At 67.6% G+C, this 112,901-nt stretch carries 102 protein-coding genes (1 of these 102 running past the window's edge); 36 read left to right on the top strand and 66 right to left on the bottom strand.

The window, feature by feature from the left end; translation table 11 throughout:
• Positions 1-376: 376 nt before the first annotated feature.
• Positions 377-820 (top strand): hypothetical protein, encoded by a 444-nt coding sequence (locus BLW05_RS20170; protein WP_093165347.1) that lies wholly within the window; start codon positions 377-379, stop codon positions 818-820.
• Positions 821-925: 105 nt separating this feature from the next.
• On the top strand, positions 926-2,755 hold the full coding sequence (locus BLW05_RS20175) for an SLC13 family permease (protein ID WP_093165348.1): 1,830 nt from the start codon (positions 926-928) through the stop codon (positions 2,753-2,755).
• On the opposite strand, the gene BLW05_RS20180 is transcribed toward BLW05_RS20175, so the two are convergent.
• The 4 genes from BLW05_RS20180 to BLW05_RS20195 are packed head-to-tail and all read right to left on the bottom strand — an operon-like array spanning position 2,752 to position 6,075.
• Positions 2,752-3,126, bottom strand: a complete 375-nt coding sequence (locus BLW05_RS20180; RefSeq protein ID WP_093165349.1) for a RidA family protein — start codon at positions 3,124-3,126, stop codon at positions 2,752-2,754. The two genes, BLW05_RS20175 and BLW05_RS20180, sit on opposite strands and share 4 nt — an antisense overlap.
• Before the next feature lie 11 nt (positions 3,127-3,137).
• Entirely contained in the window at positions 3,138-4,007 is an 870-nt protein-coding gene (locus BLW05_RS20185) for an alpha/beta hydrolase (RefSeq protein WP_093165530.1), read from the bottom strand.
• A gap of 8 nt (positions 4,008-4,015) precedes the next feature.
• Positions 4,016-4,873 carry a tryptophan 2,3-dioxygenase gene (kynA, locus tag BLW05_RS20190; protein WP_093165350.1) on the bottom strand — a complete coding sequence of 286 codons (858 nt, stop codon included), beginning with the start codon at positions 4,871-4,873 and terminating at the stop codon, positions 4,016-4,018.
• Between the two features lie 5 nt (positions 4,874-4,878).
• On the bottom strand, positions 4,879-6,075 hold the full coding sequence (locus tag BLW05_RS20195; RefSeq protein ID WP_305517004.1) for an amino acid aminotransferase: 1,197 nt from the start codon (positions 6,073-6,075) through the stop codon (positions 4,879-4,881).
• Between the two features lie 138 nt (positions 6,076-6,213).
• Here BLW05_RS20195 and BLW05_RS20200 point away from each other — a divergent pair, with 138 nt between their 5' ends.
• Complete coding sequence (locus BLW05_RS20200) at positions 6,214-6,687, top strand: Lrp/AsnC family transcriptional regulator (protein WP_093165352.1); 474 nt, start codon at positions 6,214-6,216, stop codon at positions 6,685-6,687.
• A gap of 54 nt (positions 6,688-6,741) precedes the next feature.
• Here BLW05_RS20200 and ssb read toward each other — a convergent pair whose 3' ends face one another.
• The 3 genes from ssb to BLW05_RS20215 form a co-directional block, all read right to left on the bottom strand.
• The gene (gene ssb, locus BLW05_RS20205; RefSeq protein WP_093165353.1) at positions 6,742-7,281 is read right to left on the bottom strand and encodes a single-stranded DNA-binding protein; all 540 of its coding nucleotides are present in this window, start codon (positions 7,279-7,281) and stop codon (positions 6,742-6,744) included.
• 159 nt (positions 7,282-7,440) lie between these two features.
• Complete coding sequence (locus BLW05_RS20210; protein ID WP_143044875.1) at positions 7,441-8,271, bottom strand: response regulator transcription factor; 831 nt, start codon at positions 8,269-8,271, stop codon at positions 7,441-7,443.
• A 213-nt stretch (positions 8,272-8,484) separates the two neighbouring features.
• Positions 8,485-9,117: a response regulator transcription factor gene (locus tag BLW05_RS20215; protein WP_177142744.1), complete on the bottom strand. Its 633-nt coding sequence runs from the start codon at positions 9,115-9,117 to the stop codon at positions 8,485-8,487.
• Between the two features lie 212 nt (positions 9,118-9,329).
• Here BLW05_RS20215 and uvrA point away from each other — a divergent pair, with 212 nt between their 5' ends.
• Both uvrA and atpE read left to right on the top strand, forming a co-directional pair.
• Positions 9,330-12,380 (top strand): excinuclease ABC subunit UvrA, encoded by a 3,051-nt coding sequence (gene uvrA, locus BLW05_RS20220; RefSeq protein ID WP_093165356.1) that lies wholly within the window; start codon positions 9,330-9,332, stop codon positions 12,378-12,380.
• Between the two features lie 131 nt (positions 12,381-12,511).
• The gene (atpE, locus tag BLW05_RS20225; RefSeq protein ID WP_093165357.1) at positions 12,512-12,751 is read left to right on the top strand and encodes a F0F1 ATP synthase subunit C; all 240 of its coding nucleotides are present in this window, start codon (positions 12,512-12,514) and stop codon (positions 12,749-12,751) included.
• Positions 12,752-12,913: 162 nt separating this feature from the next.
• On the opposite strand, the gene BLW05_RS20230 is transcribed toward atpE, so the two are convergent.
• The 6 genes from BLW05_RS20230 to gtdA form a co-directional block, all read right to left on the bottom strand.
• Entirely contained in the window at positions 12,914-14,026 is a 1,113-nt protein-coding gene (locus BLW05_RS20230) for an NADH:flavin oxidoreductase/NADH oxidase (RefSeq protein WP_093165358.1), read from the bottom strand.
• A gap of 34 nt (positions 14,027-14,060) precedes the next feature.
• The gene (locus BLW05_RS20235) at positions 14,061-14,978 is read right to left on the bottom strand and encodes an acyl-CoA thioesterase (RefSeq protein WP_093165359.1); all 918 of its coding nucleotides are present in this window, start codon (positions 14,976-14,978) and stop codon (positions 14,061-14,063) included.
• Positions 14,979-15,061: 83 nt separating this feature from the next.
• Positions 15,062-16,411 carry an FAD-dependent oxidoreductase gene (locus BLW05_RS20240; RefSeq protein ID WP_093165360.1) on the bottom strand — a complete coding sequence of 450 codons (1,350 nt, stop codon included), beginning with the start codon at positions 16,409-16,411 and terminating at the stop codon, positions 15,062-15,064.
• Positions 16,408-17,385 (bottom strand): Bug family tripartite tricarboxylate transporter substrate binding protein, encoded by a 978-nt coding sequence (locus tag BLW05_RS20245; protein WP_093165361.1) that lies wholly within the window; start codon positions 17,383-17,385, stop codon positions 16,408-16,410. The genes BLW05_RS20240 and BLW05_RS20245 overlap by 4 nt, the downstream gene beginning before the upstream one ends.
• 113 nt (positions 17,386-17,498) lie before the next feature.
• Positions 17,499-18,203 (bottom strand): fumarylacetoacetate hydrolase family protein, encoded by a 705-nt coding sequence (locus tag BLW05_RS20250; RefSeq protein WP_093165362.1) that lies wholly within the window; start codon positions 18,201-18,203, stop codon positions 17,499-17,501.
• Positions 18,204-18,297: 94 nt separating this feature from the next.
• Positions 18,298-19,368: a gentisate 1,2-dioxygenase gene (gene gtdA, locus BLW05_RS20255; RefSeq protein ID WP_093165363.1), complete on the bottom strand. Its 1,071-nt coding sequence runs from the start codon at positions 19,366-19,368 to the stop codon at positions 18,298-18,300.
• 123 nt (positions 19,369-19,491) lie between these two features.
• Between gtdA and BLW05_RS20260 the strand changes: the two genes are divergently transcribed.
• Both BLW05_RS20260 and BLW05_RS20265 read left to right on the top strand, forming a co-directional pair.
• Positions 19,492-20,406 (top strand): LysR family transcriptional regulator, encoded by a 915-nt coding sequence (locus BLW05_RS20260; protein WP_093165364.1) that lies wholly within the window; start codon positions 19,492-19,494, stop codon positions 20,404-20,406.
• Positions 20,407-20,434: 28 nt separating this feature from the next.
• The gene (locus tag BLW05_RS20265; RefSeq protein WP_093165365.1) at positions 20,435-20,881 is read left to right on the top strand and encodes an acyl-CoA thioesterase; all 447 of its coding nucleotides are present in this window, start codon (positions 20,435-20,437) and stop codon (positions 20,879-20,881) included.
• Positions 20,882-20,938: 57 nt separating this feature from the next.
• On the opposite strand, the gene fahA is transcribed toward BLW05_RS20265, so the two are convergent.
• The 5 genes from fahA to BLW05_RS20290 all read right to left on the bottom strand — a co-directional run bounded on the left by fahA (position 20,939) and on the right by BLW05_RS20290 (position 26,515).
• On the bottom strand, positions 20,939-22,216 hold the full coding sequence (gene fahA, locus BLW05_RS20270) for a fumarylacetoacetase (RefSeq protein WP_093165366.1): 1,278 nt from the start codon (positions 22,214-22,216) through the stop codon (positions 20,939-20,941).
• Complete coding sequence (gene hmgA, locus BLW05_RS20275) at positions 22,213-23,517, bottom strand: homogentisate 1,2-dioxygenase (RefSeq protein WP_093165367.1); 1,305 nt, start codon at positions 23,515-23,517, stop codon at positions 22,213-22,215. Before hmgA ends, fahA begins: the two co-directional genes overlap by 4 nt.
• A gap of 173 nt (positions 23,518-23,690) precedes the next feature.
• Complete coding sequence (locus tag BLW05_RS20280) at positions 23,691-23,882, bottom strand: DUF2783 domain-containing protein (RefSeq protein ID WP_093165368.1); 192 nt, start codon at positions 23,880-23,882, stop codon at positions 23,691-23,693.
• A 4-nt stretch (positions 23,883-23,886) separates the two neighbouring features.
• Complete coding sequence (locus BLW05_RS20285) at positions 23,887-25,551, bottom strand: FAD-dependent oxidoreductase (protein ID WP_093165369.1); 1,665 nt, start codon at positions 25,549-25,551, stop codon at positions 23,887-23,889.
• A gap of 4 nt (positions 25,552-25,555) precedes the next feature.
• A complete protein-coding gene (locus BLW05_RS20290; RefSeq protein WP_093165370.1) occupies positions 25,556-26,515 on the bottom strand; it encodes an MBL fold metallo-hydrolase in 960 nt (319 codons plus the stop codon).
• A 123-nt stretch (positions 26,516-26,638) separates the two neighbouring features.
• Here BLW05_RS20290 and BLW05_RS20295 point away from each other — a divergent pair, with 123 nt between their 5' ends.
• Positions 26,639-27,466, top strand: a complete 828-nt coding sequence (locus BLW05_RS20295; protein ID WP_256330408.1) for an IclR family transcriptional regulator — start codon at positions 26,639-26,641, stop codon at positions 27,464-27,466.
• Here BLW05_RS20295 and BLW05_RS20300 read toward each other — a convergent pair.
• The 8 genes from BLW05_RS20300 to BLW05_RS20335 form a co-directional block, all read right to left on the bottom strand.
• The gene (locus BLW05_RS20300; protein ID WP_093165372.1) at positions 27,447-27,935 is read right to left on the bottom strand and encodes a GFA family protein; all 489 of its coding nucleotides are present in this window, start codon (positions 27,933-27,935) and stop codon (positions 27,447-27,449) included. The two genes, BLW05_RS20295 and BLW05_RS20300, sit on opposite strands and share 20 nt — an antisense overlap.
• Before the next feature lie 103 nt (positions 27,936-28,038).
• On the bottom strand, positions 28,039-29,535 hold the full coding sequence (locus BLW05_RS20305; RefSeq protein ID WP_093165373.1) for a DUF1501 domain-containing protein: 1,497 nt from the start codon (positions 29,533-29,535) through the stop codon (positions 28,039-28,041).
• 10 nt (positions 29,536-29,545) lie between these two features.
• Complete coding sequence (locus BLW05_RS20310) at positions 29,546-31,381, bottom strand: DUF1800 domain-containing protein (RefSeq protein ID WP_093165374.1); 1,836 nt, start codon at positions 31,379-31,381, stop codon at positions 29,546-29,548.
• Positions 31,382-31,561: 180 nt separating this feature from the next.
• Positions 31,562-32,386 carry an orotidine-5'-phosphate decarboxylase gene (pyrF, locus tag BLW05_RS20315; RefSeq protein ID WP_093165375.1) on the bottom strand — a complete coding sequence of 275 codons (825 nt, stop codon included), beginning with the start codon at positions 32,384-32,386 and terminating at the stop codon, positions 31,562-31,564.
• A 10-nt stretch (positions 32,387-32,396) separates the two neighbouring features.
• Positions 32,397-33,155 (bottom strand): uracil-DNA glycosylase family protein, encoded by a 759-nt coding sequence (locus BLW05_RS20320; RefSeq protein ID WP_256330410.1) that lies wholly within the window; start codon positions 33,153-33,155, stop codon positions 32,397-32,399.
• A complete protein-coding gene (locus BLW05_RS20325) occupies positions 33,152-33,733 on the bottom strand; it encodes a GNAT family N-acetyltransferase (protein WP_093165377.1) in 582 nt (193 codons plus the stop codon). The genes BLW05_RS20320 and BLW05_RS20325 overlap by 4 nt, the downstream gene beginning before the upstream one ends.
• Positions 33,730-34,422: a tRNA (adenosine(37)-N6)-threonylcarbamoyltransferase complex dimerization subunit type 1 TsaB gene (gene tsaB, locus BLW05_RS20330; RefSeq protein WP_093165378.1), complete on the bottom strand. Its 693-nt coding sequence runs from the start codon at positions 34,420-34,422 to the stop codon at positions 33,730-33,732. The genes BLW05_RS20325 and tsaB overlap by 4 nt, the downstream gene beginning before the upstream one ends.
• A complete protein-coding gene (locus tag BLW05_RS20335) occupies positions 34,415-35,413 on the bottom strand; it encodes a DMT family transporter (protein ID WP_093165379.1) in 999 nt (332 codons plus the stop codon). Before BLW05_RS20335 ends, tsaB begins: the two co-directional genes overlap by 8 nt.
• A gap of 134 nt (positions 35,414-35,547) precedes the next feature.
• Here BLW05_RS20335 and dacB point away from each other — a divergent pair, with 134 nt between their 5' ends.
• Both dacB and BLW05_RS20345 read left to right on the top strand, forming a co-directional pair.
• Positions 35,548-36,972 carry a D-alanyl-D-alanine carboxypeptidase/D-alanyl-D-alanine endopeptidase gene (dacB, locus tag BLW05_RS20340; protein ID WP_093165380.1) on the top strand — a complete coding sequence of 475 codons (1,425 nt, stop codon included), beginning with the start codon at positions 35,548-35,550 and terminating at the stop codon, positions 36,970-36,972.
• A gap of 104 nt (positions 36,973-37,076) precedes the next feature.
• Complete coding sequence (locus BLW05_RS20345; protein ID WP_177142745.1) at positions 37,077-38,627, top strand: alpha/beta hydrolase family protein; 1,551 nt, start codon at positions 37,077-37,079, stop codon at positions 38,625-38,627.
• Positions 38,628-38,633: 6 nt separating this feature from the next.
• Here BLW05_RS20345 and BLW05_RS20350 read toward each other — a convergent pair whose 3' ends face one another.
• Genes BLW05_RS20350 through purE form a run of 3 tightly spaced genes read right to left on the bottom strand, consistent with a single transcriptional unit; the run spans position 38,634 to position 41,346 of the window.
• Positions 38,634-39,635, bottom strand: a complete 1,002-nt coding sequence (locus BLW05_RS20350) for an L-threonylcarbamoyladenylate synthase (RefSeq protein ID WP_093165382.1) — start codon at positions 39,633-39,635, stop codon at positions 38,634-38,636.
• 5 nt (positions 39,636-39,640) lie between these two features.
• Complete coding sequence (locus tag BLW05_RS20355) at positions 39,641-40,807, bottom strand: 5-(carboxyamino)imidazole ribonucleotide synthase (protein ID WP_256330411.1); 1,167 nt, start codon at positions 40,805-40,807, stop codon at positions 39,641-39,643.
• Positions 40,804-41,346, bottom strand: a complete 543-nt coding sequence (gene purE, locus BLW05_RS20360; protein WP_093165383.1) for a 5-(carboxyamino)imidazole ribonucleotide mutase — start codon at positions 41,344-41,346, stop codon at positions 40,804-40,806. The genes BLW05_RS20355 and purE overlap by 4 nt, the downstream gene beginning before the upstream one ends.
• 36 nt (positions 41,347-41,382) lie before the next feature.
• Here purE and BLW05_RS20365 point away from each other — a divergent pair, with 36 nt between their 5' ends.
• Positions 41,383-42,303: a tetratricopeptide repeat protein gene (locus BLW05_RS20365; protein ID WP_093165384.1), complete on the top strand. Its 921-nt coding sequence runs from the start codon at positions 41,383-41,385 to the stop codon at positions 42,301-42,303.
• Between the two features lie 59 nt (positions 42,304-42,362).
• Complete coding sequence (locus tag BLW05_RS20370) at positions 42,363-42,821, top strand: META domain-containing protein (protein ID WP_093165385.1); 459 nt, start codon at positions 42,363-42,365, stop codon at positions 42,819-42,821.
• Positions 42,822-42,849: 28 nt separating this feature from the next.
• Here the strand turns inward: BLW05_RS20370 and BLW05_RS20375 are convergent, their stop codons facing one another.
• The 8 genes from BLW05_RS20375 to BLW05_RS20410 form a co-directional block, all read right to left on the bottom strand.
• Positions 42,850-43,506: a Crp/Fnr family transcriptional regulator gene (locus BLW05_RS20375; protein ID WP_093165386.1), complete on the bottom strand. Its 657-nt coding sequence runs from the start codon at positions 43,504-43,506 to the stop codon at positions 42,850-42,852.
• A gap of 55 nt (positions 43,507-43,561) precedes the next feature.
• Positions 43,562-44,236: a helix-turn-helix transcriptional regulator gene (locus BLW05_RS20380; RefSeq protein WP_177142746.1), complete on the bottom strand. Its 675-nt coding sequence runs from the start codon at positions 44,234-44,236 to the stop codon at positions 43,562-43,564.
• A 115-nt stretch (positions 44,237-44,351) separates the two neighbouring features.
• Positions 44,352-45,257 carry a phosphoribosylaminoimidazolesuccinocarboxamide synthase gene (locus BLW05_RS20385; RefSeq protein ID WP_093165388.1) on the bottom strand — a complete coding sequence of 302 codons (906 nt, stop codon included), beginning with the start codon at positions 45,255-45,257 and terminating at the stop codon, positions 44,352-44,354.
• A gap of 105 nt (positions 45,258-45,362) precedes the next feature.
• Positions 45,363-46,427, bottom strand: a complete 1,065-nt coding sequence (gene fba / locus BLW05_RS20390) for a class II fructose-bisphosphate aldolase (RefSeq protein ID WP_093165389.1) — start codon at positions 46,425-46,427, stop codon at positions 45,363-45,365.
• A 112-nt stretch (positions 46,428-46,539) separates the two neighbouring features.
• Positions 46,540-46,926 carry a DUF4345 family protein gene (locus tag BLW05_RS20395; RefSeq protein ID WP_093165390.1) on the bottom strand — a complete coding sequence of 129 codons (387 nt, stop codon included), beginning with the start codon at positions 46,924-46,926 and terminating at the stop codon, positions 46,540-46,542.
• A gap of 19 nt (positions 46,927-46,945) precedes the next feature.
• Positions 46,946-48,394: a pyruvate kinase gene (gene pyk / locus BLW05_RS20400; protein WP_093165391.1), complete on the bottom strand. Its 1,449-nt coding sequence runs from the start codon at positions 48,392-48,394 to the stop codon at positions 46,946-46,948.
• Between the two features lie 60 nt (positions 48,395-48,454).
• On the bottom strand, positions 48,455-49,645 hold the full coding sequence (locus tag BLW05_RS20405; protein WP_093165392.1) for a phosphoglycerate kinase: 1,191 nt from the start codon (positions 49,643-49,645) through the stop codon (positions 48,455-48,457).
• A 64-nt stretch (positions 49,646-49,709) separates the two neighbouring features.
• Positions 49,710-50,618: a LysR family transcriptional regulator gene (locus tag BLW05_RS20410; protein ID WP_093165393.1), complete on the bottom strand. Its 909-nt coding sequence runs from the start codon at positions 50,616-50,618 to the stop codon at positions 49,710-49,712.
• 92 nt (positions 50,619-50,710) lie between these two features.
• Here BLW05_RS20410 and BLW05_RS20415 point away from each other — a divergent pair, with 92 nt between their 5' ends.
• The 7 genes from BLW05_RS20415 to BLW05_RS20445 all read left to right on the top strand — a co-directional run bounded on the left by BLW05_RS20415 (position 50,711) and on the right by BLW05_RS20445 (position 57,645).
• A complete protein-coding gene (locus tag BLW05_RS20415; protein WP_093165394.1) occupies positions 50,711-51,274 on the top strand; it encodes a VOC family protein in 564 nt (187 codons plus the stop codon).
• Positions 51,267-52,388: an alpha/beta hydrolase family protein gene (locus BLW05_RS20420; RefSeq protein WP_093165395.1), complete on the top strand. Its 1,122-nt coding sequence runs from the start codon at positions 51,267-51,269 to the stop codon at positions 52,386-52,388. The genes BLW05_RS20415 and BLW05_RS20420 overlap by 8 nt, the downstream gene beginning before the upstream one ends.
• A 17-nt stretch (positions 52,389-52,405) precedes the next feature.
• On the top strand, positions 52,406-54,046 hold the full coding sequence (locus tag BLW05_RS20425; protein WP_093165396.1) for an FAD-dependent oxidoreductase: 1,641 nt from the start codon (positions 52,406-52,408) through the stop codon (positions 54,044-54,046).
• A 12-nt stretch (positions 54,047-54,058) separates the two neighbouring features.
• Complete coding sequence (locus tag BLW05_RS20430; RefSeq protein ID WP_093165397.1) at positions 54,059-54,250, top strand: DUF2783 domain-containing protein; 192 nt, start codon at positions 54,059-54,061, stop codon at positions 54,248-54,250.
• A gap of 26 nt (positions 54,251-54,276) precedes the next feature.
• Entirely contained in the window at positions 54,277-55,236 is a 960-nt protein-coding gene (locus BLW05_RS20435) for an MBL fold metallo-hydrolase (RefSeq protein WP_093165398.1), read from the top strand.
• Between the two features lie 38 nt (positions 55,237-55,274).
• Positions 55,275-56,246 (top strand): Bug family tripartite tricarboxylate transporter substrate binding protein, encoded by a 972-nt coding sequence (locus BLW05_RS20440; protein WP_093165399.1) that lies wholly within the window; start codon positions 55,275-55,277, stop codon positions 56,244-56,246.
• 64 nt (positions 56,247-56,310) lie between these two features.
• Positions 56,311-57,645 (top strand): alpha/beta hydrolase family protein, encoded by a 1,335-nt coding sequence (locus tag BLW05_RS20445; protein ID WP_256330412.1) that lies wholly within the window; start codon positions 56,311-56,313, stop codon positions 57,643-57,645.
• Positions 57,646-57,649: 4 nt separating this feature from the next.
• Here BLW05_RS20445 and BLW05_RS20450 read toward each other — a convergent pair whose 3' ends face one another.
• Genes BLW05_RS20450 through def form a run of 5 tightly spaced genes read right to left on the bottom strand, consistent with a single transcriptional unit; the run spans position 57,650 to position 60,714 of the window.
• Positions 57,650-57,997: an AzlD domain-containing protein gene (locus BLW05_RS20450; RefSeq protein WP_093165400.1), complete on the bottom strand. Its 348-nt coding sequence runs from the start codon at positions 57,995-57,997 to the stop codon at positions 57,650-57,652.
• The gene (locus BLW05_RS20455; protein ID WP_093165401.1) at positions 57,994-58,734 is read right to left on the bottom strand and encodes an AzlC family ABC transporter permease; all 741 of its coding nucleotides are present in this window, start codon (positions 58,732-58,734) and stop codon (positions 57,994-57,996) included. Before BLW05_RS20455 ends, BLW05_RS20450 begins: the two co-directional genes overlap by 4 nt.
• Positions 58,734-59,684: a methionyl-tRNA formyltransferase gene (gene fmt, locus BLW05_RS20460; RefSeq protein ID WP_177142747.1), complete on the bottom strand. Its 951-nt coding sequence runs from the start codon at positions 59,682-59,684 to the stop codon at positions 58,734-58,736. Before fmt ends, BLW05_RS20455 begins: the two co-directional genes overlap by 1 nt.
• A 5-nt stretch (positions 59,685-59,689) precedes the next feature.
• A complete protein-coding gene (locus BLW05_RS20465; protein ID WP_093165403.1) occupies positions 59,690-60,178 on the bottom strand; it encodes a hypothetical protein in 489 nt (162 codons plus the stop codon).
• Positions 60,179-60,180: 2 nt separating this feature from the next.
• Positions 60,181-60,714, bottom strand: coding sequence for a peptide deformylase (gene def / locus BLW05_RS20470; protein ID WP_093165404.1), 534 nt, complete (start codon positions 60,712-60,714; stop codon positions 60,181-60,183).
• Between the two features lie 160 nt (positions 60,715-60,874).
• Here def and BLW05_RS20475 point away from each other — a divergent pair, with 160 nt between their 5' ends.
• The 3 genes from BLW05_RS20475 to BLW05_RS20485 all read left to right on the top strand — a co-directional run bounded on the left by BLW05_RS20475 (position 60,875) and on the right by BLW05_RS20485 (position 63,847).
• Positions 60,875-62,086, top strand: coding sequence for a LysM peptidoglycan-binding domain-containing protein (locus BLW05_RS20475; RefSeq protein WP_093165405.1), 1,212 nt, complete (start codon positions 60,875-60,877; stop codon positions 62,084-62,086).
• Between the two features lie 18 nt (positions 62,087-62,104).
• Positions 62,105-63,247 (top strand): DNA-processing protein DprA, encoded by a 1,143-nt coding sequence (gene dprA, locus BLW05_RS20480; protein WP_093165406.1) that lies wholly within the window; start codon positions 62,105-62,107, stop codon positions 63,245-63,247.
• Between the two features lie 84 nt (positions 63,248-63,331).
• Positions 63,332-63,847, top strand: coding sequence for a Smg family protein (locus BLW05_RS20485; RefSeq protein ID WP_093165407.1), 516 nt, complete (start codon positions 63,332-63,334; stop codon positions 63,845-63,847).
• A gap of 270 nt (positions 63,848-64,117) precedes the next feature.
• Here the strand turns inward: BLW05_RS20485 and BLW05_RS20490 are convergent, their stop codons facing one another.
• The 5 genes from BLW05_RS20490 to BLW05_RS20510 form a co-directional block, all read right to left on the bottom strand.
• Positions 64,118-66,511, bottom strand: a complete 2,394-nt coding sequence (locus tag BLW05_RS20490) for a DUF1631 family protein (protein ID WP_093165408.1) — start codon at positions 66,509-66,511, stop codon at positions 64,118-64,120.
• A gap of 131 nt (positions 66,512-66,642) precedes the next feature.
• Positions 66,643-67,596 (bottom strand): protein translocase subunit SecF, encoded by a 954-nt coding sequence (gene secF, locus BLW05_RS20495; protein WP_093165409.1) that lies wholly within the window; start codon positions 67,594-67,596, stop codon positions 66,643-66,645.
• Between the two features lie 12 nt (positions 67,597-67,608).
• Positions 67,609-69,486 (bottom strand): protein translocase subunit SecD, encoded by a 1,878-nt coding sequence (gene secD / locus BLW05_RS20500; protein ID WP_093165410.1) that lies wholly within the window; start codon positions 69,484-69,486, stop codon positions 67,609-67,611.
• A gap of 269 nt (positions 69,487-69,755) precedes the next feature.
• Positions 69,756-70,085, bottom strand: coding sequence for a preprotein translocase subunit YajC (gene yajC / locus BLW05_RS20505; protein ID WP_093165411.1), 330 nt, complete (start codon positions 70,083-70,085; stop codon positions 69,756-69,758).
• Positions 70,086-70,343: 258 nt separating this feature from the next.
• Positions 70,344-73,961, bottom strand: coding sequence for an indolepyruvate ferredoxin oxidoreductase family protein (locus tag BLW05_RS20510; RefSeq protein ID WP_093165412.1), 3,618 nt, complete (start codon positions 73,959-73,961; stop codon positions 70,344-70,346).
• A gap of 173 nt (positions 73,962-74,134) precedes the next feature.
• On the opposite strand from BLW05_RS20510, the gene BLW05_RS20515 reads away from it, so the two are divergent.
• From BLW05_RS20515 to BLW05_RS20525, 3 genes are all read left to right on the top strand, one after another.
• Positions 74,135-74,623, top strand: coding sequence for an Lrp/AsnC family transcriptional regulator (locus BLW05_RS20515; RefSeq protein WP_093165413.1), 489 nt, complete (start codon positions 74,135-74,137; stop codon positions 74,621-74,623).
• A gap of 22 nt (positions 74,624-74,645) precedes the next feature.
• Entirely contained in the window at positions 74,646-76,268 is a 1,623-nt protein-coding gene (locus BLW05_RS20520) for an MFS transporter (protein WP_093165414.1), read from the top strand.
• An 81-nt stretch (positions 76,269-76,349) separates the two neighbouring features.
• Positions 76,350-77,462 carry an SGNH/GDSL hydrolase family protein gene (locus BLW05_RS20525; protein ID WP_093165415.1) on the top strand — a complete coding sequence of 371 codons (1,113 nt, stop codon included), beginning with the start codon at positions 76,350-76,352 and terminating at the stop codon, positions 77,460-77,462.
• A 4-nt stretch (positions 77,463-77,466) separates the two neighbouring features.
• Here the strand turns inward: BLW05_RS20525 and BLW05_RS20530 are convergent, their stop codons facing one another.
• The 7 genes from BLW05_RS20530 to BLW05_RS20560 all read right to left on the bottom strand — a co-directional run bounded on the left by BLW05_RS20530 (position 77,467) and on the right by BLW05_RS20560 (position 83,912).
• Positions 77,467-77,796, bottom strand: coding sequence for a cytochrome C oxidase subunit IV family protein (locus tag BLW05_RS20530; protein ID WP_093165416.1), 330 nt, complete (start codon positions 77,794-77,796; stop codon positions 77,467-77,469).
• An 8-nt stretch (positions 77,797-77,804) separates the two neighbouring features.
• Entirely contained in the window at positions 77,805-78,500 is a 696-nt protein-coding gene (locus BLW05_RS20535) for a heme-copper oxidase subunit III family protein (RefSeq protein WP_093165417.1), read from the bottom strand.
• Positions 78,501-78,510: 10 nt separating this feature from the next.
• On the bottom strand, positions 78,511-79,131 hold the full coding sequence (locus BLW05_RS20540; protein WP_093165418.1) for a cytochrome c oxidase subunit 3: 621 nt from the start codon (positions 79,129-79,131) through the stop codon (positions 78,511-78,513).
• Positions 79,128-80,903, bottom strand: coding sequence for a cytochrome c oxidase subunit I (locus tag BLW05_RS20545; RefSeq protein ID WP_093165419.1), 1,776 nt, complete (start codon positions 80,901-80,903; stop codon positions 79,128-79,130). Before BLW05_RS20545 ends, BLW05_RS20540 begins: the two co-directional genes overlap by 4 nt.
• Positions 80,900-82,060 carry a cytochrome c oxidase subunit II gene (locus BLW05_RS20550; RefSeq protein ID WP_093165420.1) on the bottom strand — a complete coding sequence of 387 codons (1,161 nt, stop codon included), beginning with the start codon at positions 82,058-82,060 and terminating at the stop codon, positions 80,900-80,902. The genes BLW05_RS20545 and BLW05_RS20550 overlap by 4 nt, the downstream gene beginning before the upstream one ends.
• Positions 82,061-82,112: 52 nt before the next feature.
• The gene (locus tag BLW05_RS20555) at positions 82,113-82,628 is read right to left on the bottom strand and encodes a DUF1269 domain-containing protein (protein WP_093165421.1); all 516 of its coding nucleotides are present in this window, start codon (positions 82,626-82,628) and stop codon (positions 82,113-82,115) included.
• A gap of 87 nt (positions 82,629-82,715) precedes the next feature.
• The gene (locus BLW05_RS20560) at positions 82,716-83,912 is read right to left on the bottom strand and encodes an NAD(P)/FAD-dependent oxidoreductase (RefSeq protein WP_256330413.1); all 1,197 of its coding nucleotides are present in this window, start codon (positions 83,910-83,912) and stop codon (positions 82,716-82,718) included.
• Positions 83,913-84,192: 280 nt separating this feature from the next.
• On the opposite strand from BLW05_RS20560, the gene BLW05_RS20565 reads away from it, so the two are divergent.
• The 7 genes from BLW05_RS20565 to BLW05_RS20595 are packed head-to-tail and all read left to right on the top strand — an operon-like array spanning position 84,193 to position 90,832.
• Positions 84,193-85,014, top strand: a complete 822-nt coding sequence (locus BLW05_RS20565; RefSeq protein WP_093165423.1) for a creatininase family protein — start codon at positions 84,193-84,195, stop codon at positions 85,012-85,014.
• Positions 85,015-85,018: 4 nt separating this feature from the next.
• A complete protein-coding gene (locus BLW05_RS20570; protein WP_093165424.1) occupies positions 85,019-85,819 on the top strand; it encodes an ABC transporter ATP-binding protein in 801 nt (266 codons plus the stop codon).
• Positions 85,797-86,678 (top strand): ABC transporter permease, encoded by an 882-nt coding sequence (locus tag BLW05_RS20575; RefSeq protein ID WP_093165425.1) that lies wholly within the window; start codon positions 85,797-85,799, stop codon positions 86,676-86,678. The genes BLW05_RS20570 and BLW05_RS20575 overlap by 23 nt, the downstream gene beginning before the upstream one ends.
• An 11-nt stretch (positions 86,679-86,689) precedes the next feature.
• Positions 86,690-88,084 (top strand): FAD-binding oxidoreductase, encoded by a 1,395-nt coding sequence (locus BLW05_RS20580; protein WP_093165426.1) that lies wholly within the window; start codon positions 86,690-86,692, stop codon positions 88,082-88,084.
• 37 nt (positions 88,085-88,121) lie between these two features.
• Complete coding sequence (locus tag BLW05_RS20585; RefSeq protein ID WP_093165427.1) at positions 88,122-89,141, top strand: ABC transporter substrate-binding protein; 1,020 nt, start codon at positions 88,122-88,124, stop codon at positions 89,139-89,141.
• Positions 89,142-89,154: 13 nt separating this feature from the next.
• Entirely contained in the window at positions 89,155-90,120 is a 966-nt protein-coding gene (locus BLW05_RS20590) for a PDR/VanB family oxidoreductase (protein WP_371126953.1), read from the top strand.
• A 37-nt stretch (positions 90,121-90,157) separates the two neighbouring features.
• Positions 90,158-90,832, top strand: coding sequence for a TetR family transcriptional regulator C-terminal domain-containing protein (locus tag BLW05_RS20595; protein WP_093165429.1), 675 nt, complete (start codon positions 90,158-90,160; stop codon positions 90,830-90,832).
• An 11-nt stretch (positions 90,833-90,843) separates the two neighbouring features.
• Here the strand turns inward: BLW05_RS20595 and BLW05_RS20600 are convergent, their stop codons facing one another.
• From BLW05_RS20600 to mdeB, 7 genes are all read right to left on the bottom strand, one after another.
• Positions 90,844-91,302 (bottom strand): RidA family protein, encoded by a 459-nt coding sequence (locus BLW05_RS20600; protein ID WP_093165430.1) that lies wholly within the window; start codon positions 91,300-91,302, stop codon positions 90,844-90,846.
• Entirely contained in the window at positions 91,299-92,489 is a 1,191-nt protein-coding gene (locus BLW05_RS20605) for an amidohydrolase family protein (RefSeq protein ID WP_093165431.1), read from the bottom strand. The genes BLW05_RS20600 and BLW05_RS20605 overlap by 4 nt, the downstream gene beginning before the upstream one ends.
• A complete protein-coding gene (gene otnI, locus BLW05_RS20610) occupies positions 92,486-93,313 on the bottom strand; it encodes a 2-oxo-tetronate isomerase (protein ID WP_093165432.1) in 828 nt (275 codons plus the stop codon). The genes BLW05_RS20605 and otnI overlap by 4 nt, the downstream gene beginning before the upstream one ends.
• Positions 93,314-93,446: 133 nt before the next feature.
• Positions 93,447-94,121, bottom strand: coding sequence for a class II aldolase/adducin family protein (locus tag BLW05_RS20615; RefSeq protein WP_093165433.1), 675 nt, complete (start codon positions 94,119-94,121; stop codon positions 93,447-93,449).
• On the bottom strand, positions 94,118-95,386 hold the full coding sequence (gene otnK, locus BLW05_RS20620) for a 3-oxo-tetronate kinase (RefSeq protein ID WP_093165434.1): 1,269 nt from the start codon (positions 95,384-95,386) through the stop codon (positions 94,118-94,120). Before otnK ends, BLW05_RS20615 begins: the two co-directional genes overlap by 4 nt.
• Positions 95,383-96,399 carry an L-threonate dehydrogenase gene (gene ltnD / locus BLW05_RS20625; protein WP_371126955.1) on the bottom strand — a complete coding sequence of 339 codons (1,017 nt, stop codon included), beginning with the start codon at positions 96,397-96,399 and terminating at the stop codon, positions 95,383-95,385. The genes otnK and ltnD overlap by 4 nt, the downstream gene beginning before the upstream one ends.
• Entirely contained in the window at positions 96,396-99,032 is a 2,637-nt protein-coding gene (gene mdeB, locus BLW05_RS20630; RefSeq protein ID WP_093165435.1) for an alpha-ketoglutarate dehydrogenase, read from the bottom strand. Before mdeB ends, ltnD begins: the two co-directional genes overlap by 4 nt.
• 106 nt (positions 99,033-99,138) lie before the next feature.
• Between mdeB and BLW05_RS20635 the strand changes: the two genes are divergently transcribed.
• Entirely contained in the window at positions 99,139-99,603 is a 465-nt protein-coding gene (locus tag BLW05_RS20635; RefSeq protein ID WP_093165436.1) for an Lrp/AsnC family transcriptional regulator, read from the top strand.
• 10 nt (positions 99,604-99,613) lie between these two features.
• Here BLW05_RS20635 and BLW05_RS20640 read toward each other — a convergent pair whose 3' ends face one another.
• The gene (locus BLW05_RS20640; RefSeq protein ID WP_093165437.1) at positions 99,614-104,443 is read right to left on the bottom strand and encodes an NAD-glutamate dehydrogenase; all 4,830 of its coding nucleotides are present in this window, start codon (positions 104,441-104,443) and stop codon (positions 99,614-99,616) included.
• Positions 104,444-104,639: 196 nt separating this feature from the next.
• Between BLW05_RS20640 and BLW05_RS20645 the strand changes: the two genes are divergently transcribed.
• Entirely contained in the window at positions 104,640-107,042 is a 2,403-nt protein-coding gene (locus BLW05_RS20645; protein WP_093165438.1) for a PhoX family protein, read from the top strand.
• Positions 107,043-107,171: 129 nt separating this feature from the next.
• On the opposite strand, the gene BLW05_RS20650 is transcribed toward BLW05_RS20645, so the two are convergent.
• Positions 107,172-108,311: a murein transglycosylase A gene (locus BLW05_RS20650; RefSeq protein ID WP_093165439.1), complete on the bottom strand. Its 1,140-nt coding sequence runs from the start codon at positions 108,309-108,311 to the stop codon at positions 107,172-107,174.
• Here BLW05_RS20650 and BLW05_RS35990 point away from each other — a divergent pair.
• Positions 108,310-108,468 carry a hypothetical protein gene (locus BLW05_RS35990; protein WP_177142748.1) on the top strand — a complete coding sequence of 53 codons (159 nt, stop codon included), beginning with the start codon at positions 108,310-108,312 and terminating at the stop codon, positions 108,466-108,468. The two genes, BLW05_RS20650 and BLW05_RS35990, sit on opposite strands and share 2 nt — an antisense overlap.
• A 204-nt stretch (positions 108,469-108,672) precedes the next feature.
• Complete coding sequence (locus BLW05_RS20655) at positions 108,673-109,335, top strand: YiaD family glycine zipper/OmpA-like lipoprotein (protein WP_093165440.1); 663 nt, start codon at positions 108,673-108,675, stop codon at positions 109,333-109,335.
• A gap of 19 nt (positions 109,336-109,354) precedes the next feature.
• On the opposite strand, the gene BLW05_RS20660 is transcribed toward BLW05_RS20655, so the two are convergent.
• From BLW05_RS20660 to BLW05_RS20670, 3 genes are all read right to left on the bottom strand, one after another.
• Positions 109,355-109,981, bottom strand: coding sequence for a response regulator transcription factor (locus tag BLW05_RS20660; protein WP_093165441.1), 627 nt, complete (start codon positions 109,979-109,981; stop codon positions 109,355-109,357).
• A 117-nt stretch (positions 109,982-110,098) separates the two neighbouring features.
• Entirely contained in the window at positions 110,099-112,162 is a 2,064-nt protein-coding gene (locus BLW05_RS20665; protein ID WP_177142743.1) for a two-component system sensor histidine kinase NtrB, read from the bottom strand.
• Positions 112,163-112,176: 14 nt separating this feature from the next.
• A protein-coding gene (locus tag BLW05_RS20670) for a carbon-nitrogen hydrolase family protein (protein WP_143044876.1) crosses the window boundary here: on the bottom strand, positions 112,177-112,901 show its 3' portion. Its footprint extends 91 nt past the window's final position; 725 of the gene's 816 nt are visible here — the last part of the coding sequence; its start codon lies off the right edge, out of view; it ends in the stop codon at positions 112,177-112,179.

Here is a 112,901-nt window from a genome sequence, read left to right on the forward strand (position 1 = left end):
GTCGCCCCCGCGAAGGTGCGCGGCAGCGAGAAGATCCCCGCGCCCACCATCCCGCCCACCACCATCGCGGTGAGCTGCATGCGGGACATCTTTTGCTCTGTGGAAGCCATCTGTCTCCTCTCAGCGGTCACTGACCCGCGGTTGTTATCGATCGTGCGCCTGGGCGGGTGACCCGCAGGCCACCGCTCGATGTCGGCGACCTAGCATTGGTGGACGTAAAAACTTTGTCAAGCCGAGCACGGATGCTTGCGTGCCTGGTTCGCCGGCCTCCAATGCCCGAAGGTGCAAGCGGCATTGCACGTCAGGCCAATTGCCTCGCGCGACGCCTGCGATCATCTTTTCGGACCGAATCACATCTCCTGGAAGGAGGCATCCAATGACGACCAAGCTCTTGTCCCGCATTGCCGCAATGGCCATGGCGCTGGTGCTCGCCGCCTGCGCCGCGACCGGTTCGCAGCCCGATGACATGACGATCCGCCAGGGCGTCATCGAGCAGATCAATCCGACGCAGATCCAGAGCAACGTCAACACCGGCGTCGGCGCGGTGCTGGGCGGCCTCACGGGCCTGGGCATCGGCAGCCTGATCGGCGGCGGCACCGGGCGCGACGTGGCCATGGTGGTCGGCGCGATCGGCGGCACGATCGGCGGCGCCGAAGTGGCGCGCCGCTACGAGCGGCCGCTCGAAGGCCAGGAGATCTTCGTGCGCACCAACAGCGGCGTTCTGGTGCAGGTGACGCAGCCCGCGACACCGGGCCTGCGCGTCGGGCAGCGTGTGTTCATCCAGGGCAAGGGCGACGCCGCGCGCGTGGTTCCGCAGTGAGCGATGCCGGGATCACCCGGTCTTTCTGATCGCTGCGAAGGACGCTAGCATCCGCCGGGACTCGATGTCCGGGGCTTGGGTCTTTCAGCCCGAGCCCCCTTCGCCATGACCGTCCAGCTCGGCCTCGTCCTCTTCCTGCTCGCCGCGGCGATCGCGATGTTCGCCTTGAACCGGCCGCGCACCGACGCGGTCGCGCTCATCATGATGGCGACCCTGCCCTTCACCGGCGTGGTGACCATGCAGGAGGTGCTCGCCGGTTTCGCCGACCCCAACGTGGTCCTCATTGCGATGCTGTTCGTCATCGGCCAGGGGCTGGTGCGCACCGGGGTCGCGCGGCGGCTCGGCGACATGCTCGTGACGCGGGCCGGGTCGAACGAGACGCGCCTCATCGTGATGCTGATGGTCATCGTGGCACTGGTCGGCTCCATCATGAGCTCGACCGCGGTGGTCGCGATCTTCATCCCCATCGTGCTGCGCATCGCGCACAACACCGGGCTCGCGCCGGGCCGCCTCATGATGCCGTTGAGCGTCGCCGCGCTGGTGAGCGGCACGCTGACCCTGGTGGCGACCACGCCGAACCTCGTGATCCACGGCGAGCTGGTGCGCGAAGGCTTCAAGGGCTTCGGCTTCTTCAGCCTCACGCCGTTCGGGCTGCCGCTGCTGGTCGTGGCGATCGTCTACATGCTGCTCACGCGAAGCTGGCTCGGCGGGTCGGCGGCGGCGTCGGCGGCGCACCCGAGCCAGCGTACCGGCCTCGGCGAGTGGATCGAGGAATACGGACTCGCGGGGCGCGAGCATCGGTTCGCGGTGTCCTCGGACTCGCTGCTCGCCGGCAAGACGCTCGAAGAGTTGGCGCTGGAGCCCCTCCCCGGCGTGAATCTGCTGGCCGTCGAGCGCCGGACTCGCTTTGCGACCCACCTGCTGCCTCCGAGCGCGCGCATCGAGGCGGGCGACGTGCTCTTTGTCGATGTGTCGGATCCGGCGATCGACCTCGACGCGCTCATCCTGCGCTTCGGCGTGAGCCGGCTGCCGCTGGCGGGCGCGTACTTCTCGGAGCACGCGCAGGACATCGGCATGGCCGAAGTGATGATCCCGCCCGGCTCCGCGCTGGTCGGCAAGACAATTCCCGAGGCACGCCTGCGCGACGCGCACGACGTGTCCGTCATCGGCCTGCGGCACGGCAGTGCCGAGGGCGTGGACGGCCTGCGTCCCGAGCGGCTCGAAGCGGGCGACACCCTGCTCGTGGTCGGGCTCTGGAAGGCGATCAGCAAGCTCCGCTCGGACATGGACCTCGTGGTCTTCAACCTGCCGACCGAATTCGACGACGTCGCGCCGGCAGCGCCGCGCGCGCCGCTCGCGCTGCTCTCGCTCGCGCTGGTCGTGGCGCTGATGGTGAGCGGCGTGTTGCCCAACGTGCACGCCGCGCTGATCGGCTGCCTGCTGATGGGCCTCTTCGGCTGCATCGATCTGCCGAGCGCCTACCGGTCGGTCCACTGGCAGAGCCTGCTGCTGATCGTCGGCATGCTTCCGTTCTCGCTGGCGCTGCAGCGCACCGGCGGCGTGGACATCGCGGCGCAAATGCTCGTGGGCGCGATCGGCGACGCGGGACCGCGCACCGTGCTGGCCGCGGTCTTCATCGTCACGGCGCTGCTGGGCATGTTCATCTCCAACACCGCGACGGCGGTGCTGATGGCGCCGGTCGCGATCGCGATCGCGATCGCGCAGCAGCTGAACGCATCGCCGCTGCCTTTCGCGATGATCGTGGCGCTGGCATCGTCCGCGGCGTTCACGACGCCGGTCTCGTCGCCGGTGAACACGCTCGTCGTGGGACCGGGCGACTACAGCTTCATGGACTTCGTGCGCGTCGGCGTGCCGCTGGTGCTGCTCACGCTGCTGCTCTCGATCACGCTGGTCCCGTGGCTGCTGCCGCTCTAGCCGATGACCGCGTAGGCGACGATCTCGATCTTCATGCCGGGCACCACGAGGCCCGCGACGCCCATGCTGGAGCGGTTCGGATACGGCGCCGCGAAGAACTCGCGGTAGACCTCGTCGATGACCGGCATGTCCTTCACGTCGGTCATGTAGATCAGGACCTGCGTCACATCATCAAGGCTGCCGCCGGCAGCCTCGACCGCGCGCTTCAGGTTGGCGAAGGTCAGTCGCGCCTGCGCCGCGATGGGGCCGGTGTCGATGCTGCCGTCGGTGCGTACCGGGCCGTGCGCGGTGAACAGCAGGCCCGATGCCTTGACGGCCCAGGAGAACGGCTGCTTGAGCGGCGGAAGGCCGGTGTCGATGATTTCCTTCATGGGGTGCGGTCTCACAAGGATTCGAGGATACGAAGCGTCGCGTCGCCCAGCAGCGTGCCACGTTCCGACAGTTCGAGGATGACGTTGAAATGGTTGCGTGCCGGAACTTCGAAGTGTTCGAGCATGGGAGCGCCTGCTGCGTCGACCGCACCGGCAAATGCGCGGCTCTGGCGCTTGAACTCGCCGGTTTCGATCTCGCCCCAGCAGACGACTGTCGGTGGGAACCCATCCAGCGGCAGGCGGATCGGGCTCAACGTCGCCGCGTCGCCCGGCGTGAGCGACAGCGCCTGGTCGATCGACGTGCCGATCAGCGGCTCGAGCTCGTACACGCCCGAGACCAGCACACCGGCGGCAGGGATGCCGTCGGGCAGGTCGCGGTCTTCCGTCCAGCCACGCACGCAGCACATGGCGGCGAGGTGCGCGCCGGCGGAGCTGCCAGCCACCGCGATGCGCGAAGGATCGAAGCCCAGCTCGGCGCCGCGCGCATGCAGCCAGCGCAGCGCGTTCCTGCATTCGAGCGCGATCGCTCCGATGTTCGCGTGCGGCGCCAGCGTGTAGTCGACAGCGGCATAGGCAAAGCCCGCGTCGAGCGCGCCGGGTGCGCCGAAGAGCGAGCTGCTCTTCGACAACTCCTGCCAGTACCCGCCGTGGATGAAGACGAGCAACGGCGGCAGCGCCCCGTCTGGCCTCTCCGGCGGGACGAAAAGGTCGAGCCGCTGCGACGGCTTGTCGCCGTAGGGCAGGTCGCGCTGCGCGGCGCGCGCCCGCAGCGCTGCCGCGCTCTGGTCCGCATAGGCGCGCAGGAACGGGGCGTAGTCGCCGCCGATGCACGAGCTCGGCGAGTACTCCCGCTCGCGGTCTTCGAGGGAAAGCACCGGCATGTCGTTGCTCAAAGCTCGGTGCGCACGCGCCAGAGTTCGGGGAACAGCACCACGTCGAGCATCTTGCGCAGATAGCTCACCCCGCCGGTGCCGCCGGTGCCACGCTTGAAGCCGATGACGCGCTCCACCGTGGTGACATGGCGGAAGCGCCAGAGCCGGAAGGCATCCTCGAGGTCGACGAGCTCTTCCGCCAGTTGATAGAGGTCCCAGTGGATGCGCGGGTCGCGGTAGACCTCGAGCCAGGCCTGCGTGACTTCGTCGCTCGCGACGTAGGGCTGGGTCCAGTCGCGCGCCAGGTGCGTGGCCGGGATCGCGAGCCCGCGCCGCGCCAGGAGCCGCAGCGACTCGTCGTACAGCGAAGGCGACTCGTAGGCAGTGCGCACGCGCTCGAGCAGGTCGGAGCGATGTTCGTGCGGCTTCAGCATCGCCGCGTTCTTGTTGCCCAGCGAGAACTCGATGCAGCGGTACTGGTAGCTCTGGAAGCCGCTCGATGCACCGAGGTACGGGCGCATCGCGGTGTACTCGGGCGGCGTCATGGTAGCGAGCACGTCCCAGGCGTGGACGAGCTGCTCCATGATGCGCGACACCCGCGCGAGCATCTTGAACGCGGTGTCGAGCTCGTCGGTCGCGATGCAGCGCAGCGCAGCGCCCAGCTCGTGCAGCATGAGCTTCATCCACAGCTCGCTGGTCTGGTGCTGCACGATGAACAGCATCTCGTCGTGCGCCGGAGAAAGCGGCTTCTGCGCGTGAAGGATCTCGTCGAGATGAAGGTAGTCGCCGTAGCTCATGGACCGGCTGAAGTCGAGCTGCGCCTTCTCTTCGTGAACGATGTGCTCGGGCACCGAGCCGGGGGCCTGCGCGGTCATGCGGATCAACCCAGCACGGCGGCCATGGATTGCGCCACGTGGTCCACGTTGCTGGTCGTCAGGCCCGACAGGCACAGGCGGCCGGAGCGCACGAGGTACACGCCGTGCTCTTCACGGAGCCGATCGACCTGCGCTTCGCTCAGGCCCGTGTAGCTGAACATGCCGCGCTGGGTAAGGAAGTAGTCGAAGCTGCGGCGGCCCTGGAACTTGTCGGTGAGCACCGCATGCAGCCGCTCACGCATGGCGCGGATGCGCTTGCGCATTTCGGCGGTTTCGTTCGACCACTCGGCGAACAGCGCCGGGTCCTGCAGCACACGTGCGACGATGCGGCCGCCATGCGTGGGCGGCGTGGAGTAGTTGCGGCGCACCGTGGCCTTGAGCTGGCCGAGCACCACATCCGCAGCGTCGCGGTTCACGCACACCACGCTCAGGCCGCCGCAGCGCTCGCCGTACAGCGAGAAGTTCTTCGAGAACGAGTTGGCGATGAAGAACTGCAGGCCGGCCTCCGCCATGGCGCGCACCGCGAAGGCATCCTCGTCGAGGCCGTCGCCGAAGCCCTGGTAGGCGATGTCGATGAACGGGATCAGCTCGCGCTCGCGCAGCACCGGGATCAGCGTCTGCCACTGCGCGGTGGTGAGGTCGACGCCGGTCGGGTTGTGGCAGCTCGCGTGCAGCAGCACGATGCTGTGGCGCGGCAGGCCCTGCAGCGTGGTCAGCATGTCGTCGAAACGCAGGCCGCCGGTCTTCGCGTCGTAGTAGGGGTAGGTCTTCACCTCGATGCCCGCGCCGTCGAAGATGGCGTGGTGGTTTTCCCAGGTCGGGTCGCTCACCCAGATGCCGCTTCCGGGGAAATAGCGGCGCAGGAAATCTCCGCCGACCTTGAGGCCGCCCGAGCCGCCGAGCGTCTGCAGGGTCGCAACGCGACCGCTCTTCACCGCTTCATGTTCGGCGCCGAACAGCAGGCGCTGCACGCCGCTGCGGAAATCGGCCAGGCCTTCCATCGGCAGGTAGGGGCGCGGGCCGAGTTCCTGCAGCAGCGCGGTCTCGGCCTTGCGCACGGACGACAGCACGGGCAGACGGCCTTCGTTGTCGAAGTACACGCCGATGCTGAGGCTGACCTTCTCGGGCCGCGGGTCCTTCTGGAACGACTCCATCAGGGAAAGGATGGGGTCGCCCCCGTAGACGGGAACGTGGTCGAACAGGGAAGCGGTCGCTGAGGTCATGGGCTACTCGTCATGGCAGGGGAGGTGGCGAGATTTTTCTTGACTGGGTCATCCTTGCCAAGGATATTTTTCGATCCGCATAATTTCGCCCTGAATCGACCAATTGCAGGAATTTTTATGCCCATTGATCTGGACAATACCGACCGACAGCTCCTGGCGGCGCTCCAGCAGAACGCCCGGCTCACCACGGGGGAACTCGCCCAGATGACGGGGCTGTCGCAATCGCCCTGCTGGCGCAGGATACGGCGCCTGGAGGAATCGGGCCTCATCGACGGCTACCACGCGCGGCTCGACAGGCGAGCGCTTGGCTACGGCGTGGTCGCATTCGTCAGCATCAGCATCGACTTCCAGAATGAGGCGCGCTCGGTCGAGTTCGTGGAAGCGGTGCGCGCGATCCCGCAGGTCGTGATGTTCCACGGCATCACCGGCTCGGCGGACTTCCTGCTGATGGTGATTGCCAACGACCTCGACGCCTACTCGGAGCTCCTGCAGAGCAAGCTGCACCGGCTGCCCGGCGTGCGGCATGTGCAGACGAGCTTTTCGCTGCAGGAGTTCAAGCGCTTCGACGACGTGCCGATCCCGGCCCAATGAAAAGGGCCGGTCTCCTCGCGGAAACCGGCCCGGGTTCGGATCGGAACAGCCGGATCAGAACGGAATGTCGTCATCCATGTCGTCGAATCCCGTCGACGACTTGGAAGGCGCCTGGCGAGGCGCAGGCGCTGGCGCCCGGGGAGCGGCCGCCGGGGCGCGCGAATAGCCGCCACCGCCACCGCCACCGCCACCGCCACCACCGCCGTAACCACCGCCACCACCGTAGCCATCGTCATCGCCCGAAGGCGCACCCTGACCCTGGCGGCTGCCGAGCATCTGCATCTGGTCGACGCGGATGTCGGTGGCGAACTTCTCCACGCCATCCTTGTCCGTGTATTTGCGGGTGCGGATCTGACCCTCGACGTAGATCTGGGAACCCTTGCGTAGGTACTGCGCGGCAATTTCGGCCAGCCGGCCGTTGAAGACGAGACGGTGCCACTCGGTGGCTTCGCGCATTTCGCCGCTTTGCTTGTCCTTCCACTTGTCCGTGGTGGCGAGGGTGACGTTGCACACCTGATCGCCGCTGGGGAAGGTGCGTGTTTCCGGATCGCGTCCGAGATTGCCGACGAGAATGACTTTGTTGACCGATGCCATGTGTACTGCCCCTGGTGACAGAAATGAGATTTGAGCCGCAGGAAGCCTGTCCTGCGCCTCGGATGCCAAAGCCGCACCGTCGCGGGCGCGCTGGCGCGGCTTTTCCGATCGATCGAGTCTAACTCGCCGCGCCCGCTGCCCGCCGTACGCGTCGGCGCTTCAACAGGCTGGGGAAAACACCTGCGCCGAGGCCTCGTCAATGGCCATGGGGACGCCGGCGGGCTTGCTGGAGCGCTCCGTCTGCGTCAGGCGATAGCCGAGGCGGGGGCACGTCTCGAGATCCCAGCCGTGCTGGCCGCGCAGCCGGAGCGAGGATCGCAGCTCCTTGATGACACTCCCGATGTTGTCGATCCGGTGCCGCGCCAGCCCCTGTTCGTCCGGCGGCAGCATCAGGGTCAACGTCCGCTTGGGGACGATCTGGCCGGCGCGGAAGAAGAGTTCCAGCGCGATGTCGAAGGCAACCGGGTCGAGCCCGGTCTGACGGCCGTCGAAAGCGACGACCCGCCTCGCCGGCTCGAAGGTGTAGTCGCCCCAGGCCATCTTGAGCGGCGCCTTGTCGATGCCGATGGCACTGAACAGCGAAAGGACCGCCATGCAAAGGTCCGGGAAATATCGGGGCGAGGCGACGACCAGGTTGTCGGTCGGCGGGACCGGCCCGGCGTCCCTCCCGAACCGGGCGAGCAGCAACGGGAGTTTCGGGCCGACGAGTTCGCGCAGGCTCTGCAGGAATGGCCGCCCGAGGCTGTCCGCGACTGGCACTTCGCCAACCAGCAGCATCTCGAGCATCGATGCATCGGGGCCGACCTCGATCAGTTCATCGAGGCTGACGAACACGAGCGGCGCATAGCCGGCGGCGCGAAAGATGCGGCGCGCAAATTCGCGCGTACGCAAGCTATAGGCGAGCACACCGACTCGCCGGCGGGCGGCGGAACAACGCATGGTGGTGCGGCCCCGTTCAGCGCGCGAAGGCGGATCGACGTCCGCGCGCACCGCCAGGCAGCGCCCGGCACTGAAGGGGAACGTGATCCCGGGAGAATGGAAGTGGGGTCGGCAAGGCCAGCCCTTGGGCCACTGAGGCAGTCATGTTGTTTCCCTGGTGCACTGCGCGGCGCGTGCACCTGTTGTTGGTATTTCGATCCACGCCGGAGCGTCGTGCAGCGGGCGACGGCGTCTGCCCGCCTGCATGCGTGAGCCGGCGTCGCGTCAGGTGACGAGGCGGTGGGTGCGAGAAAAATCGACCAGCTCGACCAGGCTGGAGATGTTCAGCTTCTCGAAGATTCGCGCCTTGTAGCCACTGATCGTCTTGTTGCTGATGAGCAGGATTTCGGCGATTTCCTTGTTGCTCAGCCCGCGCGCGAGATGCTGGAGAACCGTGAGCTCCCGGTCCGACAGCCGGCGGATCAAGGCATTCGGGCGCGAGCCGTCCAGCAGGGTCGACTGCGAAGCGAGGATCGATGTCGCGAAGATGCTGTAGCCCGCGAGAACAGCGTGCGCTGCATGGATCAGCCGCTGCAGATCCTCGGACTTGCTGATGAACGCATTCGCACCGGCCTTGACCGCCCGGGCACCGAAGATCGACTCTTCCTGGCCCGACAGCACGATCAGCTTGGTCTCGGGCAACGCCTTGCGGACCCGCTCGATCACGTCGAGCCCGTTCAGCCGGGGCAGTTCGAGATCAAGGACCACCAGTTCCGGGGCCAGTTCGCGGATCGTCTCGAGGGCCGAAGGGCCGTCCCCGGCCTCGCCGATGACTTCGAACTGATGGGTGCCTGTCAGTGCGGTCCGAACCGCCAGGCGGATCGCCGGGTGACCGTCGACGACGACTACTGAATGCATATTTCTCCCTTGCGTTGACATCAGCGGCGGAGCATAGCGGCGCCCCTCTGCGATCGGCGACCTTTCCCCGATTGAGGGTCATTTTTCAGATTCTTCTTGTCCGCAAGGGAGGATTTCTTGCCAGGGCACACGTGTCCGCGCCCGAATTCCCGGCACATGCCCCGAAACACGCAGGCACTTATCATGTCCGGTTGCCCAGAATCGACCGCCCCGTGAATCCCACCCCCGATGACGCCTACCTCGGTGCCGTGCTTGCGCAGCAGCGCATCAGCATTCGCGGCGCCCGAACGCACAACCTCAAGAACGTCGACCTCGACATCCCGCGCAACAAGCTGGTGGTGATCACCGGCCTGTCGGGGTCGGGCAAGTCGAGTCTCGCGTTCGACACGCTGTACGCCGAGGGGCAGCGCCGCTACGTGGAGAGCCTCTCGGCCTATGCGCGGCAGTTCCTGCAGTTGATGGACAAGCCGGACGTCGACGTCATCGAAGGCCTGTCCCCGGCGATCAGCATCGAGCAGAAGGCGACCAGTCACAACCCGCGCTCCACCGTGGGCACGGTGACCGAGATCCACGACTACCTGCGCCTGCTGTACGCGCGCGCCGGCACGCCCTACTGCCCCGATCACGACATGCCGCTGCAGGCGCAGACGGTGAGCCAGATGGTGGATGCGGTCCTCGCGATTCCCGACGAGCCGCGGCTGATGATCCTGGCGCCAGTCGCGCGCGAGAAGAAGGGCGAATTTCTCGAGCTCTTCGCCGAGATGCAGGCGCAGGGCTACATCCGCTTCCGCGTCGACGGGCAGACCTACGAATACAACGACCTGCCCAAGCTCAAAAAGACCGAGAAGCACGACATCGACGTGGTGATCGACCGCCTGCGCGCGCGCCCCGACATGCAGCAGCGCCTCGCGGAGAGCTTCGAGGCCGCGCTTCGCCTCGCGGACGGCCGCGCGATCGCGCTCGAAATGGATGCACCTGCAACCGAGACGCCTGCATCCGGATTGCCGCCCGCGCGCGAGCACCTCTTCAACGCAAAGTTCGCCTGCCCGATCTGCCACTACTCGCTGGCCGAACTCGAGCCGCGCCTCTTCTCCTTCAACTCGCCGGTGGGTGCCTGCCCGACGTGCGACGGCCTCGGCAACCGGGAGTTCTTCGACCCCGCGCGAGTGGTCGCCTTTCCGTCACTGAGCCTCGCCAGCGGCGCGGTGAAGGGCTGGGACCGCCGCAACGGCTACTACTTCAGCATGCTGGAGAGCGTCGCCAAGCACTACAAGTTCGACATCGACAAGCCTTTCGAGGAGCTGCCCGCTTCGGTGCAGCAGGCGGTGCTGAACGGCTCGATGCAGGAAGAGATCAAGTTCTCCTACGTGATGGAAAGCGGCCAGCAGGCCGGCAAGAAGCTGGTACGCAAGCATCCCTTCGAAGGGATCATCCCGAACATGGAGCGCCGCTATCGCGAGACCGATTCCGCGATGGTGCGCGAAGACCTCTCGCGCTTCCGCAACCTCCAGCCCTGCCCCGACTGCGAAGGCACGCGCCTGCGGCGCGAGGCGCGCAACGTGTTCCTGGTGGACGACGCAGGCCCGGAACCGCGCCGCATGGCGATCTACGAGATCAGCCACGCCACGCTGCGCGAGAGCTTCGACTATTTCCGCACGCTGCACCTGCGCGGCGCCAAGGCCGAGATCGCCGACAAGGTGGTGCGCGAGATCGGCCTCAGGCTCAAGTTCCTCAACGACGTCGGGCTCAACTACCTGAGTCTCGACCGAAGCGCCGAGACGCTCTCCGGCGGCGAAGCGCAGCGCATCCGCCTCGCTTCGCAGATCGGCTCCGGGCTCACCGGCGTGATGTACGTGCTCGACGAACCCAGCATCGGCCTGCACCAGCGCGACAACGACCGCCTCATCGGCACGCTGAAGCACCTGCGCGACATCGGCAACAGCGTGATCGTGGTCGAGCACGACGAGGACATGATCCACGCGGCCGACCACATCATCGACATGGGCCCCGGCGCGGGCGTGCATGGCGGACGCGTGATGGCGCAGGGCAACTACGCGCAGGTCGCGGGCAATCCGGATTCGCTCACAGGCCAGTACCTCTCGGGCGAAAAGAAGATCGCCGTTCCGGCACGGCGCACGCCATGGCTGCCGGTGGTCACGAAAGACGCGCCTGAAACGGCGAAGAAAGCGTCGCGCTTCCCGCCGAGCGCCGCGGCCGAACGACGCGCCGCGCGCGAAGCCGCTCATCTCGCCACGCAGAGCAACGTGCAGGAAATCCGCGTCGTCGGCGCGACCGGCAACAACCTCAAGAACGTGAACGTGGCCTTTCCGGTCGGCCTGCTGACTTGCGTCACCGGCGTCTCGGGCTCGGGCAAATCGACGCTGGTCAACGACACGCTCTACACCGCGGTGGCGCGCACGCTCTACCGCGCGCACGAGGAGCCGGCCGCGCACGAGGCGATCGAGGGCATCGAGTACTTCGACAAGGTCATCAGCGTCGACCAGTCGCCCATCGGCCGCACGCCGCGCAGCAACCCGGCGACCTACACCGGCCTCTTCACGCCGATCCGCGAACTGATGGCCGAGACCAACACCGCGCGCGAGCGCGGCTACGGCCCCGGCCGCTTCAGCTTCAACGTCGCGGGCGGCCGCTGCGAGGCCTGCCAGGGCGACGGCGTGGTGAAAGTCGAGATGCACTTCCTGCCCGACGTGTACGTGCCCTGCGAGGTGTGCCACGGCCAGCGCTACAACCGCGAGACGCTGGAGGTGCAGTACAAGGGCCGCAACATCGCGCAGATCCTCGACATGACCGTGGAGACCGCCTACGAGTTCCTGAAGGCCGTGCCCACCATCGAACGCAAGCTGCGCACCCTGCTCGACGTCGGCCTGAGCTACATCAAGCTGGGACAGGCCGCGACGACGCTGTCGGGTGGCGAGGCGCAGCGGGTGAAGCTCGCGCTCGAGCTCAGCAAGCGCGACACCGGACGCACGCTCTACATCCTCGACGAGCCGACCACCGGCCTGCACTTCGCGGACATCGAGTTGCTGCTCAAGGTGCTGCACCAGTTGCGCGACGCGGGCAACACCATCGTGGTGATCGAACACAACCTCGACGTGATCAAGACCGCGGACTGGCTGATCGACATGGGGCCGGAAGGCGGCGCCGGTGGCGGCACGGTGGTGGGGGTGGGGACGCCGGAGACGATCGCGGCGAACGAGGCGAGCCATACCGGGCGCTATCTCAAGCGGCTGCTGCCCGGCTGACGAAGCCGCCGCGACATGACCTCCGAGGTCATCGACGCCGTTCCCCTGCTCTAGGACATTGGAGGCAAGCCGGCGCCAAGGCGGCGCCGGCAGCAACCGGGCCGAACATCCAAGGCCAACGAAAGAGCATCATGAACGGCTTCGACACCCTCCCCCTCGCTGCAGGTCTCCTCATCGGCATCGCCGCCGTGGGCTCGTGCCTCGGCATCGGCATCGTCGGTTCGAAGCTCCTCGAAGGCACCGCGCGCCAGCCGGAACTCAAGGACACACTGCAGACGCAGTTCTTCCTGATCGCGGGCGTGACGGACGCGGCGTTCATCATCGCCACCGGCATCGGCCTGTGGTTCGCGACCGCCAATCCGTTCAGGTAGCCAACCCGCAGGTTGCACGCATCCGCTGAATGCCGACGTCCCCGCGGCCGGCGCAGCCAGGCCCGTTCGCGAAACACCGCGGAACCGGCTTGGCCGGGCCGCTGGTGTTGCCCCCTCGCAGGGGGTGCAGAGCCACACGAAGTGGGCGAGGCTGGGGGTGAGCTATCTCTGCCCTATGCGGGCGTCGCCGAAAAGGGCCTTGAGTTCGCGCGGCTGGGAGCGCCAGTACTGCGGTGGCGCCTCGACCTGCGCGCCGAGTTCGGCGGCAGCGCGCCAGGGCCAGTGCGGCTCGAACAGGATCGCGCGCGCCACGGCCACCAGATCGGCCTCGCCGGACGCCACGATCGCTTCGGCCTGTGCAGGCTCGGTGACGAGGCCGACCGCCACGGTGGGCAGCCCCGCACCCCGCTTCACCTGCTCGGCCAACGGCACCTGGTAGCCCGGCCCGATAGGGATCTTCTGCTGCGGCGAGACACCGCCCGAAGACACGTGCATGAAGCTGCAGCCGCGTTGCGCCAGCGCCTTGCCGAAGGCGATGCTTTGTTCCACGTCCCAGCCGCCCTCGACCCAGTCGGTGGCCGAGATCCGCACACCCACGGGCACGCGCCCGGGCACTGCCGCGCGCACCGCATCGAAGACTTCCAGCGGAAAACGCATGCGGCTCTCAAGCGAACCGCCGTACGCATCGGCGCGCTGATTGGCGATCGGGGAAAGGAACTGATGCAGCAGATAGCCGTGCGCCGCATGGAGCTCGATCGCGTCGAGACCCAGCGCGTCGGCGCGCTGCGCCGCGCGGACGAACGCGGATTTGACGCGCGCCAGCCCCGCGGCATCGAGAGCCACGGGCAGCGGTTCGCCCGGCGCGTGCGGAAGGGCCGACGGCGCCACCGTCTGCCACGCGCCCTCGGCCGGGGTCAGGCACTGGCCGCCCTCCCATGGCACGTGGCTCGAAGCCTTGCGGCCTGCATGGCCGAGCTGGATCGCGACCGGAATGCGCGAATGTCGACGGATGGCCTTCAGCACGCGCGCCAGCGCGGCCTCGTTGTCGTCGGTGTACAGCCCGAGGTCACCGTGCGTGATGCGGCCGATCTCCTCCACCGCGGTCGCCTCGATGATCAGCAACCCGGCGCCCGACAACGCGAGCTGGCCGAGATGGATCATGTGCCAGTCGCCCGCGTTACCGTTCTCCGCCGAGTACTGGCACATCGGAGCGATCACGATCCGGTTGCGAAGCGGCAGCGCGCCGAGCGCGTAGGGCGAGAAAAGGGCACTCATGGCGAACTCCGCGGGTTGATGGCGACGGGCGCCCCTAGATCGGCGCCGCGCGGCCCGCACTCGACAACAGGCTTCCCTTGGGCAGGATGCGCAGCATCCCTTCCTGCGCAGTCGAGGCGACCAGCCGGCCGTCGCGCGTGAAGACACTGCCGCGACAAAAGCCGCGCGCACCGCCCGCGCTCGGCGAATCGAGCACGTAGAGCAGCCACTCGTCCATGCGGAAATCGCGGTGGAACCACATCGCGTGGTCCAGGCTCGCGGGGCGAACCTGCCCGCTCATGAAGCTCAGGCCATGCGGCAGCATCGCGGCGCGCAGCAGGCCGTGGTCCGATGCGTAGGCGAGGAGCGCGCGATGCACCAGCGGGTCGTCCGGCAGCGGCGCGATCGCGCGCATCCAGAGTGCGCTTTCCGAAGGGCGCGGGGCCGGGTCCAGCGGATCGTCGGGCTCGACGCGGCGGTATTCGATGCCGTGCGGCACGAGGCCCTTGGCGCGGAAGTACGCCGGCAGGCGGTCACCGAGGGCGATGCGCTGTTCGAGCTCGCTCGGCAGGCCTTCGGGGCCGTCGAGGTGGGGCATGGCGAGCTGGTGCTCGATGCCCTTGTCGACCGTCTGGAACGAGGCCGACATCTCGAAGATGATCCGATTGCCCTGCCGCGCAATCACGTGCCGGGCGGTGAAATTGCGGCCGTCGCGCACGCGGTCCACCGCGTACTCGATGGGCGCGTGCTCGCCGGGCAGGAGGAAGTAGGCGTGCATCGAATGCACCGGGCGATCGGCGCCGACGGTGCGGCACGCCGCCATCAGAGACTGCCCGAGCACCTGGCCGCCATAGACGGCCGGGGTGCCGATGTCTTCGCTTTGCGCGCGAAATCGGTCATCGCCCAGGGGTTCGAGGTGCATCAGCTCGACGAGGTCGTCGACGAGGCGGGCGGCGGTCGCGGGGTCGGTCATGAGAAATAGCGCAGAAACGAGCCTGCAACGATAGCAAACAGATAGCCGCCGCGCTGTCTCTTTGCTGTCAGCGTGCCATCGCCTCAGTGATCGATGTCCACGCCATCCGCGACCAGCTTGCCTTGCAGCGCCGGCACGTCCACCGCCGCGAAGCTGCCGCCGCCCAGCGACGCCGCCGCCGTACCGGCCGCCTGCCCCATCACGAAGCAGCCGCCGCTGGCGCGCGCCGCCGACTGGCCTTCATGCGTCATCGACGCACAGCGCCCGGCCACGGCCAGGTTGTCCACGCCGCGCGGCACGACCATGCGCCATGGCAACTGGTTGTAGGTGCGGCGCTCGTCGCGCGGGAAGGCCCATTCGATGCGGCCCGCCGCGTGCATCTCCATCGGCCAGGCGTTGATGCCGATGCTGTCGTCGAAGCGCGCGGACGAGAGGATGTCCTCGCCGGTCAAGGCATAGAGCCCTTCGATGCGCCGCGTCTCGCGGATGCCCACTTGCGGCGCGATCTCGACGATGGCCGATTGCTCGAAGCCCGGCACCTCCGCCTTGAGGAAGCGGAAGTACTCGGCGATCTGCCGGCGGCCTTCGATCTCGCCGTCGCTGAGCTCGTGCGCATCGACGCCGTTCATCGCGTTGCCCGCCGCATTGCGGATTTGCGTGACATTGGCACGCCATTCGCGCGGGTCGATCTGCGGCCGCAGGATCGCGCCTTCGCGAGGAAAGCGGTACGCATCCGGATCGCGCTCGCGCACCTTCGCCATCAGGTCGTTGATTGCCTTGAACTCGCCCACCGCCGCCAGCGCGCGCTCTGCATCGACGTGCCCGACGCGGAACATCGTGGACGGGAACAGCCCGCTGCCATGCCCGTCGCCGACCGCGAACGGAACGCCCGCGAAGGCCGCGATATCGGCATCGCCGCTGCCGTCGATGAAGGCATTGGCGCGGATCGCCTGCCGGCCCGACTTGGTCTCGACGACGAGCGCGGCGATGCGCTGGCCGTCCATCACCACCGATGCGGCGAGCGCATGGAAGAGCAGGTGCACGCCGGTGGCGAGCAGCAACTGATCGGCTGCGCACTTGTAGACCGAGGTGTCGTACGAGCGCACCCTGATGCGGCCCTGCATGCCGTCCTGCGGCTTGTTGAGGCCGCCCAGCGCGTCGATGCGATCGAGCAGGTCGTCGGCCACGCCGTGCACCAGTTGCGTCATTTCGCCGTCGCGCTTGCCGTAGAGGCCCGCGAAGTTGGTCACGCCGCCGGCAGTGCCCATGCCGCCGAGAAAGCCGTAGCGCTCCACGAGCAGCGTGCGCGCACCGCGGCGCGCGGCACTCACGCTGGCGGCGATGCCGGCCGGGCCGCCGCCGACCACGACCACGTCGTATTCGCCGAACACCGGCAGGCTGCGCTGCGGCTCGATGACTGTCGCTGCGGTCACTGGAGCTTGATTCCGTTCGTGGAAATGATCTTCGACATGATCGCCGCCTCGTCCTTGACGCGCGCGCGCATGCCGTCAGGCGACGTGCCGACCGCCTGCCAGCCCTGGTCGAACAGCTTCTGGCGCACTTCGGGCGACTTCATGATGATCGCCAGCTCCTTGTTGATGCGCTCCTGGGCCGTCTTCGAGAGGTTCGCCGGGCCGAGCAGTGCGGTCCACACCTCGAGGTTGAAGTCCTTCACGCCGGCTTCGGAGAGCGATGGCACTTCGGGCGCAAGCGTGCTGCGACCGCTCGTGAGGCCCACGGCGCGGAGCTTGCCGGCCTTGACCTGCGGCAGCGCCACGCCCGGAGGAATCAGCGCCATCTGCACCTGGCCGCCGATCAGGCCGGTGACCACTTGCGGGTTGCCCTGATAGGGCACATGGATCGCCTTCATGCCCGGCACGCGGCTCTTGAGCTGCTCCATGCCGAGATGGCCGACCGAGCCCACGCCCACCGAACCGTAGCTCCAGGTGTCGCCGGCCTTGCGCGCGGCGTCGAAGAAGGCGGTGCCGCCCGGCAGATTCGCGGGCGCGACCAGCATCAGCGGCGCGGTGGCGATCAGCGACAGGTAGGTGAAGTCCTTGGCCGGGTCGTACGGCAGCTTTGGGTACAGCATCTTCGACGACGTCAGATTTCCGTTGATGACGATGCCGAGGGTGTGGTCGTCCGTGGCCTTGGCCACCTGGTCGGCCGCGATGTTGCCCGACGCGCCCGGCTTGTTGTCGACCACGACCGGCTGGCCGAGGGCCTTGGACAGCGGCTCGGCGATGGTGCGTGCCGCGATGTCGGGGGTCGATCCGCCGGGGAAGCCCACCAGCAGGCGGATCGGCTTCGTGGGCCATGCGGCGGCCTGCGCCATGGCGCCAAACGGCAAGGCGCCTGCGACGAGGCCGCAGGCGACTGCAAGAAGAGCTCTCTTGGATGCGTGCATAAGGCGAAACGGGGGAGAAGAAAAGGAAGGGCCACAAGGATAGCCCCACCTGTGACCAGTCGTTACGCGAGGCCGATATTGCCCCGGCGAACCATTGCAAGTCTCCCGCGATTTCAGTCGACCTTGACCTCGATGGCCTCCAGCCCATCGATGCGCACCTTCATCGTCTGGCCCGGCTTCACCGCGCCGACGCCTTCGGGCGTGCCGGTGAAGATCAGGTCGCCGGGCTGCAGCGCAAACAGCGTCGACAGATTCGCGATCACTTCGTTGACCGACCAGATGAGGTGGGTCAGGTCGCTCTTCTGGCGGACCTGGCCGTCCACTTCGAGCGTGATCGCGCCGGAGGTGATCTCGCCCGCATCGGCCTTCGTGCGCACCACGCCGACCGGCGCGGAGAAGTCGAAGGCCTTGCCGATTTCCCAGGGTCGGCCCTGTTCGCGCATCCTCATCTGCAGATCGCGGCGTGTCATGTCGAGGCCGACGGCGTAGCCATAGATGTGCTTCGCCGCATCCTCGACTGCGATGTTGCGGCCGCCCTGGCCGATCAGCACCACCAGCTCGGCTTCGTAGTGGTAGTTGGAGGTCAGCGGCGGGTACGGGATGACCACGGACTTGCCGGCGGCCACCGGCACGATCGAGGCGTCGTCGTTGGGCTTGCAGAAGAAGAAGGGCGGCTCGCGGTCCGGATCGAACCCCATTTCACGCGCATGCGCCGCGTAGTTGCGGCCCACGCAGTAGACGCGGCGCACCGGGAACTGATCGCTCGAACCGGCGATGGAAAGGCCGACGACGGAAGGGGGAGTGACAACGAAAGACATGGGGGCTCCTGCCGCGTATCGCGGCACATCGGTCAGAACAGGAAGTGGAAAAAAGTAACCGCGACCGCCATCGGCCGCGGCAGCGATCAGCGGATCAGGAATCCGTGAGGAAGGCTTCGCGCAACACGCCCATGGCCTGCTGCACCGGGCGGTCCGAGAAGCTGAACAGCACTGTCTCTTCGCTCGCCGAAAGGCGCAGCGGCGCCCACGAGGGCACGACGAAGGTGTCGCGGGGGCCGAAGCTGAAGCGCTGGCCGCCGATCTCGGCAGTGCCGCGGCCTTCGACCACGCTGTAGACCGCACCGTCTGTCGCACGGTGTGTCTTGCCCGCAAAGCCCTTCGGCAGGAGCTGCAGGTGGGTCCCGATGGTGGGCATCGGCGAACCGCCCGTCAGCGGATTGATGTAGCGCAGCTTGTGGCCGAGCCACGCATCGGGCGCCTCCTGCTTCTGCAGTTGCGCGAGCGCCTCGCGGCTGCGCGTGTAGGGGTAGTTGAAGATCGGCGAGGTGGCACTGGCGTGGTCGTGCCGCACCGGCACCATGTTGTGGCCGAAACGCGCGAGGCTGTTGCCTTCGGGCCGCGACACGTGTTGCACCTTGGCATCGTCGTTCTCGGCAAAGCCGGCATCGAAGAAGCGCAGCATCGGGATGTCGAGGCCGTCGAGCCAGACCACCGGCTCGCTCACGCCCTCGATGCCTTCGTTGCCATGGTCGTGCCAGGCCCACGACGGCGTGATGATGAAGTCGCCGGGATACATCGTGGTGCGCTCGCCGCCGACCGTGGTGTAGGCGCCCTTGCCGTCGACGATGAAGCGCAGCGCCGACTGCACATGGCGGTGCGACGGCGCGACCTCGCCTGGCATGATCAGTTGCAGGCCCGCGTAGAGCGATTGCGTGATCGACGAGCGGCCGGGGATCGCCGGGTTCTCCAGCACCAGCACGCGGCGCACGGCCTCTTCGGCGGTGATGAGGTCGGCCGATTCCATGAGCAGCGGGCGGATCTCGTCATAGCGCCAGAGCGCCGGCACGCAGGGCGTCTGCGGCTCGCGCGGCACGAGAGCGTGCAGCGACTCCCAGAGCGGCGTGAGATTCAGCGGGCGGATGCGCTCGTAGTAGGCGCGGCGTTCGGCTGCGTCGCGGTGCGCGGGCTGGGTGGTGGTGTTCATGCGTCTTGTCTCCTGGCAGCGGGGCCAATGCGTGATTGTTCGACGTGACCACTATCTGTTCAAGGCCGCTGGCCAATACTTGGTATTCCGTTTTTCGATAATGATGGATTCCGGAGAACCCCCATGTCCAAGCTCGATCTCGAATGGCTCGCCGTCTTCGACGAGGTCTACAAGACCGGCAGCGTCTCGAGGGCCGCCGACCGGCTCGGAATCGCCCAGGCGGCCGCCAGCACGATGCTCAACAAGCTGCGAGCGCACTTCGACGATCGCCTTTTCGCGCGCACCGCACAGGGAATGCAGCCCACGCCCTACGCCCAGCGACTGTGCGCCCATGTGCGCGAAGTGCTCTCGCAGCTCGAGCAGGCGCGCGGCAGCCGCATCGCCTTCGACCCGGGTGAGGCGCGGCGCAACTTCCGCATCTGCATGACCGACATCAGCGAAGTGGTGCTGCTGCCGGGCCTGCTGGACCACCTGCGGCGCGCGGCGCCCGGCGTGCACATCGAGACCGAGATTGTCTCGACCGACAGCGGCCGCCGGCTGGAAGACGGCGAGGTGGACCTCGCCGTGGGCTTCATGCCGCATCTCGACGCGGGCTTCTACCAGCAGACGCTCTTCATGCAGAACTTCGTCTGCGTGGTGGCGCAGAACCACCCACGCATCGGCGCACGGCTCACACTCAAGCGCTTCGAGGCGGAGGCGCATGCGGTGATCTCGTCATCGGGCACCGGCCACGCGATCATCGACAAGACCCTCACCCGGCTGGGCATCACGCGCAGCGTGGTGGCGCGACTGTCCAGCTTCCTGAGCGTGGCGCGGATCGTGGCGCGCACGGAACTGATCGTGATCGTGCCGCGCATCCTCGGCGAAGTGCTGGTCACGCAGGAGCCGGTGAAGCTGCTCGACCCGCCCTTCGCCCTGCCCGCCTATGCGGTCAAGCAGCACTGGCACGAGCGATTCCACGCCGACGCAGGCAATGCCTGGCTCCGGCGCACGGTGGCGCAGCTGTTCGGGCCCCAAACTGGCACGGCGCTCGCATAATCCGCAGCAATCAACTCCACGCCGAACCATGTCAGCCATCACCCTGCGCTTCCTGGCCGAACCCAGCACCGTCAACTTCGGCGGCAAGGTCCACGGCGGCACCGTCATGAAGTGGATCGACGAGGCCGGCTACGCCTGCGCCACGAGCTGGTCCAAGCGCTACTGCGTGACGGTCTTCATCGGCAGCATCCGCTTCCACCGGCCGATCATGATCGGCGACCTCGTGGAAGTCGAAGCGCGACTGGCCTACACCGGCAGCACCAGCATGAACATCTCGGTCGAGGTGCGCAGCGGCGACATGAAGGGCGGCGGCATGCACAAGACCACCGAATGCCTGATCGTCTTCGTCTCGGTCGACTCGCACGGCCGGCCGCTCGAAGTGGATGCCTACACGCCCGGCACCCCCGGCGAAATGGCCCTGGCGGAGCGTGCCCGGTCGCACCTGGAAGCCGCGCGGGCCGCTGCCGCGAGCTGAAGGCAAGTTTGCAGCAGCGGCTGCGCGAAGCCGCCGCCGGATGCCGTGCGGGCGAAATCAGCCCGCCGCCAGCACCGTCCCGCTGACCTCCCCGAGCCCGATGCGCACCGCGCCAGTGCGCTCGCAGTAGCCGCGCAGGCTCAGCGTGTCGCCGTCTTCGAGGAAGGTGCGCTTTTCGCCATTGGGCAGCGTGATCGGCTGCTTGCCGCCCACCGTCAGTTCGAGCAGCGAGCCGGACTGGTCCTGCGTCGGACCCGACAGCGTGCCGGAGCCGAACAGGTCGCCCGGCTGCAGGTTGCAACCGTTGACCGTGTGATGGGCAACCAGTTGCGCGGGCGTCCAGTAGGCGGCCTCGGCGGTATTGCCGCGCGTGAGGCGCACCGCGGGCTCGCCGGCTTCGCGCATCTTCGCGGTCTGCAGCCAGACTTCGAGCGTGATGTCGAGCGCGCCGCTTTCGCGGTTGGCGGGCGAGTCGAGGTAAGGCAGCGGCTGCGGATCGCCGGCCGGGCGCTCGAACTTCGCGCGGAAGGGGGCGAGGGCCTCCATCGTCACGATCCAGGGCGACATCGTGCTCGCAAAGTTCTTCGAGAGGAAGGGGCCGAGCGGCTGGTATTCCCACGCCTGCAGGTCGCGCGCGGACCAGTCGTTGAACAGCGTCACGCCGAACAGGTGCTGCTCGGCCTCGGCCATCGCGATCGGCTCGCCGAGACCGTTGCCGCGCCCGACGATGAAGCCCAGCTCCAGCTCGTAGTCGAGCCGCTTCGACGGGCCGAAAGTCGGTGTTTCCGCATCGGGCGCCTTGGTCTGACCCTGCGGACGCTTGAAGCGCTGACCGCTCACGGCGATGGACGACGCGCGGCCGTGGTAGCCGATCGGCACCCACTTGTAATTGGGCATCAGCGGCTGGTCGGGGCGGAACAGCTTGCCGACGGTAGTGGCGTGATGGATGCCGGTGTAGAAGTCGGTGTAGTCGCCGATGCGGCAGGGCACGGTGAGCTCGACAGCCGACTGCGCGTGCAGCGCCTTGCTCCATTCGGCCTGGCTGGTGCTGCCTTCCTGCAAGCCATCGGAAAGCGCGGCGCGCAGCGCCTGCCGCTCGGCAGCGCTCCGGGCCAGCAGCACGTTCATGTCGTCCGTGTGGACCAGCCCGGCCGCCTTCAGGTCGAGTACCTGGTCACCGATCGCGACGCCGATGCGGAAGGGCTCGTTGCTGCCGGCGGGCCGGAAGCGGCCGAACGGCAGGTTCTGGATCGGGAAGTCGCAGCCGGCCGCGTTGGCCGAGGCCACCCAGCTCTTGAGCTTGGGGTCGTGGGTTGCGTTGATAGCGTTCGTCATGGCTTGAAGTTGTCCTGGAGGCCGGCCCAGCAGTCGGCGTAATTCTGGTCGAGCACGGGACTTTGCATCGCGTACCCGCTCGGGATGAATCGATAGCGGCTCTCGAACATGAAGGCCAGCGTGTTGTCGAGCTTCTGCGGCTTGAGGTCGCTGTGGCTCGCCTTCTCGAAGGCTTCCTCGTCGGGGCCGTGCGGCACCATGCAGTTGTGCAGGCTCGCGCCGCCCGGCTTGAAGCCGCCGGGCTTGGCGTCGTATTCGCCGTAGACCAGGCCCATGAACTCGCTCATGAGGTTGCGGTGGTACCACGGCGGACGGAAGGTGTCCTCCATGACCAGCCAGCGCGGCGGGAAGATCACGAAGTCGCAGTTGGCGGTGCCGGGCGTGTCGGACGGCGACGTCAGCACCGTGAAGATCGACGGATCCGGATGGTCGTAGCTGATCGAGCCGATGGTCATGAAGTGCGCGGTGTCGTACTTCACCGGCGCGAGGTTGCCGTGCCAGGCGACCACGTTGAAGGGCGAGTGCTTCGTGGGCGCGGACCAGAAGCGGCCGCCGAACTTCTTGACGAGTTCGTAGGCGACGGTCGCGTCTTCATACGCGGCCACCGGCGCCTGGAAGTCGCGCGCGTTCGCCAGGCCGTTCGAGCCGATCGGGCCGAGTTCGGGCAGGCGGAACTGCGCGCCGTAGTTCTCGCAGACGTAGCCGCGCGAGAGCCCTTCGGGCAGGTCGACCTTGAACACCACGCCGCGCGGCACCAGCGCGATCTCGCCGGGCTTCACGTCGAGCACGCCCATTTCGGTGGTGATCTCGAGGCGGCCCTGCTGCGGCACGAAGAGCATCTCGCCGTCGGCATTGACGAAGGCGCGGCGAGCCATCGACTTGCTGGCGACGTAGACGTGCGCGGCAATCCCGGCCTGCGCGTCGGCATCGCCGTTGGCGGCGAGCGTGCGCATGCCGTCGACGAAGTCGACCTCGGCGTTGTCCAGCGGGATCGGGCCCCAGCGCATCGGCTCGGGCGGCAGCGCAATCTCGCGGTCGGCGCCGGTCTTCCAGAGCGTCTGCGTGTAGGCCTTGTAGCGGCCCGCGACCACCGACGGCTGGCGGCGGTACACCCAGGTGCGGCGGTTCTGGTGGCGCGGCGCGGTGAAGGCGGTGCCGGAGATCAGCTCGGGGTAGAGGTCGAAGGGCGCGCGCTGCGGGCTGTTGCGGCCCTGCGGCAGCGCACCGGGAACGGCCTCGGTGGCGTATTCGTTGCCGAAGCCGCTCTGGTAGCGGCGCTCGGCGGCGGATGCGTTCGTCATGGAGTCCTCTCTATTCATTCAGTATTGCATCAGGTGCAGCTTGACCCAAGCCGCTTGAACCCGGAACGGCCAAGTCCAGGGCACCCGCGGAACCGGCTTGGCCGGGCCGCTGGGTGCGCCCCCTTGAGGGGGGAGGCGGCTACACGAAGTGAGCAAGCAACGGGGGTGGGGATTCATTTCGCGGCTTCGAAGGCCTGCCGCAGTACGGCGGTCGAGCCGATGTGGTTGGCGAGCACGAGCACGAGGCGCGCGTTGTACGCGTGGCTCTCCTCGGTGCTCAGGCCCTGATGTGCCTCGATCAGCGCCTCGTAGAAATCGTCGGGCGCCTCGAGGTTCGGCGTAATGATGAGGTTCGCGGTGGTCATGTCTTCACGCCTTTGCCAATGCGCGGTCGCGCGCGGCGCGCACGTTCGCGGGAGTCGGATGGCGCCAGCGCGCGCAGACGTGCTGGTCGGGACGCAGCAGGTAGACGGTGCCCGGCCTCGCGTCGTAGCGTTGCGCCGCCAGTGCGCCTTCACCGGTGCAGTCGACGCTGACGATGTGCAGCGGCACGTCGGATTTCGCGAGCGCCTCGCGGCTGCGTTCGGCCGCTTCGCCTTGGCCGAAGACCAGCGCGGTGAAGCAGGTCGCCGCATTCGCTTGCGACGCAGGGCACAACTCGCGCAGCAGCCAGCCCGTGCTGCCGTCGGCGCGGACGATCGGCGCATCGGCGGCCGGCGCACCCGGCACCATGCGCCCGGCGAACGCATCCACGTCGGCGGTGTTGAGCGAGGAATCGCCGAGCGTCGAAGGCACCGACAGTCGGCCGCTGTTCACCAGCGTGCGCGCGAAGGCATGGCGCTTCGACAGCTCCAGCACGGCATCGCGGAAGAGGCGGCTGACTTCGCTCTTGGGGGTGATGAAGTCGGTCGCGCGGGTCGAGTTGCGGATGTTCTCGTCGGCCGCGTACTCGCGTTCGCTCGCGTAGGTGTCGAGCAGCGCATCGGGCGCTTCATTGCGGACCACGGCGGCCAGCTTCCACGCGAGGTTGTCCGCGTCCTGCACGCCGGAGTTCGCGCCGCGCGCGCCGAAGGGCGAAACGCCATGCGCCGAGTCACCCGCGAACAGAACGCGACCATGGCGGAAGCGATCCATGCGCTGGCAGGCGAAGGTGTAGACGCTGGCCCATCCGATGGTGAACTGCACGTCGTGGTGGCCGATGCTGTCGAGCAGCGCGCGCACGCGCGGGATGATCTTCTCGGGCTTGCGCTCCTCCACCGGATCGGCATCCCAGCCGAGCTGGAAGTCGACGCGCCACATGTCGTCGGCCTGCTTGTGCAGCAGCACGCTCTGCCCCGGATGGAACGGCGGGTCGAACCAGAACTTGCGCTCGGTCGGCAGGTCGGTGTCCATGTTCACATCGGCGATGAGGAACCGGTCGCGGAAGATGCGGCCCTTGGCTTCCTGCCCGAGCATCTGGCGCATGTTGGACTTGGAGCCGTCGCAGGCCGCCACGTAGTCGGCTTCGAGCTGGTAGTTGCCTTCCGGCGCCTCGATGGTGACGAGCGCGCGGCCGGCGTCCTGCTCGATGCCGATCACCTTGTTGTTCCAGCGCAGGTCGATCAAAGGCAGCTCGGCCACGCGCTCGGCCAGGTAGCCCTCGACGTAGTACTGCTGCAGGTTGATGAAAGCCGGACGTTCGTGGCCCGCCTCGGGCAGCAGGTCGAACTGATAGACCTGATCGTTCTTGAAGAAGACCTTGCCGATCTTCCACGACACGCCCTTGTCGACCATGCGGTCGGCGCAGCCGAGGCGATCGAAGACCTCGAGCGTGCGCTTGGCGAAGCAGATCGCGCGTGAGCCTGTGGAGAGGGTGTTGTCGTTGTCGAGCAGCACCACCGGGATCTGCCGCTGCGCGAGATCGATCGCGAGCGCGAGCCCCACGGGGCCGGCGCCAACCACGACGACCGGATGACGCACAGGCTGTGCGGCGTCCTGGTCGGGGTGGTGCTTGTAGTCGAAGCGCAGCGACTGGTAGTCGACCGTGGCTTGCATGGGCTCAGCCTTCCAGTGCCTTCCACATTTCGACGTCGCGCTCGGCGGTCCAGATGCGCGGGTCGGCGTACTTCGTCGCCTCGTCATAGCAGCGCGTCACGTCGAAGGGCATGCAGTGGTCGAAGATCACCCAGTGGCCGTACTTGGGCTTGAGCTTGGCGTAGGTTTCCTTGTAGACGGTGTTCAGGTCCTTGCCGGACTTCGCACTGGCGCTCACGCTGGCCCACACGTCGGCGATGAAGTCGCGCGTGCCGGCGAGGCCCTTGGCGACTTCGTCCGGGGTGGTGAGCGCCGCGCCGCGACCGGGCACCAGCGCCTTGGGCTTGAGCGCGGCGAGGTTGTCGAGCGTCTTCGGCCAGTCCTGGAAGTAGGCGTCGCCGGCGTAGGGCGTCGCGTCGAACTCGACGAGGTCGCCGGACAGCAGCGTCTTCTCGCCGGGCAGCCAGACGACGGTGTCGCCCTTGGTGTGGCCACGGCCGAGTTGCAGCAGTTGCACTTCGAGCTTGCCCAGCCAGAGGGTCATCTTGCCGGTGAAGGTCATGGTCGGCCAGGTCATGCCGGGCGGCACGGTCTCGACGCCCGCGAAGAGGCGCGGGAAGCGGCCGATTTCGCTCGCCTTGTCCTGCTCGCCGCGTTCGACGATCAGGTCATAGGTGTCCTGGCTCGCGAGGACGTGGTCGGCCCCGTAGGCGCTCGCGCCGAGCACGCGCACCGCGTGGTAGTGGGTGAGCACCACGTACTTGATCGGCTTGTCGGTGACTTCGCGGATGCGGCGGATCACGTCCTGCGCCATCGCGGGCGTGGCCTGCGTGTCGGCCACCAGCACGCAGTCGTCGCCGATCACGATGCCGGTGTTGGGGTCGCCCTCGGCGGTGTAGGCCCAGGCGTGTTCCGAAATCTGGCTGAAGGTGACCTTCTTCTCTTCCAGATCGGCCTGGCTGGCGAACTTCTTGGTCTGGCTCATCGCGGGAGTCTCCTTGAAATTTGACTAAAGCAAACTAGTTTGCAGGGAACGAATGCGCGGAGTGTATTCGGATGATCAGTTAATGTCTAATGCTTTCTCCATGAACAAATGAGGGACACGGTCATGAGTACCGACGGCGATCGCGCGCAGCGCGGCATCCAGAGCATCGAGGTGGGAGGCCAGTTGCTGCGCGCGCTGGTCCACCACGGCCGGCCGATGGCGCTGAAGGACCTCGCGCGCGAGGCCGAGATGTCCCCGGCGAAGGCGCATCCGTACATGGTCAGCTTCGGCCGCCTCGGGCTGATCGAGCAGGACCGCACCAGCGGCCACTATCTGCTCGGTCCGCTCGCGTTGCAACTGGGGCTGATCAGCCTGCAGCAGGCGAACCCGGTGCATGTCGCGACGCCGCTGATCACCGAGCTCGCGCAGCAGATCGGGCAGACGGTGGCGATCGCGGTGTGGGGCGATCGGGGCGCGACCATCGTGCGGATCGCCGAGTCGCCCGCGCCGCTGCATGTGAACATGCGGCATGGCACGGTGTTCTCGCTGACCAATACCGCGTCGGGGCGGCTCTTCGGTGCCTATCTCGATTCAGCAGTGGTCAAGCGCCTGCTCGAAGAAGAACGCCAGCGCGAACGCAAGGGCATTGCCGAACCGCCGCAGCGCGGGATGCCGCCGGTGCAGCCGCTGCCGGGCTGGAAGGACTTCGAGGCCCAGCTCCACGAAGTGCGCGCCCGCGGCCTGAGCCGCTCCGAGGGCGAGATCCTGCCCGGCGTGAGCGCGATGTCGGCACCGGCTTTCGATCACACCGGTGCGATCGTGCTCGCACTGACCGCCATCGGGCCGGCGGCGATCTTCGATACGCGATGGGACGGCGAGATCGCACTGGCGCTCAAGGCGTGCGCCGACCAGGTGTCCGAGCGGCTGGGCGCTATCGCTTCAAGGCCTTGAAGCGCTCGATGCTCTCGGGCGGCCAGAACTGCGAGCGGCTGTAGTACGCCTCGACCGCCGGCATGTCCGGCGGCAGCACCACCCACGGCTGCTTCGAGCCCGTGAAGATGTGGATGTCCGGCGGCAGCAGGTCGGGGTTGTCGAGCGTGCCGACGCGCACGAACTTCACCGCCTCGCCCGCGCCCGCGTAGTGGCTCCAGAGCGCCACGCGGCACGTGGGGCAGCGCGCAATCTTCTGGCCCTTTCCGCTCAGCGATGGCGTATCGACCATCTCGACCTCGCCCTGGAGCAGTTCGACGCGGTCGCTTTCGATCATCGCGTTGAGCGCGAACGCAGTGCCGGTTTCACGCTGGCACCAGCGGCAGTGGCAGCAGTTGACGAAGAGCGGCCGCGTCGCCATCCGGTAGCGCACCGCGCGGCAGGTGCAGCCGCCTTCGGCGGGAAAGGCGTCGGCAGAAGCAGCGGTCATCGCGATCGCCCGTCGTCGTGGCAGCGACCCTGGTATCTCATCGCGTGTCTCCTTTCATCTGCCCGACCGGTTGCGGACGGCCCTGCAGATTACTCCACGCGCCTCAGCTCATGAAGCCGACATCCTTCGGATAGTCGATGCCGTTGACGTTGCCGCCGAAGTTCTTCAGGTTCGGCAGGATCCCCGGCAGATCGGCATCAGGCACGCCGAACCACTTGGCGAGCGTCGCGCCGTACTGGTCCACCGAGGTGGTCGGGATCAGCCGGCCCTGCCCCACGTGGCCTTCGTAGCCGGCCAGTTTCGAATCGTTGTTGATGCTCACCACCTGCGGTGTGCCATAGAACTGCTTGCCCTTGACCGCGCCGCCGACCACGAAGTGATGGCTGCCCCAGCCATGGTCGGAGCCATCGCCATTGCTTGCGAGCGTGCGGCCGAAGTCGGACGCGGTGAAGGTGGTCACCTTGTCGGCGAGGCCCTGCGCTTCCATCTGCGCGTGGAAGTTGGCCACCGCGTCGCTGAGTTGCTTGAGCAGCCCGGGCTGGTTGGCGATGAGGTTGTCGTGCAGGTCGAAGCCGCCCATCGAGACGAAGAACACCTGGCGCTTCACGCCCAGCGAAATCCGGCCGCGGATCATGCGCGCCACCATCTTGAGCTGGTTCGCGAGGCCCGTGTTGTTGGCGGACTTGGTGCCGTCGGGGTTGGTCACGAGGAAGGTGTCGGTGGAGAACGTTGCGGGCTGGATCGCCGCGGTCACCGTGGTCTCGGCTTCGACCGCGCGCTTGGTCACGCGGTTGTATTCGTTCTCCAGCGCGTGCGAGCGCGCCTCCTGCAGCAGTTGCGCCATCGCGGACTTGACGGTGGCCGAGCCGTACACCGTGCTGTTCTTCACGCTGTTGATGCCGACCGCGCCGCTGGTGCTCACCTGGTATTGCAGCGCGCTGTCGCCCGAGAGGAACACCGCATTTCCCGACACCGACACGCAGGTGAAGAGCGCACCGCTGTTCTGCGACAGCGCGAGATCGCCGATGTTGCCGCCCCAGCCGACGGTCGAGCCTTCGGGCGAGGACGACTGCCAGATCGACTGCTGGTCGTTGTGCGAGAAGAGCTTGGGCGGCTGCGGATAGAGCTTCTTGTTGCTGTTGTTGTATTGCGCACGCGTGAGCGGCACCACCAGCGGCCCGACGTTGAGCTGCACCGCCATCTTGCCGGTGGTGTTGAACAGGTCGGCCAGCGCCGTCATCGCCGGATGCAGCGCGTACTGGCGGCCGTCGGCCAGCGCAGTGGTCGGCGCGAGCAGCGTGGGCAGCAGCGCATCCTTGGCGATCGCGATGCCGCCCGCGGCCTGCGGCAGGCGGATGGTGCTGTAGGCGTTGTAGCTCGCGTCGTCGTAGGTCACGACGGTGTTCGCATAGTCGTTGCCACCGAAGAGGAAGACGCAAACCAGTGCCTTGTAGTCGTCGGACGGCGCGGCCTGCGCGGCGGCCTCGCCCATCGCGGCGAGATTGAGCGCGAACGGCATCGCGGTGCCGGCCATCGCCAGGTGGCCCGCACGGCGCAGGAAGGCGCGCCGGGAGTGGGCGGCAGGATCGATCAGGTACATCGGGCGGCCCTTATTTCTGGATCAGGTAGGAGGGCGAGGCCATCACCATCAGCACCGCCGCGTAGACGCGGTTGAGCTTGACGGCGTCGGTGCTCGTCGCGCTCACCGCGGGCGTGTTGAGCGCACTGGTGATCAGCGCCACCGTCGAGGCGGGCAGCTGGTTGGCCGCGAGCAGCAGGTTCAACCGCCGCACCAGCGCGCCCGGATCCAGTACCAGCGCGAGCTCGCTCGCGTAGGCGACGTTGACGTCCTTGGTCGTCTTCTGCAGCGCGCTCTGCATGTAGTTGACGTAGCCGCCGACGCTGGTTTCGTTCACCAGCTGGAACTCGGGCGCGACCATCTTCACGCTTGCGATCGCGGTCGAAGGCGGCACGTAGCCCGGCCGGAAGAAGTTGAAGACCGAGGGCGATCGCAACGGGCTCTGACCGAGCTGGTCGTTGGGCCGCGAGAGATTGCCGATCTTCCAGTTGCCGGTGGCCGATGCCGCGCCGAAGGTGCGTGCCCATTGCACGAAGCGCAGCATCGGCTCGCGCAGGCGCCCGAAATTCGCGTCGGCGAGGCCCGCGGGACTGCGCGCCTCGTTGTCGAGCACCACGGCCGCGAACACGCTCTTCATGTCGCCCCGCACGCCCGCGCCATTGTTGGCGAAGACATCGGACACCCGCTTCACGTAGTCCGGGCTCGGGTTGCTGGTCACCAGCCGCTGGATGAGCTGCTTGCAGATGAAGGGCCCGACGTTCGGGTGATTGAAAAGCGTGTCGAGCGCGATCTTGAGCGCGGCCTTGCCATCCGTGCCCGCCGGCACCGTGGCGCCGAGGAACTTCGCTTCGAGTGTCGAATGCCGCGACGCAGTCAGCGCCATCGGCCGCGTCGTCCAGCCGTTGCCCTCGATGGTGTAGGTGGCGCCCGGCGGCGTGAAGGCGCCTGCCGTGCCGCTCTTCTCGTCGGTGCGGATGTCGAGGTCGTAGCCGGTGAAGACGCGCGCGAGGTTGGTGACGTCGTCCAGCGTGTAGGTGTCGAGCGGCGCGCCGTCCGCGCCGGTCCTGAGCGTGCCGTCGGGATTGAGCTGGTAGAGCCCGATGGTCATCAGCTGCATGACCTCGCGCGCGTAGTTCTCGTCGGGCTGCCGGCCCTGGGCGTTCTCCTTCTGGTTGCCCTTGGTGTTGAGGTAGTAGCCCATCGCGGGGTTGAGGGTCACGTCCTCCAGCAGTTGCCGGAAGTTGCCCGTCACGCCGCGGACCAGCGTGTCCCAGTACTGGGCCATCATGTGGTCGGGCCAGCTGGAGCCGATGTCGGTGGCCGAGACCACGAAGATCTCGGAGAGCGCCAAAGCCGCGCGCTTTCGGAAGCCGTCCGGCGCGGTCATGAGCTGGTTCCAGATCATGTCGTCGACGTTGACGGTGTTGTAGGGCTTGCTCGCGATCCAGTCCCAGCCGGTCTGTGTCGCATCGCGGTCGACCTGCTCGCCGAGCCACGGCAGGTAGCCCTTGCTGCGCACCGCCGCGATCTCGGCCTCGGACGCCGAGAACTGCGCCTGCAGCAGAAAGCGCGCGGCCTCGTCGTCGCTCTTGGCCTGCGTGTAGACGTAGGTCTGCCCGGTGGATGTCGATGCCAGCGAGGAGAGCGAACCGGCCTGCGTGCCGGAGCCGCTCGCGGCTGTCAATGCGAAGCCGCCACCGCCCCCACCGCCACCGCCACAGGCGGCGAGCGCAGCGGCGGCCGCCAGGGCGGTCGCCACGGGCAACGGGTTGTACTGGAGAGGCGTGTGGCCCGCCGCGGATGCTCCATCCACGCGCACCGACGCCTCGGTCGCCTCGGCGCGACCGGTTGCGATGTCTTCCACCATGGGATTCCTCACTCCTCGGCGCTCCGGCGCCGGGCTCTGCGAGGCAAGTGCCGTGCCGGCGGCCGCGCGCGTGCGGCCGCCGCCTGGGTGAGGCGTTAAGGTCTACAAGCGTTAAGAAATGTGACTTTTTTCGTCACAACGACGCAACGGGCACCTTGCGGAATGACGCGGAATGTCGTTTCAGGCCTTGGCGGCTTCAAGCGCGTCGCGGGTGCGCGTGGCCTCGCGGCGCGCGGCTTCGGCGAAGTCGTCGCCCGCAGAGGCGTAGCAGATCGCGCGCGACGAATTGACCACGATCGGCGCGTCTGCACGCCACCCGGCGCGGACGGTCGCGACCGCATCGCCGCCCTGCGCGCCGACGCCCGGAATCAGCAGCGGCACGGTCGGGGCGAGCGCGCGGACGCGCTCGATCTCGTTGGGATAGGTCGCGCCGACCACGAGCCCGAGCTGGCCGTTGAGGTTCCACGGGCCCTGTGCCAGCTTCGCGACGTGCTCGTACAGGAAAGGCTCCCCCGGTACGCCAGCCAGGCGCTGGCCCTGCAGATCGGAGCCGCCAGGATTGCTGGTGCGGCACAGCAGGAAGGCGCCCTTTCCTTCAAAGCGCAGGTAGGGCTCGACCGAATCGAAACCCATGAAGGGCGACAGCGTGACTGCATCGGCGCCGTAACGCTCGAAGGCTTCGCGCGCGTACTGCTCGGCGGTGGACCCGATGTCGCCGCGCTTGGCGTCGAGAATGGTCGGCACCTGCGGCGCGTTTCGGCGCATGTGCTCCATGAGCTTTTCGAGCTGGTCTTCGGCGCGATGGGCGGCGAAGTAGGCGATCTGCGGCTTGAACGCGATGGCCAGGTCGGCGGTCGCATCGACGATGCGGGCGCAGAAGTCGTAGATCTTGCTGGCGTCACCCTTGAGATGGGCGGGGAATTTCGTCGGCTCGGGGTCGAGCCCGACGCACAGCAGCGAGCCGTTCTGGCGCTCGGCGGCGCGCAGCTTGTCCAGGAAGGTCATGGGCAGGATTTTAGTGAGCGCCCCGGGAGAGCTCTTCTGCGGCAAGGCAGAGGTCGGCCCAGGCGCGAGCCTTGTCCGCCGGATTGCGCAGCAGGTAGGCCGGGTGATAGGAGGCAACGACGGGCGCATCGAACCCCGGCAGCATCGCAGCGGGCAGTGCGCGTCCGCGCAGCTTGCCGAGCGGATCGCCACTCTGGAGCAGGCTCTGCGCGGCCAACGGCCCCAACGCGAGCACGAGGCGTGGCGCGAGCGCATCGGCGCTTTCGGCGAAGACTTCGCCGAGCGGCCGTGGGCTGCCCTGCTGGCCCGAAGCGACGCCCCGATGCGTGCGCAACAGATGCACCGGCGTCGCGCCGGCGTGAAGCTCAAGCGCGCGCAGCATGTTGTCGAGCAGCCGGCCAGCGTCGCTCGCGAAGGGTTCGCCATGGCGCCCGTCGAGTTCCGGCGGCATGTCGGCGATGACGAGCCAACCGCCTTTGGCCATGGCCTCGCCACCGTAGAGATGCTGCGGCGCGTCGGCGAGCACGGTGGCGCCGTGCGTCGGCGCAATCGGTGCGCGCGCGGGCGCCGTCGGCGCAGGGGACACGGCCGGGCGTGCAGCCCGGACGGGCGCGGGATCGCGTTCGGCCGGCGCTTCGATCGGTTCCTCCACCGGCACGGCGGCAGGCGCCTCGGCCGCGACGGCCGGCACATCGCCCGCCCCTTCCTTGGGCCACCAGAAAAGCTTGATGCCCATTTCTTCGAGCATCGCGCGCTGCCGGGGCGTCATGCCAACCCTCCCCATGCGCTGTTGGATTCGTTGAGTCGCAGGCTCATGACGACCGCGTCCTCGCGCGCGTTGACATGCGCCGGGTAGTAGCCCTTGCGGATGCCGACGCGCCGAAAGCCGTTGCGCTCGTAGATGGCAAGCGCGCGATGGTTGCTCGCGCGCACTTCCAGCCACAGCCACTGTGCGTTCTGCGCCCGCGACCAGCCCTCCAGCGCTTCGAGCATCAGCGGCGCCCATCCCTGGCGCTGAAAAGCAGGCGCGACGGTGATGTTGAGCAGATGCACTTCGTCCACGCCCTTCATGGCGACGAAGTAGCCGATGATGGTCTCGGGGGCCGGTCGCGAGAGCGCGCGGCTCAGCAATGCGCGCGCACCGCGCGGCTGGGCCGATGCGTCGCCCTCTGCCGCCGGGCCGACCAGGCACTGGCAGTGATAGCCAGCCGCCAGCGAGTCGATGAAGTTGGCCGGCGTCCACGGGTGCGTATAGGCCATCTGCTCGATCGCGCAGACGGCGGGGATGCGCTCGACCGTCATCGGTTCGAGCCGGGCTTCACGCGACTGAAGAAGAACTGCACTCATGGCTGGTTGGCGGCGGCCGCCTTGATGGCGGCGCGCTCCTCGGTGGTCTGCGCCACTTTATCGCGAACGTAGAGAGGCCATGCGTCGGCCGGCGCGACGGTGCGGCCCGCCGCGAGCAGGGCCGGCGCAAGACGGAGCATCGCGGCAGCCGTTGGCAGCACCGCGTGCCGCTCCGCCGCGCGCGGCAGGCGGTCGCCGTAGGCAGCGAAGGCATTGCCGGCGAGCGCCCAGCCGGGGGGCACGACCACGTTCTCGGGCTCGAGCAGGTCCGGCTCGCTGGTCGCGACTTCGACGCCGAGGTCGTAGCAGGCCGTGTAGACCTGGTCCATCCGCGCATCGAGCACCGCGACCACCTGCTGCGCGCCGAAGCGATGGCGGGCTTCTTCCGCGACCGCATGCAGCGTGTCGATCGGCAGCAGCCGCAACCCGGCGCCGTAGCCCAGTCCCTGGGCCACCGAACAGGCGGTGCGCAGGCCGGTGAAGGATCCCGGCCCGCGCCCGAAGGCGATCGCATCGAGCTCGCGCAGCACGAGGCCGGCCTCGCCGAGCAGTTTCTGGATCAGCGGGATCAGCGTCGACGACGACTGCGCGCCACCGTCGCCGGTGTGCTCGAGCAGCAGGTCGCCATGGCGCACCGCGATCGAGAGTGTCTCGGTGCTGGTGTCGAAGGCCAGCAGCTTGTCAGGCATCGGCGCCGCCTCCTGCCGTGCGTGCCCGCACGGGTGCCTGTGGCAGCGCACCCGCCCGGACGCGCTGCACGCCGAACACGATGCCGGCCGTCACCAGCATCAGCCCCGCGATGAGATTCCATTGCAGCGGCTCGCCCAGGAACACGACCGCGCCGAGCGCGGACAGCCCCGGCACCAGCGCCGTGATCATGGTGGTGCGCACCGGCCCGAAGTACTGGACCATCCGCGTGAAGGTGATGCCCGAGATCACCACCGACCCGATGCCCTGGAAGACCATCTGGAACGCGATCTCGCCCACCGGCGCGGTGGCGAGGTGGCTCGTGATCACGCCCGTTGCCGCGAGCAGCGTGTAGACCGGCACGTAGGTCACGAAGGCGAAAACGGTGATCGCGATGGTCGCGCGCACTGCGTCGAGGCTGTGCTTGCGCACCACCACGCTGTACGACGCCCAGCAGAACGCGGCGCTCATGAAGAGCAGGTCGCCTTTCCAGATGACCCCGCCCTCGAGCGCATGGAGCAGGCTCCCGCCGCCGACGAAGAAATCGCCCAGCACGATCAGCAGCAGGCCGAGTGCGCGGCCCGGGGTGATGCGGTCGTGCAGCACGATGGCCGCGAGCAGCGCGGTCCACAGCGGCAGGCTGCCGGGCAGGAGCACCGAGGCGTGGGTCGCCGGGGCGAAGAAGAAGCCGCTGTAGGCCAGCAGCGCGTAGGCGAGCCCGCCGAAGATGCCGGCGGTCGCGGTGATACGAAGCGAAACCGGCGACAGGCCGAACATCGAGCAGCGCGCCGGATCGCGGTCGCGCGCGACGATCCAGGCACCCCAGGGGATCAGCACCAGGCTGGCGCCGCAGATGCGTGCAAAGGCGATGTCGAACGGCGTCAGCGACCGGCCTGCGGAGGCGCGCGCGATCACGATGAAGGCGGTCCAGACCAGGACTGTGACGATGGCCGCGCCCAAACCGATGGTGCGAGGGGAAAAACGGGGGGGCATCGAAAGATTATCGGGTCACCCCCAGGCTCGCGCACTTCGTGTCGCTCTCCACCCCCCTTCCAGGGGGCAACCCCGGCGCCCCGGCAAAGCCGGTTCCGCGGGGTTCCTGGTACAGGGGTCGGGATAATCTGCCGATGTCTTTTGCCTCCCGACTTCTCGCCCGCAGCTTCGGGCTGCTTCTTGCATTTGCCGCCCTCACGCCAGGGCTCGCCGGCGCGCAGCCCCTTCCGCCGGAAGTCGACGCCGCACTGGCCCGCGCCAAGGTGCCGCGCGATTCGGTGACGATGCTGGTGGCCGACGCGGACGGCGTCCGTCCGCCTCGGCTTGCATGGCGTTCGCAGACGCAGGTCAACCCGGCGTCGATCATGAAGCTGGTCACCACTTATGCGGCGCTCGACCTGCTCGGGCCGGCATTCGTCTGGACCACGCCGGTCTACGTGGACGGCCCGGTGCGCAACGGCGTGCTCGAAGGCAATCTCTACATCCGCGGCCAGGGCGACCCCAAGCTGGTGATCGAAAGGCTGTGGCTGCTGTTGCGGCGGGTGCAGGGAATGGGCATCCAGAGCATCGACGGCGACATCGTGCTCGACCGCAGCGCGTTCGAGGTGCCCGACATCGATCCCTTCGCCTTCGACGGCGAAGGCCTGCGCCCCTACAACGCCGCACCGGATGCGCTGCTTGTCAACTTCAAATCGGTGGTGATGACCTTCGTGCCAAACCGCGCGACGCAGGCCGCGCAAGTGACGTACGAGCCCCCGCTCGCGGGCGTGGCGATGCAGGCCACGGTGCCGCTGTCGGCCGGCGAATGCAACGACTGGCGCACGAGCCTGGGCGGCGATTTCAACGACCCGGCGCGCATCGGCTTCACCGGCAGCTTCCCGGCGGCCTGCGGCGAGAAGGAATGGCCCGTGGCCTATTCGAATCCGCGCAGCTATGCCGCGCGCGCGATCGGCGGCCTGTGGATCGAGATGGGCGGACGCATCAAGGGGGTCGTGCGCGAAGGCCGGGTGCCGGCGGAACTGCGGCCGGCGTTCGAGCTGAGCTCGCCGCCGCTCGCCGAGGTCATCCGCGACATCAACAAGTACAGCAACAACGTGATGGCGCAGCAGCTCTTCCTGACGCTGGGCCTCCAGCAGAAGCGGCGCGGCAGCTTCGAGACCGCGCGCGCCACGGTGCGCCAGTGGTGGAACGACCGCATCGGCACCGGCGAGGGCCAGCCGGTGCTCGACAACGGCTCGGGCCGCTCGCGCGACGAGCGCATCACCTCGGCCGAGCTCGCGAAGATGCTGCAGATCGCATGGCGCTCGCCGTTGATGCCCGAGTTCGTCTCCTCGCTGCCCGCTTCGGGCGTGGACGGCACGCTGCGCAAGCGCGCGCTGCGCGGAGGCGGCGCGGCACATCTCAAGACCGGCACGCTGCGCGATGCCGCGGGCGTGGCCGGCTATGTGCATGCGGCGAGCGGGCGGCGCTACGTGGTGATCGCCATCGCCAACCATGCCAATGCGGTCGCCGCGCGTCCTGCCTTCGACGCGCTGGTCGATTGGGCCGCGCAGGACTGACCCGCCGCTGACCCCGCATGTGCAGGCAAGCCCTGCTTGCGCGCGTGACGGTGCCTGCCCAGAATGCCTCACCCTCGATTCCCCACAACGAAGGAGACACGCGAATGAAGAGACTCACCGCCGCCGCGTTCGCAGGCACCGTGCTGATGCTTTCCGGATGCGGAGGTGGTGGAGGGGGCGGCGGGTTCTTCTTCCTGCCCAGCACCGCCGACACAGGACGTGGTTCGGTGGTGACGTCGCCGCCCTCGCAGACCGCATCGCTCTCGATTGCCCAACTCATCACCGTGCTCAACTCGACCGCGCAGGGCAAGTCGCTGATGCAGGTCGCCGGCACGCCCAAGTGCGGCTTCGACCTGCGCTACCTCGAATACCGGACCGTCGGCGGGCAAGGCGAGGCCACCAACGCGACGGCCGCGATCATGGTGCCGAACGGGGACGGTTCGGATTGCAGCGGGCCCCGTCCTGTCGTGCTCTACGCGCACGGCACCTCGCCCGCCCGCAACTACAACCTCGCGCAAATGACGGACTCGACCCAGCCGGCGGCCGGCGAGGGCCTGTTGGTCGCGGCCACCTTCGCCGCGCAGGGCTACATCGTGGTCGCGCCCAACTATGCGGGCTACGACAAGTCCACGCTGCCCTACCACCCCTACCTCAACGGCGACCAGCAGGGCAAGGACATGGTCGATGCGCTGACCGCGGCGCGCAAGACATTCGCGAGCATTTCCGCGTCCGACTCCGGGAAGCTGCTGATCACCGGCTACTCGCAGGGCGGCTACGTCGCGATGGCCGCGCACCGCGAGATGCAGGCCACGGGCAAGGCAGTGACCGCCTCGGCGCCGCTCTCCGCCCCGTCGGCGATCAGCCTCCTGGCGGACTACAGCTTCAGCGGCTGGCCCGCATTCGGGTCGACGCTGTTCACACCACTGCTCTCGACGAGCTGGCAGAAGCAGTTCGGCAATGTCTACACGGCCACCGGCGACATCTACGAGGCGCAATACGCCAACGGGATCGACACGCTGCTGCCGAGCAACACGCCGATCAACACCCTGTACGCGCAAGGCAAGCTGCCGCCGCTGGCGCTCTACCCGGCGAATGCGGTTCCGGGGCCGGTCGATCCTTCGCTGTCGATCTTCTACGGCCCCAACAACCTGATCCGGCAAAGCTACCTGACGCAGGCCGCCAGCGACTTGCTGGCCAACCCCTGCCCGGGCAATGCGCTGCCGGCGAGCGCGGGTTCGCTCGGCACCAGCGCGCCGCTCAACTGCCAGCCGCTGCTCGGCTTCCGCAAGGCGGCGGTGGCGAACGATCTGCGCAACTGGCTGCCGACCCGGCCGATGATGATGTGCGGCGGCGCCAACGACCCGACGGTGAACTTCCTGAGCACGCGCGCGACGGCCGGGTACTTCACCGCACGCGGCATGTCCTCCACGGCGCTGACGGTCGTCGATCTCGAGGATTCGAGCCGCACGGATGCCTTCTCGTCGGCGCGCGCAGGCTTCGCCACCGCGAAGGCGAATCTCGTGGCCTCGACGCCCGGTACGCCGGCAGACCAGGCCTCGGCGGTATTCCAGGCCTACCACAGCACACTGGTGCCGCCGTTCTGCCTGGCATCGGCCCGCGGCTTCTTCCAATCGGTGCTGGCGTCGAGCCTCTGAACCCGCCTAGGCCTTCGCTGCGCGCTGGAGGCGGTCTCGGACGCCTTCCCACTCGTGGGTGTCGGGCGGGGTCTCGATCCAGATCAGCTTGACGCCTTCGGCGTCGAAGGCGCGCAGCACCGCGAAGAGCTGCTGCGCGGCGGCCGCGGCATCGTCGGGCATGCGTCGCATGACGACGCGCTGGGAGCGGCTCTTGAGCGCGGTGCGCGACCACACCGCGAGGTGCGCCGCATTCGCGCCGAGCACGTCGAGACCAGCCTGCAGCGCCTTGGCATCCATCAGCCGCACCTTGGCGCTCGGCGCGTAGTGCGCCTCCAGCGTGCCGGAGGCTCGCGGATCGGGCTGCGCGAGCGCTTCCTTGTCACGCAGCGCCTCGCCGCAGGCCGCTTCGACCTGTGCACGGGTGATGGCGCCGGGACGCAGCAGCACCGGCACGCCGCGGCTGCAGTCAACGATGGTGGATTCGATGCCGACTTCGCACGGGCCGCCGTCGATCACGAGAAGCGCGTCGCCGAACTCGTCGCGCACATGCTGCGCGGTCGTGGGGCTCACGCGGCCGAAGCGGTTGGCGCTCGGGCCTGCGACGCCGTACACGCCGTGCTCGATGCATGCAGACAGCAGGGCTTGCGCCACCGGATGCGACGGACAGCGCACGCCGATGGTGTCCTGCCCGCCGGCAGCCGCCGTCGCCACGCCGGGCTGGCGGGCGACGATCAAGGTCAGAGGACCGGGCCAGAAAGCCTGGACCAGCTTCTGCGCGAAGAGCGGCAGCGGCTGGGCGAACCGGGACAGCGCATCGGTGCCTTGCGGTCCGGCCGGCACATGGACGATCAGCGGGTGGTCGCTCGGCCGGCCCTTGGCCGCGAAGATGCCGGCGACGGCCGCATCGCTGCCCGCATCGGCGCCGAGGCCGTAGACGGTTTCGGTCGGGAACGCGACCAGCCCTCCGGCTTCCAGGACGCGCGCGGCGTCCTCGATGGCGTCGGGGGACTGGCCGTCGCGGATCATCGCGCTCACTCGGAAAGCGGAATCGGCAGGCCCAGCACCGCGGCAGCGAAGTCGGCGGTGCTTCGGACCGCCTCGATGCTCTCGCCGGTGATGTTCAAGTGGCCCATCTTGCGCCCGCGGCGCGCCTCGGTCTTGCCGTACAGGTGCAGGTGCGTGCCGGGCAGCGCGAGCACATCGGCCCAGCGCGGCTCGACTGCTTCGCCGCCATCGACGAACCACAGGTCGCCAAGGAGATTCAGCATGATCGCGGCGCTGTGCTGGCGCGGCGGATTGAGCGGCAGCCCTGCAAGCGTGCGCACCTGCAGCTCGAACTGCGACACGTCGCAGGCGTCCATGGTCCAGTGGCCGCTGTTGTGCGGACGCGGGGCCATTTCGTTGACGACCAGCTTGCCGTCGGCGAGCACGAAGAATTCGACGCACAGCACGCCGATGTAGGAAAGGCCCTGGGCGATCGACCGCGCCGCGGAAATGGCGCGCTGCGCGGCCGCCTTGGGCATGTTGTCCGCGTAGACCTCGGTGACCGCGAGGATGCCGTCGCGGTGCAGGTTGCGCTGCGCCGGGAAATTCACCATCTGCCCGTCCTCGCTGCGCGCGACGATCACGGAGCATTCGAAGTCCAGCGGCAGGAGCTTCTCGAGCACGCAGGCCACGCCGCCGGCATCGCTCCACGCGGCCTCGAGCTCGGCGCGGGTGGCGACGCGGCGCTGGCCCTTGCCGTCGTAGCCGAGGCGCGCGGTCTTGAGGATGCCGGGCAGCAGGTCCGAAGGCACCGCGGCGAGATGGTCGGCCGTCTCGATGACCGCATAGGGCGCGCAGTCGACGCCGCAGCGCACGAAATGGCCCTTTTCGCGGATGCGATCCTGCGCGATCGCGACGGCATCGGCCCCCGGCGAAACTGGCCGGGAGACGGCCAGGTGCTCGAGCGAGGGCGCGGGGACGTTCTCGAATTCGGTCGTGATGGCGTCGGACAGGCCAGCAAGCCGGGCGAGTCCGTCCACGTCGGTGTAGTCGGCGTGGATGTGGTGGTGGCTCACCCGGCCGGCGGGACTGTCGGCATCCGGATCGAGCACCGCCGTGAAGTAGCCCATCTGCTGGGCGGCATGCACGAACATCCGTCCGAGTTGCCCGCCGCCCATCACGCCCAGCGTGGCGCCCGGGAGAATGACCGTCACAGCGCACCCCCGCCCTGGGGCGTGAACGGCGACACCGGATCCGCCTCGCCCGTCGGCAGGGTCATGGCCTGCGCGGCCTGGGTCTGCTTTTCGCGGAAGGCATCGAGCTGGCTGCGCAGGGCCGGATCGCCGACCGCGAGCATCGCGACCGCGAAGAGCGCCGCATTGGCCGCGCCGGCGTTGCCGATGGCGAAGGTGGCGACCGGCACGCCCTTGGGCATCTGCACGATGCTGTAGAGGGAATCCACGCCCTGCAGATGACGGCTGGCGACCGGCACGCCGAGCACCGGGACCGTGGTCTTGGCGGCCAGCATGCCGGGCAGGTGCGCGGCGCCGCCGGCGCCCGCGATGATCGCCGCCAGCCCGCGCGGCGCGGCGCTTTCGGCGTAGGCGAACAACTCGTCGGGCATGCGGTGGGCCGAGACCACGCGCGCTTCGTGGGCGACGCCGAATTGCTGGAGAATCTCGACGGCGTTGCGCATCGTCTCCCAATCGGAGTTGGAGCCCATCACCACACCGACCTGAATTGCTTGCTTCATGGTTCGAATTTTACGTTTCACCCCCAACTTCCAGCGATGATCGACATCACCCTCGAAAACTTCCAGGCCGAGCTGATCGAAGGCTCGATGAACCAACCGGTGCTGCTCGACATCTGGGCCGAATGGTGCGGCCCCTGCAAGCAGCTCGGTCCCGTCCTCGAAAAACTCGAGGTCGAATACGGCGGCCGCTTCGCGCTCGCCAAGCTCGACGCGGACAAGGTGCCGCAGATTTCGCAGCAGCTGAGCCAGATGTTCGGTGTGCGCAGCATCCCGTTCTGCGTGCTGTTCAAGGATGGGCAGCCAGTGGACGGCTTCGTCGGCGCCCTCCCGCCCGAGCAGGTCCGAGCCTTCCTCGACAAGCACGTGCCGGGCGCGGACGAGCTCGAGGCGCAGGAGCAGGAGGAATCCGCGCAGGCCGCGCTGGCGGAAGGCGACACCGAAGGTGCGCTGGAGAAGCTGCAGCACGCGGTCGCGACCGACCCGTCCAACGACGACACCCGATTCGACTACGTCAAGCTGCTCCTCCAGGAAGGCCGCTTCGACGACGCCAAGGTCGCGTTCGCGCCGGTGATCGGCAAGACCTCGATGGTGCGGCGCCTTGACTCGCTCCAGCGCTGGATGGACGCCGTCGACTTTGCGAAGCCGGTCAGCGGCAGCGCGCCAGCCATCGCCGACCTCGACGGCCGCATCGCCGCCAACAAGCGCGACTTCGAGGCCCGATTCGACCGCACGCGCCTGCTCATGGCCGACCAGCGTTGGACCGACGCGATGGACGAGTTGCTCGACATCCTGATGCGCGACAAGGGCTGGAACGACGATCTCGCGCGCAAGACCTACATCGCGATCCTCGACATCATCGAGCCGCCCAGGGTCAAGGTGGCCGATGGGCAGATTCCCCCCGATGACCCGACGGTGGCAAGCTACCGGCGACGGCTCAGCAGCGTCGTCCTGAGCTGACGCCGGCGTCGACTACCATGGCGCGCCGATCCATTTTGTTACAGAAGGAAAGACAGGCCATGCGTTTTCGCCCCGCTGCCCGACCGACCGCCGCGCCCTTGGCCGCCATGACCTTGCTCGCTGCCGGACTGCTGGCTGGATGCGGCAGCGGAATCAGTCTGGACGAGCCGATCGAAGGACCGGTCTGGCGCCTGGAACAGCTGGGCGACGCCCCGGTCGCGCCGAGCGGCGATCCGCAGCGCGATGCGCAGTTGCAGTTCGACCGCCGCAACAGCCAGGTGACCGGCTCCGGCGGCTGCAACCGGGTGACCGGCACCTTCCAGCGCAGTGGCAGCGCCCTCAAGATGAACCAGCTCGCTGCGACCCGCATGGCCTGTGCAGATCCGGCGCGCGGCGCCAACGAAGCGCAGTTCTTCGCGGCGCTGCAATCGACCACGAGCTATCGCCTGCAGGGCAGTTCGCGCATGACGCTGCTGGATTCGGGTGGGCGCACGCTGGCGGTGCTGAGCGCGCGTTGAGATCGCGACCCGGCGGCAGCCGGCCCGGTCACCAGCGCGCCGGCAGGTCGCGCGTGAGCACCACCTGTCGCTGGACCAGCGACAGATAGCCGCCCGACTCCAGATCCTTCATCAGCCGGCTCACCATCTCGCGCGAGCAGCCGATCTCGCTCGCGATCGCCTGATGCGTGAGCCGTTCCGTGATGACGCGGGTGCCGTCTGCTTGCGCGACCGCCCGCGATTCCAGCAGGTTCTTCAGCCGGCTGTAGACATCGAGCAGCGCCATGCTGCGGGCGCTTTCGGTGGCGAGCCGGGCGCGACGGATCAGCCGGACGATCAGCGCCATCGCGAACTCCGGGTCCTTCTGGATGTGGTGCAGCATCGTTTCGCGCGTCACGATGGCGCAGAGCGTGGGCTCCATCGCCTGCACGCTGGCGGAGCGCCGACCGCCGTCGAGGGACATTTCGCCGACGTAGTCGCCGGGGCCATGCAGCGCCATGGTCACCTCCCGCCCACGCGAATCCGACACGAAAGCCCGCAGCCGTCCCGAAAGCACGATGTAGACGGCGCTGCCCTCGTCGCCTTCCTCGATCAGCAGGCTGTGGGTCCGGTAGCGGCGCTGCACGCCCAGCGCGGCGAGCTTCTGCACATGCAGCGGCAAGGCGGCTGCGGGATCGGGGCGCGATGCGGCAGTCGGTTGCGGCATGCGGGGACTATACGGCCCCGCGCCTGCAAATGCGTATGGACGGACGCGGAGCGACTCAGTTTTCGCTGGCGATTCGCAAGGCCGACACGATCTGCGGCATGCGCGAGACGCGGTAGACCACCTCGCGGATGCTGCTGCTGCCGGTCTTCTGGCGGACGTTCTTGATGTGCGTACGGACGGTCGACATGCGGATGCCCTCCAGGCAGGCGATTTCCTCCGCGCCATGACCCGCGCACAGCCGGGCGAGCACGTTCTGCTCGGCCCTGGTCAGCCGCTTGGAGCGCGCGAACATCTGCATCGTGAGCGATTCGCACCCGGGGCGCCGGCTGCACATCACCAGGACGGTATCCACGGTCGTGGCGCCATGCAGCGCCGCCAGCGGGATGAAGGCCAGCGAGAGCGGATCGTCGGGGTCCTCGTCGAGTTCGACGATGCTTCGATAGTCGCGCTCGGCGTCCTTGAGCGCCTGGCGCAGCTTCGGCTGCGAGCCTGCCTGGCTCGCGCAAAGCATGCCGTCGACGCTCCGCAGCGTATGGGCGCTCGTCAGTTCCCGGCGAGCCGGGAAGTTGGCGTGAAGAATGCGCCCCGTCAGATCCAGCAACAGCAGGCCGTGGTCGATCTCGTCGAGCACGCGAGCCAGCATGCCGGGCTGGAGCGGATCCGGCGGCGACGCGGGCGTCCGCTCGGCGGCCGGCACGTAAGGAAACCGGAACTCGGACAGCATTTCCATTTCGCACTCCTCATCGATCGGGATGAGGAGAGTTTGGAAGACAGCCGCCTTTCCGGGATGTGAGTATTGCCGAGCGCTTTGTGACTTATTCACATCGGCCCGGGCGCGCAACCCCTCAATGGGTGAGACGGTCGAGCGCCTCGCGGTACTTGGCCGCGGTCTTCGAGACGACATCGGCCGGCAGGCGCGGCGCGGGCGGCGTCTTGTCCCAGGGCTTTCCGTTGATGCGGACGGCTTCGAGCCAGTCGCGCACGAACTGCTTGTCGTAGCTCGGCGGATTGGCACCGGCGGCGAGTGCTTCTTCGTAGCCTTCGACCGGCCAGTAGCGCGAGCTGTCGGGCGTGAGCACCTCGTCCATCAGCACCAGCGTGCCAGTCTCGTCCAGCCCGAATTCGAACTTGGTATCGGCAATGATCATGCCCTTGCCGAGCGCGATCTCGGCCGCCGCCTCGTAGATCGCGATGCTGGTGTCGCGGATCTGCTGGGCGAGCAGCGGGCCGACGATTTCGACCACCTTGTCGTAGCTGATGTTCTCGTCGTGCTCGCCCGCGGCCGCCTTGGCAGCCGGCGTGAAGATCGGGCGAGGCAGCTTGCTGGCATTGGTCAGCCCTTCGGGGAGCGGCACGCCGCAGACCGAGCGGCTTTCCTGGTATTCCTTCCAGCCGCTGCCCGCGAGGTAGCCACGCACCACCGCCTCGACCGGGATCGGCTTGAGCCGCTTGACCAGCATCGAGCGACCCTGCACCTGCGACACCTCCTCGGGCTTCACCACGCTTTCGGGCGCCTCGCCGGTCAGGTGGTTGGGGCACAGGTGGCCCAGGCGGTCGAACCACCAGAGCGCCATCTTCGTGAGGATCTCGCCTTTGCCCGGGATGGGCTCGCCCATGATCACGTCGAAGGCGGAAAGGCGGTCGCTCGCGACCATCAGGATGCGATCGTTGCCGACGGCATAGTTGTCGCGCACCTTGCCGCGCGCGAGCAGCGGAAGGCTCTGGATGGAAGAAGTGTGGACGGTGGTCATGGCGAAATGCTTTGAAAGGCGGGGGCTGGAACTCGAGGATTGTGCGCGCCGCGCCGCACAGAAAAAAGCCACCGCGAAGGTGGCTTCTGCGTTGCGGCGAAGGGATCAGACCACTTCTTGTGCGAGTTCGCCCTTCGCGTACTTGGCCGCGACGACTTGGAGGTTGTCGCCCTTGATCTTTGCAGCCTGGCCTTCGCAGCCGAACTCGATATAGCGCTGCTTGCAGATCTGCTTGGCGGCTTCGCGCGCGGGCTTGAGCCATTCGCGGGCGTCGAACTTCTCGGGGTTCTCGGCCAGGAACTTGCGCACCGCGCCGGTCATCGCCAGGCGGATGTCGGTGTCGATGTTGATCTTGCGCACGCCGTGCTTGATGGCTTCCTGGATTTCCTCGACCGGCACGCCGTAGGTTTCCTTCATGTTGCCGCCGTACTGGCGAATGATCGCCAGCAGCTCCTGCGGCACGCTCGACGAGCCGTGCATCACGAGGTGGGTGTTGGGGATGCGGCGGTGGATTTCCTTGATACGGTCGATCGCGAGGATGTCGCCGGTGGGCTTGCGGGTGAACTTGTACGCGCCGTGGCTGGTGCCGATGGCGATGGCCAGCGCATCGATCTGGGTGCGCTTGACGAAGTCGGCGGCCTGCTCGGGGTCGGTCAGCAGCTGCTCGCGCGTCATGGTCGCGTCGGTGCCGTGGCCGTCTTCCTTGTCGCCCTTCATGGTCTCGAGCGAGCCGAGGCAGCCGAGTTCGCCTTCGACGGTGACGCCGACCTTGTGCGCCATGTCGACCACCTTCTTGGAGACGTCGACGTTGTAGTCGTAGCTGGCGATGGTCTTGCCGTCGGATTCGAGCGAGCCGTCCATCATCACCGAGCTGAAGCCCAGGTCGATGGCGCCGCGGCACACGTCGGGGCTCTGGCCATGGTCCTGGTGCATCACCAGCGGGATCTGCGGGTAGGCCTCGATCGCGGCTTGGATCAGGTACTTGATGAAGGATTCGCCAGCGTACTTGCGGGCACCGGCGCTGGCCTGGAGGATCACGGGCGCGCCCGTTTCCTTGGCGGCCTCCATCACGGCCTGGACCTGTTCGAGGTTGTTGACGTTGAAAGCCGGAATGCCGTAGCCGTTGGCGGCGGCGTGGTCGAGCAGTTCGCGCATCGAGACGAGTGCCATGGGAATACCTCGCAGGAATCTAGGGTGGAAACGAAAAAACTACAACGATTCTACCGACCCCCCTGTGGGAAGAAGCCCCACGCCAGAGGCCGATTTTGCCCAGCACTCAGCCTCAGGCGGGCGCCCGGTGAGCCACGAGGATGATGATCGGGAGCACCAGTTCGGGAATCAGATAGCCCAGCCAGACGGCCGCCGGCTTGGGCAGGCCGACTTTCGCGATCGAGACGATCCGTCCGATCCCGGCCAGCAGCACGCCGAACGCCAGGATGTACACCAGCGTGCCTTGCTGCCGGATCGTCAGCGCCGTCCACAGGCAGATCACGCCGGTCGTGAAGTAGATGCCGGCCATGAAGCGGTGGACGTTGTCCAGCCGCGCAGTGGTATCCGGCTGCCCGAGGAAGAACTGGACCGCGCCGCCGAACATGCCGATGGCGGCAAAAAGAAACAGGCAGACCTGGACGACGATCTGGCTCCCGAGGAGCGGGGCTTCGGCCGTCATCGATTGATCCGGCCAGCGATCAGCCGACGCGGCAGATCTTCAGCATGTTGGTGCCGCCCGGCGCGCCCATCGGCTCGCCGCAGGTGATGGCGTACACGTCGCCGGTCTGCACGATGCCGCGCTTCTTCAGATGGGCTTCGGCCTGCATCAGCGCGGTGTCGCGATCGCTTTCGGAGTCCATCAACAGCGGCCGCACGTTGCGGTAGAGCGCCATCTTGCGCTGCGTCGCAAGGCGCGAAGTCAGTGCATACATAGGGATATGGGCGCGGTGCCGGCTCATCCAGAGCGGCGTGGACCCCGATTCGGTCAGCGCGACGATGGCCTTGGCGCCCAGGTGGTGCGCGGTAAAGAGCGCGCCCATCGCGATCGACTGGTCGATGCGGCTGTAGCTCTGGCCGCTGAAATCGGCGTCGAGGTGCGGGTCTTCCGCCGCCTCCGCGGCTTCGCAGATCTTGCTCATTTCCTGCACGGTCTCGAGCGGATAGCGCCCGGAAGCCGTCTCGGCGGAGAGCATCACGGCGTCGGTGCCGTCGAGCACCGCGTTGGCCACGTCGCTGACCTCGGCGCGGGTGGGCACCGGGTTGGTGATCATCGACTCCATCATCTGCGTGGCGGTGATCACGACCTTGTCCATCTCGCGCGCCATGCGGATCATCTTCTTCTGCAGCGCCGGGACGGCCGCATTGCCGACCTCGACCGCGAGGTCGCCGCGGGCGACCATGATGCCGTCGCTCGCGCGCAGGATGTCCTCCAGCTTGGGGATGGCTTCTGCGCGCTCCATCTTGGCGATCATCCCCGGCTTGTGACCGAATTCGGCCGCTGCCACGTTGCAGAGTTGCCGCGCCATTTCCATGTCGGTCGCGTTCTTCGGGAAACTCACCGCCACGTAGTCGGCCTGGAAGCTCATGGCGGTCTTGATGTCCTCCATGTCCTTGGCCGTCAGCGCCGGCGCGGTCAGGCCGCCGCCCTGCTTGTTGATGCCCTTGTTGTTGGAGAGCTCGCCGCCCAGACGCACCTTGGTGTGCACCGCATCGCCCTTGACCGCCGTGACGTCGAGCACGATGAGGCCGTCGTTCAGCAGCAGGGTATCGCCGGCCTTCACGTCGCGCGGCAGGTCCTTGTAGTCGAGGCCGACTTCGTTGATGTCACCGGGCTCGGTGCGCGATGCATCGAGAACGAACTTCTCGCCCGGCTCCAGCCAGACCTTGCCTTCGGCGAACTTGCCGACCCGGATCTTCGGCCCCTGCAGGTCAGCCATGATCGCGACCTCGCGCCCGACGCGGCGGGCGGCTTCGCGGACCATCGCCGCGCGGTCGATGTGGTCCTGTGCCGTGCCGTGGCTGAAATTCAGCCGAACGACGCTGACCTTGTGCAGGATCATCTGTTCCAACAGGTCGAGCCTGCTCGAGGCCGGCCCAAGCGTCGCGACGATCTTGGTGGCGTGGCGGGGAAGGCGGGGCGTGCTCATTCAGGTCTCCGGTTGTGTATTCTGAACTGTATACACTTTTTCCACCAGCCGCCAGAGGCCTTACGCGGCTCTTTTTTCGAGGATCTCGAACGCGGGGAGCTTCTTGCCTTCGAGCACTTCCAGGAAGGCACCGCCGCCGGTGGAGATGTAGCCGACCTTGTCCTCGATGCCGTACTTGGCGATCGCGGCCAGCGTGTCGCCGCCGCCGGCGATCGAGAAGGCCTTGCTCTCTGCGATCGCCCGGGCGATCACCTTCGTGCCGTTTGCAAATGCATCGAACTCGAACACGCCGACTGGACCGTTCCACACGATCGTGCCGGCCTCACGCAGTTGGGCAGCCAGCAGTTCGGCGGTCTTCGGGCCGATGTCGAGGATCAGGTCGTCGTCGTCCACATCCTGAGCAGCCTTGATCGTCGCGGCGGCATCGGCCGCGAATGTCTTCGCCGTGACGACGTCGACCGGGATCGGCACACCGGCGCCGCGCGCGCGCATGGCTTCGATCACGGCCTTGGCTTCGTCGATCAGGTCGGGCTCGGCCAGCGACTTGCCGATCTTCAGGCCCGAAGCCAGCATGAAGGTGTTGGCGATGCCGCCCCCGACGACGAGCTGGTCGACCTTGTCGGCCAGGCTCTTGAGGATGGTGAGCTTCGTGCTGACCTTCGAGCCGGCAACGATCGCAGCCAGGGGGCGCTTCGGCTGGGCCAGTGCCTTGGTGATCGCATCGATCTCGGCCGCCAGCAGCGGACCCGCGCAGGCGATCTTCGCGAACTGGGCGATGCCGTAGGTGGTGGCCTCGGCGCGGTGCGCGGTGCCGAAGGCATCGTTGACATAGATGTCCGTCAGCGCGGCGAGCTTGCGCGAAAGCGCTTCGTCGTTCTTCTTCTCGCCCTTGTTCAGGCGGCAGTTCTCGAGCAGCACGACCTGCCCAGGCTGCACCTGGACGCCATCGACCCAGTTGGAAACCAGCGGCACTTCGCGGCCGAGCAACTCGCCGAGCCGCTTGGCGACGGGTGCCAGCGAGTCCTCGGGCTTGAACTCGCCTTCGGTCGGGCGGCCCAGGTGCGACGTCACCATGACCGCCGCACCGGCATCGAGCGCCTGGCGGATGCACGGCACCGAGGCGCGGATGCGCGTGTCCTCGGTGATGTTGCCCGCGTCGTCCTGCGGCACGTTGAGGTCGGCTCGGATGAACACGCGCTGGCCGGTGACTTTGCCTTGCGCACAGAGGTCGGTGAATCGAAGAACGTTCATGGGATGTCGGCGGAGTGAATGCGAATGAGGGCGCCCCGGCGGGCGGCAGCCGACATTGTAGGTTTCAGCCTCCGAGGCCGGGCTTGCGCACGAAGCCCTCGAGCAGCTCGACGAAGCTCGCCGCCGCGGGCGAAAGCGATCGTTTCGAGGCGCCGTAGATGCAGACTTCGCGGTGGAAGTCCGGCTGGTCGAGCCGCACCATCTGCAGGCCGTGCGCCCGCACGAGCGAAGCCGAGTACGTCGGGCACACCGTCAGCCCCAGCCCCGAGGCGACCATGCCCAGCGCCGTCGTCATGTACGAGACCTCCTGCGTGGTCGGTCGCATCATGAATCCGCGCGCCTGCGCATCCAGTTCCGGCAGCACGCGCTGGCGGAAGTCGCGCGTCGGAGCGATGAAGGTATAGGGCTCCAGCTCATGCCAGCGCACCTTGCGCCGCCGCGCGAACGGATGGTCGGGCGGACAGATCAGCCAGTGACGGTCGCGGAAGAGCGTGCGCCGCTCGATCGCGCTGTCGACCGCCACGTCCTGCCCCACCGCCAGTTCGACCTCGCCGGAGAGCACGCCGCTGAGCAAGTGCTCCGGCAGCGTGTCGGCCAGCCGCACGTCGACGTCCGGATGCCGCTCGCGGTACGCGGCGATCACGCGCGGCATCAGCGTGCAGGCCATGAGCTGCGGCGCGGCCAGGCGCAGCACGCCCTTCTTCTTGTCACGCAGGTCGGTGACGCCGGCGACCGCGCCCGCCAGATCGGCCAGCAGACGCTGCACCGAAGGCTGGAACTCGCGGCCCGCCTCGGAGAGCTGCACGCGCCGCGTATGCCGGTCGAAGAGCAGCACGCCCATCTCGCGCTCGAGCTCGCGCACCAGCACGCTGAGTGCGGATTGCGTGAGATGCAGGCTCGACGCGGCGGCGGTGAAGCTGCCGGTCTCGGCGACGGCGGCGAAGGCGCGCAACTGGCGCAAGGTGAGATTCATGGCAATTCTTCATCAATCGATGAATTTATTTCGATTGAATCATAAGAGGAAGCAAGGCCCAATCCACGCCGAGCCCCCTGCTGGAGACAACCATGCCTGTCGAGACCTCGCCTCTCGCACCACCGCCCATGCCCGCCGCCGTGCCGGTTCGCGGCCTGCACCATTTCGCCTGGCGCTGCCGCGACAGCGAAGAGACCCGCCGCTTCTACGAAGACCTGCTGGGCCTGCCCCTCACGCACGTGATCAAGAGCGACCATGTGCCGAGCACCGGCGAATACTGCCCCTACGTGCACATCTTCTTCCAGATGCGCGACGGCTCGTACATCGCCTTCTTCGACCTCGGCGACGACGTCGCCGCGCTGCCTTCGCCCAACACGCCGGCGTGGGTCAACCACATCGCGCTGCGCGTCGATTCGGTCGAGGACCTGATGGCCGCGAAGTCGCGGCTCGAAGCCGCCGGCGTCGAGGTGCTGGGCCCGACGGACCACCACATCATCGAATCGATCTACTTCTTCGATCCGAACGGCATCCGGCTCGAGTTGACCACGCCGACGGTGCCGCAGTCCGAGATGGACGCCCACGCCCTCAAGGCCCGCGCGGCACTGGACGCATGGACCGAACGCAAGGCCGGGTTGCGAAAGGCGGCGCATGGCTGATCTGCAACTCGCCGTCATCGACGTCAAGCCGGGCGCCGCGCTCGAAAGCCAGTCGGGCCTGCAGATGCTGCGCCCGCGCATCTACGGCGCGTATCGCGCGCCGGCCGGACCGAAGAAGCTCGCCGCGATCGTGATGCACCCGACGAGCAACTTCATGGGCCATTACCTGATCGGCCCGCTGGCCGAGCGCGGCATCTGCTGCATGGGGCTGAACTCACGCTACATGGGCAACGACACCGTGCTGCTGATGGAGCGCGCGATCCAGGACCTGGGCGCGGGCGTGAAGCACCTGCGCGCGATGGGCTACGAGAAGGTCGTGCTCATCGGCAACTCGGGCGGCGCGGCGCTCGCGAGCTTCTACCAGGCGCAGGCCGAGAAGCTCACGGCGCACCACTTCGCGGACGGCGATCCGACGCACCTGCATCCCGGCGATCTCCCGCCGGTGGACGGCATCGCGCTGTGCGCCGCGCACCTCGGGCGCACGCGGCTGATGCGCGACTGGATCGACCCTTCCGTGACCGACGAGCACGATCCGCTCTCGGTCGATCCCGAACTCGACATGTACGACGCGCGCCATCGCGTGCCGTACGACGCCGACTTCCTCGCGCGCTTCAGCGCAGCGCAGAAGGCGCGACTGGACCGCATCGAGCACTGGGCGCTGGAGCGGCTTCGCCAGCTTCGCAGCACGCCGGGCGCACCGCGCGACCAGGCCTTCATCGTCTACCGCACGCATGCGGATCCGCGCTGCGTGGATCTCTCGCTCGACCCGAACGACCGGGCGCCGGGCAGCGTCTGGGGCGATGCACGGCAAGTGAATTACTCATGCAACGCGATGGGCCGCACCACCTCGCTCACCGCCTTTCTCTCGCAATGGTCATCGCGTTCGCAGGCCGATGGCCCGACGAACCTTGCACGCACCACCTGCCCCAAGCTGCTGTTGACCTACACCGCCGACCAGTCCACCTTCCCGAGCACGCGCGACGCATGGATGGCGGCCGGCGGCGATCGCATCCGCAATGTCGACATCGTCGGCGGCAACCACTACCTGGCGGGCCAGCCGGAACTGGTTCCGAAAGCTGCCGACGCGATCGCCGAATGGGCGCACGCCCTGTGAACCCACAGCATTCCCCAATGGAAACCTTCACCTTCGCTCCCCCCTATGAATTGCCGAGCTGGCCGTTCGTGCCGCCACCGGAACTGCAAAGCACGTCGGTCGTGCGCCATCCGATCGTGATCGTCGGCGCCGGCCCCGCCGGGCTCACGCTCGCCTGCGACCTCGCGCGCCGCGGCGTGCGCGCGGTGCTGCTCGACGAGGACGACACGGTCGGCGTGCGCGGCGCTTCGTCGCGCGGCATCTGCTATGCGCAGAAGAGCCTGGAGATCTTCGCGCGGCTCGGCATCTACGAGCGCATCGCGGACAAAGGCATCACCTGGGCGTTCGGCCGTACCTTCTCAGATGACACCGAGGTCTACAACTTCAACCTGAAGACCGACAGCGTCTCTGTGCAGCCGCCCTTCATCAACCTGCAGCAGTTCTACATCGAGTGGTTCCTGGTCGATCGCATCAACGAACTCGGCCTGACCGACCTGCGCTGGAAGAACCATGTCACGCAGGTCACGCCGCTCGCCGACGGCGTACGCCTCACGGTGGAAACGCCGGCGGGCAGCTACACCATCGAGGCCGACCACCTCATCGACGCCACCGGTGCCAACAGCCCGATCCGCACGCAGCTCGGTATCGAGGCGCATCCGTCGCGCAGCACCGACCGCTGGTGCATCACCGACGTGCGCTTCAAGAAGCCGCTGCCGGTGGAGCGCTGGACCTGGGTGGACGCGCCCTTCAACGACGGCCGCGCGGTGTGGCAACACCTGATGGGCGACGGCGTCTGGCGCATCGACTACCAGATGCCCGAGGACTGCGACACCGCCTACATCAGCAAGCCTGAAGTGGCCGGCGCGCGGCTGCGCGAACAGCTCGGCCCCGGCGTCGAATTCGAGTTCGTCTGGATCGGTCCCTACGGCTACCGCGACCATCTGCTCGACAACTTCCGCCACGGGCGCATCCTGTTCATCGGCGATTCGGCGCACGTCGTGAGCCCCTTCGGCGCGCGCGGCGGCAACAGCGGCATCCAGGATGCAGCGAATCTCGGATGGAAGCTCGCGCTCGTCACCCGAGGGCTTGCGGACGATGCGCTGCTCGACACCTACGACGCCGAGCGCCGCCCCGCCGCGGTGGAGAACCTGCGCGTCACCAGCCGTTCCGCGCGCTTCCTCGCGCCACGCTCGCCGGCCGAGCACACGATGCGCCGTGCGGTGGTCGCGCTCGCGCAGCGCTACCCGTTCGCTCGCGCGCTGGTCAACACCGGCCGCATGTCGGTCGCCAACGACTATCCTGCTGCGAGCCATCTGCCGACCGGCGCGAAGACAGTTCAGAACCTCTCGCTGCAATGGCAGGGCGGAACGCCGACCACGATCGCACAACTGCTCGCGGAAGGCACGCAATGCCTCGGCCTCTGGTTCGCGCCGACGCGCGCGCAGGCCGATGCGATCGCGGACATCGATGCCTCGTTGCCGCTGCGGCTCGTGGCGGTCGGCGGCGACAGCGGCCTGCCCACCCTGCAGCCCCACGACGTGCTGGCCCGGCATCTCGGCGGTGCAACAGCCGGCAGTCTTTGCATCGTGCGGCCGGACGCCTATCGCGGCGCCTTGCTGCACGACCCGTCGCCCGCATCGATCGCCACCGCGCTGCGCACCGCGCTGGCGCAACGCTGACCCCGGAGAACCATGATCACCGAGCCCCACATCCCCGACCCCGACGGCTTCTACGCGGCCTGGATCGCCGCGCACGAGGGCCTCACCGAAGCCCAGAGCGCCGACTACAACGCCCGCCTGGTACTGCTGCTGGCCAACCAGTGCGGCGACCAGGCCGTGCTGCTGGACTGCATCGCCGCCGCCCGCGAAGGCGGCACGCCCTGAGCCACCGACAACCACCGCTACCCCACATGAACACAACCGTCTCCTTCGCTTCTGCCGCCGACACCCGAGAGCAGAAGCCGCAGGTGCGCGAACTCGCGCCCAACGTCTACGGCTACATCAGCGACTTCGATCCCAACTGCGGCTTCATCGTCGGCGACGAGCACGTGGTGCTGATCGACACCCGGCCCACGCCGCGCATGGCGCGCGACTTCCTGGCCGACATCCGCAAGGTCACCGACAAGCCGATCAAGTTCATCGTGCTCACCCACTACCACGCGGTGCGCGTGATGGGCGCGAGCGCCTTCGGCGAAGTCGAGGCGATCATCGCGAGCAAGGGCACGCTCGACTGGGTGCGCGAGCGCGGCCAGGCCGATTTCGATTCGGAAGTCGGTCGCTTTCCGCGCCTCTTCGCGGGCGTCGAGGAAATCCCCGGCCTCACCGAGCCGACGATGAGCTTCGAGCGCGAGATGAGCCTCTGGCTGGGCCAGCGGGAAGTGCGCCTGATGTGCCTCGGCCGCGGCCACTCGGGCGGCGACACGGTTGCATGGCTGCCGGATTGCGGCGTGCTCTTCTCTGGCGACGTGGTCGAGAACCGCTGCGGCGTGTATGCCGGCGATGCCTACATCCAGGACTGGGCCGGCACGCTCGATGCCGTCGCGGCGCTCAAGGCGCGCGTGCTGGTGCCCGGTCGCGGCGCGGTGGTGCGGGGCGAAGGCGCCTGCGCAGAAGCCGTCGAGCTCACCAAGGCCTTCCTCTCGACCCTGCTCGACAGCGTGCGCGCCGGCATTGCCGCCGGCGACAGCCTGCGCGGCTGCTTCGAGCGCGCCGAGCAGGCGATGAAACCGCGCTTCGGCGACTGGCCGGTCTTCCAGCATGTGCTGCCCTTCGACGTGTCGCGCGCCTATGACGAACTGCGCGGCATCGAGCACCCGGTCATCTGGACCGCCGAGCGCGACCGCGAGCTCTGGCAGGTGCTTCGAGGCTGATCCGCCCCTATCTTTCAAAAAAAACGGAGACAAACCGAATGCGACGACTTCTCAAGCTGCTGGCCGCCAGCCTCGCGATCACCCTGGCGAGCCACGCGCCGGCCCAGTCCACGTATCCCACGCAACCCGTGCGCTGGATCGTCCCCTACGTCGCAGGCGGCGGCACCGACAACCTGGCCCGTGCACTCGCCGAGGCGATGCAGCCGTCGCTCGGCCAGCCGATCGTGATCGACAACCGCCCCGGTGCATCGACCAACATCGGCGTGCAGGTGATGATGCAGGCCAAGCCCGACGGCTACACGATCATGCAGGCCGAGAACGCCGCGCTGCTCTTCAACGAGCACATGTTCGCGAAGCTGCCGTACAAGCCCGCGACCGACTTCACCTACATCGGCGCCATCGGCCGCTTCCCGGTCGCGCTGGTGGTGCATCCGGACTTTCCGGCGAAGACGGTCGCGGAGTTCGTGAGCTACGTGAAGGCGCATCCGCAGAAGGTGAGCTACGCATCGCCCGGCAACGGCTCGCCGCACCACATGGCGATGGAGCTCTTCAAACAGAAGGCCGGCATCGACATCCAGCACGTGCCGTACAAGGGTGCCGCGCCGGCGATGACCGACGTGATGGGCGGGCAGGTGCCGGCCATGATGCTGGACCTCGCCTCCGGCCTGCAGGTGATCAAGTCCGGCAAGGTCCGGGTGCTGGCCATCGCGCTGCCGCAGCGCGCCGCCGCCTTGCCCGACGTGCCGACCTTCACCGAACTCGGCTTCAAGGACGTCAACGCCTACGCCTTCCACGGCCTGATCGGCCCGGCCGGCATGTCCAAGGAAGTGGTGGCGCGCCTGAACAGCGAGCTGAACAAGGCGATGCAGGCGCCGAAGGTGGTCAAGCTCTTCGCCGAGTTCGGCTTCGAGGCCCTGCCCGGAACGCCGGAAGACTTCTACAAGCTCGCGCGAGGCGAGAACGAACGCTGGGGCCGGATCATCAAGACGGCCGGCGTGCAACTCGACTAGCGGTGCGGCGATGGCGAAGTGATCTCGTGCATGATCGCTTCGCCCCTCTATCGAAGACGCCGACATGCACGTGAAACGACATCTGCTGCCCACGCTGGCGCTTTCGCTCTGCCTTGCACAGGCCCACGCCGCGAATGCGTCCCAGTCCGCACAGTGCCCCGCACCTGTTCCCGATTCGACCCGCTGCTACACCGGCGAGGACGGCGCCGGCGCCTTCTACGTGATCGCGATCCCGAAGGACTGGAACCGCGTGCTCGTGATGCACGCCCACGGCGGCCCCGAGACCGGACCGCCGAAGCTGGAGCGCAGCGAGGAAGACCTCAAGCGCTGGGCCGTGACCGTGCGCGCAGGCTACGCATGGGCCGCGTCCACCTACCGGCGCGGCGGCTACGGCGTGACGATGGCGGCGGAGGACACCGAGCGGCTGCGTCAGATCTTCGTGAGCCACTTCGGCACGCCGCGCCGCACGCTGCTACACGGGCAGAGCTACGGCGGCGGCGTGGCTTCGAGGGCCGCGGAGCTGTATGCACCGCCCGGCGCGAAGAGTCCTTACGACGGCCTGGTGCTGACCAGCGGCGTGCTCGGCGGCGGCAACAACGCCTACGACTTCCGGCTCGACCTGCGTGTGGTCTACCAGTACGTGTGCCACAACCACCCGCGGCCCGACGAGCCGCAGTACCCACTCTGGATGGGTCTGCCGAAGGATTCGAAGCTCACGCGCGCGGGACTTGCCGAACGGATCAAGGAGTGCACCGGCGTCGGCCTGCCCGCGGCGCAACGCACGCCAGAGCAGGCGGCGCGGCTCAAGACGATCCTTGCCGCCACGAAGATCGAGGAACGCTCGCTGGTCGGCCATCTGTCGTGGGCGACCTGGCTGTTCCAGGATCTGGTGCAGTTGCGGCTGGAAGGTCGCAACCCCTTCGGCAACATCGGCGTGGTCTATCGCGGCTCGAACGACGACGCGGCGCTGAATTCGGGCGTCGCCCGTTATGCGGCCGACCCGCAGGCGCAGGGCGAACTGGCGGCCGACAGCCTGCCCAGCGGCCGCACCTCGCTGCCGACGGTGACGCTGCATGCGATCGACGATCCCACGGCCTTCGTCGAACTGGAAGACCTTTACCGCCGCATCCGCGAATCCGCCGGCACCAGCGACAAGCTGGTGCAGACCTTCAGCGCCGAGCGCGAGCACAGCTACCTGAGCGATTCGGAATATCCGGCGCTCTTCACCTCGCTGCTCGATTGGATCGACAAGGGCGAGAAGCCCACGCCCGAGAGCATCGCGCTACTGTGCAAGGCCGTGATGCCGCGCTATCGCCCGGACGGGAAGAACGACTGCCACATCCAGCCGGGCTGGCATCCGGCTTCGCTGGAAAGCCGGGTCGCGCCGCGATCGCCCTGAGCGCCTACCAGCCGAGGCCCAGGTGCAGCGGCAGGTAGACCGCCATGCCCGCGAGCATCGTCCCGAGCACGCCGCCGCGCCAGAAGTAGTAGAGGACGCCGGCGACTGCGCCATAGAGACGCGCATCCTGCAGCGTCGTCGTGAGATGGCCCTGCGTCATGACGACCTCGGGAATCACCACCGCCGCCAGCGCAGCCGCCGGCGCGTAGTGCAGGGCGCGATGGGCCCAGTCCGGCAGGCCCCAGGGGCGATCGAGGATGAAGAAGAAGCAGCGCGTCAACACGGTGACGCCCGCGAGGCCGACGATGACCGCCAGCGTCCAGAAATCGGTCTGCCCGCTGGCAAGGCTCAATTGTCATCCTCCGCGTCGGGATCGAGCCCGAACTGCTTTTCGAGCCAGAAGCACAGCAGCACCGCAACGCCGATGCCCGCGACGATGTTGAGCTTGAGCGGCAACGCATAGGCCGCGACCGCAGTGGCCCCGGCGATCACCACCGCCAGCACGCGAAGACGCGTGGTCGCCATCGAGCAGACGATCGCGACCAGGCTCAGGACGCCCGCGAAACCCAGGCCCCAGCTCTGGGGAATCATGTTCGCCAGCACGATGCCGAGCAGGCTCAGGACCATCCAGGAGCACCAGGTCACGCAGTAGTTGCCGGTGAGATAGGCCTCCTGCGCGCGCTTCTCGGCTTCGGTTTCGGGCGGCCGGGTGTACCTGCGGGTGAACATCGCGTAGCTCATGTCGGCCGTGAGATAGCCGTGCGTCATGCGGCGCCAGCGCGGCATGTGCATGAGATACGGTCGCAGGTGGAGGCTGAAGACCACGAAGCGCAGGTTGACGCAGAAGCCGGTCGCCAGGATCACCCAGGCGGGCGCGCCGGCGATCAGCAAGGGGATGGATGCAAGCTGCGAGCTGCCCGCGTAGACCAGCAGGGTCATCGCGACCGCCTCGACCACGCTCATGCCGGACTTGAGCATCGCGACCCCGGTCATGAGGCCCCAGGCGCCGATGCCGAGGGCGATCGGCGACATGTCGCGAATGCCTTCGCGAAACTCCGGTTGGCTGCGGACGGACGAGGAGAGAAACATCAGCCGAAGACCTGTCCGGGCTTCACGTCGAAGCCCCGCAGGAAATCGGCCACCGGCAGGCGCTTGCCGCCTGCGCGCTGCAGTTCGGAGACGACGACCGTCGAGCCCTGGGCGGCGACTGCAATACCCGCCCCGCCGACGGCAAGAACGGTACCGGGCGCTTCGGACGGTGCATCCCCGCGCGCTTGCGCGGCCCACAGCTTGATGGTCTCGCCGTCGAGCACGGTGCTTGCACCGGGAAACGGATCGAACGCGCGGACGCGGCGAACGATCGCGTCGGCGCCCTGCGACCAGTCCACCTGCGCCTCGGCCTTCTCGACCTTGTGCGCGTAGGTCACGCCCTCCTCGGGCTGCGCAACGGCGCGGAGCGCGCCGGCTTCCGCCTGCTTCAGCGCCTGGACGATCATGCGGCCGCCGAGCGCGGCCAGCCGGTCGTGCAGACGGGCGGTGTTGTCGTCGCCGACCGGAACGGCTTCGCGCAGCAGCATGTCGCCGGTGTCGAGGCCAGCGTCCATCTGCATGATGGTGATGCCGGTCTCGGCGTCGCCGGCTTCGATCGCGCGATGGATGGGCGCGGCGCCGCGCCATCTGGGCAGCAGGCTCGCGTGGATGTTGAGGCAGCCGAGCCGCGGCGCATCGAGCACCCACTGCGGAAGGATCAGGCCGTAGGCGGCCACCACCATGACCTCGGCCTTCGAATCCGCGATCGCAGTGCGCGCGGCTTCGGCGTCGCCCGGATACTTGCCGTCCAGTCGCAGGCTTCGCGGCTGGATCACCGGCCAGCCGCGCGACACCGCGAACTGCTTGACCGGCGAAGCCTGCAGCTTCATGCCGCGGCCCGCCGGGCGGTCGGGCTGGGTCAGCGTGAGGACGATCTCGTGGCCGGCAGCGGCGATGGCTTCCAGCGCGACGCGGGCAAACTCGGGCGTACCCGCGAACGCAACCTTCATGGCGCTCACCGGTTGATCAGAAAGACGTTGAGGTCGTCGCCCGTGTGATAGTGGTCCACCACGCCGTCCGGCCTCACATAGATATAGAGCAGCCGGCGCGCATTCATGGACTTGTAGCGCCAGGTCCAGATATCGCCGTTGAAGGAGGTCACGCGGGTGATCTCGTAGGGCCGCCCGTACGTGCGCAGCACATCGTCGATGCGCCAGACGCCGGGCTTGATGGTGCTGTCGAAGAGCCCTTCGAAGAGTTCCTGGCGGACGGATACCACATGGCCGCTCGCGTCGACGTCGATGTTCGAGACCTCGAAGCCCATCGGCGCGCGGGAATACTGGAGCCGCTCGCCGCCGCCCTGCAACGGATAGGTGGCCGTCGGTGTACCCAGTTGCTGAAGTGCCTGGTCGCGCGCGGTGCCGAGCGGCAGTCGCGTCGGCTCGCTGGCACACCCCACCAAGGCAGACGCCACCACGACGGCCGCGAGCCAGGAACGCTTCATGATTAGCGACGCCCTTCGCGCTGATCGAGTTTCTGTTCTTCGCGCTGCTGCTTGAGCAACTTGCTCTTGATGCGGTTGCGCTTGAGCGGCGAGAGGTACTCGACGAAGACCTTGCCCAGCAGGTGATCGAGTTCGTGCTGGATGCAGACCGCGAGCAGGCCGTCGGCTTCGATGGTCTGCGGCTCGCCCTCGGCGTCGAGCGCCGTCACGCGCACGGCGGTGGAGCGCTCCACGCCGTCGTAGATGCCCGGCACCGACAGGCAGCCTTCCTCGTTGACGACTTTTTCGTTGCTCGCCCAGACAATCTCGGGATTGATGAGCACCAGGGGCTGGTCGCGGTCCTCGGACACGTCGATCACGACCAGCCGCTCGTGCACATCGATCTGCGTGGCGGCGAGCCCGATGCCATTGGCGTCGTACATGGTCTCGAGCATGTCGGCGACCAGTGTCTTGATGCGCGCATCGACGCCCTGCACCGGTTTGGCCACCGTGTGCAGGCGAACGTCGGGGTAACTCAAAATGGTTCGTTTTGACATGAAAGCGAGGAAAAGTTGTCGCTATTTTCGCCATTTCCGCGACGGCCCGGAGCGGCTGGCGGGATTTACATTGCCCGATCTGGGGCTTCAGCGCAAAATTCGTAGCAAATTGTGAGGATTCGTACGTTCTGCGTGGCGCAGTGTGTGCACACCATCAACCATGAATAAATTCCGAATCAACGAACATCTTTGTCCCCGCCTCTTCGCCACGCTGGCAGCCTTTGCCGTGGCGGGTCTTGCAGGTACGACGGCATCCGCACAAAACTATCCCGTCACGCCCCAACAGCGCGCCACCGCCCAGCAGACGGCGCAGGCCGGCATTCCCATCAGCGAGCTGGCGCCCAATGCGCCGGACGAATACACGGTCAAGCCCGGCGACACGCTGTGGGCCATTTCCCGCCTCTATCTCCGCAGCCCCTGGCGCTGGCCCGAGCTGTGGGGCATGAACATCAGCGAGATCTCGAACCCGCACCGCATCTACCCGGGCCAGGTGCTCTATCTCGACAAGACCGGCGGCCGTGCCCGCCTGAGCACCCGGCGCGGCTCCGGCGCGCCGGAAGGCACCATCAAACTGTCGCCGCGCACGCGCTATGAATCGCTCTCCGGCATGGCACTGCCGACGCTCAACCCGAGCCTGATCGAACCGTTCCTCGCCGAGCCGGTCGTGGTGGACGACAACACCCTGCTCACCGCTCCGCGCATCGTCGCGGGCAACGACAGCCGCGTGCTGCTGTCCCGCGGCGATCGCGCCTACGCACGCGGTGATGTCAATTCACCGCTCGTCGAGACAGCCGGCCCGATCCAGACCTTCCGTATCTTCCGCAACGCCACGCCGCTGAAGGACCCGGGCACCGGCGAGATCCTCGGCTACGAAGCCCAGTACCTCGGCAAGGCCCAGTTGCAGCGCGGCGAATCGACCCTGAGCGAAATGGTCGACGGCAAGGAGGTCGTCAGCGTCGTGCCGGCCACCATCGACATCATTGCCGCGCGCGAGGAAATGCGCGCCGGCGACCGCCTGTTGCCGGAGCCCGCGCGCCAGCTCCTGAGCTACGCACCCCGCGCACCGCAGCAGCCGATCGAAGGCCGCATCGTCTCGGTCTACGGCAACGCGGTGCAGTTCGCCGCGCAGAACCAGGTGGTGGCGATCAACAAGGGCCTGCGCGACGGCATCGAGGCCGGACACGTGCTGGCGATCCTCAAGAACGGCGAGACCATCGTCGACAAGACCGGCGCCGGCAAGGAAACCCTGAAGCTGCCGAACGAACGCATCGGACTGCTGATGGTGTTCCGCCCGTTCGAGAAGGTGTCCTATGCCCTGGTGCTGGAGATCAACGACACCCCGCGCATTGGCGATCTGCTCGTCAATCCCTGAGGCGGCTATCGGTTTCGAGTGGAACGCGAGGACCTCGCAGGCTGGCTGCGACTTGCGCTGACGCCCGGCATCGGCAGCACGACCGGGCGCAAGCTGCTGGCGACGTTCGGGCTCCCGTCGCAGGTCTTCGCGCAATCGCGGGACGCGCTCTTGCAGGTCGTGACCGATGCGCAAACGCATGCATTGCAGACGCTGCCCCGCGATTTCGAGGAGCAGCTCCGGCGCACCGCGGACTGGCTGCAAGGCACTGATGCTGACGGCGTGACCCGGCGCATCGTGACGCTGGGCGATGCGGGCTACCCGGCTTCACTGCTCGAAACTGCGGATCCGCCGTTGATGCTCTACCTGCTCGGCGCCCCGGCATTCGATCTGACGCAGCTCGACCGCAGCATCGGAATGGTCGGCAGCCGCAATCCCACCGCACAGGGCGAACAGACCGCGCGCGCATTCGCACGGGCATTCGGCGAGGCGGGTATCTCGGTGGTGTCCGGCCTTGCGCTGGGCATCGACGGCGCGGCGCACAGCGGGGCACTCGAGGCAGGCGGCGGCGCGGGCCGCCTCGCCACCGTGGCCGTGGTCGGCACCGGACTCGACCGCGTCTACCCCGCACGGCATCGCGATCTGGCCCACCGCATTGCGGCCCACGGGTTGATCGTGAGCGAGTACCCCCTCGGCACACCGCCGCTCAACCAGAACTTCCCAAAGCGCAATCGGATCATTGCCGGCCTCACCCGCGGCACGCTGGTCGTCGAGGCCGCGCTTCGCTCAGGTTCGCTGATCACCGCACGACTGGCCGCGGAGCAGGGCCGGGAGGTGTTCGCGATCCCCGGCTCGATCCATTCGCCGCAATCGCGCGGCTGCCATGCGTTGATACGCCAGGGCGCAAAGCTGGTCGAGTCGGTCGGAGACGTACTCGAAGAGCTGCAATTCGATGCGCCAGTTGACGCTTCACACCCTGCACACGCTGCACAGTCCGAGCAAGCCGCCGCTGAATCCGGCCTGCTCGCCGATCTCGGTTTCGACCCGGTCAGCCTCGATGCGCTGTGTGCCCGCACCGGCTACGGTGCGGCGCAATTGCAGGCCCGGCTGCTCGAACTCGAACTGGAAGGCCACGTCGCCCGACTTCCGGGCGGGCTGTTTCAGCGCGTCGCGCGAGGCTGAACCATGAACCAGTCCTTCACACAAACATCGTGGTCTTCACGCAACTGACGCGGCACGGCATCTTGACTGGGCTATATTGAACCCATGTTCGAAGTGCTTGTTTTTGTCTACGAAAGCTATTGGCGCGGCGATGCATGTCCCGCACCCGAACAATTGGGCCGCAAGCTCAGCGCACAAGGCTTCGATGCGGACGAAATCCGCGAAGCTTTGCACTGGCTCGACGGCCTAAGCCTCGCCACTCAGGGCATCCAGCTCATCCGGCATGCCGACGAGACGACCGCGACGGTCGGGATTCGCAGCCGGAGCGATGAGGTCATTCCCCAATCGCCGAACTCGATCCGCGTCTACTCGAACACGGAACAGGAGCACATCGGCGCCGAATGCCTGGGGTTCATCAGCTTCCTCGAATCCTCCGGCGTGCTGCCGACGGGCATGCGCGAGATCGTGATCGAACGCGCGATGGCCACGTCCGGCGAGCCGCTGACGATCGACGAGCTCAAGATCATCGTCTTGATGGTGCACTGGTCCACCGGGCTCGAGCCCGATGCGCTGGTGCTGGACGAGCTCTGCGACGACACCGACAGCCGTGTCGCACATTAGGCTCGCCCCCAGGCTTGCTCACTTCGTGTAGCCGCCACCCCCTACCGGGGGCGCAGTCGGCGGCCCGGCCAAGCCTGTTCCGCGACTGCCCGCGAACAGGCGTGCGCTGCGCGCCGCCGAAGACAGATCACGAACGACGTCGGTATTCACGGGCCGGCGAAGCTCGGCCGTTGGTGAAACACCGCGGAACCGGCTTGGCCGGTCCGCCGGTGTTGCCCCCCGGGTAGGGGGGTGCCCGAGCACACGCAGTGAGCGAGGCTGGAGGGCGAGCTAATTCAGCAGGCGCTCGGGGTTGGCGTCCAGCTTGGCCAGGGCCTCGCGGGTTGCGCGGACGGTGAGGGTTTCCTCTTCGGCGGGCACCAGCAGGCCGGCCTGCAGATAAGACGCCAGACGGCCCACCTGGATCAGGAAGCTGCGTCCGTCGCTGGACGCGAACAGGTGAAGCTGCTTGCGCTCGCTGCGCCACACGAACTGGACCTGGCTCACCCGGTCGTTGTGGTCGAGCATGAACCAGTTGCCCACCTGGAGTTCGTGCGCCCACGAAAGCATGTCTTCGCCCACCTTGGTGCCGGTGTCGGGCACGACCTCGATCGAGGCGGCATCCACGCCGAGCAGGAGCTCGATGCTGGCGGCGTCGAGCGGCACGTCCATCGTGCCCTCGTCGGACACGAAATCCTCGAGATTGGCGAGGCGCTTCGCCATCGCTTCGATCTTGGCCTGCGGGATCGCCTCGGTCTTCGACATGAACGCATCGGACAAGGTCGCGCCGATGGTCTTGATGTGCTGCTCCTGCGCGTCGCCGACGATGCCCAGCAGCGTCATGCCCTGGCGCAGGCGCTGGAGCAGCTTGGGAAGGTCCTGGATCACGCGGGTACGGTCGTTGCGGTTCGGCTTGGCGCTCGCAGCCCAGACGAGGTCAGACGCTGATCGCTTCAGCATCACGGTCTGCTCGTCCTGCGGCCCGTAGCGCAGCGCGGCGATGGCCAGAACTTCGGCCCAGACCTTGAAGAGGAACTCGCGGATCTCCTCGCGCACCGGCATGTCGTTGAGCATCTTGCGCAACTCGATGGTGTACTGGATCGCCATCGTCTCCTTCTGCTCGACCTGCTGCGCGACACTCATCACCTTCTGGGCGGTGTCGCTCTGCGTGAGGTATTTATTGAGGAAGGCGACGAATTCGTCGAACACCAGCTTGAACACCCGCTGGCCGGTTTCCGGGTATTGCTCGATCACCTGCACGACGCGGCGGATCTCGCCTTCGAGCGCACTGCCCGAAATGGCGGCGGCATCGAAGCCCATCACACAGGAGCCCATGCGGTCGATCAGCATGCGCGCCGGGTGCTGCAGGGTGCCGAAAAATTCGGGCTCGGCGATGGCCACGCGCAGCACGGGCATCTGCAGGCGCGCGAACCAGACGCGCGCCGAGAACGGGATGCGCTCCTCGGCGAGGATCGCCTGGAACATCAGCGCCACGATTTCCACCGTCGCCTTGTCGGCCGTCGTCGGCGCCCGCTTCTTGAGCTCGGCGCTGCGCCGCCGAAGGTCGACGGTGGCCTGGAGGACGGCCGTGGCCTCATCGCCGACGACATACTGAGACGCCGCGGCCTGGTAGGCGACCTCGGCATCCGCGATGGCCGCGGCAAAGGCCGGCGCGCCCCCCGCACCCATCGGCCCGCCCGCCCCATCGCCGGCGCCGGCTGCCGGTCGATGCTGCGTGATATCGCCGCCGATGCGCGCCGTCACGAAACGCTTGAGATTGAGCAGGACGCCCTGGGCGCGCTGGCGCGCAACAAGAAGCGGCGAGCCCCCGGTGGCGCCCATCACGTCGGCAGAAGACACGGCCGCGCCGCCGCGCCCTATGCCGACCCCGATCGCGGCCGGGGCGAAGCTGCCTGCAGGCAAGGCGTAGCCACCCCGTCCACCCGGCGGCAACTGCGCCGTCACGCCCATCGACGCGCTTCCCGAGGCATGGGAAGCCGCGAAGCTGCCGCCCAGCGCCGCCGCACCTGAATTGACCGAACCCGTGCGGCGCACGAAGCTCTTGAGGTCGATCTCCGGCATCACTTCCCGGCTGATCAGGTATGCGTTGGCGTCCTTGTAGGCCTTCAACATCGCATCGACCATGTGCGTCTGCATCTGGTCCTGAACCTTGGTCCAGAGCCCGCGGCTCAGGCCGCTGGCAAGCCACTGGTCGACCAGCACCTTCGCGAACGCCTCGGGCTTGAGGACGTCCTTGGCGTCGAGCTCGCTCGTCCCTTCGAGGTGCTGGATGCGCAGGCGCAGGTCGTTGAGCTCGAAGTTGGCCTTGTCCTGGATCGTCTGCGCGAGCCGCGACGACAGGATGTTCGTCTCGACCACCTCGTCGCCGATCAGCTCCAGGCGCAGCGAGTTGGAAGACGACCCGCCCGATGAACTGCTGGCCAGCGCCTTGCGCCACGCCTGGCGCGAATGCGCGACCCAGGCGGCCCCGTGCGACTGGAACGCCAGGAAGCCGTCCCGGTTCTCCTGCATGTCCCGGGAATTGCCGGTCTGCGAGGCCAACGCCACCAGCCGTTCGGTGATCGCATGGGCCACCGGCTCGATCACCCCCTCGGTGGCGGCGACGAAACGCTCGCGCGTCTCGCGGGAGATCTGGAGGGAAGAGGCGTGGGACCGCGTGCGCATGGAGGAGTGAGTCAGAACGTCTATTTGATTATTCGACAATCACGAGCTTGCATCGGGAAGGGAAAGCGCACAAGAGCCGACAATGCTCGGCAACCCCAACACCACGGTGACGCAGCGCCGGCCTTTCATGTTCAGACGGTCGCGCCCGCGTTCGGGTCGTCCGGATCGCCCTCGCGCTTGACCGGCCCCTTGACCAGATCCTCGCGCTTCACCCCCAGCCACATCGCGATGGCCGCGGCCACGAAGGCCGAGGAATAGATGCCGAAAAGAATGCCGATGGTCAGTGCCAGCGCAAAGTAGTGCAGCGTCGGGCCGCCGAAGAAGAACATCGACAGCACGACCAGTTGGGTCGAGCCGTGGGTGATGATGGTCCGGCTGATGGTCGAGGTGATCGCGTTGTCGATGACCTCGCGCGTGGACATCTTTCGATAGCGACGGAAGTTCTCGCGCACCCGGTCGAAGATCACCACCGACTCGTTCACCGAATAGCCCAGCACCGCCAGCACGGCAGCGAGCACCGCCAGCGAGAACTCCCACTGGAAGAAGGCGAAGAAGCCCAGGATGATCACCACGTCGTGCAGGTTGGCCAGCACGGTGGCCAGCGCGAACTTCCACTCGAAGCGGAAGGCCAGGTAGATCATGATGCCGACCACCACCATGCCCAGCGCCTTCAGACCGTTGGTGGTGAGTTCCTCGCCGACCTGCGGGCCGACGAACTCGGTGCCGCGCAAGGTGGCTGACGCATCGACCGCCTTGAGCGCCCCCATCACCTGCTCGCTCTGCTGGGCCGAGGTCTGGCCCTTCTGCACTGGCAGGCGGATCTGGATGTCGCGTGAAGTGCCGAAGTTCTGCACCAGCACGTCCTGGTAGCCGAGCTTGCCGATGGTTTCGCGCACCTTGCCGATGTCGACCGGCTGCTGGTAGGCCACTTCCATGACCGTTCCACCGGTGAACTCGACCGAGAGGTGAAGCCCGCGGTGGAACAGGAAGAACACCGCGAGGATGAAGGTGACGACCGAAACCGCGTTCAGCACCAGCGCATGGCGCATGAACGGGATCGTCTTGTGGATACGGAAGAATTCCATTTGGTCTGCCCCTTACTTCGCGTCGGCGGCGGCCTGGTTGGCCGGCTTCCACACGGTGCCGATCGACAGGGTCTTGAGCTTCTTCTTGCTGCCGTACCAGAGATTGACGAGGCCGCGCGAGAAGAACACGGCCGAGAACATCGAGGTGACGATGCCGATGCAATGCACCACCGCGAAGCCACGGATCGGTCCCGAGCCGAAGGCCAGCAGGGCGATGCCGGCGATCAGCGTGGTCACGTTGGAGTCGAGAATCGTGTTCCACGCCCGGTCGTAGCCGGCATGGATCGCGGCCTGCGGCGACGCGCCGCCGCGCAGTTCCTCGCGGATGCGCTCGTTGATCAGCACGTTGGAGTCGATCGCGACCCCGATCGCGAGCGCCATGGCCGCGATGCCCGGCAAGGTCAGCGTGGCCTGCAGCATCGACAGGATCGCCACCAGCAGAAGCAGGTTGACGGCCAGCGCGATCGACGAGAACAGGCCGAACAGCGCGTAGTACAGGCACATGAACACCATGATGGCCAGGAAGCCGTACATCACGCTGTTGAAGCCCTTCTGGATGTTGTCGGCACCGAGGCTCGGGCCGATGGTCCGCTCCTGGATGATCTCCATCGGCGCGGCCAGCGAACCGGCGCGCAGCAGCAGCGCGAGGTCGTTGGCTTCGACCACGTTCATGGCGCCGGAAATCTGGAAGCGGTTGCCCAGCTCACCGTTGATCGAAGGCGCAGTGAGCACTTCGCCGCGGCCCTTTTCGAAGATCAGGATCGCCATGCGCTTGTGCATGTTCTCGCGGCTGACGTCGCGCATGATGCGGCCGCCCTTGGCGTCCATGGTCAGGTCGACCTTGGGTTGCTGCGTCTGCGAATCGAAGCCGGGTTGGGCGTCCGTGAGGTTCTCGCCGGTGACGAGGACCTGCTTCTTCACGATCACCGGACGGCCGGTGCGATCGATGAACTTCTCGGAGCCGAACGGCACCGGGCCGGTGCCCTGCTCGGCCGCGCGGCCCTCGGCGCTCTCGTCGACCAGGCGCATTTCGAGCGTTGCGGTGCGGCCCAGGATGTCCTTGGCCTTCGCGGTGTCCTGCACGCCCGGCAACTGGACCACGATGCGGTCCAGGCCCTGCTGCTGGATGACCGGCTCGGCCACGCCCAGTTCGTTGATCCGGTTGTGCAGGGTGGTGATGTTCTGCTTGAGCGCGGCGTCCTGCAGCCGGCGTGCGGCCTCGGGCTTGATCGACAGCGTGAGCTTGTAGTCGGCGCCTTCCTGGCTTTCGACCGCGACCAGGTCCGGGAACTGGTCCTGGAGCAGCGCCTTGCCGGCATTGAGGCCCGCCGTGTCGCGGAAGCGCACCTCGACGGTCTGGCCGACGCGCGTCACCGACGTGCCGCGAACGCCCTTGTCGCGCAGGCCGGTGCGGATGTCGCCCGCGAAGGATTCGGCGCGCTTGTCCATCGCGCCCTGCATGTCGACCTGCAGCAGGAAGTCCACGCCGCCGCGCAGGTCGAGGCCGAGGTACATGGGGAAGGCATGCAGCGCGGTCAGCCAGGACGGCGAGCGCGACAGCAGGTTGAGCGCGACCACATAGGGCGGATCGCTCGGGTCCGGCACCAGCGCGTGCTGCAGCACGTCGCGTGCCTTGAGCTGGTCGTCGGTGTTCGTGAAGCGGGCGCGCACCGAAGTGGCGTCGAGCGTCAGCAGGTCAGGCGCCAGTCCGGCGGCCTTGAGGGCTTCCTCGATCCGGGTCCGGGTACCAGCGTCGACCTTGACGGTCGACTTGGCCGCCGACACCTGCACTGCAGGCGCCTCGCCGAAGAAATTGGGCAACGCGTAGATCAGCCCTACCAGCAGCACGATCACGATGATCGCGTACTTCCAAACAGGATAACGATTCATGCTCGCCCCCAGGCTTCGCGCACTTCGTGTCGCTTCGCCAACCCCCTACCGGGGGCGCTGCCGGTGGCCCGGCAAAGCCGGTTCCACGGCAGCCCACGAACGCGGCGCGCTACGCACAGCCGCTGAAAAAGGTCTTTGCTCATTGGATATGGCCGGCGAAGCCGGGCCTGTTGGTGAAACACCGCGGAACCGGCTTCGCCGGGCCGCTGGTGTTGCCCCCGGTAGGGGGTGCCCGAGCACACGAAGTGAGCGAGGCTGGGGGGGAGCATTTACTTTATTGCGCCCTTGGGAAGCACCTGGACGACCGCGCTGCGCTGGATCTGGACTTCGACGCCCTTGGCGATTTCGATCGTCAGGTACTGCTCGCCGAGTTGGGTGATCTTGCCGAGCACGCCGCCCGCGGTGGCGACTTCGTCGCCTTTGGCCAGCGCCTCGATCATGGCGCGGGCTTCTTTCTGGCGCTTCATCTGCGGCCGGATCATGACGAAGTACAGCACCACGAACATGAGGAGCAGCGGCAGCATGCTACCGAGCGACGACATCATGTCACCGCCGCCGGCGGCGGGCGCGGACTGGGCGAAAGCAGAAGAAATGAACAAGGGAATCTCCAGCAGAGGGAAGAAAACAAGCGCGCCGGCCTCCCGCACAACACAGGAGGTCCGCCGGTCCGCGGCGATGCGAGCACGCCGCGCAGCGCGGGGCTTGGCCGCGCACAGCACCGGGCATTGTAGATGTTGCTCGCCCCCAGGCTGCGCGCACTGCGTGTCGCTTCGCCACCCCCCTGCCGGGGGCAACACCAGCGGCCCGGCAAAGCCGGTTCCGCGGTGTTTCGCGAACAGGCCTAGCCTGAGTAGGGGCTATGCCGCCGCCCGGGCGGGCTGCGGATCGCGCCACTTGCCCATCAGCTCGGCCCAGCGGGTGCGCGCCGCGGCCAGGTTGCGGTCCTTGACGTGGCCATAGCCGCGGATCTGCTCGGGCAGGCCCGCAATCTCGACGGCGAGCGCATGGTTGGCGGCGGTCAGCCCGCCAAGCACCTCGTCGATGCTCGCGCGGTATTGGCCGATCAGGGCGCGCTCGGTCTTGCGTTCCTCGGTGCGGCCGAAGACGTCGAGCGCCGTGCCCCGCAGCCCCTTGAGCTTCGCCAGCAGCCGGAAGCCGGTGAGCATGGCCGGGCCGAATTTCTGCTTCTGGAGCTGGCCCTTGGCGTTCTTCTTCGCGGTGAGCGGTGGCGCAAGGTGGTAGTTGAGCTTGAAATCCTTGCCCATCTGCCCCTCGAACATGCCCTCGATTCGCTGGAGGAAGGCCGGATCGCTCTGCAGTCGCGCGACTTCGTACTCGTCCTTGTAGGCCATCAGCTTGAACAGGTAGCGCGCCACCGCTTCACTGAGACTGGTCTTGCCCAGCGCCGACTCGGCCTTCTGCACCTTGGCGACGAAGGTCCTGTATTCCTCCGCATAGGCGGCGTTCTGGTAGCCGGTCAGGAACTCGACGCGCCGCGCAACCAGCGTATCGACCGAATCACGCTTCTTGAACTCGATGATCTGGCCAGGCTGGACGCGCTTTTGCACCTCTTGCGGCCGCTGCGCCGCCTGCCGGCCCCACTCGAAAGCCATCTTGTTGTTCTCGACCGCCACGGCGTTGAGCTCGATCGCGCGCATCAGCGACGCATGCTCGAGCGGGATCCACCCCTTCTGCCAGGCATAGCCCAGGATCATCGGGTTGACGTAGATGCTGTCGCCCATCAGCGAGGTCGCCGCCGCGTCGGCATCGAAGGCGCCGACCGCATCGGCGCCGACCGCGCGCGCGATCTCGGCCGCGCAGGCTTCCTGCGGGTTCTGCCAGTTGGCGTTGCGCACGAACGCTGCCGTGGGGCTGCTGTGGCTGTTGAGCGCGACGTGCGTGCGTCCTTCGCGCATGCGCGCCATCGTCTCGGCATTCACGCTGACCAGCGGGTCGCAGGCCAGCACCAGGTCGGCCGCCGCGGTGCCGACGCGCGTGGTGCGGATGTCGTCCTGCGTGTCGCCGATCAGCACGTGGCTCCAGGTCGCACCGCCCTTCTGGGCGAGACCGGCCGCGTCCTGCGTGACGATGCCCTTGCCTTCGATGTGCGCAGCCATGCCGAGAAGCTGGCCGATGGTGATCACGCCGGTACCGCCGACGCCGGCCACGACCACCCCCCAGACCAGCCCGCCCGCTAGCGAAGGCAGCGCCGGCTCGGCCAGCGCACCCAGCTCGGCGGGCGCCGCGCCCTTGCCCTTGGCCTTCTTCTTGAGCTGGCCGCCTTCCACCGTCACGAAACTCGGGCAGAAGCCCTTCAGGCAGCTCATGTCCTTGTTGCAGGTGCTCTGGTTGATCGTGCGCTTGCGGCCGAACTCGGTCTCCAGCGGCTCGACCGACAGGCAGTTGCTCTGCACGCTGCAATCGCCGCAGCCTTCGCACACCAGCTCGTTGATGACGACGCGCCGCGCCGGATCAACCGCCGTGCCCCGCTTGCGGCGGCGGCGCTTCTCGGTGGCGCAGGTCTGGTCGTAGATGATGGCCGTCGTGCCCTTGATCTCGCGGAACTCGCGCTGGATCTCGTCGAGCTCGTCGCGATGCCGCACCTTCACGTTGTCGCCCGGCACGTGCAGGCCTTCGTACTTCTCGGGCTCGTCGGTGACCACGACCACCTTTGCCGCGCCTTCGGCATGCAGGCTCTCGGCGATCTGCAGCACCGAGTGGCCCTCGGGCCGCTCGCCGACCTGCTGGCCGCCGGTCATCGCGACCGCGTCGTTGTAGAGGATCTTGTAGGTGATGTTCACGCCGGCCGCGATGCTCTGCCGGATCGCGAGCAGCCCGCTGTGGAAGTAGGTGCCGTCGCCGAGGTTCGCGAAGATGTGCTGCTCGTTCGTGAACGGCTGCTGGCCGACCCATGGCACGCCTTCGCCGCCCATCTGCGTGAAGCCGATGGTCGAACGGTCCATCCAGGTCGCCATGAAGTGGCAGCCGATGCCGGCCATCGCGCGCGAGCCTTCGGGCACCACGGTGCTGGTGTTGTGGGGGCAGCCCGAGCAGAACCACGGCTGGCGGGTCGCATCGGCCGCGCTGACGATCTGCGGACCGGCCATGGCGCGCTCCTTGGCTTCGAGAATGGCCAACTGCGCATCGATACGCGCCGCCATGTCGGCGCCGGCCGCCGCGAGGATGCCGGTCTTCTTGAGCCGCTGCGCGATCGCCTTGGCGATCAGCGCCGGGTTCAGGTCGGCATTGGCGCGCAGCAGGGTATGCGCGGTCGGGTTGGGCATCGACCATTCGCCGCCCGAGTAGCCCTCGGCCTCGTGCACCTCGCCTTCGTCGAACTTGCCGACCACGTTGGGCCGCACGTCGCCGCGCCAGTTGTAGAGCTCTTCCTTGAGCTGGTATTCGATGACCTGGCGCTTTTCCTCGACCACCAGGATTTCCTGCAGGCCGGTCGCGAAGTCGCGGGTGAGCTGCGCCTCCAGCGGCCACACCACCGCGACCTTGTGCAGCCGGATGCCGAGCTGCCGGCAGGCCGCGTCATCGAGGCCCAGGTCGATCAGCGCCTGGCGCGTGTCGTTGAAGGCCTTGCCGCTGGCCATGATGCCGAAGCGGTCGTTCGGGCCTTCGATCACGTTGTGGTTGAGCCGGTTGGCGCGGATGTAGGCCAGCGCGGCGTACCACTTGTAGTGCATCAATCGCGCTTCCTGCTCCAGCGCATGGTCGGGCCAGCGGATGTGCAGGCCGCCCGGCGGCATCTGGAAATCGGTGGGCATCACGATCTCGACGCGCTCGGGATCGATCATCGCGGTGGCGCTCGATTCGACGATCTCCTGGATCGTCTTCATCCCCGACCAGATGCCGGCAAAGCGGCTCATTGCGAAGGCGTGGATGCCCAGGTCGAGGATTTCCTGCACGTTGGCCGGGAAGAACACCGGCGTGCCGCAGGCCTTGAAGATGTGGTCGCTCTGGTGCGCGGCGGTCGAGCTCTTGGAGATGTGGTCGTCGCCAGCCACCGCGATCACGCCGCCCCACGGGGTGGTGCCGGCCATGTTGGCGTGCTTGAAGACGTCGGAGCAGCGGTCAACGCCCGGGCCCTTGCCGTACCAGATGCCGAAGACGCCGTCGAACTTGTTGGTGCCCGGCGGCGCGAAGCCCAGTTGCTGCGTGCCCCAGAGCGCGGTGGCCGCGAGCTCTTCGTTCACGCCCGGCTGGAAGACGATGTTCTGCTGCTTGAGGTACTTGCTGGCCTTCCACAGCGCCTGGTCGTACCCGCCGAGGGGCGAGCCGCGGTAGCCGCTGATGAAGCCCGCGGTGTTCTTGCCCTGCTGCTGGTCGCGCAGTCGCTGCAGCATCGGCAGCTTGACCAGCGCCTGGACGCCGCTCATGAAGGCGCGGCCGTAGTCCAGCGAGTATTTGTCGTCGAGCGTGACCGTTTCGAGGGCCTTGCGGATGTGCTCGGGTAGCGGGGCGTTCATCGTGTCTGTCTCCAGTGGGCTTTGCCTCGTGGGCGTGGCTTGCGCGGCGTCCGGGTTTGGATACCGCTCGGCCATCATGTCGCAAAGTGTATGCCTGCTCTTCTGACAGGTGTTTGCGTTCTTTGCCCATTCCGCACGCCTTTCAGAAAGACTCTTTCTTAAAATGCGTAGAAATGGAAAGCATCGATAAGTTCGACCTCGCAATCCTGCAAGAACTGCAGACCGACGGGCGACTCACCAACGCCGAACTCGCGCAACGCGTCGGCCTCTCGGCCGCACCCTGCTGGCGCCGGGTGCGCGCACTGGAGGAAGCCGGCTACATCAAGGGCTATCACGCCGAGATCGACCGGCACAAGATCGGGCTCGGCGTGCTCGCTTTCGTGCGTGTCGACACCGAACGCACCACCGGGGACCTCACGCGCAGGCTCGAGGACGCGATCCGCAAGCTGCCGGAAGTGATCGCCTGCCACTACATCAGCGGCACCGGCACCTTCGAACTCCAGGTGGTGGCGCAGGACCTCGACAGCTTCTCGCGCTTCGCACTTCAGCACCTCCTGAACCTGCCGAACGTGAAGGACATCCACACCAGCTTCTCGCTCGGCGAGGTCAAGGCGAGCCACGCGCTGCCCCTCGGGCATCTGGCCCTGCGCACCGCGCGCTGACACGCAGCCACAATAGCCTTCGATGCCGCCGATCTCTCCCCAGGAAATGCCTTCCGCCCGCGCGCTGCCGGCGCGCGTCGGTCCTCTCGAACCCCTGAAGCTCCCCGTGTTCCGCATGCTGTGGAGCACCTGGCTCATCGCCAACATCTGCATGTGGATGAACGACGTGGCGGCCGCGTGGATGATGACCTCGCTCACGACCTCGCCGATGTGGGTCGCGCTGGTGCAGTCGGCATCGACCCTGCCGGTGTTCCTGCTCGGGCTGCCGAGCGGTGCGCTGGCCGACATCCTCGACCGGCGGCGCTGGCTGGTCGCGACCCAGTTCTGGCTCGCCGGTGCGGCGATCGTGTTGTGCGCCGCGGTCGTGCTCGACCTCATGACCGCGCCGCTCCTGCTCGCATTGACCTTCGCCAACGGCATCGGCCTGGCCATGCGCTGGCCGGTGTTCTCGGCCATCGTGCCCGAACTGGTGCCGCGCACGCAACTGCCGGCCGCCCTCGGCCTCAACGGCATCGCGATGAACGCCTCGCGCATCATCGGCCCGCTGCTCGCGGGCACGCTGATCGCGAGCGCCGGCACGGTGTGGGTGTTCGGGCTTAACGCGGTGATGTGCGTGGCCTCGGGCTTCGTGGTGCTGCACTGGCGGCGCGAGCACACGCCGAGCCCGCTCGGCCGCGAGAAGCTGGTCAGCGCGATCCGCGTGGGCGTGCAGTTCGTGCGCCAGTCGCGGCGCATGCGCGCGGTGCTCACCCGGGTGGCGATCTCCTTCCTGCATTCGACCGCGCTGCTCGCGCTGCTGCCGCTGCTGGCGCGCAACCTCCATGGCGGCGGGGCCGGCACCTTCACGCTGCTGCTGGCCGCGATGGGCGCGGGCGCGATCGTGGCGGTGCTTTTCCTGCCCCGGCTGCGTCAGGCGATGGCGCGCGACCAGCTCGTCCTGCGGGGCACGATGCTGCAATCCGCCGCGGCGGCGGTGATGGCGGTCGCTCCGAATGCGTGGGTGGCGGTCCCGGCGATGCTCCTGAGCGGCATGGCGTGGATCACCGTCGCCAATTCGCTGTCGGTCTCGGCCCAGCTCGCGCTGCCTGACTGGGTTCGTGCGCGAGGCATGTCGATGTACCAGATGGGGATCATGGGCGCGAGCGCCTTCGGTGCCGCGCTGTGGGGACAGGTGGCCGAGATCACCTCACTCTATGTCAGCCTCGGCGTCGCGGCGGCGAGCGGCGTGGTGTGCATGTGGACCGCCGTGCGCTATGTGACCGACGGCGCCGGCGAGGAGGACGACACCCGTCCCGCCACCCAGGGCTGGGCCCAGGGACCACCCGACAGCCCGCCCGACGAGCAAGGCCGCGTGATCATCACGGTCGAGTACCTGATCGACCCCTCCCGCGCCGCCGCCTTCCGGCTGGTGATGCACGAGACGCGCCGCGCGCGGCTCAGCCAGGGCGCGATCGCCTGGGAACTGCTTCACGACATCGCCGAGCCCCATCGCTATGTCGAGCAGATCACCGACGAGACGTGGACCGAGCACCTGCGGCGCTTCCATCGCGCCACGGCAGCGGACATGGCGCTGCGGGAGCGGCGGCTGGCCTTCCACAAGGGCGAATCGCTGCCCGTGATCACGCGCTACATCGTCCATCGCTGAGTCACAATCCGCGGGCATGAGCTCCCGCCCGATCATTCCGATGGGGGCTCGCACTGCAGTGCGAAGCATGGAAGTTACCCAATGAACCATCGCCTCCTCGGCCTCTTTGTCGCATGTGCCGTCGTGCTTCTGGCGTTCGCAGCCCTCGCTGTGGCGCTGACGCGCAGCGACGGTGCGCCGCCGGGCACGATCCCTCCCCCCGCGCCGCCGGGAACGCTCCCGATCGCGGTGCTGGGCGACTCCAACAGCCACTCCTATCAGGACCGCGTTGCCTTTCCGCTCGGAAGCCACGAGCGCGGGGGCGCGCTGCGGGATCAGACCTTCCAGTGGACCGAGGTGCTCGCCCGGCTGCGCGGCAACGAACTCGACTTCGGCCCCTGGGTGCACTGGGGACGCCCGTGGTGGTCGGCCTGGGCACGCGATCGGGTGGGACTGCTGCCGTCGCGCACGCCGATCAAGGAAGACTACCTGTACAACTTCGCGACCTCCGGCGGCGCCTGCAAGAACCTCATGGGCGACGGGCTCGGCTTCCGGTATCCGCAGGTGCCGCGACTGCTTGCGTTGATGAAGGAACAGCCCGGGCGCTGGCAGAACGGCGTGGTCGTGATCTACATCGGCGCGAACGACTGGAATCCCTACCTGGACGTGATGGCGCGCGACCCCGACGCACCCGAACTGCGCCGCGTGATCGGCTACTGCACGCAACAAATCGGCCGCGCGATCGAGGCGATCCATGCCTTGCACCCCTCGGTGCGCATCCTGCTCGCCGGCATCACCAACCAGGGCGATGACCCGGCCCTGCACGGAAAGTACCGCGACGCGACCTCGCCATCCAACATCCGCAAGGCGCTCGCCGGTGCCAACGCCGCCTTTCGCGGGATCGCCGAGGCCGATCCGAAGCGGATCGCCTTCTTCGACGCCAATGCCTGGGCCGTGGAACGCTGGGGCGTCCGCGGCCCCCATGGCGAGCCGGACTTCAAATCCGTCCACCTCGGAAGACTGACGGTGACCCACACGATGGGCGACGAGCCCGGCAACACCATGCTCGTGGACGACCACGCCGGCCTCGCCTGGAACGTGCTCTGGGCGCAATCGATCCTCGCGCGGTTGCGTGAAGCCTTCGGGCTGCCGCTGACGCCGATCAGCGACGACGAGGCGGCGCGCTTCGTCGACGCGACCACCGCCAGGCCGTAGCCGCCTACTTGAAGAACAGCAGCCGCGTCACGAAAGTGTGGCCGGCCTCCGCGAACATCAGCCCGACAAGCACCAGCAGGGCCAGGGGCGGCATCAGGATCGCATAGACCAGCGACAGCCGTTCCCACGCCATGTGCATGAAGACCGAGACGATCAACCCCGCCTTCAGCAGCATGAAGAGGACGATGAGCGACCAGCGCAGCAGGCCCTGGAAGTGGAAGTAGTCGACCAGGTACGACATCGTGCTCAGCACGAAGAGCAGCCCCCATATCTTGAGATAGAGGCTGATCGGATGCTGCTGGCCGGTGCCGCTGGATGTGCCGGATGGATTCATGGTCGACCTCACCAGAGATAGAACAGCGCGAAGATGAACACCCACACCAGGTCGACGAAGTGCCAGTACAGGCCCGCGATCTCGACGATCTGGTAGTTGCCGCTCTTGTCGTAGTCGCCGCGCACGAGCTTGAAGGCCACCGTGAGAAGGTAGACGACGCCCGCGGAAACATGCAGCCCGTGGAAGCCGGTGATCATGAAGAAGGCCGAGCCGAATTGCGCCGCGCCCATCGGATTGCCCCAGGGCCGCACGCCCTCCTCGAGGATGAGCTTGGACCATTCGAAGGCCTGCATGCCCACGAAGATCTCACCGAAGGTGGCGGTCACGATCATCAGCGTGGCCGCGTTGATCTTGTCGCGGCGGTAGGCGCAGTTGACCGCCATCGCCATCGTGCCGCTGCTGCTGATGAGGATGAAAGTCATGATCGCGATCAGCAGCAACGGCACGTTCGCACCGCCGACATGAAGCGCGAAGACTTCGCTCGGATTGGGCCAGTTCGCGGTGGTCGACACGCGCACCGTCATGTAGCCGATGAGGAAGCAGCTGAAGACGAAGGTGTCGCTCAAAAGGAAGATCCACATCATCGCCTTGCCCCACGAGACGTGGAAGGCGCGGCGGTCGGACGACCAGTCGGTGACCAGGCCGCGCAGCCCTTCGGCGGCGGCGCCCGCGGTGGCGTGAGGTGCAACGGTCACGGTGCTCATGGAGGCCCTTTCAGACAGTGCCGCAGATGAAGCGCGCCACCTCCGGCGTGACCCAGGCGAGCAGCGCGAACAGCGCCAGCCACACCGCCAGCATGAAATGCCAGTAGCGTGCGCACAGCGCGATGCGCCAGCCGCCATCGATCGTCTCGCGCCGGAAGGTGCGCATCACCCAGCCCCACGCGATCAGCCCGCCGGCCACGTGCAAGCCGTGCATGGCGGTCAGCAGATAGAAAAAGCTGCCGGCCGGGTTTCCGGCAGGCATCACCTGCGCATTTAGCAGCGCGTTCCAGGCCCAGAGCTGCGCGCACAGGAATGCGATCGCGCAAAGGCCGCCGGCGAGCAGCAGTCCGCGCGTGCGCATCGCGTCCGCGCGACGCGCCGCCGCGCTCGCGCGCTGCAAGGCCAGGCTGCCGGCGACGAGCAGCGCCGTGCTGATCCAGAGCTGCCGCGGCAGCGCGAGCGTCACGGCATCGCTGCTGTTCATGCGCATCAGGTAGGCCATCGCGAAGAGCGAGAACAGCGCCGTGACCACGCCCATGAAGACCCAGAGCCCGATGCTCGCCGCGTTCGCGCGGGCCTCGCCGGGACCGGTGCCGCGGTCGATGCGCGGGGCGACCCATGTCGCGGTCATGCCGGCACTCCATGGGCCTCGCCCTTGCCGTGCGCTTCGGGCTCCACGCCACCGGCTTCCAGCGGGGCGTTCTGCGGGATGAAGTCCTCCTTCGCGCCGGGCGTTCCGTAGGCGTAGGCCCAGCGATAGACCACCGGCAGGTGCGGCCCCCAGTTGCCGTGCGGCGGCGGCGTCGTCGGCGTCTGCCATTCGAGCGATGCAGACTTCCAGGGATTGGCGGTCGCAGGCCGGCCGCGCCACAGGCTCCACGCGAGGTTGGCGATGAAGACGAACTGCGCGGCGCCGACGATGAGCGCGACCACCGTGATGAACTCGTTCAGCGCGAACGCCGATTGCGGAATGAACTTGTACCCGTCGAAGTTGTAGTAGCGCCGCGGCATCCCGAGCACGCCGAGGTAGTGCATCGGGAAGTAGATCAGGTAGGTGCCGAGGAAGGTGATCCAGAAATGCAGGTGCCCGAGCCGGTCGTCCAGCATGCGGCCGGTGACTTTCGGGTACCAGTGATAGATGCCGCCGAACACCACCAGAAGCGGCGCCACGCCCATCACCATGTGGAAGTGCGCGACCACGAAGTAGGTGCCCGACAGCGGGATGTCCACGCTCACGTTGCCGAGGAAGAGCCCTGTGAGCCCGCCGATCGCGAAGGTGCAGACGAAGGCCAGCGCGAACAGCATCGGCACCGACAGGTGGATGTCGCCGCGCCACAAGGTGAGCAGCCAGTTGTAGACCTTGATCGCCGTCGGCACCGCGATGATCAGCGTGCTGGTCGCGAAGAAGAAGGCGAAGTACGGATTCATGCCAGCCACGAACATGTGGTGCGCCCACACGACGAGGCTGAGCACGCCGATCGCGACGATCGCCCACACCATCATCCGGTAGCCGAAGATGCATTTGCGCGCGTGCACGCTGATGAGGTCGGAGACGATGCCGAAGGCCGGCAGCGCCACGATGTAGACCTCGGGGTGCCCGAAGAACCAGAACAGGTGCTGGAACAGCAGCGGGCTGCCGCCCTTGTAGTTCGTGACCTGTCCCATCGACACCAGTGCCGGCATGAAGAAGCTGGTGCCCGCCGTGCGGTCGAGCAGCAGCATCACGCCGCTGACGAACAGCGCCGGGAAGCCCAGCAGCGCGAGGATGGTCGCGACGAAGATGCCCCAGACGGAGAGCGGCATGCGCATCAGCGTCATGCCCTGGCAGCGCGCCTGCAGCACCGTGGTCACGTAGTTGAGGCCGCCCATCGTGGTCGCGACGATGAAGATGACGAGCGACACCAGCATGAGCTGGATGCCGCCCTCGTAGCCCGGCGTGCCGGGCAGGATCGACTGCGGCGGATAGAGCGTCCAGCCCGCGCCGGTCGGCCCGCTGCCGACGAAGAAGCTCGCCATCAGCACCAGCACCGACAGCAGGTACACCCAGAAGCTCAGCATGTTGAGGTAGGGGAACACCATGTCCCGCGCGCCGACCATCAGCGGGATGAGGTAGTTGCCGAAGCCGCCGAGGAAGAGCGCGGTGAGCAGGTAGATCACCATGATCATCCCGTGCATCGTCACGAACTGGTAGTAGCGCTCGGGGTTGATGAACTCGAAATGCCCCGGGAAGCCGAGCTGCAGCCGCATCAGGTTCGACAGCACGAGGCCGACCACGCCGACCGTGATCGCCGTGCAGGCGTACTGCACCGCGATCACCTTGTGGTCCTGGCTCCAGACGTAACGCGTCAGGAAGCTCTTGGGCTCGTGCTGATGCCCGCTGTCGTCTTCGTCGTGCGGATTCATCGCTGTGCCTTCTGTTCGGTGGCGGGCTGCGCGGGCGTACTGCCGAGGCTCTGGATGTAGGCCACCAGCGCATCCAGTTCTTCCTTGCTCAAATCCATCTTGGGCATGACCGGCGGGAAGCCCTTCACGCGCCGCGCCATCGGGTCGGTGATGAAGCTGCGCAGGTACGCCTCGTCGACCAGTGCGCGCGAGTCGTCTTCCATGGTCTCGGTCTTGCCGAACAGGCCCTTCCACGTCGGCCCGACGCGCGGGCTGCCGTCGATGGTGTGGCAGGCCACGCACCCCTTGGATTCGGAGAGCGCGCGCCCCTGCTCGATGCGCGCACCGGCGCCGGCTGCACCCTCGCCCGACGGTGCAGGCGCCGCCTTGACCTGGGTCTTCGCGAACGTCGGCAACGTCGCCTGCCAGGCCTGGAAGGCCGCCGCGTCCTCCACCACGACGAAGCCGCGCATGTTCGGATGCCCCACGCCGCAGAGCTGCGCGCACAGGGCCTCGTAGCGCCCCGCGACCGTCGGCGTGAACCAGAAGCGGCTCATCTGCCCCGGCACGCTGTTCATCCGCGCGCGGAAGGGTGGCACGTAAAAGTCGTGCAGCACGTCGTGCGAGCGGATCAACACCAGAACCGGCTTGCCCAGCGGCAGGTGCACTTCGTTGGACGCGACCAGCAGATCGTCCTGCCCCGCAGGATCGGACGGATCGAGGCCGAAGGGATTGCCGCCCACCACGAAGCGCGCGTCGGTCGCGCCGAGCTTGCCGTCGGCCCCCGGGAAGCGGTAGTGCCACTGCCATTGCAGGCCGAGCACTTCGAGCACCAGCGCATCCGGCGGCGACCTGACGTAGTTGGCATACACCACCAGCCCCGGCGCCAGCAACGCCGCGATGCCCACGGAGGTGCCGATGATCAGCCAGCGTTCGAGCTTCTTGTTCTCCGGCTCATGCTGCGCGCGCCGTCCTTCGCGATGGCGATAGCGGATCAGCGCATAGACGACGAAGAGATTGATCGCGACGAAGAAGATGCCGGTGATGACCAGCGTGATCGTCAGCGTGTCGTCCATCGACTTCCAGTTGGAGGCGAGCGGCGTTGTCCACCACGGACTGAAGAGGTGGAACAGCACGGAGCCGACCACGATGACGAGGAGGACGATGGCCATGACCATGGGGGGTTCCTCGTCTCGTCATTGCCATCGTGGGGGGTGGTCCGCGGGCGCTTCAGCGAAACGCCGGGACCTCCTGCGCCTCGCCCTCGAAGAGGGCCTCGGGATGCGTCGTGCGCAGCAGCGACTCGATCTGCTCGGCGCGCGCACGCGGCGGATCCACCATCAGCAGGATCCATCCCTGGTTCATCGCGCCCTCGAAGCGCTGCAGGCAGGGGCTAGGGATCGAAATGCCGATCATGCTGGCCGACCAGGCGCCGACCACGCCGCCCATCACGCCCAGCACCACCACCAGCTCCCATTCGGGCTCGTCGCCCATGACAGGGAAGTTGAGGCCCGCGATCAGCCCGACGATCATTCCGCAGGCGCTGCCGATGGCCCAACCGGTCTTCGCGGCGTGAACGAGGTCCGAGGTCTGCCAGACATTCGCCGCGTGAAGGCCGGCCATGTCCGTGCCTTCCGAAGCGGCGAAATGAATGTGCGCAACGTCGACGCGCGCCTGCACGAGATCGTGCATCGCGCGCCTGGCGCTCGCCAGGTCCGGCATCAGCCAGTAAATGCGTCTGCGCATCGCACCCTCCTTTCCGTCTTTCGACGAATAAGGAACCATGACGACTTATATGCCCATGGGGCGCGTTGATCAAGTCGGATCGACGGGTCAGCCCAGCGGCAGGAGAAGCCGGAGGACGCCGCCTGCAGTGACGAGGCGGCCGGGGTCATGGGTCTCCTCGAGCACGCCGCTCAACCGCTTGACCAAGCTCGGGCTGCGCCGCGCGCGCCACACGAGGAGGTCGGCGAGCCACGGGTGGTTGTTGATGCGATTCGCCTGCTCGTAGGCCGCGAAGCGCGGCTTCAGCGAATCCAGCGCGGCCTCGTAGCGCGCGCTCACCTGCTCGTCCGCGCCCGCGTCCTGTGCCTCGGCGATCGCTTGCGCGGCGTGCATGCCGGTTTCCAGCGCCTTGCCGATGCCTTCGCCGGTGAACTGGTAGGTACTGCCGGCCGCCTCGCCCGCCACCAACAGCCCGGGCCTTGACCAGCGCGCACCCGCGAGGGAGCACCGCAGCGGCGCGCCCTTGAAGGGGCCGAGCAGCTCGCCGCCCTCCATCAGCTCGCGCGCGGGCGGATGGATGCGCTTGAAGGCATCGAAGAGGTCCCGCAGGTTCACGTCCCCATCGTGCGTCACGCCGACGCCGATGTTGAACACGCCGGCGGCGCACGGAAAGATCCAGCCGTAGCCGCGCCGCAGCGCGCGGTGCCACACCACTTCGAGACCGGTGCAGCGCGCCGCCATCGCCTCGTGCTTCACATAGCCGCGCAGTGCGATGCCGCTTCGCGCCTTGTGCGTGCACAGGCCTGCCGCCGTCAGCGGGCCCGATGCGGCGCCGGTGGCGAGCACGGTCCATTTCGCAGCCACCGGCCGCACAACGCCGCCGGGCAGCACGAGCCGCGCGCCGGCAACGCGCCCGCCGGCATCGACGAGCGGCGCCTCGAACTTCGCCGGCGCGAGCCAGCGCGCACCCGCGCCGAGCGCAGCCTGTCTGAGAATTTCATCGAGCTCCCGGCGAGGCAGCACCGCCAGCCGCGCGGGCACCTCGACCCGCCCGCCGCTCGGCCCCACGCAGCCGACCTGCGTCGAGGCGCGGGCGCGCGCGAGCACTTCGCCCTGCACGCCCAGGCGCTCGAGCGCGCGGTGCGCATCCGGGATCAAACCGTCGCCGCAGACCTTGTCACGTGGGAAGTCGTGCTGATCGGCGAGCACGACATCGAGTCCTGCGCGCGCCAGCATCTGCGCGCAGGCGCTGCCGGCGGGCCCGGCGCCGATTACGAGCACGTCGCACGCGGACAATGAAGGCATCTGCGAGTTCGACATCACGGGTTCGAGTGAGAGGTCGCAGATATTACGGCCGGCGTCGGGCACGCGCCGCCGCCGCACCGCATGGCGCGGCCTGCCATGCGCCGCGCATCGAGACGGATCGCGAAGACGCCAATTTGACCGATCGGTCACTTAAAACCCCCTGTTCATGCCGCGATTACCGTTCGTTTCATCACCAACAGCAGCACATCGGGAAAACGCTAAGCCTCCTTTTTTGACCGAGTGGATAATTTAGACACCTTCACGATGAACGAGGTGTTCGATGAGTTCCACCCGACCGCGCAGCCGCTTCTGGTCCGACCTGACCAGCGAAGAGTTTTCCCGCCTCGATCGCTCCCGGCTCATCGCCGTGCTGCCGGTCGGCGCCACTGAGCAGCACGGCCCGCACCTGCCGATGTCCACCGACACGGCCACCATCGACGGCATGGTGCAGGCGACCCTTCCGCACCTGCCGAACGATCTTCCGGTGCTCTTCCTGCCCACGGTGCCTTATGGCAAGAGCAACGAGCATTCGCGCTACCCCGGCACGCTGACCGTTTCCGCCACCACCCTGATCTCGCTGTGGACGGACATCGGCGCCAGCGTGGCGAAGGCCGGCGTGCGCAAGCTGGTGCTCTACAACAGCCACGGCGGGCAGATGTCGGTGATGGACATCGTCGCGCGCGACCTGCGCGAAGCCCACGGGATGATGGTCGTCGCGGCCAACTGGTACACGCTGGGCCTGCCCGAAGGCCTCTTCACTGCGCACGAAGGCAAGCACGGCGTGCATGCCGGCGATCTCGAAAGCTCGGTGATGCTGCACCTCACGCCCGACTACGTGCGGCCCGAGAACTTCCGCAACTTCCACTCGATGACGGAAGACCTCGCGAAGGAGAACAGGTACCTCTCGATCACGCCCAGCGGCAAGCTCGGCTGGCAGATGCACGACATCAACCCGGCGGGCGCGGCCGGCGACGCCACCCGCGCCACCGCCGCGAAGGGCAAGGCGGTGCTCGATCACGTGGGCGAGCGCTTCGCCCTGTTGCTGCGCGAGGTCGACCGCTTCCCGCTCGAACGCCTCGACAACGAACCAGCCTGGGCGTGACCCAATGAGCACGACGAGCACCCCCGCGCAGCCGCTGGTCAGCCTGCGCAACGTCAGCAAGCGCTTCGCCAACGGCACACTCGCGCTGCAGGGCATGACGCTCGATTGCGGCGAACACGACTTCATCAGCTTTCTCGGCCCGTCGGGCTGCGGCAAGAGCACGGCCCTGCGCCTGATCGCGGGCCTGACGCGGATCAGCGCGGGCGAGGTGGCATGGTCCCAGGCGGGCGCCGCATCGTCGGGCATCGACCGCGAGCTGGGCTTCGTCTTCCAGGAGCCGACGCTCATGCCCTGGGCCAAGGTGTTCGACAACGTCTGGCTGCCGCTCAAGCTCGCCGGCGTCAAGCGCGACGCGGCCGAGCCGGTCGTCTCGCAGGCGCTCGAAATGGTCGGGCTCTCGCGCTTCGCCAACGTCTATCCGCGCGAGCTGTCGGGCGGCATGAAGATGCGCGTGTCCATCGCGCGCGCGCTCGTCACCCGCCCGCGCCTGCTGCTGATGGACGAGCCCTTCGCCGCGCTCGACGAGATGACGCGCATCAAGCTCAACAACGACCTGCTGGCGATCTGGCGCGAGCACCGGTTCTCGATCATCTTCGTCACGCACAGCGTCTACGAATCGGTCTACCTGTCGAACCGCATCGTCGTGATGGCGCCCCGGCCCGGCCGTGTGATCGAGGAGATCCGCATCGACGAGCCCTACCCGCGCGGCGAAGCCTTCCGCACCTCCAGCCGCTACAACGCGCACTGCACCGCGGTGTCCCAGTCCCTGCACGGAGCCCTCCATGGCATCGACATCGATCACTGACAATCCGGCGCTCGCCGACGTGCAGGCCACCCCCTCGGCCGCCGACCTGCAGGCGCGCGACGATCGCATCCGCCGCCGCGAATCGCTGCTGCGTGTTGCGGTGCCCACCGTCGTCATCGCAGGCCTTCTGCTGCTGTGGGAAGTGCTGGTGCGCGTGAACAACGTGCCGCACTACATCATTCCCGCGCCGTCGCTGATCCTCACCACGCTCATCGACAACTGGGACACGCTGTCGAGCGCACTGTGGTTCACCGTCAAGCTCACGCTGCTCGCGCTGGTGGCGGCCATCGTCGGCGGCGTGCTGCTCGCGATCGCGTTCGCGCTTTTCAAGTGGGTGGAGATCGGGCTGTTCCCGATCGCGGTGATCCTGCAGGTGACACCCATCATCGCGATCGCCCCGCTGATCCTCATCTATGTGTCGAGCACCACCGCCGCGCTGCTCCTGTGCGCGTGGATCGTGGCCTTCTTCCCGATCCTGTCGAACACGGTGATCGGCCTGAAGAGCGCCGACAGCAACCTGCGCGACCTGTTCCAGCTCTACAAGGCCTCGCCATGGCAGCTGTTCCGCTACCTGCTGGTGCCGAGCGCGCTGCCGTACTTCATGGCCGGGCTGAAGATCGCCGGCGGGCTGAGCCTGATCGGCGCCGTGGTCGCGGAGTTCACCGCAGGCACCGCAGGCCGCGAGACGGGGCTGGCCTCGCGCATTCTCGAATCGAGCTTCCGCACCGAGATCCCGATGATGTTCGCGGCGCTGCTCCTGGTGTCGCTTCTCGGCATCGTGATCTTCCTCGTGTTCGCAGCGCTCTCGCGCACGGTGCTCGGCCACTGGCACGAGAGCGAAATGCGCGGCGAGCGCTGAAGGAACGCACGATGTCTTCGACCGAACTCATCGAACGCCCCGAGGCTGCGGCCATCGACTGGGAAGCCGTGAAGCGCGACCTCCACGGCCTGAACGTGATCGTCTCGCCGGGCCAGCGCAAGCAGCTCTCCAAAGACTTCTACTGGTACAGCCCGATCCTCACGGAGCAGCTTGCCGGCTGCGTGGCCGATCTCGTGGTCAAGGTCTCGACCGAGGACGATGTCCGGCAGGCCGTCGCGGTCGCGGCGAAGTGGAAGCTGCCGATCACCGTGCGCGCGGGCGGCACCGGCAACTACGGCCAGTGCGTGCCGCTCGAGGGCGGCCTGGTGCTCGACGTGACGCAGTTGAGCCGCGTGCTCGACATCGCCGACGGCCGGGTGCGCGTGCAGGCCGGCGCGCGCATGCACGACATCGAACAGGCTGTCGCCGAGACCGGGCAGGCACTGCGCATGTGGCCGTCGACCTGGCATGTCGCCTCGATCGGCGGCTTCATCGCGGGCGGCTTCGGCGGCATCGGCTCGATCCGTCACGGCATCCTGCGCGACCCGGGCAACCTGCTGCGCGCGCGCGTGATGACGGTGGAACGCGAGCCCCGAATCATCGAGCTGCAAGGCGACGAGATCCAGCAGGTGCACCACGCCTACGGCACCAACGGTGTCATCACCGAAGTGGAAGTGGCACTGAGCCCCGCCGTGGAATGGGTGCATTGCATCGCGCTCTTCGACACCTACCGCCGCGTGCTGGACTTCGGCGTCGCCGCGAGCACGCCGTCGCTGGAACTCTTCCTCCTGTCGGCCGTCGATGCGCGCTTCTCGCCGTACTACGCGATGCTCGGTGCGCACTTTCCGCCGGACAAGCATGCGATGTTCGCGATGGTCGCGCCGGACTCGATGGATCGGTTCCGCGCGCTCGTCGCCGTACACGGCGGCAGCATCTCGCTGGAAGGCACCGAGGCACAGCTCCACGCCGCCGGCCTGCCACCGGCCTACGAGTGCGCCTACAACCACACCACGCTTCAGGCGCTGAAGGTCGACCGCACCTGGACCTACCTGCAGGTGGCCTACGCGCAGCCCTTCGACCCGGCGGTGGTGGACCGGCACATCGCGATCTTCGGCGACGACGTGCTGCAGCACCACGAGTTCGCCCGCGCCGGCGGCGAGTACGGCACCTTCGCGATCCTGCTCGTGCGCTGGAAGGGCGAGGCGCACCAGTACGAGGTGATCCGGGAGATCGAATCGCAGGGCGGATGCCAGATCTTCAACCCGCATGTCGTGACCATCGAGGACGGCGGCATGAAGACCATCGACACGCAGCAGATCGAATTCAAGAAGCGCAGCGACCCGATGGGCCTGATGAACCCCGGCAAGACACGCGGCTGGCGGCCCGAAATGGCCCGCGACGCCTGATCTTTTTCCACCAACAGAGACAACCCAAGGAACCACCATGCACTTCAAACCGGACTTCATCGCGCGCGGCCTGGTCGCCGCGCTCATCGCCAGCAGCGCCGCCGCGGCGTTCGCGCAGGACAAGGTCGTGCTCGCCACCAACTGGCGCGCGCAGCCCGGCCACGGCGGCTTCTACCAGGCGCTGGCCGACGGCACCTACAAGAAGTACGGCCTCGACGTCGACATCCAGCAGGGCGGCCCGCAGGTCAACAACCGCCCGATGTTGCCGGCGGGCAAGGTCGATTTCCTGATGACCGGCAACATGCTGATGGCCTTCGACAACATCAAGCAGAAGGTGCCGACGGTCGTGGTCGCGGCCTACTTCCAGAAGGATCCGCAGGCCATCATTGCCCACCCCGGCCAGGGCTTCGACAAGTTCGCCGATCTCGCCAAGGCCAAGACGGTGCTGCTCGCGAAAGACGGGCAGATCAGCTACTGGCAGTGGATGAAGAAGGCCTACGGCATGCGCGACGAGCAGGTGCGTCCGTACAACTACAGCCTGTCGCAGTTCCTCGCCGACAAGCAGGCGGTGCAGCAGGCCTACGCCACCTCCGAGCCGCTCGCGGTGGAGAAGCAGGCCGGCTTCAAGCCGGTGGTGCTGTCGCTGGCCGATGCGGGCTGGTCGACCTACGGCATGGTGATCGAGACGCGCCAGGATCTGGTGAAGAACAAGGCCGACATGGTCCGCCGCTTCGTCGAGGCCTCGAACATCGGCTACTACAACTACCTGTACGGCGACCGCAAGGCGGCCGACGAGATGATCAAGAAGATCAACCCCGACATCACCGACGAGTACATCGAGAAGTCGATCCCGATCCTTCGCGCGCACATCGACGTGGGCGACGCGACCACCAAGGGCATCGGCGCGATGAGCGACGAGCGCATGAAGGACTTCTACGACAAGACCGTCTCGGCCGGCCTCTACAAGTCCACCGACTTCAACTACCGGGACGCCTATACCACGCAGTTCGTCAACAAGGGCACGGGCGTGGAACTCCGCAAGGCGGCCGCCAAGTAAGGAAGGCGCGATCATGGTCGAGCGCACCCTCACGGTCCAGGTCTCGCGCATCGCGCGCCAGACGCCGGAGATCCTGTCCTTCGAGCTGAAGCATCCGATGGGCCGCCTGCTGCCGGGCTACCGGGCCGGCGCGCACATCGACGTGCACATGCCGGGCGGCTTCACCCGGCAGTACTCGCTGGCGCGCGACGCCGGCGCGGAGGACGGTGCCTCGTCGTACCTGATCGGCGTCAAGCGCGAGCCCGCGAGCCGCGGCGGCTCGCATTCGATGCACCTGCGCGTGCGCGAAGGCGACCTGCTGCCGGTCAGCACGCCGCGCAACACCTTCCCGATCCGCGAGGAGGCGAAGCACCACATCCTGCTCGCCGGCGGCATCGGCATGACGCCGCTGCTCGCGATGGCGCAGGCGCTGGCGCGCGCGGGGGCGGATTTCCAGCTCTATCTGTTCGTGCGCAGCGAGGAGCACCTCGCCTTCGCCGACGCACTGCGCGATCCTGCCATCGCATCGCGCCTGCGCGTGCACTTCGACGATGGCGATGCGTCGCGCAAGATCAACCTGCGCCAGTTGCTGGCTGCGCGCAAGCCCGGCATGCACCTGTACGTCTGCGGGCCCGCAGGCTTCATGCAGGCGGTGCGGCACGCGGCCGCGCACTGGCCCGACGACGTGGTGCACACCGAGTACTTCGCCGCGCCGGCCGATGCGGCCGGGGGCACCGGCAAGCCGTTCGTGCTGCAGTTGCGGCGCCGCGGCATCACGGTGCCGGTGGCCGGCGACCAGACGGCGGTCGATGCGCTGCATGCCTTCGGTATCGATGTGCCCGTCTCCTGCGAGCAGGGCCTGTGCGGCACCTGCGTGGTCGATGCGGACGGCGACGGCGCCGAACATCGCGACTTTTGCCTCACCCGCGGCGAACGCGCGAAGAAAGTGGCGCTTTGTTGTTCGCGCGCAAAGGGCGACGCGCTCGCGATCGATCTCTGATCCCCTTCGGTGACCACTCTGGCACCATGCATTTCCGATGAGCACCGCACGAAGCAGCGCCCCGCTGAAATCCATCGAAGACGGCCCCGAGACGCCGGCCACGCGCGGCCGCGCGCGCAAGTACACGCAGGTGCTCGCGGTGATCTACCAGGCGGCGGTGGAGGTGTTCGCGAACGACGGGCTGGCCGGCGCGTCCACGCAGGCGATCGCCGACAAGGCGGGGCTGTCGAAGGCGCAGTTGCACTACTACATCGAGAGCAAGGAAGCGCTCTACCGCCAGATCCTGCAGGACATCATCAACGACTGGATCGGCGTCTTCGGCTTCAGCGACGAAGCCTTCGGGCCGCGCAAGGTGCTCTCCGACCTGGTCCACCGCAAGATGATGTTCTCGTTCGAGCATCCCCTGCGTTCGCGCATCTTCACCGCCGAGATGATGCGCGGCGCGCCGGTGCTCAGGGAGATGATGGGCACGAGCAAGCAGCGCACCGAGCAGGCGGTGGCGGTGATCCAGAACTGGATCAACCAGGGGCTGATGGGGCCGGTCGACCCGATGCTGTTTCTCTTCCACCTGTGGGCGGTGACGCAGTTCTATGCGGACCACGCGACGCAGGTGGCGTACTTCCGGAACACCGCCGAGGCCGACGACAAGGATCGGCGCTACCTCATCGAGCAGGTAACGGATTTCCTCCTCAAGGGCGCCTCGGTGCGCTGAAGCTCGGTGCTTCAGTGCTGGGGCAGGTACATCGTCGCCTCGACCTCGACGAGCACCTCGTCACCCGGCAGGAAGCGCGACACCTCGACCACCGTGCTCACCGGCGGCTCGCCCGGATAGAACAGGCCGCGCACGCGGTTGTACGGCGCGTAGTTCGGCAGATGCGTGAAGTACTGCACCAGCTTCACCACGTCGTCCATCGTGCCGCCATGCTCGGCGGCGATCTGGCGGATGCGCTCGAGCACGAACCAGCTCTGCGCGACGATCGGCGCCTCGAAGATGTCGACCGACATCTGACCGGTGGCGTAGCCCAGCGGTCGCAGCGCTTCGCGCGCCGCTTCCGGAATGTCGTCGTAGCTCGCGACCGCGCGGCGCGTGACCGGGTCGACCGCGACCACGCCGCTCGTGAAGACGAAGTCCCCCACGCGCTTGGCGGCCGCGTAGTTGGCCATCGGTTTGCCCATGCTCATTCAGTGTTCTCCACGATGCGGCCCGCGCGGATGACGGTGCGGCGTCGCCCGCGCGGGTCCAGAAGTTCATATTCGTCGGCGGCGGCCAGCAGCACGAGGTCCGCCGGGCAGCCGGGTGCGATCCGGCCGTCCCAGGCAAGGCGCAGCGCCTTCGCCGGGCTGACCGTGATCGCATCGAGCCAATCGGACGCGGGCGCGAGATGCGCCATCTGCACGCCGAGCCCGAAGGTCTCGACCAGGTCGTAGCTGCCGTAGGGATAGAAGGCGTCCTGCACGTTGTCGGTCGCGAGGCTGGCGCGCACGCCCAGCGATGCGGCCTCGCGGATGCGGGTGATGCCGCGCTGCAGCGGCGTGCGGTCCCACGCACCCTGGAGGTAAAGGTTGGTGGTCGGCAGCGCGACCAGATGGATGCCGGCCTGCGCGCACAACGCCAGCGTGTCGTGCGCCGCCGCATCGTCCTGGACCGAGAGCGAGCAGGCATGCCCACAGGTCACGCGCCCGATGAGGCCGCGTGCGATCGCGAGCTGCGCGATGGTGCGCAGCCCGGTCGCTTGCACATCGAGCCCTTCATCGACGTGGAAGTCGAGCGCGAGCCCATGCTCCTGCGCGAGATCGAACACGCGCCCGAGCTTGTGGACGATGCCTTCGTTGCGATAGACGAACGCACCAAGCACGCCGTCCGCCCGTTTCACGGTGCGCGCAATGCGCGCGCCGGCCTCGGTGTCGGCGAACAGATCGAGCGGCGTGAGCGCCACGAACTGAAGCTCGACGCGGCCGCGCCATGCTTCGCGCAGTTCCTCGAACACCGCGAGCGATGTGGGCGCGCTCGCCTCGCCCCAGTCGAGATGCGTGCGCAGCGCGCGCGTGCCCGAACGCCATGCATCGCCGAGCGCGCGCGCCATCCGGATGCGCAGCGCGTCGGCGGTCCAGCCGGCGCGGTGCGCGGCCATGCGCCCGATGGCCGCGAAGAGATCGCCTTGTGCCGCACCGACGTCGCGCACGGTGTAGTTCTTGTCGATGTGCGCGTGCGCATCGACCAGGCCGCTGAGGATTGTTCCGCGCGCGGCCTGCGTCGAGGGTTCGATCGACGTGACCACGCCACGATCGATCGCCACATCGAACACGTCGGCGTCCCCCGCCGAGAAGGCTCGCAGTCGCGGAGGAATGCGTACCGCTTCGAGCCTCATTGGGCAACCGCCGCGCGCGGCAGCGCGCGCAGCCAGCCGAGCCCGTCGCTCGTGCCGTTGGCCACCGCGCCGCGCCGGGGCCTGTACTCGCAGCCCACCCAGCCCTGCCAGCCGCATTGCGCCGACACCTCGTCGATGACGTCGAACAGGTAGGGGTAGTTCATCTCCCCGACATCGGGTTCGTGCCGCTCGGGCACGCCGGCGATCTGGAAATGGCCGACGCGGCCGGTGGGCAGGTACTTGCGGATCTTCATCGCCACGTCGCCCTCGACGATCTGGCAGTGATAGAGGTCCATCTGCACCTGCACGTTGAGCGCGCCGATAGCATCGATGATCTCGTGCGCATGATCCTGCCGGTTGAGGAAGAAGCGCGGGATGTCGCGGGTGTTGATCGGCTCCACGAGCACGTCGCGACCGGCCTTGGCCGCCTCGACCGCGGCCCAGCGCAGGTTGTCGAGATAGGTGGGCTGCACGGTTTCGCGCTCCACGCCCTCGGGCACGAGCCCCGCCATGACGTGGATGCGCGGGCACGAGAGCGCGACCGCATAGTCGATGGCCTTCAGGAGCCCTTCGCGGAATTCGGTCTCGCGCCCCGGCACGCACGCCAGCCCGCGATCGCCGCGGTCCCAATCGCCGGGCGGGCCGTTGAAAAGCACCTGCTGCAGACCGTTCGCCGACAGCCGCGCGGCGAGTTCGCGCTGATCGTAGGCATAGGGGAAGAGATATTCGACGGCCTTGAAGCCATCCCGGGCGGCGGCTTCGAAGCGGTCGAGAAAGTCCAGCTCCGGATAGAGCATCGAAAGATTGGCGGCGAATCGGGGCATCAACAACTCCAGGAAATTTCTATCGGCACTCCCAACCCAGGGATGCCACGGAACCGGCTCCGCCGGGCCGTTGGCATCGCCCCCGGAGAGGGGGTGCCCGAGCCACACGAAGTGGGCGAGGCTGGGGGTGACATCACCACCTTGCACCGAAGTTGCGGCGCAGGTCGTTGACCTGGTCTGCGTCCAAAGCTGCCGGTGCGCCTTGCGGCAGGAATCGGTTCATGAACCACAGTTTCGCGGTTTCCTCCAGCTCCTCGAGCACCGCCATCGCGGCGGCCGGCGTGTCGTGCCACACATTGGGCCCAAGCCGTTCGAGCACCACCGCGCGGATCGGCGTGCCTTGCGTGCCGTAGCGCTCGATGATCTGGGCGACCAGCGCCGCCGCCTCCGGCGCGCCCGGCCGGTGATACGGCACGACCGGCACATGGCCGACCTTCATCACGAAATAGGGCGTGAGCGGCGGCAGCAGTTCTTCATCGGGCGCATCGAGCGTGAGCGCCACGCAGTGCGTGCTGTGGGTATGGATCACGCAGCGCGTGCCGGGGTCGAAGTTTCTCGCGGCACCGTAGATGCGGGCGTGCAGCGCGATGGTCTTGCTGGCAAGGTCGCCGTGGATCTGCCGCAGGTTCGCGTCGAGCCGCGCGAGCCGCGCCGGATCGAGATGGCCGAGGCAGGCATCGGTGGGCGTGATGAGGAATCCGTCATCGAGCCGCACGCTGATGTTGCCGGCCGTCGCGTGCACGTAGCCGCGCTCGAAAAGACTGCGGCCGACACGGCAGATTTCCTCCCGGAGATGGGCATCACTCATTCGAGAAACGTAAAAGCTTTGGAGAAGAAATCATCGGCGCCGAAGTTACCGGACTTCAACGCAATATGCAGGCCAGCGCCACCGGCCGCGTCGCTGCGCGCGTGGCACCAGGGCACGCCGGGATCGATCTGCGCGCCGATCTGCAATTGCGCGATGCCCAGCACCTGCACGCACGCGCCGGAGGTCTCGCCGCCGGCGACCACGAGCTGGCGCACGCCGCGCTCGACCAGTCCGCGCGCGATCGCGGCGATGGTGCGCTCCACCATCGCTCCGGCTTCCTCGACGCCGAGGCGGCCCTGTACCGATTTCACCGCGGATGCATCGGCGGTCGAATAGACGAGCACCGGTCCGCGCTCAAGCAGCGGCGCGGCCCATTCCAGCGCCTTCGACACCACATCGATGCCGGCGGCGATCTGCAGCGGATCGATTGCGAGCGCGGGCCGCCCTGCGGCGACGAAGTCCGCCACCTGCCGGTTGGTCGCGAGCGAGCAGCTTCCGGACACCACCGCGCGAAGTCCACCCGCCTTCGGCAACGCGCTCGCAGCGGACGAAGGCACGATGCCGAAGTTCGCCGGCAGGCCGATCGCCACGCCCGAACCGGCCGTGATCAGCGGCATGTCTGCCAACGCCGGGCCGAGCCGCATCAAGTCGTCGTTGGAAACCGCATCGACGATCGCGACGCCCACGCCTTCGGCGCGCAGCTGCGCGATGCGCTCACGGATCGCCTCGGCACCACGCGCGACCGTCGCGTAGTCGACGAGCCCCACCTTGCGCCGCGTCTGCGCCTGCATCACGCGCACGAGGTTCGCATCGGTCATCGGCGTGAGCGGATGGTTCTGCATGCCGCTCTCGCTCAACAGCACGTCGCCCACGAAGAGATGGCCCTTGAACACCGTGCGCTTGTTGTCCGGGAAGGCGGGCGTGGCGATGGTGAAGTCGCAGCCCAGCGCATCCATCAGCGCCTCGGTGACCGGGCCGATGTTGCCCCTGGGCGTGCTGTCGAAGGTCGAGCAATACTTGAAGTAGATCTGCCGCGCGCCCTGCGCCTGCAGCCAGCGCAGCGCATGAAGCGACTGCGCGATGGCCTCCTCCGGCGCGATGGTCCGCGACTTGAGCGCGACCACCACCGCATCCACGTCGGCATCCAGCGCCGCCGCAGGCACGCCGATGGTCTGCACGGCACGCATGCCCGCGCGCACCAGGTTGTTCGCGAGATCGGTCGCGCCCGTGAAGTCATCGGCGATGCAGCCGAGCAGAACACTCATTTGCTGGCCTTCGATGGCGGCAGTTCGATGCCGGGGAAGATCTTGATCACCGCGCTGTCATCCTCCTTCGCGTGGCCGGAGGTCGATGCCTGCATGAACATCTGGTGCGCGGTGGATGCGAGCGGCAGCGGGAACTTGCTTGCACGCGCGGTGTCGAGCACCAGCCCGAGGTCCTTCACGAAGATGTCCACCGCCGACAGCGGCGTGTAGTCGCCCGCCAGCACATGGGCCATGCGGTTCTCGAACATCCAGCTGTTGCCCGCGCTGTGGGTGATGACCTCGTAGAGCGCCTCGGCCGATACGCCTTCGCGCAGCCCGAGCGCCATGGCTTCGGCAGCGGCGGCGATGTGCACGCCGGCGAGGAGCTGGTTGATGATCTTCACCTTGCTGCCCGCACCGGCGCGGTCGCCGAGCCGGTACACCTTGCCGGCCATGCCGTCGAGCACGTCGCCGGCCTTCGCGTAGGCCTCCGGCTTCGCGGAGCTCATGACGGTCATCTGCCCGCTCGCGGCCTTGGCCGCGCCACCGGAGATCGGCGCATCGATGTAGTGAATGCCGAGTGCGCCCAGCCGCTCCTCGAGCAGTACCGACCAGTTCGGGTCCACCGTCGAGCACATGATGAACACGCTGCCCGGCTTCATCGCCGCGGCGGCGCCGTGCTCGCCGAAAAGCACCGCCTCGGTCTGCTGCGCATTCACCACGACCGAGACGACGACATCGCACGCGCCCGCCACCTGCGCCGGCGTGCCCCACGCCACGCCGCCATGCTCTGCGAACTGCAGTGCGGCGCCGGGCCGCACATCGCACACATGCATCTCGAAGCCGCGCCCGCGCAGCGTCGCTGCGATGCCGGCGCCCATGGCGCCCAGGCCGATGAGTCCTGCCTTCTTCATGGAGATTCCCGTGGAAGTCGAATGGAGGCCGGCAGCATGAAAACGCCACGCGGCACGAACCCTCGATCTTAGGAATCCACGCCCGCGCCGTACAGCCGGACTAACCCCCTTTTCGCTCAGCGCGAGACCACCGCGTGGCGCGCCGCACGCACGATGCTCTGTGCATCGACGCCGAAGAAGTTGCGCAGCGCCGCGCGCGTATCGCTGCGGCCGAAGCCATCGGTGCCGAGCGTGAGATAGCGACGGCCCTGCGGCATGAAGGCGCGGATGCTTTCGGGCACCGCACGCACATAGTCGGTCGCCGCGATCACCGGGCCCGTGCCATCCGCGAGCTGCTCCGTGATGAAGGGCGTGCCCGCGTCGGGATCGCCGGCCAGCGCGCGTTCTTCGCACGCCTGGCCGTCGCGGGCGAGCTCGCTCCAGCTCGTGACGCTGAACACCTCGGCCTCGATGCCTTCGGCGGCCAGCAGTCCGGCTGCCTTGACGACTTCGGTGAGGATCGCGCCGGAGCCGAGCAGCGTCACCTTCGCCTTCTCGCCGCCGCTGACGCGATAGCAGCCGCGCAGCACCTGCGGCGCCGCGTCCGCCGGAAGATCCGGCTGCGCGTAGTTCTCGTTCATCAGCGTGACGTAATAGAACACGTCCTTCTGCTCGACCATCATGTCGCGGATACCCGCGTCGATGATCACCGCCATCTCGCCTGCGAATGCCGGGTCGTAGGCCTTGCAGTTCGGGATGGTCGCGGCGATGAGGTGGCTCGATCCGTCCTGGTGCTGCAGACCCTCGCCGCCCAGCGTCGTTCGGCCCGAGGTCGCGCCGAGCAGGAAGCCGCGCGGCCGCTGGTCGGCCGCCGCCCAGATCTGGTCGCCCACGCGCTGGAAGCCGAACATCGAGTAGTAGATGTAGAACGGCAGCATCGCGAGCCCGTGCACGCTGTAGCTGGTCGCAGCCGCCGTCCAGCTCGCGATCGCGCCGGCCTCGCTGATGCCTTCTTCCAGGATCTGCCCGTCGGTCGCCTCGCGGTACGACAGCACCGAGCCGATGTCCTCCGGCGCATACCGCTGGCCGACGCTCGAATAGATGCCGACCTGCTTGAAGAGGTTGGCCATGCCGAAGGTGCGCGCCTCGTCCGCGACGATGGGCACCACGCGCGGACCGAGCGCCTTGTCCTTCATGAGATTGCCCAGCATGCGCACGAAGGCCATGGTGGTGCTCATCTCCTTGCCGGCCGCAGCGACCGCGAACTGCGCGTAGGCCGAGATGTCCGGCTTGGCCACGACCTCGCACGCGGTCTCGCGGCGCGGCATGCTGCCGCCGAGTGCGGCGCGATGGCCGAGCAGGTAGTGCATCTCGGGGCTGTCGTCGGCAGGCCGGTAGAACGCCGCCGTGGTCGCCTGTTCGTCGGACAGCGGCAGGTTGAAGCGGTTGCGGAACTCGATGAGGTCCGTGTCGTCGAGCTTCTTCTGCGAGTGCGTGGTCATCTTGCCCTGCCCCGCGCTGCCCATGCCGTAGCCCTTCTTGGTGTGGGCGAGGATCACGGTCGGCTGGCCGCGATGAGCGGCCGCTGCGGCATACGCGGCGTGGATCTTCACGAGGTCGTGGCCGCCACGCTTCAAGCGGTCGATCTGCTCGTCGGTCAGTCCTTCGACCAGCCGCGCGAGTTCCGGGTCCTGCCCGAAGAAGGTCTCGCGGTTGTAGCGCCCGTCCTTCGCGGCAAAGGTCTGCATCTGCCCGTCGACCGTGTTCGCGAAGGCCCGCGTCAGCGCGCCGTTCACGTCGCGCGCGAAGAGCCCGTCCCAGTCGCTGCCCCACACCAGCTTGATGACGTTCCAGCCGGCGCCGGCGAAGAGCTTCTCGAGCTCGTCGATGATCCGCCCGTTGCCGCGCACCGGTCCGTCGAGCCGCTGCAGATTGCAGTTGACGACCCACACGAGGTTGTCGAGCTTCTCGCGCGCCGCGAGCGTGAGCGCGCTCATCGATTCAGGCTCGTCCATCTCGCCGTCGCCGAACACGCCCCAGACCTTGCGGCCTTCGCAGTTCAGCAGGCCGCGGTGCGTGAGGTAGCGCATGAAGCGCGCGTGATAGATCGAGCTGATCGGCCCGATGCCCATCGAGCCGGTCGGGAACTGCCAGAAGTCCGGCATCAGGTACGGATGCGGATAGCTGGAGAGGCCCCGTGCGCCCTGGCCGGAGGCGAAGGCCGGCGCGGTGAGCTCCTGGCGGTAGTGCATGAGGTCTTCTTCACCGAGCCGCCCTTCGAGGAAGGCGCGCGCATACACGCCGGGCGCGCTGTGCGGCTGGAAGAAGACGAGGTCGCCGCGATGCGTCGGCGTGCGCGCATGGAAGAAATGATTGAAGCCGGTCTCGAACAGATCCGCGGCACTCGCGTAGCTCGCGATGTGGCCGCCGAGTTCGCCGTACGCCTGGTTGGCACGCACCACCATCGCGAGCGCGTTCCAGCGCATCAGCGATGCGAGCCGCTCCTCGATGGCGAGATCGCCGGGGAAGGGCGGCTGGGCTTCCACCGCGATGGTGTTGACGTAGGGCGTCGAGAGTTCCGGCTGCCAGCCGATGCGCTGCGCGCGCGCCATGCGCGCGAGTTCGTCGAGCATCCAGCGTGCGCGCGCCGGCCCTTGCGTTTCCGCGAGCGCGACGAAGGCCTCGCGCCATTCGGCGGTTTCTACAGGGTCCGCGTCATGCAGGGCGGTGTCGAGCAATGCGCGGAACTGGTCGGGCGGGATCGGGGCGTTCATGACTGAACTCTAGGCCGCAGCCAATGGAATGGGATGCTGTTTTCTACACCGCCTCAGGGACATATGCGGCATAAACTGCTGTAAATCATCTATTTTTCAGCATTCAATGGAACTGGACGCGATCGATCTGCGCATTGTTGATGAGCTGCAGCGCGACGGCTCGCTCTCCAACGTCGAGCTGGCGCGCCGCGTCCACCTCTCGCCATCGCCGTGCCTCGCGCGGGTAAAGGCGCTGGAGAACCAAGGCGTCATCCAGCGCTATGTGGCGCTCGCCAGCGCGAGCGCACTCGGCCTCGGGCTCAACGTGTTCATCTCGATCAGCCTCAAGACGCAGAGCAAGCAGTCGCTCGCGGATTTCGAGCAGCGGATTGCCGAGCATGACGAAGTCATGGAGTGCTACCTCATGACCGGCGACAGCGACTACCTGATCCGCGTCGCCGTCGCCGATATCGCTGCGCTGGAGAAATTCATCCTCGAGCAGCTCACGCCGATCAGCGGGATCGAGAAGATCCGCTCGAGCTTTGCGCTCAAGCAGGTGCGTTACAAGACGGCGCTGCCGTTGCCGCAATAGGCACGGCCCGTCATCCCAGCGCCCTCAGTTCCCGCAGCGCGACGGACAGCATCGCGGCGTCGGGCGCGGGGACCGCACGCAGTTCGCCCATCAGCTGTGCCGCGCGCTCGAGCGCCCGGCCGTTCGTGGCGTGCCACGCCTCGACCAGCGCCGTCGGCGACTCGATCTCGCCGCCCCCGCCCAGCACCGCGCCGGTGATCGAACGCTGCAAGCTCGACAGGTCGTCGAGCATCGCGCCTTTCGCGAGCATCTGCCAATGCTGGTCGCCGGGCAATGCCGCGATGCGGTCGCGCAGCCACGGCATGCCGAGGCGGTTCGCGAGATCGAAGTAGATGGCCGCCACCAGGGCCACCGGCCATCGGGCACTGCCGGCAATTTCGGCGATGTCGAGCGTGGCGTACAACGAGTCGAAGGTGACGACGCGCTGCGCCAGTTCGCGTGGCACGCCGGCCGCCAGGTAGTGCGAGACCGCGGCGTCGACGCGGGCGCGCTCGTCGGCGTCCAGCAGTTCGGCCAGCCGTGCCGACAGCGCCTCGACATTCGGCGTGAAGTGCTCGATGGTCGATTCCATGTCCTCGTTCAGGCGCCGCGAGCGCAGGAACCACTTGGTGCCCCGCTCCAGTTGCCGGCTGGTGCCGATCAGCAGGCTCGACTGCACGGCGTCGTCGACGCGGTTGTCCAGCGCCTCGATGGACAGCCACAGCGGCACCATGCCGAAGATCTCGCGGCTCAACAGGTAGGCACGCACGACCTCGAACGCGCGAGCGCCGGTGGTCTCGACCAGGCGATGCACGAAGGTGCTGCCGACGCGGTTGACGGCGCTGTTGGTGACGTGGGTTGCGATGATCTCGCGCCGCAGTGGATGCCTTCGCATGTACGCCGCGAACTTCTCGCCGAGCAGCTTCGGGAAGTAGCGCTCCAGCGCCGTCGCCACCCAGGGATCGTCGGGCAGCGGCGACGCCAGCAGTTCGTCGTAGAGCCAGATCTTGCTGTAGGCCAGCACCACCGCACGCTCGGGACTGGCGAGGCCCTGGCCCTGCGCGCGGCGCTCGGCCAGTTCCTCGTCGGACGGCAGGTACTCGATCGCGCGGTCCAGGCGCCCGGACTTCTCCAGGTACTGCATGAAGCGGGTCTGCGCATCGAGCAGCTGCGGCGCGATGCGCCCGGTGACCGACAGCACCTGGGTCTGGAAGATGTTGTCGCGCAGCACCAGGGCGGCCACGTCGTCGGTCATCTCCGGCAGGAGCGCATTGCGCTGCTTCTCGGTGAGCTCGCCTTCGGCGATCGGCAGGCCGACCAGGATCTTGATGTTGACCTCGTGGTCCGACGTGTCCACGCCTGCCGAGTTGTCGATCGCGTCGGTGTTGATCCGCCCCCCGGCCCGGGCGAACTCGATCCGGCCCAGCTGCGTGCAGCCGAGGTTGCCGCCTTCGGCGAAGACCTTGCAGCGCAGCTCCCGGCCATCCACGCGCAAGGCGTCGTTGGCGCGGTCGCCCACCTGCGCATGGCTCTCGCTCTTGGCCTTCACGTAGGTGCCGATGCCGCCGTTGTAGATCAGGTCGACCGGCGCCTTGAGAATGGCGTTCACCAGTTCGGTCGGCGCGAGCGCGTCTGCGGAGATGCCCAGCACCTGCTTCGCCTGCGGCGTGATCGGGATCGACTTGGCGCTGCGCGCGTGGATCCCGCCGCCCTCGGAGATCAGCGATGCGTCGTAGTCGGCCCACGATGAACGCGGCAGCCTGAACAGGCGATCGCGCTCGGCAAAGCTCTTCGCCACGTCGGGATCGGGGTCGAGAAAGACGTGTCGATGGTCGAAGGCCGCCACGAGGCGGATGTGGGGAGAAAGCAGCATGCCGTTGCCGAACACGTCACCCGACATGTCCCCGATGCCGGCGACGGTGAAGTCGGTCGTCTGCGTGTCGATGCCCATCTCGCGGAAATGACGTTTCACCGATTCCCAGGCGCCGCGCGCCGTGATGCCCATGGCCTTGTGGTCGTAGCCCACCGAACCGCCGGAGGCAAAGGCGTCGCCGAGCCAGAAGCCGTATTCCTTGCTGATGCCGTTGGCGTAGTCGCTGAAGGTGGCAGTGCCCTTGTCGGCGGCGACCACGAGGTAGGGATCGTCGTCGTCGTGGCGCCTGACCTGCGGCGGCGGCACGATGGTGTCCCCAACCCGGTTGTCGGTGATGTCGAGCAGGCCGCGCAGGTAGTCCTGGTAGCAGGCCACGCCTTCGCGCAGGTAGGCGTCGCGGTCGCTCGCCGCAGGCGCGCGCTTGAGCACGAAGCCGCCCTTGGACCCCACCGGGACGATCACGGTGTTCTTGACCATCTGCGCCTTCACGAGGCCCAGCACCTCGGTGCGGAAGTCTTCCGGCCGATCCGACCAGCGCAGTCCACCGCGCGCGACGCGGCCCCCGCGCAGATGCACGCCCTCGAAGCGCGTCGCGTACACGAAGATCTCGAACATCGGCTTGGGCGCCGGCAGGTCGGGCACCTTCGATGAATCGAACTTGAAGGACAGGAAGCCGCGCGGCCGCCCGCCCGCGTCGCGGCGCCAGTAGTTGGTGCGCGTGGTGGCCAGGATCAGCGCGAGGTACTTCCGCAGCACGCGGTCTTCCGACAGGTTGGCCACGTCCTCCAGCGCGGCTTCGATCTCGCGCACCTTCTCGCCGGCCAGCCTGTCGGCGCCGGCGACCGGCGCCGGATCGAAGCGCAGCTTGAACAGCTCGACCAGCGCGCGCGCAATGGGCGCGTTGGCCACCAGCGTGCTCTCCATGAATGGCTGCGACAGCGCGAAGCCGATCTGCCGCATGTACTTCGCGTAGGCGCGCAGCACGACGATCTCATTCGCGGGCAGGCGCGCCGCGAGCACCAGGCGGTTGAAGTCGTCGTTCTCGACCTCGCCGCCGAGCACGGCGGCGAACGCGTCCTCGAAGACCGGCCGCAGCGCGTCGACCTCGATCTCGGCATCGCCCAGCGCGCTGCGCAGGCCGAAGTCATGGACCCAGATCGGCGATGCACCCTGCGGGGCGATCCGGTACGGATGTTCGTCCAGGACCCGCATCCCCAGGTGTTCGAGCATCGGCAGGCTGGTCGACAGGATGAGCGGTTCGCCGCGCCGCAGCACCTTGAAGCGCAGCGTGCCCGCCGCCGCTTCGAGCGGCCGGTAGAGGTTCATGCCAAGCGGTCGCGCGTCGCTCAGCCGCTCCATCAGCTCGATGTCGTGCACGGCGGCCCGCGCCGCGAACTCGTCGCGGTAGCCGGCCGGAAAGGCGCTGCCGAGCTGGCGCAGCAGCTCGTTGCCGCGCGCTTCGCCGGTCGCCTCGATCAGCGCCGACTTCAGGTCGTCGTCCCAGCGGCGGGCGGCCGCGACCAGGCGCTGTTCGACCTCGTGCACGTCGAAGGGCGGGATCTGGCCGGGCCGGGTGTGCACGGTGATCTGGATCAGGGCCAGGACCGATTCCGACACGTGCACGTTGAACTCGGAACTCGTGCCGTTGAACGCCTGCATCAGGATCGCCTGCCATTTCTGGCGCAGCTCGGTCGTGTAGTTCTCGCGCGGCGCGTAGATCATGCACGCCACGAAGCGCTCGAAGGGATCGCGCCGCACGAAGAGGCGAAAGCGTTGCCGCTCGCCCAGGTGGAGGATGCCCATGGACGTGGACAGCAGCGCGTCCGTGCCGGTCTGGAACAGCTCGTCGCGCGGATAGGTCTCGAGGATGTTGACCAGGGCCTTGCCCGAGTGGCTGCCTCTCGCGAGACCCGCGCGCTCGATCACGTCGGCCACCTTGCGCCGCAGCAGCGGGATCTCGGCCGGGTTGGCGCTGTACGCGGTGGAGGTGAAGAGCCCGAGGAAACGGTCCTCGCCGCACACCTGGCCTTCGGCATCGAAGCGCTTGACGGCGATGTAGTCCAGGTAGCCGGGCCGGTGCACGGTGGAACGCGAGGTCGACTTGGTGACCACCAGCAATTCGGGCCGGCGTGCGTAGGCGCGCACCTCCGGCGGCAGCGCCGCGTAGGCGGCGGCCGGATCCTTGATCACCTCGCGCAGGATGCCCAGGCTCGAATCCGGCACGACCTTGAGCGCGTCCTCGCCATCCACCTTCACCAGCTCGTGGCTGCGGTGGCCGAGGAAAGTGAAATGGTCTTCGGACAGCCAACGCAGGAACGCCTGGCCCTCGGCCAGCTCCTGTGGCGGGATCGGCGGCGCGCGCTCGTCGAGGCCCTGGACGATGGCCAGCACCCGCTCCTTCATCGCCTTCCAGTCGGCCACGGCCAGCCGCACGTCGCCGAGCACGCGCGCCAGGTCGGCGGCCAATGCCTCGAGCTGGCCCGGCTCGGCCACACGATCCACCTCGACGTGGATGAACGACTCGCGGCGCGCCTCGGACGAAGGCGCTTCCGTCGACAGGCCCTGCAGCACGCCGTCACTGCCGCGGATCACCGCCACCAGCGGATGGATGATCAGGTGCAGGGTCAGCCCGTGGCGGTTGACTTCCATCGTCACCGTATCGACGAGGAAGGGCATGTCGTCGTTGACGATCTCGACGATGGTGTGTGTCGACTGCCAGCCGTGCTCCGCGATCGTCGGATTGAACACGCGCAGCCGGGCGAGTCCCGGCTCGCGCTTGCGCGCGAAGCTCCAATGGGACAGCGCGGCTCCGTACAGGTCGGCCACCTGGCGATCGGCCAGGTCTTCAGGGTCCACCTGACCGAAGTACCGACGCGCGAAGCCGGCGAGCAGGTCCGCCTGGTCCGTGGCGACCCGGGTGCGAATCAGGTCGACGACCTCTTCAAGACGTTCGCCTGCGCGTGCTGTGCCCAGTGCATCGGTTTCCATGCTCGCCCCCAATTTGCCGCGTTGTCGGACCACTGTGGAAGCGACCGACTTGAAAAGCAAGGGCATTCCCACCTGCACGCGAAGGTGGCGACGAAGCGCCCCGTGGCTCGGGCGGTGGTCCGCAACCGGCACGGGGTGCAACAAAAGTTTCATATTGCATCGTTATGGTCAGACTCCCGTCAGTCAACCCATCACGATGAAACATCTGCCCACGCCTGCGTCGCCCATTGAATCGATCGATCCGGACGACCTCGACAACAACACCAGTTCGAACGCCAGCCTTCACGAAGTCATCGCCGCGCGCATGCATCGCCGGCACCTGCTGCGCGGCGGCGTCGGTGCGCTGACCGCAGCGACGCTCGGCCCGCTCGCGCTGTCCGCCTGCGGCGGCGGTGGAAACAACGGATTCATTCCGCCGGCGGCGGCAGCGCCTTCTCCGGCGCCCGCGCCGGCACCAGCCCCGGCACCCGCAGCCGCCGATCCCAAGCTTGGCTTCAACGCCGTCGCCAAGGACCTTGCCGACCGGGTCACGGTGCCGGCCGGCTACACCGCCACGGTGATCTACGCCACCGGCGACTCGATCGACCCGGCCGTGACCGACTACAGGAACGACGGCACCGACGACAACTTCGGCCGCCGCAGTGGCGACCACCACGACGGCATGCACTACTTCGGCCTCGACGCCATCGGCAAGCCGACCCTCACGTCCAACGACCGCGCGCTGATGGCGATCAACCACGAGGCGATCAACGGCACGGTGGTCTTCATGCATGCGAGCGGCCAGACCAACTCCAGTTCCAGCGCCGGCCCGCGCCCCGAAGCCGAAGCGCTCAAGGAAGTCGAGGCGCACGGCGCATCGGTGGTCGAGATCGCCAAGTCGGGCGGCAAGTTCGCGGTGGTCAAGAACTCGGCGTTCAACCGCCGCATCACGCCGCGCACGCCGATGGCCTTCGGCGGTCCGGCGCGCGGCTCGGCGCTGCTGAAGACCGCCTATTCGCCGGCCGGCACCGATACGCGCGGCATGATCGGCAACTGCGCCTCGGGCTACACGCCCTGGGGCACGTACCTCACCTGCGAGGAGAACTTCGCAGGCTTCTTCCGTCGCGGCTCGGCCGATGACGCGGCCCGCACCGCGAAGGAACTGCTTGCCTTCAAGCGCATCGGCCTTTCGCAAGGCGCAGGCGGCGGCCAGCGCTGGGCCACCGTCGTGCCGGCCGACGGCACGAGCACCGAGTACGCGCGCTGGGACACGAGCAAGCTCGGCGCCTCGACCGACGGCACCGACGATTTCCGCAACACCGTCAACACCTTCGGCTGGGTCGTGGAGATCGACCCCTACGACCCGAATTCGAAGCCGGTGAAGCACACCGGCCTCGGCCGCTTCGCGCACGAAGGCGCATGGCCGAGCAACCCGGTGGTCGGCAAGCCGCTGGCTTTCTACATGGGCGACGATTCGCGCAGCGAATACGTCTACAAGTACGTCTCCAAGGCCGTCTGGGCCGCTGCCGACGCGAACCCCGCAGACCGCCTCGCAACCGGTGCGAAGTACCTCGACGACGGCACGCTCTATGCCGCGAAGTTCAACGCCGACGGCACCGGCACCTGGCTCAAGCTGGACCTGAGCAATCCCGCGATTTCGGGCAACAGCACCTACGCCTTCGCAGACCTCGCCGACGTGCTGGTCAATGCCCGCCTCGCCGCCGATGCGGCCGGCGCGACCAAGTGCGACCGCCCCGAGTGGACCGCCGTGAATCCGAAGAACGGCGAGATCTACATCACCATGACCGAGAACCCCGACCGCGGATCGGTGGGCACCACCAGCAGCAACAACCTGCCCAACCCCGACGTGGACCCGGCCTTCCCGCGCTACTGGCTCGACAACAAGGGCGTCTCCACGCAGAACGCGTCGGCCACCACGCTCAAGGGCAATGTGAACGGGCAGGTGATGCGCATCCGCGAGACCGACAGCGACGCGTCGGCCACCACCTTCAACTGGGACATCTACCTCTTCGGCAGCCAGGCCAAGGCCGACGCCGGACTCGACGACGTCAACTACCAGAAGAACGTGAACCTGTCGGGCCTCTCGGACTTCAACGACCTCTCCAAGCCCGACGGCTGCTGGTTCTCGCGCGCGAGCGGCATCCTGTGGATCCAGACCGACGACAACGCCTACACCGATGTCAGCAACTGCATGCTGCTGGCGGCCGTTCCGGGCCAGTACGGCGACGGCGGCAAGATCGACGTGGTGAACCAGGCCAACGGCAAGCCCGGCTCGGCAGGCACCGGACCGGTCACGGTGACCACCTATGCGGGCAAGAAGATGAACGACACCATCTTCAAGCGCTTCCTGACCGCCCCACTGGGCGCGGAGGTCACCGGCCTCGCGGAGTCGCCCGATGGCAAGGCGCTGTTCATCAACATCCAGCACCCGGGTGAAAACACGGCCGCGGCCAACATCGCGGATCCGAGCAAGTTCGAAAGCCACTGGCCCGGCAACGGCGCCGGCGTGGCCGCCTACGGACCAGGTGGAACCACCGCACGGCCGCGTTCGGCGACGGTGATGATCACCAAGGACGACGGCGGCGTGATCGGACTCTGAAGCCGCCAGGGGCCGGCGAAGCCAGGCCCGTTGGTGAAACACCGCGGATCCGGCTTCGCCGGTCCGCCGGTGTTGCCCCCGGAAGGGGGTGCCCGAGCGACACGAAGTGCGCGAGGCTGGGGGCGAACTTCATTTAGGCCAGAGGGCCCAGAGGCGCAAGGGTTGGTTCATGCGGGCAGCCACACGGCCCGCCTCGGCGCCGGTACCCGCGAAATAGTCGGCCCGCACTGCGCCGACGATCGCACTGCCGGTGTCCTGCGCGACCACCAGCTTCGCCAGCGAAAGCGCCGGCCCCGGCGATGCGAGCCAGACGGGCGTGCCATAGGGAATGCTGTCGCGGTCGACCGCGATCGAGCGCCCCGGCGTCAGCGGCACGCCCTGCGCGCCGACCGGCCCGGAAGCCGCATCGACTTCGCTCAAGGCTTCCTCCCTGAAGAACACGTACCGCGGATTGCTCCACAGCAGCGGCTGCAGGCGCTGCGGGTTCTGCGCCACCCACTGCTTGGTGTCGTCGGGCCATGCGCTGATCTTCGTCACGCCCTGGCTGATGAGCCATTGCTGCACGCTGCGATAGGGCTGCTCGTTGGTCGCCGCGAAGGCCACGCGAACCACGTGCTGCAGGCCATCCGGCTCGGTCATGCGCAAGCGCCCGGAGCCCTGGATATGCAGCATGAGGACGTCGATCGGATCGGCGAGCCACGCGATCTCGCGGCCGCGCAGCGCGGCCTGGGCCTGCGGCAGCGTGTCGATCTCCTGCCGCGTGTACCACGGCCGCTTCGGCACCAGCCCCGCCGGCGCCTGGTAGAGCGGATAGATGTTCGTCGCGGTCGGGCGGCGCGTCGCCTCGAACACCGGCTCGTAGTAGCTGGTGAGCTTGCCGTCGGTCGGGCCGGTGTACGCCTCGACGCGATAGGGCTGCAGGCGCTGCATCATCCATTCGCGCTGCTCGTCGTTCTCGGCCAGCGACAGTTGCCGGACTTCGCGGCACAAGGGCGCGAAGGCCGCGTTGGGCCGTGCGCAGTTGGTGATCATCGCGATCCAGCCTTCATGCAGCGCGTCATCGTTGAAGCCCGGAAGCTCCGACCATGCGACAGGCACCCAGCGGCTCTTGGGATGCGCGAGCGAACCGGTGAGCGGACCGAGATCGCGCGGCGGCGTGGTGACCGGCGGCGTCTGCGAAGTCCATTCGGGCTGCCGGGTGCCGGTGGAACAGGCGGCGAGCGTTGCTACGATCGCGAGCCCAACCAGCCACTGGAGTCCATTTTTCATGGGTCTGATTTTGCTTGAAGCCCTTGCCGCTGGAATCGTGTTCATCCTCATCATCTGGTGGACCATGTTCTCGGGCCGCAAGCGCGGCGAGCTGCGCGATGACGAGCCAGCGGCAGGCGGCGCGCCCGCGCGCGACGAGCCGCCGGGGCGCGACTGACACTGTCGTTCGATGCCGCGTGGATGTGTCGGCGCACATCCCGCGCGCTACGTTTTCAATAGCGAAACTGTCAATTCTGGCGCAGCCCGTGGGGCATCGATGCGCGCCGCGTGTTACATGCCGAAACCGCGGCAACGGCTCGAAGCCCCTTTGCGCTCCGGATAATCGATCGGCCTTTTTCCATCATCCAAAGGAAGGACTCCAATGAAAAAAATCGTACTTGCCACCTGCGCCGCGGTGTACCTGCTCGCGGGCTGCGCGGACATGAGCGAATCGCAGAAGAGCACGGCCACGACCACCGGCATCGGCGCCGGTATCGGCGCGCTGGCGGGCGCGGCGATCGGCTCCGCCACGGGTCACAGTGCAGGCACCGGTGCGGCGATCGGCGCGCTGGCGGGCGCGGGGGGCGGCTACCTGTGGTCGCAGCGCATGGAGAACCAGAAGCGCCAGATGGAAGCCGCCACGCGCGGCACCGGTGTCGCAGTGACGCAGACGCAGAACAACGAGCTCAAGCTCGCGATTCCGAGCGACATCTCCTTCGATGTCGGCCGCTCGGTGATCAAGCCGAACTTCTCGCCGATCCTCGACCAGTTCGCGCAGGGCCTGCGCAACAACCCGAACGCCGAAGTCCGGATCATCGGGCACACCGACAGCACCGGCACCGATGCCATCAACGATCCGCTGTCGATCCAGCGCGCGGCCGCCACGCGCGACTACCTCGTCTCGCGCGGCGTGTCGCCCACGGCCTTCAAGATCGACGGCCGCGGCTCGCGCGAACCGGTGGCCGACAACAGCACGCCCGCAGGCCGTGCACAAAACCGCCGCGTGGAAATCTACGTCGGCGAAAGGCAAGCAGGACAGGGCTGACCCCCGGCTCGGACGCGCGTCAGATCCCTCGGAGCAGGTTGGCGAGCTCGACGGCCGACTTCACTTCCATCTTCTCGAACACGCGCGCGCGGTGGACCTCCACCGTGCGCACGCTGATCGAGAGCTGATCGGCGATCAGCTTGTTGGGCAATCCCTCGATCACGCAGTGCATGACGTCGCGTTCGCGATCCGTGAGCTCGTCGATGCGCCTCTTCAACACCTGGCGCGTGCGCTGCGCCTCGATGGCGCGCACCGACGCGCCGAGCGCATGCTCGATGCGGTCGACCAGCGCGTTGTCCGAAAAGGGCTTTTCGCAGAAATCGAAGGCGCCGCGCTTGACCGCATCGACGGCCGTCGGCACGTCCGCATGGCCGGTCAGGAAGATCACCGGCAGCGTCTCCAAGAGGCCGCGCTCTGCAAGGCGGTCGAACAGGACCAGCCCGCTGGTGCCGGGCATGCGCACGTCGAGCAGCAGGCAATGCGGCTGGGCGCGCAGCGGCTCCTCGGCCAGGTACGCCTCGAAGGCCTCCGCGCTGGGAAAGCTCTCGCTGGCGAGACGGCGCGAACGCAGCAGCCAGGCCAGCGCCTCGCGCACGCTGGCATCGTCGTCGACGATGAAGATCAGGGCATCAATGAGAGGTTGCATAGAAATGGAGTTTCCAACCAGCGCAGCGCACGCCAGGGCACCCGCGGAACCGGCTTCGCCGGGCCGCCGGGTGCGCCCCCGGAGAGGGGGAGCGCCGAAGGCGCATGGGGGTGAACATCACTTGACCGGCAGCGTGAAACGGAAGACCGTGCCGCGTGGCTGCTGCGGCTCGAAGATCAGCACGCCGCCGTGCTGCTCGACCACGGTGCGACACAGGCTCAGGCCCAGGCCCATGCCGTCCGAGCGGGTGGTGAAGAAAGGCGTGAACAGGCGCGCCGCCACATCGGCGCCGATGCCGGCGCCGAAGTCCGTCACCGAGAACTCGAGCCAGCGGCGCGCATCGGCCGGCGTGCCCGCCTCGCCGCCGCGGCCGATCGCGCCCGCGCGAACCACCTTGATGCGCAGCACACGTTCGGTCAACTCTGGCACGTCCATCGCCTGCATGCCGTTGCGGGCGAGATTGAGCAACACCTGCTCGACCAGCGTGCGATCGCAATAGACCATGGGCAGACGCTCATCGAGCACGACCTCGAGGTCGACGCCGAGCTTGCGTGCCTGCAGCCGCACCAGCGGCAGCACCGCATCGATGAGCGCCTGCGGCGCGACCGCCTCGCGCGTGCGGTCGCGCCGCCGTACGAAGTCGTGAACGCTGCGGATCACCTGTCCCGCGCGATCGGCCTGCTCGGCGATGCGGCGCACCGCCATCGCGACATCGTCATGGTCGCTGTCGCCCGACGGGCCCTTGGCCTCCAGCAGATTCAGCGAGCCGGTCGCATAGCTGGCGATGGCCGCGAGCGGCTGTGTCAGCTCATGGCTGAGCAGCGACGCCATTTCACCGACGGTGGCGAGCCGCGCGCTGGCCTGCAGCCGCTCCTGGCTCGCGCGCGACAGTTCCTCGACGCGGCGCTGCTCGCTGATGTCGATGAACGCGCTCATCCAGCCGGCCTGAAAACCATGCGCGTTGATGAGCGGCGCCTCGAAGATCAGCACCGGAAAGCGGCTGCCGTCCTTGCGCATGAAGACCGACTCGAAGCCCTCCCGCGGCGGCACCGCGCCGGCCAGGCGCACGGCCTGCCGGTGCTGGTACTCGTGCGCGAGCTCGGTCGGCCAGTAAGGCGCCTCGAGATCGCTGTTCATGAGCTCTTCGGCGCTGAAGCCGACCATCTCGCAGAACGCCGGATTCACGTAGGTGATGCGCCCCTGCAGGTCGCGCGCCCGCAGGCCGGTGATGACCGAGTCCTCCATGGCCTTGCGGAAGCCGAGCGCATCGGCGAGGTCCTCCTCCGCGCGCTGGCGGCGCCGCGTATCGCGCGCAAGAAGCACCAGCACCGACACCAGTGCGATCGAGATGCCGGTGACCAGCGCGGTGAGCACGTTCGGAAAAAGGTCCGGCACCGCGCGCCAGCCGTCGACGCGCAACATCACCGGCGCGCCGGGCAGATCGACCAGTTGCTGGGCGGTGAAAACGCGCGTGCCCATGCGGCGCTGCGCGCCGATCGCCACCAGGCGCGTGCCGTCGATTTCGGTGAAGGCGACTTCCTGGCCCCGGCTGAGCGTCGGCGCGACGAGCTCGATCAGGATGTCGCGCAGCGAGTAGGCCGCCACGAGGTAGCTGCCGCCCTCGACCGGCAGGCACATCTCCATGACCTCGAGGCCGCTGCCTTGCGCGATCGCGATGTAGTGACTCGGCGAGAACGCAGGCGCGCCGAGCTTGCGTGCGGTGACGCAGGCGAGGGCGACGTCGGGGAAGCTCTCCGAGCGGTGCTGGTCATCGAAGATGCGGCGGCGGTACGGCGTGTCGGACGCCGCAAGCGTGCGCATCTTCGGATCGAGCCATTCCAGCCGCAGCCATTCGCGGTGCTCGCGCAGAAGCGCCGTGGCGCGCGCTTCCCACTGCTCGGCGTTGACGCCGCCGGCCAGCGAGGCGCGCAGGGTCTGCGCATTGCGCTGAAGGTCGCCGCGAAGGTCCGCCACCGCGTCGGCGGTGTCGCGCTCCAGCACCGACTGCGTCTGCTCGATCTCATGCCGGCCCGCGAGCCAGACCACGGTCACCAGCAGCGCCAGGACAAGGATCGCCAGCAGCACCCACAGGAACCACCGCCGCCACACCGAGCGCAGAAAGCGCAGCCGCGCAAATGCGGGCCGCAGCGCGCGGGAGACTGGCAACGTGGGCGCGGACACCGGCTTGCTTTGCTTCAGAGCACGCAGTGGGACAGTGCAGGCAGTTGGGCGCGTGCGCGCTCGACCTGCTGCGCATCGATGTCGAACAGCACCACGGCCTCGTCCACGTGCTGCTGCGCGACGACGGTGCCCCACGGGTCCACCACCATCGACTGGCCCCAGGTCTGCCGCCCGTTCTCGTGCTTGCCGCCCTGCGCGGGCGCCACCACCCAGGCAAGGTTCTCGATCGCCCGCGCGCGCAGCAGCACCTCCCAGTGGGCGGCGCCGGTGGTGCGGGTGAACGCGCTGGGCACGAGCATCAGCTCCGCGCCCTCGCGCGCAAGCGTTCGATAGAGCTCGGGAAAGCGCAGGTCATAGCAGACGCTGAGGCCCACGCGCCAGCTGTGGCCGTCGCGCGATGGCAGGTCGAACAGCACCGGCTTGCTGCCCGGCGCGATCACGCGGCGTTCGTCGTAGCGCTCGCGGCCGTTGTCGAAATAGAAGAGATGGATCTTGTCGTAGCGTGCGACGCATGCGCCCTCGGGCGAATACACGAGCGAGCTGTTGAACACATGGCTGTCGTCGTCCGTCTCCAGCGGCAGCGTGCCGCCGACGATCCACAGGCCGAACTCGCGCGCAGCATCGGCCAGGAAGTTCTGCACCGTGCCCGTGCCGGCCGTCTCGCGCAGCCCGAGCTTGTCGGTATCGCGCGCGCCCATCATGCAGAAGTACTCGGGCAGGACGGCCAGTTCGGCGCCCG

Origin of the sequence: Variovorax sp. YR216, assembly GCF_900107745.1 — a bacterium.
Taxonomy (GTDB): Bacteria; Pseudomonadota; Gammaproteobacteria; order Burkholderiales; family Burkholderiaceae_C; genus Variovorax.

Excerpts from the sequence above, each read along its gene's own strand:
- BLW05_RS20170 (WP_093165347.1), top strand. The coding sequence starts at position 377 with ATGACGACCAAGCTCTTGTCCCGCATTGCCGCAATGGCCATGGCGCTG.
- BLW05_RS20175 (WP_093165348.1), top strand. The coding sequence starts at position 926 with ATGACCGTCCAGCTCGGCCTCGTCCTCTTCCTGCTCGCCGCGGCGATC.
- BLW05_RS20180 (WP_093165349.1), bottom strand. The coding sequence starts at position 3,126 with ATGAAGGAAATCATCGACACCGGCCTTCCGCCGCTCAAGCAGCCGTTC.
- BLW05_RS20185 (WP_093165530.1), bottom strand. The coding sequence starts at position 4,007 with ATGCCGGTGCTTTCCCTCGAAGACCGCGAGCGGGAGTACTCGCCGAGC.
- kynA (WP_093165350.1), bottom strand. The coding sequence starts at position 4,873 with ATGACCGCGCAGGCCCCCGGCTCGGTGCCCGAGCACATCGTTCACGAA.
- BLW05_RS20200 (WP_093165352.1), top strand. The coding sequence starts at position 6,214 with ATGCCCATTGATCTGGACAATACCGACCGACAGCTCCTGGCGGCGCTC.
- ssb (WP_093165353.1), bottom strand. The coding sequence starts at position 7,281 with ATGGCATCGGTCAACAAAGTCATTCTCGTCGGCAATCTCGGACGCGAT.
- BLW05_RS20215 (WP_177142744.1), bottom strand. The coding sequence starts at position 9,117 with ATGCATTCAGTAGTCGTCGTCGACGGTCACCCGGCGATCCGCCTGGCG.
- atpE (WP_093165357.1), top strand. The coding sequence starts at position 12,512 with ATGAACGGCTTCGACACCCTCCCCCTCGCTGCAGGTCTCCTCATCGGC.
- BLW05_RS20230 (WP_093165358.1), bottom strand. The coding sequence starts at position 14,026 with ATGAGTGCCCTTTTCTCGCCCTACGCGCTCGGCGCGCTGCCGCTTCGC.
- BLW05_RS20235 (WP_093165359.1), bottom strand. The coding sequence starts at position 14,978 with ATGACCGACCCCGCGACCGCCGCCCGCCTCGTCGACGACCTCGTCGAG.
- BLW05_RS20245 (WP_093165361.1), bottom strand. The coding sequence starts at position 17,385 with ATGCACGCATCCAAGAGAGCTCTTCTTGCAGTCGCCTGCGGCCTCGTC.
- BLW05_RS20250 (WP_093165362.1), bottom strand. The coding sequence starts at position 18,203 with ATGTCTTTCGTTGTCACTCCCCCTTCCGTCGTCGGCCTTTCCATCGCC.
- gtdA (WP_093165363.1), bottom strand. The coding sequence starts at position 19,368 with ATGAACACCACCACCCAGCCCGCGCACCGCGACGCAGCCGAACGCCGC.
- BLW05_RS20260 (WP_093165364.1), top strand. The coding sequence starts at position 19,492 with ATGTCCAAGCTCGATCTCGAATGGCTCGCCGTCTTCGACGAGGTCTAC.
- BLW05_RS20265 (WP_093165365.1), top strand. The coding sequence starts at position 20,435 with ATGTCAGCCATCACCCTGCGCTTCCTGGCCGAACCCAGCACCGTCAAC.
- fahA (WP_093165366.1), bottom strand. The coding sequence starts at position 22,216 with ATGACGAACGCTATCAACGCAACCCACGACCCCAAGCTCAAGAGCTGG.
- hmgA (WP_093165367.1), bottom strand. The coding sequence starts at position 23,517 with ATGACGAACGCATCCGCCGCCGAGCGCCGCTACCAGAGCGGCTTCGGC.
- BLW05_RS20280 (WP_093165368.1), bottom strand. The coding sequence starts at position 23,882 with ATGACCACCGCGAACCTCATCATTACGCCGAACCTCGAGGCGCCCGAC.
- BLW05_RS20285 (WP_093165369.1), bottom strand. The coding sequence starts at position 25,551 with ATGCAAGCCACGGTCGACTACCAGTCGCTGCGCTTCGACTACAAGCAC.
- BLW05_RS20290 (WP_093165370.1), bottom strand. The coding sequence starts at position 26,515 with ATGAGCCAGACCAAGAAGTTCGCCAGCCAGGCCGATCTGGAAGAGAAG.
- BLW05_RS20295 (WP_256330408.1), top strand. The coding sequence starts at position 26,639 with ATGAGTACCGACGGCGATCGCGCGCAGCGCGGCATCCAGAGCATCGAG.
- BLW05_RS20300 (WP_093165372.1), bottom strand. The coding sequence starts at position 27,935 with ATGACCGCTGCTTCTGCCGACGCCTTTCCCGCCGAAGGCGGCTGCACC.
- BLW05_RS20305 (WP_093165373.1), bottom strand. The coding sequence starts at position 29,535 with ATGTACCTGATCGATCCTGCCGCCCACTCCCGGCGCGCCTTCCTGCGC.
- BLW05_RS20310 (WP_093165374.1), bottom strand. The coding sequence starts at position 31,381 with ATGGTGGAAGACATCGCAACCGGTCGCGCCGAGGCGACCGAGGCGTCG.
- pyrF (WP_093165375.1), bottom strand. The coding sequence starts at position 32,386 with ATGACCTTCCTGGACAAGCTGCGCGCCGCCGAGCGCCAGAACGGCTCG.
- BLW05_RS20320 (WP_256330410.1), bottom strand. The coding sequence starts at position 33,155 with ATGACGCCCCGGCAGCGCGCGATGCTCGAAGAAATGGGCATCAAGCTT.
- BLW05_RS20325 (WP_093165377.1), bottom strand. The coding sequence starts at position 33,733 with ATGAGTGCAGTTCTTCTTCAGTCGCGTGAAGCCCGGCTCGAACCGATG.
- tsaB (WP_093165378.1), bottom strand. The coding sequence starts at position 34,422 with ATGCCTGACAAGCTGCTGGCCTTCGACACCAGCACCGAGACACTCTCG.
- BLW05_RS20335 (WP_093165379.1), bottom strand. The coding sequence starts at position 35,413 with ATGCCCCCCCGTTTTTCCCCTCGCACCATCGGTTTGGGCGCGGCCATC.
- dacB (WP_093165380.1), top strand. The coding sequence starts at position 35,548 with ATGTCTTTTGCCTCCCGACTTCTCGCCCGCAGCTTCGGGCTGCTTCTT.
- BLW05_RS20345 (WP_177142745.1), top strand. The coding sequence starts at position 37,077 with ATGAAGAGACTCACCGCCGCCGCGTTCGCAGGCACCGTGCTGATGCTT.
- BLW05_RS20350 (WP_093165382.1), bottom strand. The coding sequence starts at position 39,635 with ATGATCCGCGACGGCCAGTCCCCCGACGCCATCGAGGACGCCGCGCGC.
- purE (WP_093165383.1), bottom strand. The coding sequence starts at position 41,346 with ATGAAGCAAGCAATTCAGGTCGGTGTGGTGATGGGCTCCAACTCCGAT.
- BLW05_RS20365 (WP_093165384.1), top strand. The coding sequence starts at position 41,383 with ATGATCGACATCACCCTCGAAAACTTCCAGGCCGAGCTGATCGAAGGC.
- BLW05_RS20370 (WP_093165385.1), top strand. The coding sequence starts at position 42,363 with ATGCGTTTTCGCCCCGCTGCCCGACCGACCGCCGCGCCCTTGGCCGCC.
- BLW05_RS20375 (WP_093165386.1), bottom strand. The coding sequence starts at position 43,506 with ATGCCGCAACCGACTGCCGCATCGCGCCCCGATCCCGCAGCCGCCTTG.
- BLW05_RS20380 (WP_177142746.1), bottom strand. The coding sequence starts at position 44,236 with ATGGAAATGCTGTCCGAGTTCCGGTTTCCTTACGTGCCGGCCGCCGAG.
- BLW05_RS20385 (WP_093165388.1), bottom strand. The coding sequence starts at position 45,257 with ATGACCACCGTCCACACTTCTTCCATCCAGAGCCTTCCGCTGCTCGCG.
- fba (WP_093165389.1), bottom strand. The coding sequence starts at position 46,427 with ATGGCACTCGTCTCGATGCGCGAACTGCTCGACCACGCCGCCGCCAAC.
- BLW05_RS20395 (WP_093165390.1), bottom strand. The coding sequence starts at position 46,926 with ATGACGGCCGAAGCCCCGCTCCTCGGGAGCCAGATCGTCGTCCAGGTC.
- pyk (WP_093165391.1), bottom strand. The coding sequence starts at position 48,394 with ATGAGCACGCCCCGCCTTCCCCGCCACGCCACCAAGATCGTCGCGACG.
- BLW05_RS20405 (WP_093165392.1), bottom strand. The coding sequence starts at position 49,645 with ATGAACGTTCTTCGATTCACCGACCTCTGTGCGCAAGGCAAAGTCACC.
- BLW05_RS20410 (WP_093165393.1), bottom strand. The coding sequence starts at position 50,618 with ATGAATCTCACCTTGCGCCAGTTGCGCGCCTTCGCCGCCGTCGCCGAG.
- BLW05_RS20415 (WP_093165394.1), top strand. The coding sequence starts at position 50,711 with ATGCCTGTCGAGACCTCGCCTCTCGCACCACCGCCCATGCCCGCCGCC.
- BLW05_RS20420 (WP_093165395.1), top strand. The coding sequence starts at position 51,267 with ATGGCTGATCTGCAACTCGCCGTCATCGACGTCAAGCCGGGCGCCGCG.
- BLW05_RS20425 (WP_093165396.1), top strand. The coding sequence starts at position 52,406 with ATGGAAACCTTCACCTTCGCTCCCCCCTATGAATTGCCGAGCTGGCCG.
- BLW05_RS20430 (WP_093165397.1), top strand. The coding sequence starts at position 54,059 with ATGATCACCGAGCCCCACATCCCCGACCCCGACGGCTTCTACGCGGCC.
- BLW05_RS20435 (WP_093165398.1), top strand. The coding sequence starts at position 54,277 with ATGAACACAACCGTCTCCTTCGCTTCTGCCGCCGACACCCGAGAGCAG.
- BLW05_RS20440 (WP_093165399.1), top strand. The coding sequence starts at position 55,275 with ATGCGACGACTTCTCAAGCTGCTGGCCGCCAGCCTCGCGATCACCCTG.
- BLW05_RS20445 (WP_256330412.1), top strand. The coding sequence starts at position 56,311 with ATGCACGTGAAACGACATCTGCTGCCCACGCTGGCGCTTTCGCTCTGC.
- BLW05_RS20455 (WP_093165401.1), bottom strand. The coding sequence starts at position 58,734 with ATGTTTCTCTCCTCGTCCGTCCGCAGCCAACCGGAGTTTCGCGAAGGC.
- fmt (WP_177142747.1), bottom strand. The coding sequence starts at position 59,684 with ATGAAGGTTGCGTTCGCGGGTACGCCCGAGTTTGCCCGCGTCGCGCTG.
- BLW05_RS20465 (WP_093165403.1), bottom strand. The coding sequence starts at position 60,178 with ATGAAGCGTTCCTGGCTCGCGGCCGTCGTGGTGGCGTCTGCCTTGGTG.
- def (WP_093165404.1), bottom strand. The coding sequence starts at position 60,714 with ATGTCAAAACGAACCATTTTGAGTTACCCCGACGTTCGCCTGCACACG.
- BLW05_RS20475 (WP_093165405.1), top strand. The coding sequence starts at position 60,875 with ATGAATAAATTCCGAATCAACGAACATCTTTGTCCCCGCCTCTTCGCC.
- BLW05_RS20485 (WP_093165407.1), top strand. The coding sequence starts at position 63,332 with ATGTTCGAAGTGCTTGTTTTTGTCTACGAAAGCTATTGGCGCGGCGAT.
- BLW05_RS20490 (WP_093165408.1), bottom strand. The coding sequence starts at position 66,511 with ATGCGCACGCGGTCCCACGCCTCTTCCCTCCAGATCTCCCGCGAGACG.
- secF (WP_093165409.1), bottom strand. The coding sequence starts at position 67,596 with ATGGAATTCTTCCGTATCCACAAGACGATCCCGTTCATGCGCCATGCG.
- secD (WP_093165410.1), bottom strand. The coding sequence starts at position 69,486 with ATGAATCGTTATCCTGTTTGGAAGTACGCGATCATCGTGATCGTGCTG.
- BLW05_RS20510 (WP_093165412.1), bottom strand. The coding sequence starts at position 73,961 with ATGAACGCCCCGCTACCCGAGCACATCCGCAAGGCCCTCGAAACGGTC.
- BLW05_RS20515 (WP_093165413.1), top strand. The coding sequence starts at position 74,135 with ATGGAAAGCATCGATAAGTTCGACCTCGCAATCCTGCAAGAACTGCAG.
- BLW05_RS20520 (WP_093165414.1), top strand. The coding sequence starts at position 74,646 with ATGCCGCCGATCTCTCCCCAGGAAATGCCTTCCGCCCGCGCGCTGCCG.
- BLW05_RS20525 (WP_093165415.1), top strand. The coding sequence starts at position 76,350 with ATGAACCATCGCCTCCTCGGCCTCTTTGTCGCATGTGCCGTCGTGCTT.
- BLW05_RS20530 (WP_093165416.1), bottom strand. The coding sequence starts at position 77,796 with ATGAATCCATCCGGCACATCCAGCGGCACCGGCCAGCAGCATCCGATC.
- BLW05_RS20535 (WP_093165417.1), bottom strand. The coding sequence starts at position 78,500 with ATGAGCACCGTGACCGTTGCACCTCACGCCACCGCGGGCGCCGCCGCC.
- BLW05_RS20540 (WP_093165418.1), bottom strand. The coding sequence starts at position 79,131 with ATGACCGCGACATGGGTCGCCCCGCGCATCGACCGCGGCACCGGTCCC.
- BLW05_RS20545 (WP_093165419.1), bottom strand. The coding sequence starts at position 80,903 with ATGAATCCGCACGACGAAGACGACAGCGGGCATCAGCACGAGCCCAAG.
- BLW05_RS20550 (WP_093165420.1), bottom strand. The coding sequence starts at position 82,060 with ATGGTCATGGCCATCGTCCTCCTCGTCATCGTGGTCGGCTCCGTGCTG.
- BLW05_RS20555 (WP_093165421.1), bottom strand. The coding sequence starts at position 82,628 with ATGCGCAGACGCATTTACTGGCTGATGCCGGACCTGGCGAGCGCCAGG.
- BLW05_RS20560 (WP_256330413.1), bottom strand. The coding sequence starts at position 83,912 with ATGCCTTCATTGTCCGCGTGCGACGTGCTCGTAATCGGCGCCGGGCCC.
- BLW05_RS20565 (WP_093165423.1), top strand. The coding sequence starts at position 84,193 with ATGAGTTCCACCCGACCGCGCAGCCGCTTCTGGTCCGACCTGACCAGC.
- BLW05_RS20570 (WP_093165424.1), top strand. The coding sequence starts at position 85,019 with ATGAGCACGACGAGCACCCCCGCGCAGCCGCTGGTCAGCCTGCGCAAC.
- BLW05_RS20575 (WP_093165425.1), top strand. The coding sequence starts at position 85,797 with ATGGCATCGACATCGATCACTGACAATCCGGCGCTCGCCGACGTGCAG.
- BLW05_RS20580 (WP_093165426.1), top strand. The coding sequence starts at position 86,690 with ATGTCTTCGACCGAACTCATCGAACGCCCCGAGGCTGCGGCCATCGAC.
- BLW05_RS20585 (WP_093165427.1), top strand. The coding sequence starts at position 88,122 with ATGCACTTCAAACCGGACTTCATCGCGCGCGGCCTGGTCGCCGCGCTC.
- BLW05_RS20590 (WP_371126953.1), top strand. The coding sequence starts at position 89,155 with ATGGTCGAGCGCACCCTCACGGTCCAGGTCTCGCGCATCGCGCGCCAG.
- BLW05_RS20595 (WP_093165429.1), top strand. The coding sequence starts at position 90,158 with ATGAGCACCGCACGAAGCAGCGCCCCGCTGAAATCCATCGAAGACGGC.
- BLW05_RS20600 (WP_093165430.1), bottom strand. The coding sequence starts at position 91,302 with ATGAGCATGGGCAAACCGATGGCCAACTACGCGGCCGCCAAGCGCGTG.
- BLW05_RS20605 (WP_093165431.1), bottom strand. The coding sequence starts at position 92,489 with ATGAGGCTCGAAGCGGTACGCATTCCTCCGCGACTGCGAGCCTTCTCG.
- otnI (WP_093165432.1), bottom strand. The coding sequence starts at position 93,313 with ATGCCCCGATTCGCCGCCAATCTTTCGATGCTCTATCCGGAGCTGGAC.
- BLW05_RS20615 (WP_093165433.1), bottom strand. The coding sequence starts at position 94,121 with ATGAGTGATGCCCATCTCCGGGAGGAAATCTGCCGTGTCGGCCGCAGT.
- otnK (WP_093165434.1), bottom strand. The coding sequence starts at position 95,386 with ATGAGTGTTCTGCTCGGCTGCATCGCCGATGACTTCACGGGCGCGACC.
- mdeB (WP_093165435.1), bottom strand. The coding sequence starts at position 99,032 with ATGAACGCCCCGATCCCGCCCGACCAGTTCCGCGCATTGCTCGACACC.
- BLW05_RS20635 (WP_093165436.1), top strand. The coding sequence starts at position 99,139 with ATGGAACTGGACGCGATCGATCTGCGCATTGTTGATGAGCTGCAGCGC.
- BLW05_RS20640 (WP_093165437.1), bottom strand. The coding sequence starts at position 104,443 with ATGGAAACCGATGCACTGGGCACAGCACGCGCAGGCGAACGTCTTGAA.
- BLW05_RS20645 (WP_093165438.1), top strand. The coding sequence starts at position 104,640 with ATGAAACATCTGCCCACGCCTGCGTCGCCCATTGAATCGATCGATCCG.
- BLW05_RS35990 (WP_177142748.1), top strand. The coding sequence starts at position 108,310 with ATGGGTCTGATTTTGCTTGAAGCCCTTGCCGCTGGAATCGTGTTCATC.
- BLW05_RS20650 (WP_093165439.1), bottom strand. The coding sequence starts at position 108,311 with ATGAAAAATGGACTCCAGTGGCTGGTTGGGCTCGCGATCGTAGCAACG.
- BLW05_RS20655 (WP_093165440.1), top strand. The coding sequence starts at position 108,673 with ATGAAAAAAATCGTACTTGCCACCTGCGCCGCGGTGTACCTGCTCGCG.
- BLW05_RS20660 (WP_093165441.1), bottom strand. The coding sequence starts at position 109,981 with ATGCAACCTCTCATTGATGCCCTGATCTTCATCGTCGACGACGATGCC.